Origin of the sequence: Hymenobacter mellowenesis, from assembly GCF_030581005.1 — a bacterium.
Classification (GTDB): Bacteria; Bacteroidota; Bacteroidia; order Cytophagales; family Hymenobacteraceae; genus Hymenobacter; species Hymenobacter mellowenesis.
Genome location: NZ_JAUQSX010000005.1, coordinates 282,852 through 398,194, shown reverse-complemented (window position 1 = coordinate 398,194; position 115,343 = coordinate 282,852). Strand labels below are relative to the sequence as shown.

Sequence of the window (115,343 nt, the reverse complement as noted above, 5' to 3'; positions counted from 1 at the left end):
CGACAACCGCCACAACTCCGAGGATTCGCGTTTCTGGGGCTTCGTGCCCGAAGACCATGTGGTGGGCAAAGCCGTCCTCATCTGGCTCTCGGTAGACCCCAACGCCGACTTCTGGCACAAAATCCGCTGGAGCCGCCTGTTTAATATCATCCATTAAAAAGCCCGTCGGCCCGCGCCACCTGTCCTTGCAAGGCGCAGCCGAAGCAATCCGTTCTGTCAAACCCAAGCACGTTCTTTTATCAGAAAGCCCCGGCACTGCGCAGTGCCGGGGCTTTTCACTTTATTGAGCATTGTCACATCATTGGGCTAGTCGCTGAGAACAGGACGGACTACCGCGCTTCACTCGCAATGACAGGTGACACCAAACCCTACCACTGAATCGGTTCCAGCCCCTTGCTTTTCAGCCAGGAATTGGCTTTGCTAAACGGCTTACTGCCGAAAAATCCTTTGTCGGCCGCGTAGGGCGAAGGGTGCACCGATTTCAACACCAGGTGCTTTCGCTCGTCAATCAGCTCCGATTTTTTGCCCGCGTAGGCCCCCCAGAGGATGAACACCACGTGCTCCTTTTCCTCCGAAACCTTGCGGATGACGGCGTCGGTGAATTCTTCCCAGCCTTTTTTCTGGTGCGAGGCCGGTTCGGCGGCGCGCACGGTGAGGGTGGCGTTGAGGAGCAGCACGCCCTGTTGGGCCCAGCGGTCGAGGTTGCCGTTGGGGGCGGGCAGCGTGCCGGGAATGTCGGTTTGCAGCTCCTTGAAAATATTCTGGAGCGAGGGCGGCGTGCGCTGCCCGTCCTGCACCGAGAACGAGAGGCCGTGCGCCTGGTTTTTGCCGTGGTAGGGGTCTTGGCCCAAGATGACGACCTTGACGTTGTCGAACGGCGTGGCGTCGAAGGCATGGAATATCTGCGAGCCGGCCGGGTACACCGTGGCCGTGGCGTACTCCCCTTTCACAAAGGCGATTAGGCGCTGAAAATAGGGCTTTTCGAACTCATTGGCCAGCACCGGCCGCCAGCTTTCGGCTATCTTTACCATTGAAATTGGGAAGAAAAATAAACGGGTAGTTGCGGCGTTGAAAGGCCGCTTTTGCGTAAAACCAATTTTGGCGGGCGGCTGTTACGCCCGCAGCCCCTCTTAGTTCCGACACCTATGCCCACCACCACTACGCAAGGCGTCACCGTTTCGGTTACGACCAATTACTTGCCCGACTACTCCAGCCCCGGCCAGGAGCATTTCGTGTTTGCCTACAAGATTGAGATTCGCAACAACAGCGAGTTCACCGTGAAGCTGTTGCGCCGCCACTGGCACATTCACGACGCCAACGGCGTGGTGCGCGAAGTGGAGGGCGAGGGCGTGGTGGGCCGCCAGCCGGTGCTGGAGCCCGGCGAGGCGCACCAATACGTGAGCGGCTGCAACCTGAAATCGGGCGTGGGCAAGATGCGCGGCACCTACCTCATGGAGCGGCTGGCCAACGGCCAGGAATTTACGGTTGAGATTCCCGAGTTCACCCTCATGGTGCCGTACCGGCTGAACTAGCGTTTAGTTGTCAGTTGCTCGTTGTCGGTTGTTAGTTTGTAGCGTGGTTGTCGTGTTTGCCTGACAACGGACAACTAACAACCGACACCTATTTTGTTTCAACTCCTCGCTTACCTCCGCTTCTGGCTTCGCTCGGGCAATGCCCACGGGCTGCATTCGCCGTTTGTGTTCGGCCTCTACACCTCGGTGGTGCGCCACACGGGCCTTTATAAGGCCTACGCGGCCGTAGAGGCGCGGCGGCAACAGTTGCTCAGCAGCCCGGGCAGCATCAGCGTCACCGATTTTGGGGCGGGCTCGCACACCGGCGCGGGCCGTCAGCGCCGCGTGACCGACATTGCCCGCACGGCGGCCAAACCGCCGCATCTGGCGCAGCTGCTGTTTCGGCTGGCCAACTACTTCCGGCCGGCCACTATTCTGGAGCTAGGCACCTCGCTGGGCCTCACCACCGCCTACCTGGCCTCGGCCGATTCCCGGAGTCGCGTCGTCACCTTCGAGGGCTGCCCAAACGTGGCCGGCGTGGCCCGCGAAACCTTCGCGGCGCTGCAGCTGCGCAATATTGATATCATCGAGGGCAACATCGACCACACCCTGGCCCCGGCTCTGGCGGCCCTCCCCGCTCCCATCGATTTCGCCTTTTTCGACGGCAACCACCGCTACGAGCCCACCTTGCGCTACTTCGAGCAGTGCCTGGCCCACCGTGCCGACCATTCGGTGTTCGTCTTCGACGACATCCACTGGTCCGAAGACATGGAGCGCGCCTGGGAAACCATCAAAGCCCACCCCGAGGTGACGCTGACGGTGGATTTGTTCTACATCGGGCTGGTCTTCTTCCGAAAAAACCAGCCCAAGCAGCACTTCTACCTGCGCACCTGATTGATGGTAGCCTGGACTCTGCGAGTCCGGGCATGCTAGAGGTTGGCAATGGCTTTCCTGACCAACTCGTCGCGCTCGGGCGGCGCGGCCCCGCACATGGCCAGAATAAATTCCGCAAATCGGAAGGCGTCGATGCTGACGAAGCCCAGGGAAATGTTCAGCTCCTGAAAGCCCATTCCCTTATTTAAACTGGCCATGCCTTGCTTGAACTTGCCTTTGCGCCGCGAGGGCTCGAATGCTTCGTCCACCACTAGGCAGATGAAGGTTTGCTTATTTACCTCGGCCAGGTACACGTCCTGAATAATTTCCCAGTTGATGAATTCGTGGTGCATCATCCGGTCGAACACGCCAACGTCGTTGACAATTATTTGCGGCCGACGGTCGAGCAGCTGAAAGAGACTGACAAGTAACCCCAGCCCGAAAAAGACTATGCTCATCCAGGCCACGCCCTGCGGCGCATCGGGCCGGCTCAGCATCAGGCAGCCAATGGCCACGAAGGCTGCGCAGCCTACCAGCAGCTTCAGCGCTTTCCAGGGGGACTTATATAGCCGAAACTCCTGCATTCCGGTTTCTCAGCGTTAGGCGTTTAACCCTTGCGTATCGATGCCGGGCATGGGCCGGAGGGCGTCGCGCACCCGCGTGAGCTTCACCAGTAGCGCCTCCAGCTGGTCGAGCGGCAGCATGTTGGCGCCGTCGGAGAGGGCGGTGGCGGGCGTGGGATGGGTTTCGATAAACAGGCCGTCGGCGCCCACGGCGATGGCGGCTTTGGCAATGGTTTCGATGAGGGCGGGCTGGCCGCCGGTCACGCCGCTGCTCTGGTTGGGGCGCTGCAGCGAGTGCGTCACGTCCATCACCACGGGCACCTCGAACTCGCGCATGGCGGGCAGGTTACGGAAGTCGACCACCAAATCGGAGTAGCCGAAGGAGTTGCCGCGCTCGGTGAGGATGACGTGCGGATTGCCGGATTGCCGGATTTTATCCACCGCCCATTTCATGGCCTCACCGCTCAGGAACTGGCCTTTTTTCACGTTTACGACCTTGCCGGTTTGAGCGGCGGCAATGAGCAAATCGGTTTGTCGGCACAGGAAAGCCGGGATTTGCAGCACGTCGACGTACTCGGCCGCCAAGGCCGCCTCGCTCGATTCGTGGATGTCCGTCACGGTGGGCACGCCAATTTCGCGCCCCACTTTTTGCAGAATGCGCAGCGCCGTTTCATCGCCAATGCCGGTGAAGGAATCGAGGCGCGAGCGGTTGGCTTTGCGGTACGAACCCTTGAAGATGTAGGGAATTTGTAGCTTGTCGGTCATGCGCTTGATGCGCTCGGCGATGCGCAGGGCCATGTCCTCGCCTTCGATGACGCAGGGCCCGGCCATGAGGAAAAACTGGCCGGAATTGGTGTGGCGGAAGTGCGGAAGCGTGTTGGCGAGGGCCTGGAGCATGAGATGAGTAGTGAGTAGTGAGTCGTGAGTCGTGAGTCGTGGAAAGAACGTCATGCTGAGCGCAGCCGAAGCATCTCTACCGCGCAACGCAATTTATTTACTTACACGGTAGAGATGCTTCGGCTACGCTCAGCATGACGTTCTGAATTGTTCGGTTATTTCCGTTTCAAACAAATAAACAGCTCCCGCCCCTGCCGGGGCCGGAGCGAATTGGTCGCCGTTTCGAAATGCCGGAACTCGAAATACGGCTCAAAGTAGGCGCGATATTCCTCCCGGCTGCCGCCAAAAGGCGGCTCCTGCACCGGTCCGAAATCGGTATCGAAGAGCAGACCCATGAGCGTGCCGCCGGGCCGCAGTAGGTGGGCGCACTGCCGGGCGTAGGCGGGCCGCAGGGCGGGATTGAGGGCGCAGAAGAACGTTTGCTCCACCATTAAATCGTAGGCCGGCTCGTTGGGCAGGGCGAAGAAATCGGCCAACAGCAGGTGTTCGGCCGGAAAATCAGGCACGCGTTGGGCCAGCGCGGCCAGGGCTTCGGGGGCAATATCGGCCACGAAAACGTGTTGGAACCCACGCTGGTGCAGGTACTCGGCCTCGTAGGCGCGGCCGGCGCCGGGAATGAGGATGCGCGGCTGCGCGGCCACGTCGAGCTGGTCGAAATACGCCCGTAGCGGCGGGGTGATGGCGTGGGCGTCCCAGCCGTCGCGCCCGGCGGCGTAACGACCTTGCCAATAGGCAGCGTCGAAGTCTGGAAAAACCGTTTCCATGCCGTTGAAGTATAGTAGAAACTTGCCAGGGCCCGGAAGTCCCCTATTTTTACGGCGAAGGTACGCGCCGCACTGCGGCAGGCCTCCTCGCTTTACGTTTGCTTTTCTCGCTTAACCAATTCCCGCATGGACCCTAACGAAACGCCCGAACCCCGCTCCAATAATAGCCGCGTCCTGCTCTGGGTAGCCCTCGTGCTGGTGCTGCTCGGCATCAACGGCGTCCTGTTCTACCTCAACCAGCAGAAGGGCCAGCAAAACGAAGTGCTAACCACCGAAGTCAAAGCCAAAGACAGCAAGCTGCAGGAGCAAATAAAGCAATACGAAGCCCTGAAGGCCGATTTTGAGCGTCAAAGCCAGGAGCTGCAAGCCCTGGGCCTGAGCAACGACTCGCTCACGGCCAAAATCGCCGCCGTGAATGCCGACCTGCTGAAGCTGCGCTCCTTCAAGGCTGGCAGCTTCTCCATTGCCCAGCAAAACCTGTTCAAGCAGCGCGCCCAGAACCTGGAAGGCCAGCTGCGGAAGAAGGACGACGACATTGCCCAACTGAAGAAGGACAACGAAACGCTCTACACCGAAACCACCACCCTCAAGGAGAAACAAAACAAGCTGGCCGACACCATCAGCACCGTAGTGCGCAGCAATAAGGAGCTGACCGAGAAGGTGGGCATTGCCTCACGCCTGCAAGCCGATAACATCAAAGTGGCCATCATCACCTCCAAGAACAAGGAGAAAGAGGACGACAAAGAGGAGTTCAAAGCCAAGCGCGTGGAGAAGGTGAAAGTGACCTTCAACCTGGCCCGCAACGACGTGTCGCCCAAGGAAACCAAGGCCATCTACATGCGCATTCTGGAGCCCGACGGCGCCGCGCTATACAACCTGAGCACGGGAGGAGGCACCTTCACCGTCGACGGCCAGGAGGCCTTCTACACCCAGAAGCAGGACGTGGTGTTCGACAACTCCAAGCAAAAGCTCGAATTCATCTACGCCAAGGGCGCCGAATATAAAAAAGGACTCCACACCGTGGAGCTGTATGAAAGCGGCCAGCTGATGGGCAAAACCACCTTCACGCTGAAGTAGGTCTGAACCGCAGATTATCGCAGATTTAACGGATAAGAACGGATTCGACTGGTTCCTGACGTTTGTAATCGGACTATTCAGGCAGCCTCAATCAAAAAGCCGCTTCAGTTGCTGAAGCGGCTTTTTTGTGCCGTGTGGTTCCCGTCCCTTACTCTACCGCCAGGCGCTGGGCCGGGCCGGCACCACGCAGCAGGTAGAGGCCGGCGGGCAGGCCGCGCAGGTCAAGCGCGGTTTCGGGGCCGGCCGGGGCGAGGTAGCGGCGCACGGGGCGGCCTAGCGCATCGGTGAGGGTGAGGGGCGCGGGCGCGGTGCCGGCGGGCAGGCGCAGGGTGGCCGCGTGGTGGGCGGGGTTGGGGAAAAGCTGGGCCGGTTCGCGGGGAATGGCGGCCGTGGTGGCCGTCAAGGTGGGGTCGGTGAGGGAGGCGAGGAAGCCGAGGGATGAGCTGGTATTCGAGATATTGGAGAGGGTGATGGGGCCAAAGTCGGCGGTGGGATAACCCAAGCTACCTGCTACATATAGATTCGTTCCACTCACAGCCAGTGCGGTACCCACATCGTAACCCGTACCACCCGCCCGTTGTGCCCAATCAAAGCTGCTAGTAATGCCAGCATCGGTAAGCTTGGCTACAAATATGTCATCATAGCCCGCATTCATTAGGTTAGTAAGGCCAATGTTTGCCGAAGAAATCCGAAAAGCGCCCGCTATATATATACTATTACCTCTCACAACTAAAGCGTTAGCTCCGTCAGGACCCACGCCGCCAGCTCCTTGCGCCCACATGAAGCTCCCTACATTACCAACATCTGTAAGTTTGGCTACGAATATGTCAGAGTTTCCAGCGCTTGTCAGCATGATATTCCCGAAGTTGGCTGTGTTTTGGTCAAAACTTCCAGCCAAGTATATATCGGTACCGTTCACGGCTAACGCGTTGGCAAAGTCATAACCGGTACCTCCGGCACGCTGTGCCCACACGAAGTTTCCCGTGCTGCCGCCATCGATGAGCTTGGCAACAAATACATCATGAGAATTTATACTTGCGCCTGCATTCGTTAAGGTGGTAGAGCCAAATGCTGCTGTGGCACCTCTAAAAAAACCTGCTACGTATACGTTTGAGCCACGCACTGCCACGGCTGTTGCTTGGTCTTCGTCTGTTCCTCCGGCCCGTTGTGCCCACGCAAAGCTGCCTGTCGGTCCATTATCGACAAGTTTAGCCACGAACATATCGAAAGTGGTTCTATTGGCGTTAGTTAAGGTGGTAGAGCCAAATCCTACTTGAGAGCTTCTAAAAGAACCCGCCACGTATATGTTCGTACCGCTCACAGCTAATGCGCTAGCCTGTTCGTAATCAGGACCGCCAGCCTGTTGCGCCCATACGAAGCTGCCCGTATCGGCTAACTTAGTTACGAAAATGTCTAAAGTACGTGCATTAGCGCCCGCGTTGGTCAGGGTAACGGAGCCAAAGCTCGACGTGGGGCCATCGAAGCTGCCAGATAAGTAGACACTCGTACCGCTCACCGACAGCATGCCAGGATAATCGTTGCCTATCCCTCCGGCTTGTTGAACCCACACAAATTGGTTAGTAGTCGGGCTGAATTTGGCCACAAAAACATCCCGATTTCCGAGACTAACCAGCATAGTGCCGCCAAGCGTTACGGTATTAGTGAAGGAGCCCGCTATGTACACATTCCCCACTGCATCCGTCGCTGAAGCCGACACTATCGAATAATTGGTTCCGGCCGTCGCCGTAGCCACCCCTACCGCCCGCGTCGACTGCCACGCCGGTGCCTGACCCGCCGCCGGGAACCGCAGAGCCAACAGAAACAAAGCCACCAGAGTGCGAACCAGCGCGGCGGGAGGTAGAGAGGAAAAGTTAACCATAAAGGAAAGGAAATGGAGGTTTCAGACAGGACGCAATATACAAAGAGGGAGCCGGACGAATCCTGCTCCCTCTTTCGACTTGATTAACAGCGGCCTCTAGCTCTCCGCACTCGTCTTCTCGAACTCGTCTAGCTTGGCCAGGGTGGCGCTGATGTTCTCGGTGAAGATGACGCCGACGCCGCCCTGCGGCGTGTGTTGCAGCAGGTGGTCGATGGCATCGGGCTCGTTTTCGATGTAGGTGATTTTCAAATCCGGCTTGTCGAGGCGCAGGCCGCGCTCCATGATGTCGCGCAGGAACTCGGCCGACTTGCCGCGCAGGTCCCGGTCCTGGCGCAGAATCACCTCGTCGAAGATGCGACCGGCGATGCGGGCGAAGCCCAGCGTGTCCTCGTCGCGCCGGTCGCCCAGGCCCGACACGATGCCGATTTTGTGGGTGGCCGGCGTGGCCTCCATGAACTCGGCGAACTTGGTAATGCCGGCCGTGTTGTGGGCATAGTCCACTACGACTTCAAAGTCCGGGAATTTATAGATGTTCATCCGGCCCGGTGTTTTGGTGGCCGAGGGGATGAACGTGCGCAGCGCCGTCTTGATTTCATCTTTATCGAACCCCGCCAGGTAGCCGGCCAGCGCGGCGGCCAGGCTGTTCTCAATGTTGAAGCCCGCGCGCCCGCCCAGCGTGACGGGAAACTCCGCGGCCCGGTCGATGCGCAGCTTGTAGCTGTTGCGGTAAATGGTGACGTAGCCTTCCTCGTACACAGCCGCCACGCCGCCGGCCTCCACGTGTTCCTGAATGCGCGGGTTGTCGTCGCGCATGCTGAACAGGGCCACGCGGCAGTCCACGGTGCGGGCCATGGCGTACACCAGGTCATCGTCGGCGTTGAGCACGGCCCAGCCGTTTTTGCGCACCGTGCGGGGCAGCACGCCCTTCACGGCCGCCATTTCCTCCACCGTGTAGATGTCGCGCAAGCCCAGGTGGTCGGCCGCCACGTTGGTCACCACCGCAATGTCGCAGGTATGAAAGCCCAGGCCCGAGCGCAGCATGCCGCCGCGCGCGGTTTCGAGCACGGCGTAGTTCACGGTGGGGTCTTTCAGCACAAACTCGGCGCTTTGGCCGCCGGTGCAGTCGCCCTTCTGCAGCTGCACGCCCTGAATGTAGATGCCGTCGGTGGTCGTGAAGCCCACCTTGTAGCCCTTGCTGGCCACCATGTGCGCAATCAGGCGCGTGGTGGTTGTCTTGCCGTTGGTGCCCGTGATGGCGATAATCGGAATGCGGGCCGTGCTGCCGGGCGGAAACAGCATGTCCACCACCGGGGCGGCCACGTTGCGGGGCAGCCCTTCGGCCGGCGCAATGTGCATGCGGAAGCCCGGCGCGGCGTTCACCTCAATCACGGCGCCGCGGCTTTCGTTGAGCGGCACGGCAATATCGGTGGCCATCAAATCGATGCCGCAGATGTCGAGCCCCACGATACCGGCCACACGCTCGGCCAGCAGCACATTGTAAGGGTGCATGTTGTCGGTCACGTCGGTGGCGGTGCCGCCGGTGCTGATGTTGGCCGTGCTCTTGAGGTACAGCGTTTCATCGGCCGGCAGCACCGATTCCAGCGTCAGGCCCTTGCCTTCCAGAATGTCGAGCGTGTGCTTGTCGGCCTTGATGCTCGTGAGCACCTTCTCATGGCCCACGCCGCGGCGCGGGTCCTCGTTCACCTTGTCGATGAGCTGCTGAATGGTGCTGCTGCCGTCGCCGGTCACGGCGGCGGGCGTGCGCTTGGCCGCTGCAATCAGCTTGCCGTTCACCACCAGCAGGCGGAAGTCGAAGCCCTCCACAAACTGCTCCACAATCACGGCGCGCGAGTATTCCTGCGCGGCCTTGAGGCCCGCCACGGCATCGTCCCAGTTCATGATGCGGATGGTGGCACCCTTGCCGTGGTTGCCGTCGAGCGGCTTGGTCACGATGGGAAAGCCCAGCTCGTCGATGGCGTCGCGCAGCCCGTTTTCCGAATACACCGTAGTGCCGCGCGGCACGGGTACGCCCGCGTCGTTGAGCATGGCCTTGGTGCGGTTCTTATTGCCGGCCACTTCCACACCGGCGTGCGAGGTGAAGCTGGTGGTAGTGGCCCAGATGCGCTTCTGGTTCACCCCATAGCCCAGCTGAATGATGCTGCTGTTCTTGAGCTGGATATACGGAATATTGCGCGAGGCCGCCTCTGCCACAATGCTATAGGTACTGGGCCCGATGAACTCATCTTCCCGGATTTCGTGCAGCTCATCGATGATGGGCTTCAGGTCCACCGGTTGCTGCCGGCACAGGGCTTCCACGATTTCCACGGCGTACTCCACGGCGCGGCGGCCGGCCCGCTCCTCTTGGTAGGCAAACACTACGTACTCCACCCCTTCCTCGCGGGCCGGGTAGCTCTTGCCCCAATACACGGGCATGCCCGCTAGGCGCTGCAATTCCAGCGCCACGTGCTGAATAACGTGGCCCAGCGGCTCGCCGTCGTTGAGTTGGTCCTCGTTCAGCGGCGCGTGCTTGGGCGACTGCCGGCCGCTGATGCCGCCCGGCTGCGGCTGCCCAATCTTGGGAAACAGCGCCATGAACTGCGCCGGAAAGTCCGGAATGCCGTTGGACCAGGTGCCCGCAAATTCCTCCAGGTCCACTTTCGAGACAATGAGCTTGGTGTGTTTCACGGACCAGTAGCTGGGCCCGCGCATGGTGCGGATGTCAATTATCTTCATAAACCGTGAAAAAAGGCGCTTAGCAAGCAAGTACGGCATTTCCGGCCAATGCAGCCGAATTGTTTCGAGAATAAAGCGCTAAAACCGTTACCGGCTTTGGGGCACAAAAAAGCCCCGACTGTAACATAACAGTCGGGGCTCTCAGCAACAAGCAATTAAGAAGAGGTGACGAGCGGATTCGAACCGCTGTAGGAGGTTTTGCAGACCTCTACCTAGCCACTCGGTCACGTCACCGTTGTGGTCTTTTGGGAGCGCAAAGGTAGGCAGGCAGTTTGGCGTAGGCAAGGTTTCGGCACAAAAAAGCCCCGGCGCAAACGCCGGGGCTCCTTTCTGCAACTAAGATAAGCGGTTAGGCTTTGGCTTCGTCGTCTTTTTTGTCGGCATCGTCGCCGGCCACCAGGCCTTTGGCTTTGTCAACGAGGTCGCCGGCTACTTCCGAAGCTTTGTGGAAAGCGTCCGAGTTCGTCACGGCGTCTACAGCGTCCGAAGCAGCGTGCTTCACGGTGTCGATGGCACCGCTGATGCTGGCCAAGATACCGCCTTCGGCCGGAGCCTCAGCAGCGGGAGCTTCTTCAGCTTTCGGAGCGGCTTCGGCCTTGGGAGCCTTGGCAGCGGCGGCGAGTTTCTGCTCGCCAGCCTTGCGCTCATTGCCCATCATCTGGTCGCGCAGAGCGCTCAGCGCGTCGAGGTCGCCGAGGGTCGACTTCTCGTCGTTCTTCTTCAGGTCGCTGATTTTGCCTTCACCCTGGGTGTCGCCAGCCTTGGTGTTGGTTTTCTTCTTGAACTTGGCGTTGCGGCTGTCGTCCTCAGCGGCGGCTTCCTTGTTGAACACAGCCGTGTGCGAGAGCACAATGCGGCGGTCGTCCTTCGAGAACTCCGTTACGCGGAAGTCGAGCGACTCACCGTTCTCGGCGGTCGTGCCGTCCTCTTTCACCAGCGATTTGGGGTAAGCGAAGCCCTCGATGCCGTAAGGCAATTCGAGTACCGCGCCACGCTCCGACTTCTCGGTGATGGTTGCCTTATGTACCGAGCCGGGGGTGAACACCGTCTGGAAGGTATCCCAGGGGTTTTCTTCCAGCTGCTTGTGGCCCAGGGCCAGGCGACGGGCGCCGAGGTCCAGTTCCAGCACTACTACGTCGAGCTTATCGCCCACCTTCACCATTTCGGAGGGGTGTTTGATTTTCTTGGTCCAGCTCAGGTCCGACACGTGCACGAGGCCGTCCACACCCTCTTCCAGTTCTACGAACAGGCCGAAGTTGGTCAGGTTACGCACGGTGCCGCTGTGCTTGGTGCCCACGGCGTAGGTCGAGGCGAAGTCGCCACGGGTCCACGGGTCTTCGGTCAATTGCTTGATGCCGAGGCTCATCTTGCGGTCTTCGCGGTCGAGCGTCAGAATCTGCGCTTCTACCGTGTCGCCCTGCTTGATGAAGTCCTGCGGGTTGCGCAGGTGCTGGCTCCAGCTCATTTCCGACACGTGGATGAGGCCTTCCACACCGGGTACCACTTCCATGAACGCGCCGTAGTCGGCCACGTTCACGATGCGGCCCGATACTTTGGAGCCCGGCTGCAGGTCGGCCGGCAGCGAATCCCACGGGTGGGGAGTCAGCTGCTTCAAGCCCAGCGAAATACGCTTCTTGGCTTCGTCGAAGTCCAATACCACGATGTTCAGCTTCTGGTCCAGAGTCAGCACTTCGCTCGGGTGAGCGATGCGGCCCCACGAGATGTCCGTGATGTGCAACAGACCGTCGACACCGCCGAGGTCGATGAACACGCCGAAGTTGGTCATGTTCTTGATGTTGCCTTCCAGAATCTGACCTTTCTCCAGGTTGTTCAGGATGGCCTCACGCTGCTTCTCGAGGTCTTTCTCGATGAGTACTTTGTGCGAAACCACCACGTTGTCGAAAGCGGAGTTGATTTTCACCACTTTCACTTCCATACGACGGCCAACATAAATGTCGAAGTCGCGGATGGGCTTCACGTCGATTTGCGAGCCGGGCAGGAAGGCTTCCACGCCGTCGAGCTCCATGATGAGGCCGCCTTTGGTACGACGCTTCACTACACCTTCGAGGATGGTATCCAGCTCGAGGGCATCGTAAATAGCCTTCCAGGCCTGCTTGATTTTGGCTTTCTTGCGGCTCAGGATGAGCTGGCCGTTGATGTCTTCCTGGTCTTCGATGAACACCTCCACCTCGTCACCAATTTTCAGGTCGGGCAGGTCGCGGAATTCGGTGATGGACACCAGACCATCGGATTTGAAGCCGATGTTCAGGATTACGTCGCGGTCGGTGATGCCTACCACGGTGCCTTTCACCACTTCTTCTTCCTGTACGGTCGTCAGGGTGTCGCCGTACATTTTCTCCATCTCAGCGCGCTGGTCCGAAGAATAGTTGCCGCCGAAGCCGGTCGCTCCAACGTTGTCCCAATCAAAATCGTCAACTAATTCAGTTGCCATACTTGTATCGCGGGCTTCTGTGTAAAAGCGCAGCGGCCGAAGCCCGGGCTGCTACGCCGTTGCTTTTGAACCTCTTGCCGTTAGGGCGCAAGGCCCGCCACCTTGGCGGGGCCGCAAAGGTACGGGTTTTCAGGCGGTTTAGCAAGATGTAAACTGGTGTTCCTACCGATGTGGCTTTAGTGCTTTGTTGCTATGCATAAAGGCTTTTTTCCAAGTCAAACGGTCAACATCGTGGGTGCTGCGAAATGTATTCCAGTTCAGTACGGTTAATGAAAATAATGCTCGATTACCTTGATGAAACTTTGTTGGATAAAGCAAAATGGATTTCGATTTATTTACATCGGCTAAATCCTGTTCATTCAATGAATAAATTCCAGGTTCAGTGGGCCAATTCATCAGCACCAGTCTCTCGCTGCCAATTGGCGTTTCCACTATTGTTGAGTCTTGGCCATTGACCAAACCAATGCTTACTCCTGGCCAAGTAGAGCTACCTATTGCATAGAATAGGCTGAGGCCTTCAGCATAGAACAGTCCCTCACGGTCAGAGGTAGTTCCACCACCACCGATGAATACCTGATATTTCCCTGAACTAATGTCTTCTACACTCAGTGACTGGCCTTGCTTATCGGTCAGCACGAACCCAAGTCGAAAAGTCCAGCTTGCTTGGCAGAAGGCTGGCGCGATGCTGCATAGAAGCAGCCATATGACAAGTGGTATTTTCATAAAATGTAAGTTAAGCTGCGCCGCCAATATTCCGGCAAATTCATCATTGTAATTGCCGTAGGCCACAATCTTAACACCCCCTTACCAAACCCCGTACAACGCCACGCCCGTAAGGAGAACGGTAACCATTCACCTCAAAACTCTCTTTCACGCATGGCTTATATCAAAGCAGGCAACGACACGGCGGGCAACCCCATCAATATTTTCTACGAGGACTGGGGGCAGGGCGCCCCGGTGGTGCTCATTCACGGCTGGCCGCTCGACCATACCATGTGGGAGCACCAAGCGGTGGCGCTGGCCAAGGCCGGCAAGCGCGTAATTGCCTACGACCGGCGCGGTTTCGGCCGCTCGTCGCGCCCGTGGGGCAGCTATGATTACGACACGCTGGCCTCGGACCTGAACGCGCTGCTGACGGAGCTTGACCTTACCGGCGTGACGCTGGTAGGTTTCTCGATGGGCGGCGGCGAAATTGCCCGCTACATCGGCAACTACGGGCAGGCACGAGTAGCCCGCGTGGCCTTCGTGAGTGCCGTGACACCTTACATGCTGCAAACCGGCGACAACCCCAACGGCGTGCCCCAAAAGGTGTTCGACCAGATGCACGAGGGCATTGCCAAAGACCGGTTTGCCTTCCTCGAAGGCTTCGCCAAGGATTTCTACGGCCAGAGTCTTATCAGCCACCCGGTGAGCCAGGCGGTGCTGAACTGGAACCAGACCGTGACCACGCTGGCCGCGCCCAACGCGACCGACGACTGCGTGACGTCATTCTCAGGGACCGACTTCCGCGACGACCTGAAGAAAGTGACGGTGCCGACGCTGGTCATTCACGGCGACAAGGACCAGACGGTGCCTTTCCCGGTGAGCGGGGAGCGCACGGCCAAAATGATTTCCGGCGCCGAGCTGAAGGTGTACGAAGGCGCGCCGCACGGCTTGTTCTTCACCGAGAAGGACAAGTTGACGGCTGACCTGCTGGCCTTTGTGGGTCGATAGTCGCCCAGCGGTTTAATGACGGCGCCCCGTCGCGAAGACATGGTCTTTGTGGCGGGGCGCTGCTATTTCGGCCTGTAAGGCTACGAAGCGGGCTGCAGCTTTAACAATGGCTGCAACTCGGCCATGGGCACGAAGACGGGGATTTCGCCCTGCGCGTAGGAGGCAATTTCATAAGGCGTGTAGATGAAGACCGCGCCGCCGCCGGTGAGGTACACGTTGTGGGTGACGGGCATGGTTTTCACGAAGAGGGTTTCCTCTAGCGGCTGGGTGGTGGGGATGCGCAGGGTGCGGCGCACGGCTGCGTCGAGAAGCTTGCTGAGTTGGGCTTCGAAATTGGGTCGGAAGATGTCGGCGAAGCGCAGGCGCTGGCCGGTGCGCGTGTCGTAGGTGGCGGCCAGGGTGCCGTAGTTGCCGTGGGCGCCGCCGGTGAAGCTGTAGCCATAGAAGCCCAGGCTGAGCAGCGAACCTTGGTTCCAGAGCACGTAGGTTGATTGCTGGTCTTCGTAATTCAGGCCGTAGCCGAAGGGCAGGTCGTCGGAGGCACCGCGCAGGCTTTTGCGGCCTTCTTCGGCGTCGGCCCGGTACGACTTCTGGTAATCGGCGCGCTGCTTCGCCCAAAATTGCGGAAACTGCGACACAGCCAGATTGGGCAAAGTATCGCCGCGCAGGTCGCGCATGATGTTTTCGGCCAGAGGTGTGGACCCTGCTTTTGGCAGCAGCACCTGCAAGCTCAGGTGCGCGGCCGGCGACTTGGCCACGCCGGGAAAGGCCACGATGGAATCGGCGTAGTAGCGCACCACCAACGGCAGGCTGCCGTCTGGTTGCACCTCGCGCAACTGCAGGGGCTGACCGTTGTAGGTACCCGTTAGCTCGGTGCCTTGGCGGCGCAGGCGCCAGTTGGCGCCCTCGCGCTGGTTGTCGGCCTTTTCCGGGCTCACGTCGAAGAGCAGGACACTGTCGGGGGCCGGGGTGGGCTTGCTGGCCAGCTCGTAGGGATGGCCATCGGCTCCGTGGTAGCTGCCGAAAGCGCCGGCCAGCTCGGTGTCGTCGCTGCGGCGCGGGGCCACGGTCAGGTTCAGGGTGATGGTGTCGGCGGTGCCGGGCAGCAGGCCGCGGTATTGGCGGTAGTAGGCGCCGGGCGAGTCGGTCAGGGCCGGGGAAGCTGCGTCGGCCGCGACGGGCGGGGTATCACTGGTGGTGGCCGTTTGCGTCGTTTTGGTATCGGAGTGGCAGGCGGCCAGCAGACTGAGGCCCAAAGGCATTGCACGAAGGAGACTTTTCATAAGCCCAAATAAACGGCCAACGGGCAGAAATCAGGCGAACGATATCCGTACCTGCTTCCTGCCCGTTGGCTGTAATATATTGATGCTTTCTGCCTTAAGCAGCGCGGCCCATCTGACGCAGGTACATCACGTGCGACAGCATAGCCGTGCGGGTACGGGCGTAGTTGTTGTAGGTAATATCAAACTCAGCGCAGACCTGCTGCACAATCTTGCTAATGGCGGGGTAGTGCACGTGCGAAATCTTGGGAAACAGGTGGTGCTCAATCTGGAAGTTCAAGCCACCAACCAGCCAGCTAACCACTTTATTGTCAGTAGCGAAATTAGCAGTGGTGCGCACCTGGTGAATGGCCCATTCGTCTTCAAGCTTGTGGGTGATGGCGTGGGGCACCGGGAAAGCCGCGTCCTCCACGGTGTGGGCGAGTTGGAACACCATGCTGAGCACGAGACCAGCGACGGCGGTGCTCAGCATGAAGCCGGCAAACCACGGCCAGAAGCCGACCATGTAAATAGGCAGAGCTACGTAAAGCAATAGATTCAGCGCCTTGAAGCCCCAGAAGCTCACGTGCTCGCCCGTGTTCATTGGCTTGAGGCCGATGGCACCGATTTGGCGGGAGAAGTACTTCTGGTAGTCCATGGCGAAAATCCAGGACGTGTAGAGCATGCAGTAGAGGGCCCAGAAATAGAAGTGCTGGTAGCGGTGCAAGGCGTGCTTGGGCTGGTCGGGCGTCATGCGCATCCAGGGCTGGATGTTGATATCGTCGTCGTGGCCCTCGATGTTGGTGTAGGTGTGGTGGATGAGGTTGTGCTTGGAATTCCACATGTAGGGGCTGCCGCCAAGCACGCCCAACGTGTAGGCGGCCAGCTTGTTGACCCAGGCAAAACGTGAGAAACTGCCATGTGCGCCGTCGTGCATCACGTTGAAGCCGATGGCGGCGATAACGCAGCCCAGCAGAGCGCATTCGAGCAGGGCCCAGCCCCAAGCTGGCGTGAAAAACACCAGATGCACGTAAAGGGCGGCCATCACACTCACGAGCAGTACGCCCTTGAAGATGAGGCTGGTGTCACCTGTCATCCGCTGCCCCGATTCCTCGAAATAGTGATTTATACGGGTTTTGAGCTCGGTGTGAAACGAGCGGGTTGCAGCGAACTTGGGCAGGGCCATAGGCAAGAGTTGGGGGTGTGTTATGGTCAAAGGTACCCCCACCCAACCCTATACGGCAGAACTTAATTCAGGTACGCGTGCCAGTTCTGGTCAATCGTGCCGGCCGAGAGCTTGAGGAAGCCTGCCAAAGTGGGCTTTTTGGGCTGCTGCCGGATGGTTAAACCCGCCTCATTGGGCGTGTGGTGGCCTTTGGCGTGGTTGCAGCGGGCGCAGGCCGTGAGCAGGTTGGTCCACGAAGATTCTCCGCCCCGGGAGCGGGGCATGACGTGGTCGAGCGTGAGATTTTTGGTCGAGCCGCAGTATTGGCACTCGAAATGGTCGCGCTTGAAGATGTTGTGACGGCTCAAGGCAATGCCCTTGTAGGGCACACGCACGTAGCGCTGCAAGCGGATGATGCTCGGCTTGGGGTAAGCTTGCGAAATTGTGCGGAGCGTGCCATCGGACTTGGCTACCATCTCGGCTTTATCGAGAAAAAGGAGCACGAACGCCTTCTGCACACTGCACAGGGTGATGGCGGTATAGTCGCCATTCAGCACTAACACTTTTTGGTCCATACACGCTTTGGGCTCGGATAACCCGCCGAAAGCTAGCGGTTTCCGAGCAGATAAACAAGCGTGCGGGGGTTAAGTTCAGCGGTTACGTTTATGTTAAAAAAGCACGGCGCTGAGGCATCACCATGTGGAAAGGCGAGCCGGACGACATGTAGCGTGGACTCTGCGAGTCCGCGCCTGGGCAAACATCTCGGCAATGCGCGGACTCGCAGAGTCTACGCTACACTCCTACTCCGGCAGCAGGCGCTTTATCAGCCGCAGCTTGTGGCTGTACCGCTGCCGGTCGCGGTTGAAGATGCCGTTGTGGTCGAGCGGGTCAATCCGCACTTCACCGTGGGCGTGCAGAATCTGGCCTTCGTCGAGCACCATGCCCACGTGCACGATGCGGCCCTCGACGTTGTCGAAAAAGGCAAGGTCGCCTGGCTTGGCTTGCGTCACGAAATCGACGGTACGGCCGTGGTCAATCTGCTGGCGAGCGTCGCGCGGGAGTTGGATGCCCACCAGGCCGTAGAGCTGCTGGCACAAGCCAGAGCAGTCGAGGCCGAAGACGCTTTTGCCGCCCCACACGTAGGGCGCTTTCAGGTACACGAGGGCCATTTTGCGCAGCAGCGCGGCTTGACGGGCGGTATCGGGGGCGGCGGTGGGATTAGTGGCGGTGCCGTTGTAGAAGTAGGTGCGCTCGCCGATGCGCACGTTCATGCCGTCGAAAAATGGCAAGCGGCAGCCCAGCGTGAGCGGAATTTTGGTGGTGGCGTCGCTCACGGCCTGCACCACATCAAGGGCGCGGGGGTGGTCCTGCGCCTTCCAGGCCATCAGGTACTCCGGCGTCACGGGCGTGTGCTGCTTGATGTCCATCCAGCCCACGTAGTCATCGGCAGCAAGTTGGATTTGCAGCCAGTTGCCTTCGGTGACGAGAATCTGGTAGCACTCGCCAAATAGTAGCTGGGTGACGAGTTCGGCCCGGTCGTTGGGCTCGGCGCGGACGGGGACGGCGCTCAGGGCGCAGATGCCAGGGTTCAATACAGTAGCGCGAGCTTTAGCCCGCAGGGGAAATAAATATTAGACTGAATAGCCAACCGTAGGTGCAAAGAAAGGCAATGGCGCGGGTTGAGTTCCTGCTTTCTCGAACTGCGGGCTGAAGCCCGCGCTACACTCACATGCGCTCCATGTCGCGCTTTTGGGCTTTTTCCTTGAGGTCGTTGCGCTTGTCGTAGAGCTTTTTGCCTTGGGCGAGGGCGATTTCGATTTTAGCGAAGCCGCGGTCGGTCACGAACAGGCGCAGGGGGATGATGGTGAGGCCCTGGTCCACGCTCTTGCCGGCCAGCTGCTTCAGCTCGCGCTTGTTGAGCAGGAGCTTGCGGGCGCGCATGGCGTCGTGGTTGTTGTAAGTACCTAAAGAATAGGGCGCGATGCGAATGCTGTGAATCCAGAGGTCGCCGCGCTGGTCGAAGGTGCAGTAGCCGTCGGTCAGGTTCACGTTGCCTTCGCGGATGCTTTTTATTTCGGTCCCTTGCAGCATCACGCCCGCGTCGTACTTGGCCAGGAAGGAGTATTCGTGGCTGGCGCGGCGGTTTTTGATGTTGATGATGACAGGTTTAGCTTCTTTGGCCATTGGGCTGGTTGTCAGTTGCTCGTTGTCAGTTGCTAGGCTAACGGCGGCGGATGGGGCGGCAAAGGTAGGCTTCTTTGCACGCGGGCTTTTAAAAAGAACGTCATGCTGAGCGCAGTCGAGGCATCTCTACCGCGATAGTAAAATGGATTACTTCGGCGGTAGAGATGCTTCGGCTGCGCTCAGCATGACGTTCTGTATTCGGTGCCTACGTCAGCTTCAGGCGCGGGTTGGGGCTGCTGAGTTGGTCGGCGAAGTCACCGGCTTCGTATTGGAAGTGCGCCGTCATGGCCACCATGGCGGCGTTGTCGGTGCAAAACTGGAACTCCGGAATGAACACCTGCCAGCCCTGGGCGGTGGCTTCGGCCTCCAGTGCGGTGCGCAGGCCGGAGTTGGCGGCCACGCCGCCGGCCAGGGCCACTTGCGTGAGGCTGGTGTCGGCGGCGGCGCGGCGCAGCTGGCGGAGCAGCGTGGCCACAATGGTGTACTGAATGCTGGCGCAGAGGTCGGCCAGGTTTTCCTGCACGAAATTGGGGTTGGTGGCGGTTTCCTTTTTCAGGAAGTAGAGCACCGAAGTTTTCAGGCCGCTGAAGGAAAAGTCGTAGCCCGGCATGGCGCCCACGGGGAAGGCAAACCGCTCGGGGTTGCCCTGGCGGGCCAGCTTATCGAGGTGCGGGCCGCCGGGGTACGGCAGGCCGAGTAGCTTGGCGGTTTTGTCGAAGGCCTCGCCAGCGGCATCGTCGATGGTCTGGCCGATAACGTCCATTTCCAGGGCCGACTTCACTACTACCAGTTGCGTGTGCCCGCCGCTCACGGTGAGGCACAAAAAGGGGAAATTCGGCTTGGGTTCACGGATGAAGTGGGCCAGGATGTGGGCCCGCATGTGGTTTACGGCCAGTAGCGGCTTGTCGAGCGCCAGCGCCAGCGTTTTGGCAAACATCCCCCCTACTAATAAGGAACCCAGCAGGCCCGGTCCCTGCGTCACGGCCACGGCGTCGAGGTCGGCTTTGGTGAGGCCGGCTTCCTTGAGGGCGGCCGTGACGACGGGCAGCAGGTGCTGCTGGTGCGCCCGCGAGGCCAGCTCGGGCACCACGCCGCCGTACTGCTCGTGGACTTTCTGGGTGGCTACCACGTTGCTCAGCAGCTGGCCGCCGGCCAGCACGGCCGCGCCGGTGTCATCGCAGGAAGATTCGATGGCGAGGATGATGGGATGCGCGGGGGAGGCCATAGTAATATCAAAAAATAAAAGCTGGAAGGGCCGAAGCCGCGCTTGCGGAAAGCAGCGGCTCCATGCTGGAGCCGACCAAATTCCGGCCGCCTCGCCGTCGATGAATTCCCTGGCCAGGTCGATTTTCGGGCTGATTTCGCTCCACTGCGGGACCAGAACCGCAAAGTTCGCGTTACGGGATTGATTTAGCCGCAAGAGTGTTGAACCACGGCCCGGCGCGGGCCGTTCCGTTGGCCTGATAATTGGCTGAGCGGCTTCGTGGTTTTAACCAAACAACTAAAAAACCGCAACTTTGCGGATTAACCCGCGTTTTTCGCCTTCAACTCTTCTGCTCCGGTGCGTCGTTTCTTCGCCATTCTGCTGAAAATACTGCTGGGCCTCGGGCTGCTGGCGGTAATGGCCGTGGTGGGGGTGCTGATTGCGCTGCGGGTGCCCAGCGTGCAAACCCGGCTGGCCCACGAGGCGGCCGACGTGCTCACCCGGAAGCTGGGCCAGCAGGTCACCATCGGCGGGGTTGACATCCGGCCGTTTTCGCGCGTGCTCCTCGATTCGGTGAGCGTGAAAGACCGGCGCGGCGGCGAGTTGTTTGGCATTGGGCAAGCTGACGCCAGTATTTCGCTGTTTTCGGTGTTCGACCCGCGCCACCTGCACATCAGCACGCTCACGCTCAATGAGCCGCGCTTCGAGCTAAAAAATCTGCCCGGCCAGCCCGATTCGACCACGTTCAGCCAGTTTATGGCGGCGGTGAAGCGCATGATTGGGCCATCGAAGGACACGGCCACGTCGCAGCCCTTCGACTTCCAGGTGGGCAGCGTGGCGCTGCGCAACGGCCATTTTGCCATTGAGAAGGGTGACGTGCCGCGCGCCAAAACCTACGGCCAGAGCATCGACTACGACCACCTGCTGGTGGATAGCATCTACGCCGACGTTTCCAAAATTCAGCTGGGCGACACCTTGCGCATGCGCATCAGCCAGCTGCACGCGGTGGAAACGCCCTCGCAGTCGCAGCTCCGCGAAATCACGGCCGACATGACCTATGGGCCGCACTTTTGGGAGTTCAAGGATTTGAGCTTGCGCGTGGGCCGCAGCCAAATCAAAGATTACGTGCGGTTTGAGTTCCGGGTGTTCAGCAACTTCACGGAGTATAACGACTCGATGAAGACCATTGCGCGGCTGCGCAATTCTCGGGTTTATTCCGACGACATTGCCAAGTTTGCCCCGCAGCTGCGCGACCTGAAGGAATCGGTGGCCATTTCGGGCGATGCCGAGGGCTACGTGCGCGATTTCAAGGTGAACAACCTGGACGTGCGCTACGGCTCGGGCACGCACATCGTGGCCAAGCGCGCCCACGCCGACGGCCTGCCCAACTTCAAGGAGAGCTTCGTGGACCTGCGCTTGCTACCCTCGGTGGTGAAAACCAGCGACATCAAGCACTGGCTGCCGGCCTCGGCCAATAAGTTTGTGCAGAAGCTGGGCACTGTGAAGCTGCAGGGCACGGTGCTGGGCTTTTACAACGACTTCGTGGCCGATGCGTCGTTTGACACTGCACTAGGCTTCGTGGCCACGGACGTGAACCTGAAGACCAAGACCGACCTCACACACGCCGCTTACGAAGGCACGGTACGCAGCAATGGCTTCCAGCTGGGCAAATTCCTGGGCGATGAATCGGTGATTCAGGACGTGACGCTGAACGGACGCGTGGCCGGCGTGGGCTTCCTGCCGGAGTCGGCGCAGGGCCGGGCCAAGCTGACGGTGCCGGCCATCTGGCTGAGTGGGCACCGCTACCGCAACGTGGCCTTCGATGGCGACTTTCGCCCCCAGCATTTCAACGGCCACGTGAGCGTGAACGACCCGGCCGTGCGCCTGGTGGCCGATGGCCTCATCGACCTGGAGCGCAAACACGAAAACGTGTCGGTCAAAACCAAAATAGAGCGCGCCGACCTGCGCGCCCTGGGCCTGATGAGCCAGCCGCTGGTGGTTTCGACCACGGCCGATGTAAAATTCAAGGGCGTGCAGCTCGACTCGCTCATTGGCTACGCCTACCTGCGCAAGTCGGTTTTCACGATGGGCAAGCGCCAGCTGCGCCTCGACACGCTGGACGTGGTGAGCACCCGCAACCGCCTGAACCAGCGCCGCGTGACGCTGCGCTCCGAAGCGGTGGATGCCAGCGTGGCCGGCACCTTCAACACGTCCGACGTGGTGCGCGACGTGCAGACGCTCATTACCGAATACCGCCTCAATTTCGAGAGCAACGCCACGGCCACGGCCGACTACTACCGCCGCAAGCGCCAGCGCGTGCAGCCGGTGTACCAGATTGATTTAAAGGCCAATCTGAAGAAGCCGAACCCGGTACTGGGGCTGTTTATGCCCGACCTGGAGGTGGCCAACGGCAGCCGCATCGACGGCTCGTTCCGCAACGGCGAGACGTCGATTTTCCAGCTCGGCGGGCACCTCGACAGCCTGCGCTACGGCCCGGTGATGACGGTGAACAACGACTTCGATTTCCTGACATCGAAGCTGCCTTACAAGCCCGATATTCTGGCCCAGGCTAGCATTACCAGCGACCGGCAGGAGCTGCCCGGGTTGGGCAAAACCGAGAAATTCATTGTGGAAGGCGTGTGGGACCAGCAGCGCATCAACTTCTCGACCTCGCTGGCCCAGACGGGTACGACCAATAAGGCGGTTATCAACGGTTCACTGGGCTTTTTGCCGCGGGCGGTGGAAGTGGTGTTCCGGCAGTCGGGCATTCACTTGCTGGATAAAGACTGGACCATTGCGGCCGATAACTCGGTTCGGATTTCGGACTACGGCCGCGAGTTTGATGTTCGGAACCTGACCTTTAGCAACGGCGTGCAGTTTGTGGGCGCGCAGGGCTTCATCTCGCCCGATGCCAGCAAGCCGCCCTTACAGCTGCAGGTGAAGGACTTTCAGCTGGCCACGCTGAATACCCTGACGGGCCAGCGCCTGGGCGGGCGCGTGAATGCCCAGGGCACCGTGAGCGGCGTGTACGGCCCGCTCACCATCAGCAGCACGCTGGGCGTGGATTCGCTGACGTACGATGGCACGCTCATCGGGCAGGTAGCGGGGCGCGGCGACTGGGACAACGCCGCCAGCAAGCTGCGCGTGAACCTGGACGTGGCCCGCGCCGGCCAGTCGGTGCTCACGGTGCTGGGCGACATCGCCCCGCGCGACAATACCAACCAGTTCAACCTGACCGGCACCCTGAACGATGCGCCCATTGTGCTGGCGCAGCCCTTCCTGAGTTCCATCATGAAAAACCTGGGCGGCACGGGCCGGGGCGAGCTGCGGCTCACGGGCTTGTTTGGCTCACCCAACCTGATTGGGGCCGTGGACGTGAGCAACGGGCGCTTCACCTTCGGCTACCTGGGCACGACCTACACGTTTGCCGACCGCATGAGCTTCACCAACACCAGCATTGCGTTTCGCAACATCAAGCTGCACGACGCGCTGGGCAACTCTGGCACTGTGGACGGCGTGGTGAGCCACCACGGCTTTAAGGACATGAGCCTTGACATTGCGGCCACTTTCCGTAAGCTGCAGGTGCTCAACACCACGCGCAAGGACAACGACCTGTATTTCGGCACGGCCTACGCCACCGGTACCGCCCGCGTGACCGGCCCCACCGACGACCTGAACGTGGTGGTGCGCGCCACCAGCGAATCCGGTACCCGCCTCTCGCTGCCTTTCGACAATGCCGCCAGCGCCCAGAAAGCGAGTTACATCAAGTTCGTGAACAACAACCCGGTGGGCGACACGGCTGCGCTGCGTAAGGCCCGGCAGGTGGCCGCTACCCAGGCTAAGGTCGACCTCTCGGGCATCACGCTCAACATGAACCTGACCGTGACGCCGGACGCCTACCTCGAAATCCTGCTCGACGAAAGCACCGGCGACGTCATTCGCGGCTCGGCGGCCGGGCAGTTGCGTATGGCCATCGACACACGCGGCGAGTTCAATATGTTTGGGCAGGTGGAAATTGTACGCGGCGCCTACAATTTCACCTTGCAAGGCCTTGTCAACAAAGAATTTGTGGTGCGGCCGGGCGGCATTGTGTCGTGGAACGGCGACCCGCTGGCTGGCGAGATGAACATTGCGGCCACCTACACGCAGCGCACCTCGCTGGCGCCGGTGCTGGGCACCACCACCAACGGCGGGGCGGCCGTGGTGCCCGTGACGGCGGTGATGAACCTGACCGGCCCGCTGCTGCTACCCGCCATCAAGCTGGGGCTGGAGTTCAACGACGCACCGGGCACTTTGCAAGGCGATTTGGCGGCGTTCACGTCGTCGCTGCGCAACGACGAGCAGGAGCTCAACCGCCAGGTATTCAGCTTGCTGGTATTTAAGCAACTGTCACCGCCGGGCTCTTTTGGCAACACTATTTCGCTGCGCGGCCAAGACAACACGGTGCAGAATAGCCTGGGCCAGATTCTGAGCACGCAGTTGGGCCTGCTCACCTCGCAGATTGACCAGAACCTCGAAATCGACTTCAACATCAACGGCCTGACCGCTGAACAGCTGCAGGCGCTACAGGTGCGGCTAAGCTACTCCTTCTTGAATGGCCGGCTGCGTGTGACCCGCGAGGGCGGCTTCACCAGCAACGCTAATCTGGTGAACGTCACCCCCACGCCCGGCACCGGCAACACCGCCGGCCAGGCCTCGCTGCTCGGCGACCTGAGCCTGGAATACTACCTGCGCCCCGACGGCAAGTTCCGCACTAAGCTGCGCTACGAAACCACCCCGCGCGACCTCGAAACCATCAACCAGCCGCGAGCCGGCCTCTCGCTGCTGCACACCGAGCAGTTCAATACCTTCCGGGAACTCTTCACCCGCAAAAATCCGAAGAAGAACGAGCGCCGCACCCAGCGCGCCCGCGAAGGCCGGGAAGTGCTGAACGTGGACGAGGACCCGCGAACGAATTTGTAGAGCCCGCGCTGGGTTTACTTGGCGGAGGCCACGACGTAGCCCATAAAACCATCGTACCCCGCCCGGCAGCCTTTGTGGGTGGTATTGGTTCCGCCGTGGTCGTAATTATACCAGGAGCAACCCGTATAGCCGGCATGGCCAGCAGTGCTGGATGAGGCAGCAGATGCCATGGTTTTGCGAACCGTTTCTATTACCTCCATTTTCACATCTTCCCGTTCCTCATCGGACAGCAGGGCGAGTTGCGGAAACCGGGCCCTGATTTGGGCAGCCCGTTGGGCCTGATTGTCATGGAACGCCTCGACCTGGACAGGAGTGCGGTAGGGGTCGGGTAAGTCGGTGCCCCTGTCGAAAGCAGCCTGCAGCTGGGCGCGCCGCGCCGCCTTGCCTGCCTCCGACAGGCTGGCGTAATACGTCTCGTCGGCGTTCAGAAACTGTTCGTTTGCGTCAAGAAATGCCCGTACAACTTCATCAGAAGCCATGGCAGCCACCAAATCCCCGCTCCCTTTCTGAGGGTCCGACTTGGCAGCCAACTCTTGGGCAGGGTCTAGGCGTTGGCACGAGCCAGTGGCGGCCCCGAAGGCAACCAAGGCTGACAATAAGGTGTACTTCAGCTTCTTATTCATAAAAGGGAGACTTTATGCACGCCGGCCCCGTTGCCGTGGCTTAAACATCGGAATATTTTCCCTTTTTAGCAACGACAATTTTCTTGCGCCCGCCCAGGGCTTGTTGTGCTTGGCGGCTGGCCTCTTTCTACCTTTGCTTTTCTATGGCGCGTCCTCTCAAGAAAAAGCTCGGCTCCTACCCCACCCTGCTCGTGGTGTTCAGCATCACGCTGGCTTTGGTGGTGATTGGCTTGTTTGGCCTGCTGCTGGTGCACGCCCATAAGCTCTCGGAAGTGGTGCGCGAAAACCTGGAGGTGCAGGTGTACCTCGACCGCGACCTACCCGAAACCGAGCTGCTGCGCCTACAGCAGGACCTGGGCCAGCTGCCCCAGGTGGCCGAGCGCGACGGCAAGCCCCAAATCCGCTTCGTAAGCAAAGAGGAAGGTGCCCGCCAGCTGCTGCAAAGCACCGGCGAGGACTTCCGCCAGTTCCTCGGCGACAACCCCTTGCGCGACGCTTACGCCCTCAAAATCAAGCCCGAATACACCGACACGCTGCATCTGCACCAGCTGGAGCGTAGCGTGAGCACTCAGCGCGGCGTGTTTGAGATGCAGTACCCGCAGGATTTGTTTGCCAGCATCAACAACAACCTCACGCGGGTGAGCCTCGTGCTGCTGGGCTTCGCGGCCGTGCTGGTGCTGGTGGTGGTCATTCTGATTAACAACACCATCAAGCTGGCGCTGTTTTCGCAGCGTTTTCTTATCCGGTCCATGCAACTGGTGGGCGCTACGCGCTTCTTTATCCAGCAGCCGTTTCTGCGGCGCGCTACGTGGCAGGGCCTGGCGGCCGGCGTGCTGGCCGCCCTCATCCTCATTGCCCTCATGCAGTATGCCTACCTAGAAGTGAGCGAGCTGCGCCTGCTGCGCGACGACGTGAACCTCGGCCTGCTGCTACTGGGCGTGGTGGGGCTGGGCGTGGTCATCGGCTTTTTCAGCTCAGCCCGCGCCGTGCACAAATACCTCAAAATGTCGCTCGACGACCTGTATTAGGTCATTTAACATTTATCAATTAACATTTAACAGCCGTTCTAATGGGCTGTGGGTGTTGATTGAACGTGCTGAATGATGATTGTTAAATGATAAATGTTAATTGTTAAATGAATCCCAAACCCGCTCCCCGCTTTGCCTTCGGCCCCCGCAACTACCGCCTGATGTGGATTGGCCTGGCCGTGCTGGCCGCCGGCTTCATCACCATGATGTTTGGCGACAAGGACAACTACGGCGAAGACTTCGTGGGCATCACGCTGGGTCCGCTGCTGCTCATTGCCGGCTTTTGCATCGAGTTTGCGGCCATTATGGTGCGCGACCAGTCGCTGGTGGTAGTGCCTGCTCCCCCGGCACCCACCTCCGTGCCCGGCCTCACCGCTGATGGCGTGGCCGCTGCAAATGCGCCCGCGGCGCCAGTTGCCCCTTCTGCCCCGGCCTACAAGCGCCTGTAATTTAATGATTAGCGGTTAGTGGCCAATTATTTAGTGCATCGGCCTTTAACCACTAAGCATTAATCCCTAATCACCGAAAAATGACCTATTGGCACGCGCTGCTCCTCGCTATTGTGGAGGGGCTGACTGAGTTTTTGCCCGTTTCCAGCACGGGCCACATGATTATTGCGTCGGCGCTGCTGGGCATTCCGGCCACGCCGTTTTTTAAGCTTTATCTGGTGGTTATTCAGTTGGGGGCCATTCTGTCGGTGCTGGTGGTGTACTGGAAGCGCTTTTTTCAGAGCATCGACTTCTATTTGAAGCTGCTGGTGGCCTTTCTGCCCATCGTGCTGGTGGGCCTGCTGTTCAAAAAACATATTGATGCGCTGCTGGAATCGGTGACGACGGTGGCCGTGATGCTCGTCATTGGCGGCGTGGTGCTGCTATTCATCGACCGCTGGTTTCCCCAGGAGGACCCGCAGGAAGGCGGCCACCCGGTGACGAACCCTAGCTTTAAAGAAGCCTTTATTATTGGCCTGTTCCAGTGCCTGGCGGTGGTGCCGGGCACCAGTCGGTCGGCAGCCACCATCATCGGCGGCCTTACCCAGAAGCTCACGCGCCGCGCCGCGGCCGAATTTGCCTTCTTTCTGGCCATGCCCACCATGGCGGCAGCGGCAGTGAAGGACATTTACGACTACTATAAGGAAGCCAAAACCCACGGCGTGGACGTGGCGCACCTGTTTTCGGGCACGGAACTGAAAATGCTAGCGCTGGGCAACGTGGTGGCCTTTGTGGTGGCGCTGCTGGCCATCCGGCTGTTTGTGGGCTTTGTGGCGAAATACGGCTTTCGGGCCTTTGGAATTTACCGCATCATTGCGGGCGGTATCTTGTTGTTGATGTTGGCGTTGAAACTTCCCCTGAACGTGCTATGAGTACCAAAAGTCTGGCTGATTTCGATTTTGAAACGGGGGAAGTCCTCTTGCTGAACAAGCCCCTGACGTGGACTTCCTTCGACGTGGTGCGCAAGGTGAAGAATACCCTGCGCATCAAAAAAATCGGCCACGCGGGCACCCTCGACCCCCTGGCTACCGGCCTGCTCATCCTCTGCACGGGCCGCAAAACCAAGGAAATCGACCTCATTCAGGCCCAGGAAAAAGAATACACCGGTACCTTCCGCCTCGGCGAAACCACGCCCAGCTTCGACCTGGAGACGGCCGTGGATATGGCCCGCCCGTTCGCCCACCTCACGGAGGAGCAAATTCAAGCCGCCGTGCAGCCCTTTCTTGGCCTCATTCAGCAAACACCGCCGTTGTTTTCGGCCGTAAAAATCGACGGCAAGCGCGCCTACGAAATTGCCCGCCAAGGGCTGGATGCCGAAATCAAATCCAAGACCGTCGAAATCAAAGCTTTTGAGCTGACGCGCATTGCGCTGCCCGAGGTTGATTTCCGCATTGTGTGCTCGAAGGGCACCTACGTGCGCAGCCTGGCTCGCGACTTTGGCCTGGCCCTGGGCTGCGGCGCCCACCTCACGCGGCTGGTGCGGGCGCGCATCGGCGAGTACCGGGTGGAAGATGCTTTCACGCTGGAGGCCATTCAGGCCCTGCGCCCGCTCCGGCCCGAAGATGCGCAGCGCACCCCACGCGCCGAACGGCCCGGCACGGCACCCAACCGCGCTGGTTTGCAATACTTTGCTGCGCTGCAAGCCGATGCGCTGGCGGTGCAGGCCCGGCAGGCGGCAGAGGAAGCGGCTTCGGAATCGACGGAGGCGGAGTAGCAGTAGAGACGCATAATTGCGTCTCGTCGACCGCGCAAATGAAGTGCTGTTTAATCGACTTCGTTCAACGAGGAGACGCAATTATGCGTCTCTACCCGTTCAGATAGCCTGCGCCGCCCTTCGTTCAGGCCCGCGCCCGTTACCTTCGCGGCGCAGTTTCACTTCACTTATTCGCTTCCCCGGCGCCTTCATGCACGTCATCCGCGACCCGGCTCAGTTTCCGTTTCTTGGCAATGCCGTCGTCACCAGCGGCACGTTCGATGGCGTCCACTTGGGTCACCAGCGCATTCTGGCGCGGCTGCGCGAGGTAGCACAGGCCAGCGGCGGGCCGTCGGTGGTCATCACCTACTGGCCGCACCCGCGGCTGGTGCTGGGCCCGCCGCCCTCCCACCCCGAGCTGCTGGAATTGCAACTCCTCAACACCCTGGATGAGCGCATCGCCAAGCTGGCCGAATTGGGTGTGGAGTACTTACTCATTGTGCCCTTCACGAAGGAATTTGCGCAGTGGACGTCGGAGGAATACATTCAGAACCTGCTGCTTAAAACCGTAGGCGCCAAGCAGCTCGTCATTGGCTACGACCACCGCTTCGGCAAGAACCGCGAAGGCGGCTTCGACTACCTCAGCCAGAATGCGGAGCGCTACGGCCTGACGGTGGAAGAGATTCCGCGTGAAGACGTGGATGCGGTGGGCGTGAGCAGTACCCGCATCCGGCAGGCGCTGCGGCAGGGCGACGTGGCCACCGCCAACCGCTACCTCGGCTACCATTATCCGCTCACGGGCCTGGTGGTGCACGGCCAAAAGCTGGGGCGCACCATTGGCTACCCCACGGCCAACATGGTTACGACTGAGCCGCTGAAGCTGGTGCCGGCGCGCGGCATTTACGCGGTGTGGGCCATTACGGCGGCGGGCACGCGGCACCAGGCCATGCTCAGCATCGGGGTGCGGCCCACCATTGGCACAGATTTGGAACAAACCATTGAGGTGAATCTGCTCGATTTCAGCGGCGATTTATACGACCAGCTGCTGACGCTGGAGTTTGTGGCCTGGCTGCGGGCCGAAGAAAAATACGACGGCCTGGACGCGCTAAAGGCCCAATTGGCGTTGGATGCCCGGGCCACGCGCGCGGCGCTGGCCTAGTTTTTCCGGTTATTCTAACCTCTATTCTTACCCATGAGTTACTTCCGCTTATTGATAACTGGTTGCCTTTCAATTCTTACTATCGTCGCGGCGCAGGCCCAGGGCAAGCTGACCGGCGTGGTGCGCGACTCGGCTACGAATGAGCCGCTCTCGTTTGCCAGCGTGTTTCTGGCCAACACCACGCTGGGCGTGACGACGACGGAGCAGGGCACGTTTGTGTTTCCTAAAGTGCCGGCCGGCACCTACGACGTGGTGGGCTCCTACGTGGGCTACCGACTGGCCAAGCAGAGCATCACCATGGGCAAAGAGGCGCAGGAGGTGACCCTCAAGCTGGCCTCGACCGGCAACCAGCTGGGCGAAGTAGTGGTGAAGCCAGCGCCGAATAAGCCCGAGGAATACCAGAAATTCTCGAAGCTGTTTCTGGGCGGCAGCACGTTTTCGGCGCAGTGCCGCATCAGCAACCCCGATGACGTGCAGGTACTTTACGACGACTCGACCAAGGAGCTGACGGCTTATGCCAAGGAATTTGTGCAGATTGATAACGAGGCCTTGGGCTACCGCCTGAAATACTACGGCCTGCAATTCTCCTTTAATGACGATGACCGGTCGGTGTTTTACTACGGCCAGCCGGTGTTTGAGGAAATGAAGCCACGCGACGACCGCCAGCGCAAGCTGTGGGCCGCCAACCGCCTCTCGGCCTACAAAGGCTCGTTTATGCACTTTCTGCGCAGCGTGTATAATGACCGGCTGAAGGCCGAAGGCTTTTATGCCCAGCAGATTCGCGTGTTTGACAATCCCCGGTACCTGCGGGCCGAAGAGCAGCGCAAGGCCCTGACGGCCAGCAAGCCCAACGGTCCCTACACCGCTGCCGAACAGGATTCGCTGGACCAGTGGGACGCGCTGGCGCCCGTGCTGGCCACCCTCAACCAGGAGCCGGTGCCCATCGACAGCATCCGGCGGGTGGGGCCAGGCGGCAAGCGCACGTTTCTGCGCTTCAATGGCGAGCTGCAGGTGGCCTACTTTGGCGAGGCGCCCGACCCGCTTTATAAGCGGCCCATGTCGCCGCTGGGCTACCCCAAAACCCCGTTTCCGGTGGGCCCGCGGCAGGTGTCGCGCCTGAAGCTGCAGGGGCGCGAGGCCCAGATTCAGGCCAACGGCACGCCGCTGAACCCGCTGGATATTTTCAACGGCGAGTACTGGGGCTTCGAGAAGATTGGCGAGTTTCTGCCAGTCGACTACGTGCCCGGCAGCCTGCCGCCGGCCGCCTCATCGGCTCGCCAATAATGCGGCGCGGCCGGCTTCTGCTATTGCTGGTACTGCTGCTGCCCGGCTTCGTGCGGGCCCAGGGCAGCCTGAGCGGCGTGGTGCAGGACTCGGTGACGCATGCGCCGCTGGCCTTTGCGAGCGTGTTTCTGGCCAATACCACGCTGGGCGTGACGACGACGGAGCAGGGCACGTTTACCTTCCCCAAGGTGCCGGCCGGCAATTACGACGTGGTGGGTTCCTACGTGGGCTACCGCCTGGCTAAGCAAAGCGTGACGGTGGGCGCCACGCCCCAGCAGCTCACGCTACGGCTGGCCCCGACGGCCAACCGGCTGGGCGAAGTGGTGGTGCGCCCCAACCCGAACCGGGCCTCGGATTACCAGAAATTTCTGGAGCTGTTTCTGGGTCGCACCACGTTTTCGCGCCAGTGCCGGATTCGGAATCCCGATGATGTGCTGGTCGATTTTGATGTGGAGAAAAACGAGCTCACTGCGTCGGCCTACAAATTTGTGCAGGTGGATAATCAGGCCTTGGGCTACCGCATCAAGTACTACGGTCTGCAGTTCAGCACCAATTTCAACCAGCACGTGGTCAGCTTCTACGGCCAGCCAGTGTTTGAGGAAATGGAGGGCAGCGCCCGCCAGCAGCGCCGCTGGGAGGCCAACCGCGTGAAGGCGTATCAGGGCTCGCTCACGCATTTCCTCAAAAGCGTGCACGATGGGGACATTTCCGCGGCCGGGTTTCTGGCCCAACGTCTGCGCATTGTCCCCAACCGCCGTTTCCCCAGGGCCGACAGCCTGATGCGGCAGCTGCGGCGCGAGCGGATGAATTCGGTTTTTTCGCGCGCCGACCAGGATTCGATGGCGCGCTGGGCCAAGGTGCCGCCGGCGTTTTCGATGCTTTACACCCGGCCCCGGCCGCTCGACAGCCTGCGGCGCTTATCCCCTGATGGCCAGCACGTTTTCCTGCGCTTCGTGGATAATCTGCAGGTGAGCTACCTGCGCGAAGGGCCCGACCCGAACTACCAAATCCGAACCACGCTGCCCACCAACGCGCCCTTTCCGCCGAGCGACCGGCAGGTGTCGCAACTGGTGCTGATGGTGCCCGAAATCGAGATTCAATCCAACGGCCAACTGGCCAACCCGCTGGCCGTATTCACCGACGAATACTGGGGGTTCGAAAAAATGGGTGAATTTTTACCCGTCAATTACCTCCCGCCGCCCACGTCGGCCCCGCCACCCCAACCCACCCGATGATAAATAAAACCGTTTCCAACGCCCACGAAGCTCTCCAAGGCCTCACCGATGGCATGACCCTGATGCTCGGCGGCTTCGGCCTCTGCGGCATCCCCGAAAACTCGATTCAGGAAATCCTGCGCCTCGGCGTGAAGGAGTTGACCTGCATTAGCAACAACGCCGGCGTCGATGACTTCGGAATCGGTTTGTTGCTGCAAACCAAGCAGGTGCGCAAGATGATTTCGAGCTACGTGGGCGAAAATGCTGAGTTTGAGCGCCAATTGCTGAGCGGCGAGTTGGAAGTGGAGCTTATTCCGCAGGGCACGCTGGCCGAGCGCTGCCGGGCCGGCGGGGCGGGCATTCCGGCCTTTTACACGCCCGCCGGCTACGGCACGGAGGTGGGCGAAGGCAAGGAAAGCCGCGAGTTTAACGGCAAGATGTATTTGCTGGAAACCGCATTGCACGCCGATTTTGCCTTCGTGAAAGCCTGGAAGGGCGACACGGCCGGCAACCTCATCTACAAAAGCACAGCCCGCAACTTCAACCCCATGATGGCCACGGCCGGCAAAATTACGGTGGCCGAAGTGGAGGAGCTGGTGCCTGCCGGCGAGCTCGACCCCAACCAAATTCACACGCCAGGCATTTTTGTGCAGCGCATCTACCAGGGCGAGCGGTACGAGAAGCGCATCGAGCAGCGCACCGTGCGGGCGGCTTTGTAGCGGAAACCAAGCGGCCTGAGCCATGCGACTTGCCTTGCGTATCCGCCTGTTGCTGGCGCTGCTGGTGCTGCTGTTGGCGACGCTGCCGGTGGCTTTCGGGGTGTACATCAACGAAACCAGTCCGCCGCCCACCACGGCCCAGCTGGCGGGTCGCTGCTCGCGCTACTGCGAAATGCACGGCTGCCCACACGCCACGCCGGCCAACAGCCCGGCCTATTTTCGCCTGAGGCCATTATTCGTGGCCACCATCAAAGGGCTGATGGGCGGTGGTCGGCAATGGTATGCGGCCGTCAATATTGGCTTCTACCTCGTGTTGATTCCGCTCTTGCTGCTGGGCCTCACCTATGGGGCGCTGCGCAACGCGGTACTGATTCGGCAACTTAAAGCGCAGCGCCGTGAATAGTTTACTGTCGTGGGGCGCCCGCCTGGTGCATTTCGCGTTTTGGTACTGCACCGATTTTATGGTGAATCTGGCCAACCGTGCGCACACTTCTTACAACGAAGCCAACACCTGGGTACTATTGCTGCTCATTCCCGGGCTGCTGGCGCTGCTGGTGGGCGTGCGCATAGCGCAATGGTTCCAGCTGCGGCGGCTGGCCGCTTCCCGTTCTGCTTCTTCCACGGACCCTCCTATTCGATAATCACCTTGCCTTCATGACTCTACGCAAACCATCATTCGCGCTGCTATTGCTGCTGAGCGGCTACGGGGCCGTGGCCCAGGTAACGGCGCCCGCCCGCAAGGCGCCGGCCGGCCCGGCAATTAAAAGCCAGCTCCTGCCGGGCATCAAATCCCCCGGCACCGTCGACCCGCCCGAAGCCCAGCGCATCGACCAGTTGCTGCAGGAGTACACCGCCGACCAACCGGGGAAGGGCTCGCTGGCCAAAGTGCTGAACGACGGCAGCGGCAACGTAATATACCGCCCCAATAAGTACGTGCCCGGCGCCATCGCCCTGGTGATGCGCGATGGCAAGGTGCTCTACCGCAAAGCAGTGGGCTATGATGATTACATCCAGCAAACGCCGCTGCGCACCGACGCCATCGTGCGCATTGCCTCCCAGACCAAGGCCATTACCAGCATCGGGTTGATGCTGCTGTACGACGAAGGCAAATTCCAGCTCGACGACCCAATTTCGAAGTACCTGCCGGCGTTCAAAAACCCCACGGTGCTGGCCACCTTCAACGAAAAGGACACCACCTACACCACCGTGCCGGCCAAGGGCGAAATCACCATCCGGCAGCTTTTCACGCACACCTCGGGCATTGGCTACCCAATCATCGGCAGCAAGGAAGCCCGGGCCATTTATGCCAAAGCGCACATTCCGAGCGGCATTGGCACGCCGGCGGGCTCGCTGGCGGTGTCGATGGATGCGCTGGGCAAGCTGCCGCTCATGCACCAGCCGGGCGAGCGGTTCACCTACGGGCTGAGCGTGGACGTGCTGGGCCGGCTGATTGAGGTGCTTTCGGGCCAGCCGCTGGATAAGTATCTGCGCACGCGCCTGTTTGAGCCGCTGGGCATGAAGGACACTTGGTTTTACCTGCCCGCCGACAAGCAGGCGCGCCTGGTCCAGCTTTATACCGAAGACGCCAACAGGCAAACCGTGTACATGGAGCCGCTGGTGCAGCCGCTGGGCCGCATGTATCCCAACTACCCGAAGGCGTCGGGCGGCACGTACTTTTCGGGCGGCGCGGGCCTGTCGTCCACCATCGATGACTACTCCCGCTTTCTGCAAATGATGCTTGACAATGGCCGCTACAACGGCCGCCAGCTGCTGAAACCCGCCACTGTGGCCCTGATTACGCAGAACCAGATGGGCGACGTGAGCCAGGGCGGCAATAAGTTCGGCCTGGGTTTCAGCATCGTGACGCCCCAGAATGCCAAGTTGCCGGGCCTGTCGGCCGGCTCGTACGAGTGGGGCGGCATTTTCGGCACCACGTACTGGGTCGACCCCAAGACGAAGCTGGTAGCTCTCATCTACACCCAGAAATACCCCAACACGACGGGCCGCGATTTGGCCGGCAAGTTCAAGGCAGCGGTGTATGAGGCGTTTGTACCAGAACAGAAGCCGTAAGCCGGTTACGAAAAGTAAAAAAGAACGTCATGCAGAGCGCAGCGAAGCATCTTCACCGCTTCGTTGAATCGAAGGTCTGCTTATGTTAGCGATTTAAGTTAGTATAGCGGTAAAGATGCTTCGCTGCGCTCTGCATGACGTTCTGCTATTAAAATCATCCCCCATCCCACCCCGAAACCCCACCCCCATGCTCGACAAACACGGCATCGCCAAACGAATTGCCCAAGAAGTAAAAGACGGCTCCTACGTCAACCTCGGCATCGGCATTCCCACGCTGGTTGCCAACTACATACCCGATGGCATCAACGTGGAGCTGCAGTCGGAAAACGGCCTGCTCGGCATGGGCCCCTTCCCGACAGAAGACCAGGTTGACCCGGACCTCATCAACGCCGGCAAGCAGACCGTGACCACGCTGCCCGGCTCCAGCATCTTCTCCTCGGCCGATTCGTTCGGCATGATTCGCGGCGAACATGTGGACCTCACCATCCTCGGCGCCATGGAAGTTTCCGAGCGCGGCGACATCGCCAACTGGAAGATTCCCGGCAAGATGGTGAAAGGCATGGGCGGCGCCATGGACCTGGTAGCTTCGGCCAAAAACATCATCGTGGCCATGCAGCACGTGGCCAAAGATGGCAGCAGCAAGCTTCTGGCCGACTGCACGTTGCCCATCACGGGACTGCGTTGTGTGAAGAAAATCGTGACCGAGCTAGCCGTGATGGACGTGACGCCCGACGGCTTCGTGCTGCGCGAGCGGGCGCCCGGCGTGAGCGTGGAGCAGATTGTGGCCGCCACCGCCGGCAAGCTGGTGGTGCCGGCCGGCGAGGTGCCCGAGATGCAGGGCGTGTGAGCCTATTTGCCGCGCATGGGGTTGGAAGTTTGTTCGGCGCGTATCTTCGTAGCCGCCTAAACAGCTGACCCTATGCGCCAACTCCTACCCTTTTTGCTTCTCCTTGCCGGCCCGGCTCTGGCCCAGACCACTTCGCCCATTATCGACCGCACGGACATGCCCTCACTCACCGCGGGCGTCGATTCGCTGCGCCTGAGCGTGGCCAGCCCGGTGCTGCCCGCCACGGCGCCGCCCCTCACCCGGCGCGGCGCCAACCAGACCTGGAACTACGCCGGCCTAGTACCCACCTCGCAGCGCGTGGAAACGTATCTGCCGCTGGCCACCGTCACGGCCACTTCGGTGCTGTACGCCTTCACGTTCGGTCCCCTGTTTGGGGGCGTGAACCAGGCCACGGTGGCGGGCCAGAAGCCCCTGCCGCTGGCCGCCAGCGGCGTGCTGCCCATCACCGACACGTATGAGTTTTACAAACTCTCGACGGCCGCGGCGGCGCAGCAGGATTTCCGCTCGGTGGGCTTTGGGGGCACGCTGGCGGGCACGGCCGTGCCGGTTACGTATGCCAGCCAAGCCCAACAGGACATTATTTACCGCTTTCCGCTGAGTTTCGCCAGCGCGGCCGATTCCAGCAATTCCTACTTCACTACGCCTGCGGCCGCTGCGGCAGTGGGTTACCTCAGCCAGAAGCGCAAGCGTGTGAACAAGCCCGATGCCTGGGGCACGCTCACCACGCCCTTCGGCACGTTCCAGACGGTGCGCGTGGTGACGCGCCTGCAGGACCACGACAGCATTTCGGTGGGCGGCATCAGCCAGGGCTTCGATGTGCCGGTGACGCGCGAGTACAAGTGGCTGGCCAAAACCCAGCACGTGCCGCTGCTCACCATCACCACCACGCTGATAGCCGGCCAGGAAACCATCACCGGCGTGGAGTACCGCGACATTTACCGCCGCATCGTGCGCCTCGCCACCCGCGACGCCGCCACTGATGCGGCCCTGAGCGCCTACCCGAACCCCTCGGCCGTGGGCAGCCCGCTCACGCTCAGCCTGCCGGCTGGCAGCGGCCCGCTCACCGTGTCGGCCACCGATTTGGTGGGGCGGCAGCTGTTCCGGCGCAGCTTCAACAATTCGGCCGGCGAGCTTACGCTGGGCGCCGAGGCCTTTGGCATCTTCCGCGGCGTGGCGCTGCTCACGGTGACGACGGCGCGCGGCACGGCTACGCGGCGGGTTGTGCGGGAGTAATTTCGGCCCATTTGCACCGTTTTGCGCGGTTTTTCGTTTGCATACCCGTTGGCTGCCCCGGCCAACGGGTTTTTTATTGGGTAATTTTGTGGAGCTGGCGTTGCCACTCCCGCGCAGTTGCCCGCCGTTTTTCCTGCATTTTCGATTTCGATTCTTATGAGTTCTTCTTCCAACGGCAAAGCCACGAACGGCAAAGCGGCCCCTAGCGGCGCCCACGCCAAGAAAGTTGTTTCGCCCATTGCCGCGCTGGCGGCCGAGCGCCTCACGCCTACCGCCGTGCCGGCCCACAAGCTGGTGCTGCGCACGCTGCGCCGCTCTGATTTCAAGGCCATTAAGGACATCATGGACAAGGTGTATTCCAACATGGAAGGCGCCTGGGCGGCCGATGAGTTTGCGGCCCTGCTCCGCAAGTTTCCCGAGGGCCAGATTGGCATTGAAGACAACGGCCGGCTGGTGGCCGCCGCGCTAGCCATCATTGTGGACTACAGCAAGTTTGGCGATAAGCACACCTACGCCAAAATCACGGGCAACGGCAAGTTCGACACCCACGACCCCGACGGCGACACCCTCTACGGCGTCGACGTGTTCGTGGACCCTGAGTACCGCAGCCTGCGCCTGGGCCGCCGCCTCTACGACGCCCGCAAGGAACTGTGCGAGAACCTGAACCTGCGCGCCATGGTGGCCGGCGGCCGCATTCCTGGCTACGCGGCCTACGCCAACGAGATGACGCCCGCCAAGTACGTGGAGATGGTGCGCAACAAGGAGCTGGTCGACCCCATCCTCACCTTCCAGCTCTCGAACGAGTTCTACGTGCGCAAGCTCATCCGGGGCTACCTGCCTTACGATTCGGAATCAAAGGCTTACGCCACGTTGCTGGAGTGGATTAACGTGTATTACGAAGAGACGGAAAAGCTCATCGGCAACACTAAGTCCAACGTCCGCATTGGCGTGGTGCAGTGGCAGATGCGCGCCACCCGCAGCCTGGAAGACTTGCTCCAGCAAATGGAGTTCTTCGTGGACACGGTAAGCGGCTATAAGTCGGACTGCGTGATGTTTCCGGAGTTCTTTAACGCCCCGCTCATGGCCCTCACCAACGAGGACTCGCCGTCGGTAGCCATCCGGGCCATGGCGGCCTTCACTGAGCCCATCAAAATCAAGATGATGGAGCTGGCCGTGAGCTACAATATCAACATTGTGGCCGGCTCGATGCCGGTGTACGAGGACGGCAAGCTGCACAACGTGGCCTACCTCTGCCGCCGCGACGGCACCGTGGACGAGCAGTACAAGTTGCACGTGACGCCCGACGAGGCCAGCTACTGGGGCATGCGCGGCGGCGACAAGCTCAAGTGCTTCGACACGGACTTCGGCAAAATCGGCATTCTGGTGTGCTACGACATCGAATTCCCGGAGCTGGCCCGCATGCTGAGCGACGAGGGCGTGAAAATCCTGTTCGTGCCCTTCTGGACCGACACCAAGAACGCCTACCAGCGCGTGCGCATCTGCGCCCAGGCCCGGGCCATCGAGAACGAATGCTACGTGGCCATCACCGGCTCGGTGGGCAACCTGCCGCGCGTCGAAAACATGGACATTCAGTACTCGCAGTCGGCCGTGTTCAGCCCCTCCGACTTCGCCTTCCCGCACGATGCCATCGTGGCCGAAGCTACGCCCAACACCGAGATGACGCTCATTGCCGACCTCGACCTTGACCTACTCAAAGACCTGAACACCAGCGGTGCCGTGCGCAACCTGCGCGACCGCCGCAAGGACCTCTACTCGTTGAGCTGGACCGTGAAAAAGACCGACCGCGACGAGGAGCTGCTGGAGCAGGGCGTGGAGCGCCTGACGCGCCCCAGCCGCCGCAAGGCCGTGGCGGCGGGCTAATCTGCTCGAACCGGCGCGGCACGCCTTGGCACCGTTTTTTGGCAAAAGCCCTGCGCATCATTTTGGTGCGCAGGGCTTTTCGTTTACCTTGGGCGCCCGGCAGGGCCGCGTCCGTGTCTGGCGCGGGGGCAGCTGTCGTCCGGTTGGGTTCACCTTTTACTGTCTGGGTATGCGCACATCTTTTACTGCTCTATTTCTGGCCACGGCTGGGCTGTTTGGAATCCGGTCGCAGGCGCATGCTCAAACAGTGTATGCCTTAATGCCCAGCACAGATGTGGCCGGTGCTGCCAGCCTAGCGTCGTTCGATGCGGCCGCACCCGCCGCGCTCACCCGCATGGCCTACATCACGGGCACGGGGGGGCTGTTGCCGGTTGCCATTGAAACCCGGCCCGCGACGGGCCAGCTTTACTTGCTGGCATACAGCAACTTTCAAGCCCGCCTCTTTGTATTGAACCGGAATACCAGCGTGGCCACACCGGTGGGCCCGGCGCTTTCGCTGGGGCTGGGCAATTCTTCCAACAACATCGGGTTTGGGTTTGACCCGGTGGCCGACCAGGTGCGGGTGGTGGGAAATACCGCCAACTACCGGCTCGACCCCGGCACCGGCGCACTGGTGGCCACCGATGCGCCCCTGGCTTACGCCAGCACCGACGCCTACGCCGGCCAAACGCCCTCCGTGGGCGCCATCGCCTATACGAACACCTACAATGGCAGTGCAGCGACCTCGCTCTATGGCCTCGACAAGAGCGCCGGCCGGCTGGTGACGCTGAACCCGCCCAACACCGGCACGCTGCGCACCGCCGGGCCGGTGGGCTTGAGCCTGACGGGCGCGCTATCGAGTTTCGACGTGGACTACAACCCGGTATCCGGTAGCAACACGTTGTATCTGGTGCGCTCGGCTCTGACGGGCAACATCTCCGAGGCGTTCCTTTACACGCTCAGCCCCGCCACCGGCGCGGCCACGCTGGTGGGGCCCGTGGGCGGCGCTATTGCCTATAGCCTTATTTCCGATATTGCTGTGGCTCGCCCCGTGGTATCGGCTACCCGCGCCCGCGCCGGGGCGGCTACCGACGTGCGCGTGTATCCCAACCCGGGCAGCGGCCCCCGCCACTTGGCCTTCACCCTGCGCCAATCCGGGCGCGTGGCCTTCGACCTGTTCGACCCGTTGGGCCGGTTGCTGAGCAGCCAAACGTTTGGCTGGCTGCCCGCTGGCCCGCACGCCCTGCCGTGGGCCGCGCCACTCGCCGGGCACGGCCTCTACACCCTGCGCTTGCGCGTGGAAGGCCGGCCGCAGGCCACCGTGCTGCTGCAAGTGGCGGAATGACGGCCCGGTGGGCGCCGAAAAAGCGGATGGCGGGCATCGCTTGGGGGAGGAATGCGTGAAATTTACGACGGTTTTGTGCGTAAACTGCAGCCCCAAATTCCTCTGTTTTCCCCACCAACCCTTTACTGAACCATGCGCGTTTTCATCACCGGAGCCAACCGGGGCCTGGGCCTCGAACTTACCCGCCAGTACCTGGAGCGCGGCGACCAGGTGTTTGCTACCAGCCGGAAGCCCGCCGAGGCCGGCGACCTGCACCGCCTGCGCCGCCAGTACCCCGACCGCCTGACCCTACTGCCCCTCGACGTGGCCAGCGCCGACTCCATTGCCGCCGCCGTGCAGGCCGTGCAAAGCGCCACCGACGGCCTCGATGTGCTCATCAACAACGCCGGGGTGTACCCGCACGCGGGCTCGGGCGACGCCCACCAGCGCCTGGGCCAGCTCACCCACGACGACGCCATCGAAACCATGCAGGTGAACGCCATTGGGCCGCTGCTGGTGGCCCAGGCGCTGCTGCCGCTGCTGCGCGCCGGCCAGAAGGGCCGCATTCTGAGCATCTCCTCGGGCCAGGGCTCCCTGACGTGGAAAGCCACCGGCGACCCCTACCACTACAGCGCCAGCAAGGCCGCCCTGAACATGTACATGCGCAGCCTGGCCGCCGAGATTGGTCACATGGGCCTGATTTCGGTGCTTGTGGACCCGGGCTGGATGCGCACCGACATGGGCGGCGACCACGCCACCCAAGAGCCCGCCGACTCGGCTCGCGGCATCATCCGCCTGGCCGAGCAGCTGCACGCCGACGAAAACGGCAGCTTCCTCACCTGGCAGGGCCAGCCGGTGCCATGGTAAGCACCCCGCAGCAGGCCCGGTGCTGAGTAGCTGTCAAACGCTGCGGGCATGGTCCAGCACTCGAAGCCGCCTTTTGCCCCTTATCAGCAATAGCTGAGAACCATTTCTTCAGAAAAGTCCGCTGAGCGTGCTCAGCGGACTTTTTTTATGTCCTAATCATTTCATCAGCAAAACCCATCGGCACATCATTGTTCAGCCGTGTGTAATTCCAGGCAGTGAGGCATCACCCACTATATACAGTTCACCGGGTCTTGTAAATTATTCCCTCCTTTTCGTCAATAGAGCGCCTAAACACAGAAATGGATTAAAAAAATTAATGCGATTACGGGTTTCTATTGTCAAAAATTCATTCTCTATATTCGCTGCTTCACTCACCATTTTTTCAATCAAAACTTTTCCTCATGAGAAGAACCCTACTCCTCTTTTTGGCCCTGCTACTGGTCCTGACCACCCATTCCGTGCGGGCCCAGGACCGCACCGTGACCGGCACCGTGGCCGGCTCCGACGGCGCTTCGATTCCGGGCGTGACGGTGCTGGTGAAAGGCACCAAGCTCGGCACTTCGTCGGATGCGGATGGCAAATTCTCCATCTCGGTGCCTTCGACGGCCAACACGCTGGTATTTTCCTACGTGGGCTACGCCACGCAGGAAGTCGCCATCGGCGACAAATCATCGGTCAAGGTCAGCCTGGTAACCGATGCCAAGGGCCTCGATGAAGTGGTGGTGGTGGGCTACGGCACGCAGTCGCGCCGCGACCTGACGGGCAACGTGGCCACCATCACCGGCAAGGAGATTGCCACCTCGCCGGTGCAAAGCTTCGACCAGGCCTTGCAGGGCCGGGCCCCGGGCGTGAACATCACCACGCCCAACGGCGTGCTGAACAACCCGCCCGTTATCCGCATTCGCGGCGTAAACTCCATCAACCTGAGCTCGACGCCGCTGATTGTGATTGACGGCATTCCGACTTTCACGGGCAACACCTCGGCCCTGGGCAGCGTGCCAAACAACCCGCTCAGTAACCTCAACCCGGCCGACATCGAAAGCATGGAAGTGCTGAAGGATGCCTCGGCAACAGCCATTTACGGGTCGCGGGCGGCGGGCGGGGTTATCCTCGTGACGACCAAAAAGGGCCGCAAGGGCCAGAGCCACGTGAACTACGACACGTGGGCTGGCTGGTCGAAGCCGGTGCGCCTGTACGATGTGCTGAATGCTCAGCAGTACGTAGACGTGAAAAACGAAGCCGTGCGCAACCTCAACGCCAACCGGCGCGCCATCGGCGCGGCGGCCACTAACGTGGAAGGCTTCAAACTAGCCGATGCCAACGGCAACGCGGCCGACACACGCTGGTATGATTACATCTACCGCACGGGCTTTTCGCAGTCGCACAACGTGAACTTCTCGGGCGGCACGGAAAAGACCAGCTTTTTCTCGTCGGTGGGCTACACCAACCAGAAGGGTATGATTGTGAACAACGATTTCAAGCGCATTTCGGCGCGGGTGAACGTGGACCACAAGGTGTTCAAGAACTTCACAGTGGGCATGCGCGTGGCGTACTCCAACACGATGAACTCCTCGCCGAACACGGGCTCGGTGGGCGACAACGCCTTTGGCTCGGCGGGCCTGGGCCGGGTGCCCATCCTGCTGCCGCCCAACCTGGCCGCCTACAACCCCGACGGCAGCCCCAACGTGAGCGGCACCAGCATCGGGCCCGGTCCCAACCTGAACCCGGCCAACGGCCAGCCCTTCGTCATTGGCTTTATCAACCCGGTGGTCGACATCAAAAACAACCGTTTCACCTCCGACGGCAGCCAGATTGAAGGCAGCGTGTACGCCGATTGGGAAATCTTTAAGGGCCTGAACCTGCGCACCAACTACGGCGTCAACAACCTGAGCTTCGAGGACAAAGCCTTCTTCACCTCGCTGCCCGGCTCGCTCACCCCCACCGGCGAGGCCGACAACTACTACCGCACCAACAAGCGCTGGAACTGGCAGAACACCCTGCAGTACGACCACACCTTCGGCGAGAACCACAACCTGTCGCTGCTGGTGGGCAACGAGCAGCAGAACACCGACATCCAGCGTTGGGGCGCCTCGCGCACCGGGGTGGCCGACGACTTTTTCACCACCTTCCAGGGCAACTACACCAACATCGCGTCGTCGGGCCAGTTCCAGGGCACCAACTACCTGGTGTCGTTTTTTGGCCGGGTGAACTATAACTACGCCCACAAGTACCTGGCCAGCCTGAGCGGGCGCCGCGACGGTTATTCGGCCTTCGCCAAAAAGTACGGCAACTTCTACGGTGCCTCGCTGGGCTACGTAGTATCGGAAGAGGACTTCTGGAAAAACTCGTCGTTGGGCGCGGTCTTCTCGACGCTGAAGCTGACCGGCAGCTACGGCGTGGTGGGCAACAACCAGGGCATCAGCGATTTTGTGGCCCTCTCCACCTACACCTCGGGCCTTTACGCTGCCAGCCCCACGCTGTACTACAGCAACGCCGGCAACCCAAATCTGACCTGGGAGACGAGCAAGAAAACCGACATCGGCCTCGGGTTCGGCTTCTTTCAGGACCGCCTGCGGGGCAACTTTGCCTACTACGAAAACCTGGTGGACGGCCTGATTCTGGACGTGCCCCAGTCCCCCTCCAAGGGCATTCCCAACAACTCCATCTCCGCCAACGTGGGTTCGATGCGCAACACCGGCATCGAGGCAGATGTATCGTACAACGTGTTCCAGGACAAAGCTTTCAGCTGGACGACGAGCCTCAACGTGACCACGCTCAAAAACCGGGTGCTGTCGCTGGCCACCGAAGGCCAGCGCCTGCCCACCTCCACGGGCGGCCTCGAAGTAGCCAACTACACGGAAGTGGGCCGCTCGGTGGGCGAAATTCTGGCGGTGCGCTCGCTGGGCGTGAACCCCGACAACGGCCGCCGCATGATACAGAAAGCCGACGGCACCATCGTGGAGTACAACCACCAGGGCACCACCGGCGTGGGCTCGACCGGCTGGACCATCAAGGACACCAACACCAACACCTCCGCGCCCACCCAGCTGCAGGACGGCGTGTATTACGGCCCGGTGCTGCCCACCTGGTACGGCGGCTTCGACAACACCTTCCGCTACAAAGGCATCGACCTGGGCCTGTTCGTGCAGTTTTCGGGCGGCAACTACATCTACAACGGCACCAAGTCGGGCCTGCACGACCAGCGCTTCTGGAACAACGAAGTCGACATCCTCGACCACTGGACCGAAAACAACCGCAATGCCAAGTGGCCCCGGGTGGTGTACACCGACAACGTGTCGAACGGCTCGGCCCTGGTGATGTCGTCGAACGTGGAGAAGGGCGATTTTGCCCGCCTGCGGCAGGTGTCGCTGGGCTACTCGCTGAGCCAGACTTTGCTGAGCCGCATCAGCGTGGCCAGCGCCCGCGTCTACGTGCAGGTGCAAAACGCCGCGCTGTTGACGAAATACTCGGGCATCGACCCGGAGATTTCGACCAACGGCACAAGCGGCGTGAACTCCGGTGCCAACACCGGCGCCGGCGTCGACCGCAACTCGGTGGGCCAGGCGCGCACCTACACCGTGGGCCTCAACATTGGCTTCTAATCTGTCATTATTCCGATGAAAATATTTTTCAACACCAAGGCAGCCACCGCTCTCTGCGCGGCCATGCTCGCGGCCGGCGCCTTCTCGTCGTGCCAAACCGATAAGCTCTCCCCCGTTCCCGTCACGCTCTTCTCCGACAAGGTGGTGTTCGACACCCCCGCGCGGGTCGAGCTGCAGGCCAACGGCATGTACAGCTACGTGAAAGTGGGGACCTTTCTGGGGGGCCGCTTCCAGATTTTCAACGACATCCGGGCCGAGGATTTCCTCAACCGCGCCTCCAACCTGGTGACCGGCACGGCCGTGTGGAACCACACGCTCACCGAAACCTCGCAGAACGACGTCATCAACACCTGGGGCGCGGGCTACGCTGCCATCAACCAGATTAACGTGTTTCTGGCCGGCCTCGACGCCAATGCCTCGAAGTTTGTCGCGCCCATCTTCCCCGCCGACTACGCCGCCAAGGTCAAAAACTACCGCGGCGAGGCGCAGTTGCTGCGCGCGCTGTGCTACTACTCGCTGTCGCAGCTCTACGCCCGGCCCTACGCCGACGGCGCCGGCAGCAAGCCCGGACTGCCCCTGCGCCTGCGGGGCGAAGTGGACGACACCGGCAACAACCTGGCCCGCAGCTCGGTAGCGGAGGTCTATACCCAGATTCTGGCCGACCTGGACGCCGCCGAAACTAATCTGCCGCTGACCAACGGCAGCGCCACGCTCAACGTGACGCGGGCCCACCGCAACACGGCCATCGCCCTCAAAACGCGGGTGTACCTGAGCATGGGCCGCTACGCCGACGTGATTCGCGAAGCCAACAAGCTGGTGCCGGCCACCGCGCCCTTCGCGGCCCCCACTGGCGTGGCCAACGCCCTGAACGCCTCGGTCGCCGCCGTGTTTGCCCTCCCGCAGGAAACGACGGAAAGCATTTTTTCGGCCCCATTCACCACGTCGGACGCGCCAGGTACCCAAAACCAGCTGGCTTACTACTTCCTGCCCCCCGGGGCAGCCAACGGCGGCAACGGCGAATACGGCCTGAACACGGCCGCTGGCGGCATTCTTGCCAGCTCCGCCTTTGCCGCCACCGACGCCCGCCGCACCAACTTCGTGCAGGTGGTGGGCGGCGAGTCCTTCCTGAAGAAGTACCCCAACGGCACCAATAACGCCGGTGCGGCCTACACCGATAAAGCCCCGATTATCCGCTACGCCGAGGTAATGCTCAATCTGGCCGAAGCCCGGGTGCGCTCCACCAATTCGGTTGATGCCCAAGCCTTGCTGCTGCTCAACGCCGTGCGGACCCGCTCGAACCCGGCCGGCGCTTATGCCACCTTCGCCTCGGCCAGTGCCATGCTGGATGCTCTGCTGCTCGAGCGCCGCATCGAATTCCTGGGCGAAGGCCTGCGCAACATCGACCTCATGCGCCAGCTCGCGCCCATCCCGGGCAAGGGCTCGGTGTCGGCCGTGAACCCCACCGATGTGCTCTACGTGTGGCCCATTCCCTCCTCGGAGTTGTCCACCAACAAGGCCATGACGCGCAACTAAGCGCTCATCCGGCTTCCATGCAAAAGCGGCTTGCCCACGTTGGGCAAGCCGCTTTTTTGTGTCTTTATAATGAACGTCATGCTGAGCGCAGTCGAAGCATCTCCCCCGCGTAACTAATCCTTTCGGCCGAATTACTGCTGCGGCAGAGATGCTTCGACTGCGCTCAGCATGACTGTATGTTTAATACTAATCAACACCTTACGCCATGGCGGCCAGGTGGGCGTGGTCGCGCAGCACAGTCTGGAGGAAGGGGCCGTCCTGCAAATCGGTGCGGATGCCGGTGATTTCCTTCACCTTGTTGGCTACTTCGTTGAGCACCTCGTAGTTGCCGCGGGCGCTGGCCTGCTGCACTAGCTGGCGCACCAGGGCCACGTCGTGGTCGGCCAGCAGGGCGGCTTGCGGAAACACGGGCTGGTATCCCACAACGGGGCTGAGGCCGGGCGCCAGCGGCGAAGTGGCCTGCGGGCGCACCTTCACCACCGTGGTGCCGGCGGCCAGGTCGCCGAGGCGCTGCCCGCGGCCGTTGGCCGCGATGGTGATGATGGCCACCAGGCCGCTCGCCATGGTGATGTCGACAATGCGTAGCAGCCAGCGCAGCAGGTAGTCGCCCACGCTGGGCGCGGTGCCGTCGAGGCGCATCACGCGGATGTCGCGGGCCCGCTTGCCAATGCTCTGGCCATTAAAAAATACCTCGCAGATGAGGTCATAGAATACGAAAGGCACCCCCGCCAGAAGCCCCATCACCAATGTGGAAACATTACCATTGAGGCTGAGCCCGGAGGATATCAGCCCGCAGGCAAACACCCAAGCCCCAAGCACGAGGTAGTCGAGAATGGCCGCCACAATGCGGTCGCCGAGGCTGGCGACTTCGTATTCGAGCGAAACGTTTTGGGCAGTGTGGACGCGGACGGTAGCCATGCGGGTGGATGGGGATTTTCCAACGAAGAAACGGCATAACCCGCGCCGCGCAAAACTTCGCCGCGCCCTCCGGCGGCGCGGGTGGTTCGGTGGCGGCGGCTTCCTATCTTTAAGGCCTTCAATTCTGACCCATGCGAGAAGCCGTTTTTTTGCGCCAGAACCAGGAGCGCTGGCAGCAGTACGAAAAGCGGCCCAACGTGGGCCCCGACGAGCTGGCCGCCCGCTTCGTGGCCCTCACCGACGACCTGGCCTACGCCCAGACCTTCTACCCCACCTCCCCCACCACCGCCTACCTCAACGGGCTGGCCGGCAAGGTGCACCAGCGCCTCTACGCCAACAAGCGCCAGCGCCACGGCCGTTTCGGCCAGTTCTGGGCTGTGGAGCTGCCGCTGGTGGTGGCGCGGCACCACCGCACGCTGGCCTTCACGGCGCTTATTTTCTTGGTGTTCACGGCCTTGGGCGCGCTTTCGGCGGCTTACGACGACTCATTTGTGCGCGTCATCCTCGGCGACGGCTACGTGAACCAGACCATCGAAAACATCCGCAAAGGCGACCCCATGGCGGTGTACAAGAAGGAAGGCGAGACGCTCATGTTTTTGTTCATCACCACCAACAACATCAAAGTAGCCCTCACCACCTTCGTGCTCGGCGTGACGCTGGGCGCAGGCACGCTGGTTTTCATGTTTCGCAATGCCCTGATGCTGGGCGCGTTCCAGTATTTTTTCTATCATTACCACGTGCTGAAGGCTTCGGTGCTCACCATCTGGATTCACGGCACGCTGGAGATTTCGGCCATCATCGTGGCCGGGGCGGCGGGCTTTGTGATGGCGCGGGGCCTGCTGTTTCCGGGCACGTTCAGCCGGGCCGAGGCGTTCCGGCTGGCCGCGCGCGACGGCCTGAAAATCGCCATCGGGCTGGTGCCCATCTTCGTGGTGGCCGGCTTCCTCGAAGGCTTCGTGACGCGCCACACCGAGATGCCGCTGGCGGTTAGCCTGGGCATCATTGGCACGTCGGCGGCCTTCATTGGCTGGTATTTCGTGCTGTATCCGCGCCAGCTGGCGCGGCGGCAGGCGGCGGCTTCTTCCATTTAGGCTTCTCACCGGCAGCTCATGCATCTACCTTATAACCAAGCGTCTGATTTTTACCACGAGCGGGACTTCGGCCAGAAAATCTCGGCCACGCTGGAGTTCATCGGCGCGCACTGGCGGCCACTGGGCCGGGTGCTGGCCTACGTGATATTGCCGGTCCTGCTGGTGCGCAGCGTGTTGCAGGTACTGATTCAGCGGTACCTGCCGGTGGTGTTTTCCCGGCCGGCGCCCGGCCAGCTTACCAGCCCCGGTGGCGCACTGGACATGCAGGCGGGCATATGGAAATCCCTTTTCATTTCGCCGGCCTACTGGCTCGGCTCCCTGATTGGCTCTATTTCGCTCATTCTGTTGATTTTGAGCATGTATGGCTACGTAACGCTGCTGGCCCAGCGCCGCGCGCCCGGCCCGCCGCCCGCCGTGGCCGAAGTGTGGGCCGTGGTGCGAAGCAAGTTTGTGGGGGCTTTCCTGTCGCTTTGGGTGGTGGGCTTGCTCGTTGGGGTCAGCTTCCTGCTGCTGCTGGTGCCCGGGTTCTACCTCGGCGTGGTGCTGAGCTTGTTTTTCATCATTCAGCTCAACGAAGGCAGCGGCTTTGGTGCCACTTTCAGCCGCTGCTGGCTGCTGATGCGCGGCAAATGGTGGTCGACGTTCGGCCTCATTGCTATTGCGCTGCTGCTCTACTACGTGGTGATGGCGGGCATCGGCGGCGTGGCGGTGCTGGTTTCGGGCGGGTTTTCGGCCATGCTGCAGGCGGCCCGCACCCGGTCGCCGCTCGTGAGCGTGGTCATTGCCTGCATCGGCAGTCTTTCCACCTTGCTGCTTTACCCGCCGCTGCTGCTGGCGCTGGCCTTCCAGTATTTCAACCTGGTGGAGCGCCACGAAGGCACCGGCCTGCGCCTGCTGGTGGACACCCTGGGCCGGACGGCCGCCCCGCAGGCCCGCAATGCCACCTACCAGCCCACCGACGAAGGCGAATATTAGTGCCTGATAAACCGGGCCAGCCCACCGGGCTTCAGCCACCTCTATCGTTCCAATGCCTACTCCTACCCTCCTGTGATGCAAGCAAAAAGCAAGTTTACCCGTGAAGCCGATTTCCGGCGCGAGCGGGATTTTGGGGCCAAAATCGGGGCTACGTTTGAATTTGTGGCGGCCCAGTTTAAGCCGTTGGTGAAGTGCCTGCTCTACTTCGTGCTGCCGGGCGCGCTGCTGGCGGGCATCGGCATGGGGCTCTTTATGGGCAAGATACTGGGCATGATGCCCAATGTGCCCAGCGGCCGCAACCGGCTGGGCGGGCCGGTGCAAATTGCCCAGCCCTATAACGCGGCCAATCCTTTTGCCGACGTCACGTCTATCCTGGGCATTGGCCTGATGGCGCTGGGCTTTCTGGCGGCGTTCATCCTGTTGTCGAGCACGGTGTATGCCTTTGTGCGGGTGCGCATGGCCACCCCGCCCGACGAGCCGGTGGCCCCTGGCCGCGTGTGGGCCATGATATGGTCCCGGCTGGGCCGCGTGGTCGGCGCGTTTCTGCTGCTGGGCATCATCCTGACGATTGGGATGGGCGTGGTAGGTGGGGCGCTCAGCCTCATCGGCCCGGGCTTTGTGGTGCTGCTGCTGCCCCTGCTGCTGTGGCTGGGGGTGTGTTTGGCGCTTTACTTCCCGGCGCTGTGGATGGAAGATGGCGGCGTGACAGCGGCGTTCCGGCGCGCGTTCTACCTGGTAAAGGGCAAGTGGTGGTCGACGTTTGGCTTGTACATGATTATCAGCTTTATCACGGGCGTTATCAACTACATTTTCATCATCCCATTCTATGCCCTAATGTTTGGCAAGATGCTGCTGCACTGGCAGTTCGACACGGAAATCCTGAGCGTGGCGGCCATGACCTTTTATGCGCTGGGCTGGGTGTTCACGGCGGTGCTGCCGCTGGTGGCCATGCTGTTTCAATACTTCAACCTAGTGGAGCGGCGCGAGGGCGTGGGCCTGCGCCAGATGATAAGCATGCTGGGCCAAACCACGGCGCCGCAAGTGAGCAGTGCCACCTACCGCCCCGACGAAGAAGGCGAATACTAGCGCCCGGCGGCTAGCTTTGATTAAATTATAACCGATTGAATAAGGCCGTTGTCTGCTTTTGGCGTGCGTGAATTCCTGGGTAAGCTTGAACTGAAGAATGGGAGGCGGCCCGGCCCGCTGGCCCGGCGCCTGCTGCTGGCCGGCTGCCTGGCTGCGGCGTGCGGCGCGGCGCAAGCGGCGCCCAAGCCGCCCGTGGAGGCCCAGGCCGCCCGGGCCGAATTCCGGCCCAAGCCACTGCCGGCCGACCGCACCACGCCCCTGCCCACGCGCCGTCTCAATGCCGCCCGCCTGCGCGAGCTGGCCAGCCAGCGCGACTTCCGCTACGAGGAGCCCAACGCCAGCACCGACGCCTGGGATGCCTTCTGGGCCCGCATCTGGCGCTGGCTGGGCAATCTGTTTGATACGCCCACCGGCCGCCTAAGCTGGAAATACGGCGTGTACGCGGTGGTGCTGGCCGTGCTGGTGTATGCCATTCTCAAGCTGATGCAGGTGGACGTGACGGCTGCCTTCGGGCGCGCAGGTCGGCGCGGGCAACTGGCCTACGACACGGCTTCGGAGAATATTCACGAGGTGGATTTCCGCACCCGCATTGCCGAGGCCGAGGCGGCCGGCAACTTGCGCCTGGCTACCCGCCTGGGCTACCTCGAAGTACTTAAGCACCTCACCGATAATGGGTTTATCCAGTGGCAGCCCGACAAAACCAACCACGCCTATCTGGCCGAGTTGGCGGCCGGGCCGCTGCGCGATGCTTTCCGCGGAGCCACGCGCGAGTTTGAGTACGTGTGGTACGGCGACCTGCGCCTCAATGCCGCGCTCTACCAGCAGGCGCGCGCCAGCCAGCGCGCCGTGAGCAGCCTGCTCGCGGGCCGCCCGGCTGTTTCGGCCTCTATTCCCCAACCCGCCTGATGCCGCAGATTTCGACCTTTCGCCTGTATTTGCTGGGCGTGGCGCTGCTGTTTGCGGGCTACGTGACCTTGGAATACAACCGGCCCAAGCCCTTGGACTGGCGCCCGACCTACATCAACAAGGACAAGATTCCCTACGGCACCTACGTGCTGTATGACCAACTGCCGCGCCTGCTCGGCACCGACTCGGTGGAAACCGTGCGCCTGCCCGTGTACAGCCAGCTCACCGGCATCGCCTACGACGATGCCGCGCCCGACTACCCCTCGCGCCAGATGCGCGAAGCCCTGCGCCGAGCCGAGAGCAGGGCCAACGAAGCCGCAGAAAACGACGAAGCGGAAGAAGCCGAAGCCCCCGCTGACTCGGCCGGGACGGCCCAGGCGCCCGATGCCAACGACCTGGCTTCGGCCCACGAAAACACCGACTCAGCCAGCGCCGACAGCGCGGCAAACGCGGCCGACACCACGGCCACCGCTCCCGACTCGGCAGCATCATCCGTAGCGGAGGAATGGCAGGACGATGAGGAGGAAGAATCGACCGGCGCCATTCCACTTCGGGCGGGCTCGGCTAATTATCTGTTTATAAACGATGATTTTGAATTAACTCGCCTCGATGCCCAGGCCTTGCTGCAATACGTGGCTCGCGGCAACAACGCTTTTGTGGCGGCAAGGCACTTCCGCAGCCAGCGTGGCATGCTGCGCGACAGCCTGGGCTTCCAGGTGAAAGAGCGGGAGCTTACATCTTCCAAAAACCTGAAGGGCATTTTCTCCATCGATTCCGTCGACCTGCGCTTCACCAATCCGGCGCTGGCGCGGGCCCACATCCGGCTGCCCGGCGTCGGGGTAGAGCAGTACTTGGAAGTAGATTCGGGGCGCGTGGGGCGCACCCTGGCTACGGATGCGCGGGGCCACGCCGTCTTTGTTCGGATTGATTACGGGCGAGGGCATTTTTACCTGTGCACGGCGCCGGTGGCCTTCACCAACTATAACCTGCTGCGCCCGCGCACGGCGGGCTTTGCAGAGGCGGCACTGGCCTATCTGCCCGCGCGCCGGGCCTGGTGGGACGAATACATGAAGCAGGGGCCGGTGGGCGAACAGTCGCTGCTGCGGGTGGTGTTTGCCCACGAGGCGTTGCGCTGGGCCTATTATCTGTGCCTGTTCGGCGGGCTGCTGTTTGTGCTGGTGGAAGCCCGGCGGCGCCAGCGCATCATTCCCACCATCAAGCCCTTGCCCAATACCACGCTGCTGTTTACGCGCACCGTGGCCAGCCTCTACCGGCAAGGCAGCAACCATGCGCTGATTGCCGAGAAGAAGGTGGCGTTGTTCATGGATTACCTGCGCCTGCGCTTCCAGGAAAACAGCCCCGACTTTGCCGATGCCGACTTCCGCGAGCGCCTCAGCCAGAAATCGGGCCTGCCGCGCCCGCGCGTGGATGAGCTGCTGCGGCTGGTGAACTTCGCCCGCACCGCGCCCCAGATGACGGACCAGCAGCTGCTGCAGCTGAGCAAAGCACTCAGTGATTTTAAGCGGGAGGCCGGCCGATGAACGCGCACTTGCTCACCGTCGAGAAGCTCGCCGTGCTCATCAAATACCAGTGGGATTTGCGGCGCTTCTACAAGCAGGCCCCGGCTGCTGAAATGGCCCTGATGGATGGCCTCGACTGGAACAATCTGGCCGAACTGCTACAGGACCTGAAGCGCTACCACCACCGGCTGGTGTCGGCCGACTACGCCGCTAAAATTCATTCGGAACTACTCGCGGTTTGCGCCGACGAGGAAACCGCCCAGACATTCATTGGCTACGCCAGCACTTTGTAAATGGAAAACGAAAACCCCGACCTGACCTCCCTTACCCCGGCTCCTGACGCAGCGGGCAGCCCCCCGGCCACGCCGCAGCCTTTTGCCACCAGCCCGGCGGCCGACGCTGCCGAAACACCGGCCGCTCCCGAAGCTCAGTCAGCCCCCGAAGCTGTCATCGCGCCGGAAAACACCTTCGGCCCACGCACCGATTTTGCCCGATTGACAGCTCAAACTGAGGCCATCAAGGCGGAAATTGGCAAAATCATCGTGGGCCAGACGGACTTGCTGGAGCTGCTGCTCACCGCCATCCTGGCCGATGGACACGTGCTGCTGGAAGGCGTGCCGGGCGTGGCCAAAACCCTCATGGCCAAGCTACTGGCGCGCACGCTGAAAGTGCCGTTCAGCCGCATCCAGTTTACCCCTGATTTGATGCCGAGCGATGTGTTGGGCACTTCGGTGTTCCGGCAGAACAAGGCGGATTTTGAGTTTCGGCCCGGGCCCATTTTCGCCAGCGTGGTGCTGATTGATGAAATCAACCGCGCGCCGGCCAAGACCCAATCGGCCCTGTTTGAGGTGATGGAGGAGCGCACCGTGACGCAGGACGGCACCACCTACGGCATGCAGGAGCCTTTCCTGGTGCTGGCCACCCAAAACCCCGTGGAGCAGGAAGGCACCTACCGCCTGCCCGAGGCCCAGCTCGACCGCTTCCTGTTCAAGCTGCACGTAGGCTACCCCACGCTGGCCGAGGAAGTGCAGATTCTCAGCGGCCACCACGCCGGCCTGGGCAGCACCAACCTCGAGACCGTGCAGCCCATCCTCAGCGCCGCCGACCTGGCCGCGCTACGCCAGCAAGTGCGCCAGCAGCGCGTGGAAGCCAACATTCTGGAGTACATCGCCAAGCTGGTGGGCCAGACGCGGGCGCATAAGTCGCTGTATCTCGGCGCCTCGGCCCGCGCCTCGCTGGCGTTGCTCAACGGCGCCAAAGCCTTGGCGGCCCTGCGGGGCCGTGACTTCGTGACGCCCGAAGACGTGCAGTTTCTGGCGCCGAGCGTGCTGCGCCACCGCATCATGCTCACGCCCGAGCGCGAGATGGAAGGCGGCACGCCCGACGACGTAGTGAAGCAGATTATGCAGCAGATTGAGGTGCCGCGGTAAAGCGGAACGAGGTGGAACGTTATGCTGAGCGCAGCCGAAGCATCTCGCGTGGATTAGTAACTCAATTGTAAGGAAAGAATTAGTGTTGCACGCGAGATGCTTCGGCTACGCTCAGCATGACGTTCAGAATTAATGCCACTTGGCAAAAGAACATGGCTTACTCCACCGCTTGGCTCCTTGAGCAACTGGCACAGGACGTCCGCGTCAAGTACCTGTTTTTTTGGGGGCACCAACCCAGTAAGAATGGCGTCATCACCAAGTCCTGCCTCAGCCAGTGGTGGGTAGCCGATTTCAAGATTGACGGCCTCAACTACCCCTCCACTGAGCATTGGATGATGGCTGAGAAAGCACGGCTTTTCGAGAATGAAGCCACTTTGGCCCGAATTCTGGCCGCCACAAGCCCGGCCGAAGCCAAGAAGTTGGGCCGCGAAATCGTTGGCTTCGTGCCCGAAGTGTGGGAAGCGCACAAATATGAGATTGTGAAAACCGGCAACCTGCACAAGTTCAGCCAGAACCGGGAGCTGCTGAAGTTTCTGCTCTCCACTAATGACCGGGTGCTGGTCGAGGCCAGTCCGGTGGACACCATCTGGGGCATCGGCCTGGCGGCCGATTCGCCGGATGCGGGGAACCCCGCCCGCTGGCAAGGGCCTAATTTGCTGGGCTTTGCCTTGATGGAAGTTCGGGACCAACTACGTAACGCATGAGCTTTTTCCTGACCCGGCGCTTTTTCCTGCTGGTAGCCATTCTGGCCATTGGCTTCATCGTGGCCTTTTTCCTGCCGTGGCTGCTGGGGCCGATGCAGATTGCGCTGGGCGTGTTTGTGGTGCTGGCGCTGCTCGATGCGCTGCTGCTTTATGCCCCGTCGAAAAACAAAACCGTGCCTGTGTTCGGCCGCCGCGTGATGGGCGACAAGCTGGCCAACGGCTCGGACAACGACGTGCAGATTTACCTCGAAAACCGCTACCGGTTTTCCATACAGACCGAGACGATTGACGAGATTCCGCATCAGTTTCAGCGGCGCGATGTGCTATTTCGGGCCACTGTGAAGCCGGGCGAAACCACCATCATCAACTACCAGCTGCGGCCCACCAAGCGCGGCGAATACGAATTTGGGGCGCTGAATATTTACGCGGCCTCGCCGCTGGGGCTGGTACGGCGGCGCTTCCGCTACGAGCAGGGCCGCACGGTGCCGGTGTACCCGTCGTTTCTGCAGATGCGGCAGTACGAGCTGCTGGCCATTCACAACCGCCTCACGGAGGTGGGCGTAAAGCGCATCCGGCGCGTGGGCCACAGCATGGAGTTTGAGCAAATCCGGCCCTACGTACCCGGCGACGACCCGCGTAGCATCAACTGGAAAGCCACGGCCCGCCGGGCCGGCACTGGCGCGGCCGACGCGCTGGTGGTGAACCACTTCCAGGACGAGCGCGCCCAGCAGGTGTACTGCCTCATCGACAAAGGCCGGGTGATGCGCATGCCCTTCGACGGGCTGAGCCTGCTCGACTACGCCATCAACGCCACGCTGGTGGTCAGCAACATTGCCCTGCTCAAGCACGACAAAGCCGGCCTGCTCACCTTCTCCAATCAGCCCGGCGCCACCCTGGCCGCCGACCGCCGCCCCGGCCACTTACTGAAGCTGCTCGAAATCCTGTACCGCCAGAAAACCAAGTACCTTGAAACCGATTTTGAGCTGCTTTACGCCACGGTGCGGGCCCGCATCAAGCAGCGCAGCCTGCTGATTCTGTTCACCAATTTTGAGACGCTGCACGGCATGCAGCGCCAGCTGCCCTACCTGCGGCGCATGTCGAAAGACCACCTGCTGCTGGTGGTTTTCTTCGAGAACACCGAGTTGCGGGAGTTTCTGGAGGCGCCGGCCGACACGACGGAGGACGTGTACAACCAAACCATCGCGGAGAAATTTGCGCAGGAAAAGCGCCAGATTGTGCTCGAATTGCAGCGCTACGGCATTTATTCGCTGCTGACGGCGCCGAAGGATTTGACGGTGAATACCATTAATAAGTATCTGGAATTTAAGGCCCGGGGGTTGATTTAAGTAGGCGTTCCAGGCGCTTGGAAGCAGTTGGGCAGCCTTTCCACGGCTGTGCTTGTCTGGCAGATACCGGCGGCGCGGGGCCGCTGGCATTCGTCAACCCAACTGTTTATTGCCATGCTTAAACGCTTACTGCTCGCCGCGTTAGCGGCTGCTCCCTTCGGCGCCGCTGCACAGTGCAACCCGCCCACCAACCTCATTATCACCAACGTTACCAGCACGAGTGCCACCCTCACCTTCCCGGTACCCAGCCCGACGCCGGTGAACTACGTCATCGTGTACCAGACGGCCAGCGGCGCGGCCCAAACCATCAATCCCGCCCCAACGGCCCCGCCCGTGGCGCTGGCCAACCTGACGCCGGGCACCCTGTACACGGTGACCGTGACCAGCTATTGCGGCACCAGCGGCTTCTCCACGGCCATCAACGCCAGCTTTACTACCGGCTCGGCTGCCACCTGCCCGTCCGTCACCAACCTGGTGCTGACGCGCACAAGCACCAGCGTCAGCGTTTCGGCTACGGCTACGCCCGGGGCTTCGGGCTATTTTATTGACTGCGCAACGACGACCGGGACGCTGGTCGGCTCCACGGCCGTTACCACGCCGCAGTACACGTTCACGGGGCTGAGTCCGAACCTGGCTTATCGGGTGTGCGTGTCGTCGATTTGCGCCGGCGGCGGGTCGCCGCCCGTGGCTTGCGCCAGCACCCCCACGGCCCTGGCCACCCGGCCAGCCGTGGAGGCGGCCGTTTCACTGGCACCCAATCCTGCTTCGCAGCAGGCCGTTCTCACGCTGCCTACCGAGTTGAGTCGGCAAGGTGGCGAAGTGCTTATCAGGGACCTGCAGCGCGTGGTACGCCGTCTGCCCCTGCCCGCAACGGCGCGGGTTGGCCTGGATTTGAGCGGCCTAGCGCCTGGTCTTTATGTGGTGCAGGTGCAAACCCCGCTGGGCGCAGTGGCCAAACGGCTGGTGGTCGAGTAGCTCCGGCGGCGGCGTTACGCGGCGCCTGCCCGTACTTTGCCCGGATGATAGGAATCCGAATCTGTCTGGCCGCGTGGCTGGGGCTGTGGTTGTTTCTGCTTGCTCCGGCCACCCGCGCGCAGCCCGCGCCCAACCTGCTGCCCCTGCCCGCCGAAATGCACTGGGGCAAAGACCGCCTGAGTCTCAGCAAGCCGCTGAAGCTGCAGTTGGATGCCTCGCCCGACCCGGCGGTGCGGCCAGCCGTGCGCCGATTGCTCACGCGCCTGCAAGGGCCGGCCGAGCCAGCCGCTGGCCCGGTGCTGCAAATCCGCTACGGCCGCGTTGGCCAGCCGGAGAAGTTCGATGAGGAGCGGTACTCGCTGCGCGTGACGCCGATGGGCGTGAGCATCGACGCCCCCACCAGCCTGGGCGTGCTGCGGGCGCTGGCCACGCTGGAGCAGCTGCCCGTGACGGAGAAAAAGCAGCGCTACCTGCCCGAGGTCGACATCCAGGACCAGCCGCGCTTTGCCTGGCGCGGGCTGCTGATTGACGCGGCGCGGCACTTCATGCCCGTGGCCGTTATCAAGCGCAACATTGACGGCATGGCGGCGGTGAAGCTGAACGTGCTGCACTGGCACCTGACCGACGACCAAGGCTTTCGCGTCGAGAGCCAGGTGTTTCCGCGCCTGCACACGGTGGGCAGCACCGATGGCCTGTTTTACACCCAGGCCCAGGTGCGCGAAGTGCTGGCCTACGCGGCGGCGCGCGGCATTCGGGTAGTGCCGGAGTTCGACATGCCCAGCCACACCACCAGCTGGATAGTAGCCTACCCGCGCCTGAAATCCAATGACTCGACCTACGCGCCCTATACCTCGTGGCGCACCACCAACGTGGCCATCGACCCCACCCGGGAAACCACCTATACCTTTCTGGATTCGCTGTTTACGGAGATGACGGCACTGTTTCCGGACCCGTATTTCCACGCCGGCGGCGACGAAAACGACGGGCGCAACTGGCGCCGCACGCCGCGCATCGTGGCTTACATGCAGGCCAATAAAATGGTGAAAGCCGATGGCAAAACCGTGGACAAGCACCAGCTGCAAACCTACTTCAACCGGCGTGTGCTGGCGTTGCTGCAAAAGCGCGGCAAAACGATGATTGGCTGGGATGAAATTCTGGGGCCGGACTTGCCCAGAGAAACGGTTATTCAAAGCTGGCGTGGCAAAAAAGGTCTGGTTGACGCGGCCAAGCTTGGCCACCCCGTCCTGCTATCGAACGGCTACTACCTCGACCTGAACAACACCGCCGCCAGCTCCTACCTCACTGACCCGCTGCCGCCCGACTCGCCCCTGACGCCCGTCGAGCGCAAGCTGGTGCTGGGCGGCGAGGCGGCGATGTGGGCCGAGTTTGCCGACTCGGTGGTGCTGGACTCCCGCATCTGGCCGCGCGCCGCGGCGGTGGCCGAGCGGCTGTGGTCGCCGCAGGCCAGTACCCAAAGCGTGGCCGACTTATACCGGCGCCTGCCCGTTATTTCGGCCGAGCTGGAAACGCTGGGCTTGCGCCACCGCATCGTGCCCGAGCTGTTGCTCAAACAGCTAGCCGGTAGCAGCAACGTGGCGCCGCTACGCACGCTGGCCGAGGTGCTGGAACCGGTGAAGGAATACAAGCGCCATTTCCAGGGCTTCACCTACACCACCGCCACCCCGCTGAACCGGCTGGTGGATGCCGCCCCGGCCGAATCGGAAGTGGCCCGCCGCTTTGGCATACTGGTGGACAGCGTGGTGGCAGGCGGCGCCACGGCGGCGGGCCGCACCGCCGCTTCGCAGCGGCAGGTGGCCGCGCTGCGCGCACAGCTATTGCGCTGGCAGGCCAACGACGTGGTGCTGCAACCGCAGTTTCTGCTAAACCCAACGCTGCGCGAGTACGGCCCGCTTTCCACCAACCTGGCGGCCGTGGCCCGGCTGCTGCTGGAGCGGCTCATGCAGCTGCAAGGCGGACAGGTGCCGTCGGCGGCGTGGCTGGCAGCGGCCAAGGCGACGCTCGACGCGGCCCAGGCGCCGGCCGGACAAGCGGAGCTGGCCGTGGTGAAGGCGGCGCGCCGGTTGGCCATCCCCAGCGTTTCGGCCCCGTGATGCCGGATTCAGCAACCTTGAAGCAGCCGCGTCTCAAGCTGCTGCTGCGGCTGGGGCTGCTGCTGGCGCTGGCCCCGTTTCTGCTACTGACGGCGTTTAATCAGCCGTTTTTCGATGATTTCCGCGATGCCTACTGGACGCGGCAGCATGGGTTCCTGGGCGTACAAAGCTGGCTCTACCTCACTTGGACCGGCCGCTACACCTCCACGGTGTTCATGACCTGGCTCAACCCCGTCACCTACGGCTGGCTGGGCGGCGTGAAGCCCGTTACGGCTGCGCTATTCGTTGCGCAGTGGATGAGCATCGCACATCTGATTCGGGCGCTGTTTCACTCGGCTTTGCGGGTGGCCTGCTCCTGGGCCGCGGCGTTTTGGGCGGCGGGGCTGCTGCTGGCGCTGTTTTGCAACGCGGCACCCGCGCCGTTCTCGTTTCTCTACTGGTTTTGTGGCGCGGTGGCCTACCAGGTGCCCTTGATTGGGTTGTTGAATTTCACAGCGCTGGCCCTGCGCGTGGGCTGGGGCCAACCGGCGCGGCCCTGGCGCACCGCCGCCTGCGCCTGCGGGCCGCTGGTGCTGGCGTTGGTGGGCAATGAATTGACGCTGGCACAGGCCCTGCCGGTGCTGGCGGTGCTGGGCTACTTTTTGCCAGCGGCGGCTAGGCCCAAGGGCTGGCTCTGGCTGGCGGTGGGGGGCGCGGCTACGGTTGTGGCCGTGGTGGCGCCCGGCAACTGGGCCCGCGTCATCGCCATGGCGCCGCCGTCCGACCCGCTGCACGCCTACCGCTGGCTGGTGCTGGGGCCGCGGGCAGCGTACTCCCTCGTTTTGTTTCTCGTAAAGCCGCAAATTCTGCTGAGTTTGCTGGCTGCGGCCGGCACCGGCTGGTGGCTGGGCTGCTGGCACCGCCAAGCGGGGGGGCGGCTGATTTCGGTGGGTCGCCGCCAGTGGTGGGGGCTGCTGGCGGCATTTGGGGCACTCCATTTCGCCGGATTTCTGCTCTTCCGCTATATCGTGGTGGGTCCGCCACTCATGCGCGCTCAAAACGAAATCCTGCTGGTGATGCTTATTTCAGCGGCCCTGCTGGCTTGGCTGGCCGCCCAGCAAGTTTCCGGGACAATGACCGGCTGGCCGAGGTGGCTACGCACCGGCTTGGGGCCCGCCCTGCTGCTCACAGGCGTTTTCCTGGCCGGCCACGTAACCGAGGCCTGGCGCGAACTACTAAGCAGCGCCGCGTCTTTCGATGCTCAGATGCAGGCTCGTTTCGCCACGCTACGCGCTGCGCATCGCAGCGGTCAGCCTACCGTGACGCTACCGCCCCTGCGCCTCCCCTACGGCCGCGTGCTGATTCCGCTGCGCCAGTTCAGCAATGACATTGAGTTTGATATCGACCTCACGCCCGGCTGCGAAGGCAACATTAACGGCGTGATGGAGCGCTACTTTGAAGTGCCCGATGTGTGCTGCGAGCCTTCAGCCGCCTCGGCAACATCGCAGCATTTTGATGTGCCGGACGCAATTCAGCAGTAGATGAAGTGTCTTGTCCCGCTATATTGCTAGCATGAAAACCGCCATTACCCGCGCCCTGGCCAACCTTGATTTCACGGCCATCGACTTTGAAACCGCTAATGAGCAGCGGGCTAGCGCCTGCGCCGTGGGCGTGGTGCGGGTGCGCGGCGGCCAGATTGTGGAAACATACCAAACCCTGCTGCGTCCCCGCGTGCTGCGAGTGGACTGGCGCAACTATCAGGTACATGGCATCGCCGAAGAACAGCTGCACGACGCTCCCACCCTGGCCGACGTGTGGACCGACCTGCTGCCTTACCTGTACGAGCAACCCGTCGTGGCTCACAATTCAGCTTTTGATGTGAGCGTGCTCGAATACACGCTGCGCGACTTCGACCTGCCCATTCCGGCCTTCCACAGCCTGTGCTCGGTGAAACTGGCCAAAGTGTGCTGGCCCTACCTGGAGCGTCACAAACTCGACCACGTGGCCGGGCATTTTGGCATCCAGCTCAACCACCACGACGCCCTATCCGATGCGCGGGCCTGCGCCGAAATTACGGTGCGGGCGTTTCAATCAGGCACGGCGTTGCCGCTATGCTACAAGCAGCGCGAGCTCACGGCCGGGCTGGCGGCGCGGGCGGCGAAAATGGCCTATTCCTGAGTTGCCATAAACGCTAATCTGGTTAAAACAGCACCGCCACCTGCATGCGCCCGGTGTGCACTGCGTTGAGCCCCTGGGCTTTGCGGCCGTCGTAGGCCAGGGTGATATTCAGGCCGTTGCTCAGGCGCTGCTCGATGTTCAGGTTCCAGGTGAAGTTGCTGCCGGGGCGCAGGGCGTTGAGGATTTCGATGGCGACCACGGAGTTGAGGTCTTCGGGCCGGGCCACGTTGAACTGCACGCGGGTGTAGCGCGTAGCGGCCGTGATGGTGCGCTTGTTCACCTGGCTCACGCGGGTTTCGATGCCCAGCTCGTCGAATATGCCGGGGTTGGTTTGGGCGGGCGTGGGGGTGGGCAGCGTAGGCAGGTCGGCGGTGAGGGTATTCTGCTTGTGGGTGCGCAGGTAGGTGCCCGTGAAGCGCAGGCTGGGCGAGGGCTGGTAGCTGATTTCGGGCTGCACGGTGTAAATCAGCAGGCGATAGTTGCGGGTGAGCAGGTAGCTGCTGGTGGCCTCGCGGATGTCGCGCGTGGCCGTGAGGCGGCCCGTGAACGAGGTGGCCAGCGTGCGGCGCAGCAGCAGGCTCTGGGTGCTGAGGTTGCGCAAATCGAAGCCCTGCGTGCCCTGGGCCACCAAGGTTTTCTGCTGGGTTTGCTGCACCGTGAACTCGCCCCCGAACACCGGGTTGGAGCGGTTGAAATACAGCGTGTTCCGAAACAACTGATTGAAGGCCAGCAGCTGGTCGTCCTCCTTGTCGTAACTGAAGGGGCTGAGGCGCGAAAGCAGCCGCGGGTCGGTGGTGCGGCGGTCGACGGTGATGCTGGTGAGGGTGGCGAAGCGCGAGGCGGCCGCTTTCCAGCCGCCGGCTTCGCGCCAGCCGCGCGGGGCCGCCGCGGTGAGGCGGTAGCTCAGGCGGTTGGTGAAAGCCGTGATGTAGTCGGTGGTGGGCAAGTACACCTTAATGTAGGTGCGGTACTGTGCGTCGGGCGTCTGAGCCTCGAAAAACTCCTCCTTGTCCTCGCGCAGGTTGCCGTTGAGGTCGCCGGCGTAGTAGTGGGTGCCCTGCCCGGCGGGCACGGCCAGGAAGGAGTAATCACGCTTCAATTCGCGGCCAGTGGCCACGCTGTAGTTCAGCTCGGAGCGAATCTGGTTTTGGAGCAGGCTAGCGTTGTAGAACACCTGGCCCAGCACGGTGCGGTTGCGGGCCAAGCCCAGCGAGTCGATGTCGCGGTAGGTGGCCAGCAGGCGCAGGTCCTGGGTTTTGCTCAGGCGGGCGGCCATGGTGCCCTGCCAGGTTTGGGCGGTGCCGCGGCTTTGCAGGGCGGTTTGCTCCTTGTTGGGCGTCTGGTCGCGCCGGTAGCTGTAGTCGAGCCGGAACTGGGTGCGGGCCGAGTCGCGGCTTTGCAGGAAGATGTTGTGCTCGTCGAAATAGTTGGCCGAGCGAATGGTGTCGGTACTGGTCGAGCTGACGCGGTTTTTATCGAACCGATAGGTGTAGCCCGGCACCACGCGCCCGCCCACCAGGCGCCCCGTGGCCTCGCCCCGCGCCCAGCTGGAATGGAAACGCCCGGCGTCCGAATTCAGCACGAACAGCGAGCCGCGCAGCTCCACGTTGCCCACCTTCTGGGCCGCGTCCAGCCAGTGCTGCAGGCCGCTCACCTCGCCCGGCCGGTAGCGCCGGCTCAGGCGATAATTCACGTTGTTATTAAAATCCTTCGCCGCGCCCACGCTGAAATTAAAGATGTTATCTTCGCGCGCCACCGAGGCCACACCGGTGCTCTGCTGGGTGCTGCCGTTGCTCCAGTTGCGCTCAAACTCCACGTCGCGGTAGCGGTCAATCGGCGAAAAGCGTTTGCCGGTGTACTCGTAGTCCAACGTCGAGCGCAGGCGGTAGCCGCGCAGCGCGCCGCCGGCCAGGGCGGCGGGCAGGCGGCGGTCCTGCATCACGTAGCCCACGCGCACGGCCCCGTCCTGGTCGCTGGCCGAGGAAAAGCGGTTGCGGTCGAGCCGCGAGTGAGCGGCGTCTACAAACACCGTCGTGCTGCTGTCCACCTGGTAGCTCACACCGCCGGTCACCAGTTGCTTGCGCAACGGCGTGGCAATGCGCCGGATGGGCAGGTAGCGGCCTTTGCCGGGCTCCACGTATTCGTACACCGTGCCGTTGGTGTTCTGGAAGCGCGCATTGGTGCTGCGCTCGTAGTCGCCATTGCCCTGCCCCACGTCCGTAAATAGCACCGTGTAGGAGCCGCGCACGGAGTCCACCGGCGTATCGGCGCCCACGTAGGTAAACACCGGCACGCGCCGCCCCGCCACCGCCCGAAACTCGCGGTGGTACTGCACAATGCGTCGGTTGTAGGCCGTCGAGTCGCCGCCCGCCACGGCGGCCACGCCCACGTTGCCAGCCTGCGTCAGCTGGCGCACGAGGGTAGTGTCCTGCAGGCTGATATTGAGGGGGTTATTGGGGTTGTCAGCTTCCTGGTAAAAATTGCCGTGCACGCTCAGGCGGCCCAGTTGCTGGTAGTGGCTGGCCGTGACGAGCGAGCGGGAGTAGTTCAGGTCCGAGTATTCGAAGTCAATTTTGATGCGCGAATTGCGCGTGATGAAGTGACGCGGCGTGAAGGTGACTTCGGCCAGGTTGTAGTCGATGGTATAGTCGGCATCGAAGCCCCGGCTTTGCAGGCGGCCGTCGAGGTACACTTTCTCCGAGTTGGCCAGCACAATGATGTAGGGCTCGCCGTTGGGCCCGGTGAGGCGGTACGGCCCCTGCACGTTGTCGATGGGCGGTACGTCGATGCTGGCGAACTTGCCCTTAGCTACTCCGCCGGCGATGGCCGTGGAGGAGCGCCACACCAGGCCCTTGCGCACGCCGCCGCTATTCACGGAGGCACCGGCCACGGGCGCGGCATCGCCCTGAGGCAGCGGCGGGGCCGCGCCGGTGCTGCCCTGCCGGTTGGGGTCCGTCAGCTGGGGTTGGCTGATGGCGGGCGGGTTGAGCGTGGCCGGGGCGGTGGTGTTGCCTGGCCCGGCGGGCAGACTGCCGTTCACCACCTGGCCCTGCATGCCATTCAGAAACGTCGCATTCGACACGCCCTGCGCGGCGCCGGTGCCGGCCAGGCCGACGATGGGCGGGCCAAAATTGGCCTCGGCCGCCGCGCCCTGAATGTTTTTGTAGTAGCGCAGAAAGTAATCGGGCTTGTTGCGCAACACCACGTCGCCGGCCGTCAGGCTCCAGTTGGGGTTGGTGAGGGTGATGTAAATTTTGTCGAACTGCTGCAGCTGCTGAGTGTTGCCCTCGGGCTGGAAGGGCACATTCTGGTCGGAAATGGCGGCCGTGAGGTTGATGTTTTCGGCCAGCTTGCCTTCGAGTTGCAGGTTCAGGGCCGAATTCACAAACACGTTCTGGGTGTTGCCGAAGCTGATGCCCCGCGCCAGGTTTCCGGTTTTGTTGATGCCCGGCGTGCTCAGAATCTGCTCTTTCACCGAAAAATCTTCCATGTTAAACATGGATTTGCGGAAGCTCAGGCTGTCCATCAGCCCGATGGGCCGGCGGTAGCGCGCGGCCGTGAGGCGCAGCGGCAGCACCCGGTAGCACACTTCCAGCGAATCGGCCAGCGGCGCGCCGCTGCTGTCGCGCGGGGCCGGTCGCACCCAGCGAAACCGGTCGGTACGGCCGTCATAATCCAGCCCGCGCCGCTGGGCGATGACGGACGAGGGCACCACCGTGAGCGTGTCCGTTAGTTTGAAATAAGTGGTGTCGCGGCCCGGCGCCAGGCGCACCCAGCGGCAGCGCCGGGTGCTGGGCGGCGGCGCCTGGCCGGTTGTGGCCGGGCGGGTTTGGGCCGCTGCCGCCTGGTTTAGAAACAATAGCGCCGCGAAGAGCAGGCCCGCGAGGGGGAAGCACAGGCGTAGGCGGCGAATCATGCGGTAAAGGTCGGGAGTGGCGCAGTAACGCGGAAAGAACGGGTTTCGTGCCTGGCGCCGCCGCTATCGGGCGGCGTGTGTTCCGGTGCGCTACGGCTCCCTGGGGGCAAAACGCAGCGCTTTTTACCTTGCACGGTCATGCTTCGGCCAGCCAAAACGGGGCCAGCTTCGCCGTTTGTGTAAACTTAATTTCCTGGCATTGCTAAGTGGCCAATAAATCAGAACTTTGGCGGCCATTCCGGCTCACTTCATGAATGCCCTTTATGCATCATTCTACCCTCCTTCCCTTTCACCGGCGTCATCTCATTATTGCCATCAATTTTCTGTGGCTCTGCCTGTTGGCTGGCACCGCCAGCGCCTGGGCCGGTAGTGGGCCGGCCGCGGGGCCAATGCCCGGCGGCCCCAATGCCCCGGTAGCACTGGCCCAGGCGCTGAACCCCGACGGCACCCTGCGGGCCGGCGCTAGCGGCTCCTTCGATGCGGCCGGCTTCCGGCTGCGCACGGCCCCGGATGGCAAACCGGTGTTTCGGCCCGCCGGGGTGCAGGGCGCGGGCGATGAGAAGTGGCAGCAAGGCTTCGGCGCCTCCGGCACCAATGGGACCATCATGGCCATGGTGGTGCAGGGCGCTGATATTTACGTGGGCGGGACGTTCACCACCGCCGGCGGAGTCGATGCCCGCAATGTGGCCCGTTGGGATGGCACCTCCTGGCACCCGCTGGGCGCCGGTGTCAATGACGACGTCAGGGCACTGGTGTTTTGGGGCACCGACCTGTACGTGGGCGGGGACTTCACCCAGGCCGGCGGCCAACCGGCCAGCCGCGTAGCCAAATGGAACGGCACGGCGTGGAGCGCGCTGGGCCAGGGCCTGAACGACGCGGTGTATGCGCTGGCGGCCACCGGCACCAACCTGTACGCCGGCGGCAGCTTTACCCAGTCTGGCAACACGGCCGCCGGCCGGCTGGCGGAGTGGAACGGCACGACCTGGGCGACCGTGGGCGGCGGCGTCGACAACACCGTGTACGCCCTGGCGGCGGCCGGGTCGAACGTGTACGTCGGCGGCGCCTTCACGCAAGTTGGCAATTTTAGTGGCGCCAACAAGCTGGCCATCTGGACCGGCAATGGGTGGACCAACATGGGCCCCGGCGTGCAGGGCGGCGACGTGTACGCCCTGGCCGTGGCGGGCCCGGATGTGTACGTGGGCGGCAGTTTTTATTGGAACACCAGCCTTGGCCGCCCCTACCACTGCATTCTTCGTTGGAACGGCAATTTTCTGCTGAACCTGGACGAAGGCACTAGCGGCCCCGTCTGTGCCCTCGCAGTAGCCGGGTCGAATATTTACGTCGGGGGCATTTTTACCACCGCGGGCACGCTGGCCGCCCGCAACGTGGCCTGCTGGAACGGCACCAGATGGACCGCCTTGGGCACTAGCATGTTTGGCTCAACGGGAACCACTTTTGTGCTGGCGTTGGCTACGCTCAACGCCGATGTTTACGCAGGGGGCGACTTTAACCGGGCCGGCGACTTGGCCGTGGACGGGGCCGCCCGCTGGAGCAGCGGCGCGTGGAACGCCATGAGCCTCGGAACCGATAATTTTATCTCGGCCGTCGCGGTTTCCGGCTCCGATGTGTACGTCGGCGGCATCTTCACCCGGGCGGGCAGCGTGCCGGCCAACAAGGTAGCCCGCTGGGACGGCACCGCCTGGCACTCGCTGGGCACCGGCATCAACGGCGGGGTGCGGGCCATTGCCGTAGCCGGCTCGGCGGTGTACGTGGCCGGCAGCTTCACCAGTGCCGGCGGCGTACCGGCCAACAACATCGCCCGCTGGGATGGCACCACCTGGAGCGCCCTGGGCGCGGGCCTGACCAGTTCCCTGGCCTACAACCCCAACTACGTGGTTATTGCCCTGGCTACGACGAACACGGGCGAGGTGTACGCCGGCGGCAGTTTCGACGCGGCCGGCAGCGTAGCCGCCCCCAGCATTGCCCGCTGGGACGGCCAGGCCTGGCACGGCCTGAGCACGGGCACCAACGGCGTGGTGGTGGCCTTGGCCGCGGTGGGTTCCACCCTTTACGTAGGCGGCATTTTTCAGAGCGTCGGGGGCATCGGGGCCAGCAACGTGGCCCGCTGGGATGGCAGCAACTGGAGCCCGCTGGGACAGGGCACCAGCGGCCCCGTCTACGCGGTGGCCGCTTCCGCCGCGGGCGAGGTGTACGCGGGCGGCTATTTCCAGCAAGCCGGCGGCGTAGCCACCAGTTACATAGCCCGCTGGAATGGCACCGCCTGGGGCCCCTTGGGGGCCGGCCTCACCAACGAGGCCGACGCCCTGCTGCTCGTCGGAAATAGTCTCTACGCGGGCGGCACTTTCTACGTGGCGGGCGGGGTGGCCTCCCAGGGAGTGGCCCGCTGGAACGGCACGGCCTGGACGGCCCTGGGCACTGGCGTCAACGGCCTCGGCCGTTCCATGGCAGTTGGGGCGAACAATCGGCTTTACGTGGGTGGCATCTTCGAATCCACCGGCGACTACAGCCGCGGCATGAACTTCTTCGGTATTTACGACACCAGCCTACTTTCTGCCACCCGCGCGGCCACCGTCCCCACGGCTCCGTTGCAGCTAGTTCCAAACCCCGCCACGGCCACCGTCACGCTGCATTTGCCCGCGGAGCCGCAAGTGCGATTGGTTCAGGTTTTCAACGCCTTGGGCCAGCTGGTGCGCTCGGCCAGCCTGCCCGCGCACGCCCCGCAGCTGGCACTTGAGCTGCGGGGCTTGCCCACCGGCGTTTACACCGTGCGCTGCGGCAGCGCCACCACCCACCTGGTCGTAGAATAATATCCACGAAGCGCGCTAAAAAGTCCTGCTGATAGTGTCGGCAGGGCTTTTTTATAATGAAGATTAGGAGGTCGAAACAGTTGTCAGCCCGAGCGCAGGATGACAACTGTTTCGACACACCTATTCTTTAAGCTGCTTTCAGGGCCTTTTAGCCGGCCAAGGGCAATTCGATAAAGAAATTGGTACCCTCCCCCACTTCGGTTTCAAACCAGATTTTGCCGCCCGCGCTTTCGATACCGCGCTTGGCCACGGCCAGCCCAATGCCCGAGCCGGTTTCCTTGGTGGTGAAATTGGGCACGAACACTTTCTCGCGCACTTCGTCGGGAATGCCCGCGCCGTTGTCGCGGATGACCACGCGCACGCTGCTGCCATTCACCGGCGCCAACGACACATCGATGTGCGGCTCGCGGCCTTCCGGCACGGCCTGGCGAGCGTTGATAAGCAGGTTATTGAAGGTGCGCACCAGCAGGTTTTCGTCGGCATACACCACGTAGCGGCCGGTTTCGGCGTCGGGGGGCAGGCTCAGGTCCAGGGCGCCGTCGCTGGCGTCGGGCTGGTGCAGGGCGGCGCAGCGGCGCAGCACGGCGGCCACGTCCAGCCGCTCGGGCCGCATGGTGGGCAGGTTGGTGAAGGTGCTGAAACTGGTGGCGATGTCGCTCAGCACATCAATCTGGGTGATGAGCGTCTGACTGATGCGGCCGATAAGCTCCTCCGCATTCGGCCGCCGCTCGTTGATGGCCTTCTGCAAAAACTGCAGGCTCAGCTTCATGGGCGTGAGCGGGTTTTTGATTTCGTGGGCTACTTGCCGGGCCATTTCGCGCCAAGCGGCCTCTTTTTCCTGGGCGGCCAGCTCGCGCTTGCTGGCTTCCAGTTTGGTGAGCATGGTGTTGTACTCGCGCACCAGCAGACCGATTTCGTCGTCGGAGCTGCGGTAGTCCAGCAGTTCGTTTTCGCCGGTGAGAGTGGTTTTGGTGAGCTTTTCGGTGATAAGCTTAAGGGGCGCCGTAAGCTGCCGGGCCGCCACATACGCCAGCCCCAGAAACAGCAGAAACATCGGCGTGAAGATGTTGAGAATGGTGGTGAACAGCTCCGTGAGCTTGGTATTCAGCTCCTTCTCCGAGTCGAAAAACGGAATGCCCACGTAGCCCAGAATCGGACCCGTCGGCATGGCCACCTCATCTTCCGACGAGCCATCGTCGTCGTCAAACTCCGGGGTGGCGGAAACCCGGCGTTCTTTCCCCAATCCGCCGTGGGCCAGCGCATGGCCGGCCAAATCGGTCACCACCACTTCGCCCGCGCTGGCCCGTACCGGCAGGTAGAGGGCGTTAAACGAAAGCGAGCCCGCTTTTTCCGTCAGCAACGCCCGGGGTCGGTTGCGTTCGTCCAGCGCCACCATGGCCTGCGGGTTCAGTAGCGGCCCCAGCAGGCCGGCGTCGAAAATCAGGGGCTGGCTGCTGGCCAGCAGCTCGCCGTGCGCGTCGTAGAGGTTGAGGTCGGTTTCGGTGAGGGCGGCCACGTTACGGGCCAGCACCGCCAGCGTGGGCCGGGCACTACTGTCGTTCAGCAGGTGGCGCTGGCGGCGCAGGCTTTCCAAGGCCAGCTGGCCGCGCCGCTCGTAAGTGTGCGACAGGTCGCGCTTGTAGGAATCAATCAGCTGGCTGGCCGTGGCTATGCTCACCACCAGCAGCGGAACCACAATGCCCACGTTGAGCAAGAGCTGAATCCGCGTACTGAAGTTGAGCTGCAACCGGGCCGCCGCCCGGCCACGCAGCAGCAGCACGATGCCGGCCATCAACAGCCAGAAAAAGGATGACAGCAGGAATTGAAACGAGAAATTGGCCAGCCAGTCGCCCACCGAATACGTGGCTGTCGTCACTACCACCGTGCGGGCGTGCGAACCCTGCACGGCCAGGTGGTGGTAGCCGCGTCGGCTCAGGCCGCCCACGTAGAGGCGGGAAGTAGTGTCGGCCAGTAAGGCTTCGGGCAGGCGGTTGGCGTAGTCAAAATCCCCCTCGCTGTACACCAGCCGGCCTCGGTCGTAGCCCGCGTAGCTCAGCTCGGTAGCCAGCCCTGGCTGGAAGAATTTCTGGTCGACCAACAGCTCGGGTAGTACGCTGTAAGTGGTCAGCTTTTTCAGCGTCAGCTCCACCCGCACCGCGCCCAGCGGCAGGCCGATGCCATTTACCCGCGTGCCCGGCACGATGATATAAGCCACATACCGGCGTGAGCTGAACGGATTGGCCGAATTGACCAGATAAACGCCTTTCTGGTCGGTAGGCGCGGCGTTGTGCTCCAGTTCGGTGCGTGCGGCCACCAGGCCCGGCGTGCCCGTTGGCGCCCCAATGGGGTCGCCAGCTTCGTCGTAGAGCGTGATGGTGCTCTCGTACTTATCAAAATAATCGCCCAGGTATTGCCGCGACACGCGCTGCCGCACCACCTCCGGCCGCCCGAAGGCCGCCGACAACGAGCGCCGAACAAAGGGGTCAGCCGCGATTTCGCGCATGCGTTCGCCCAGCAGAAACTCTCCCTGCAAGTCATTATCGATAAGCATGTTGCCAGCCAGACGCTGCTTATCTATCAGTAGCTGCTTTTCGAAATGCGCGTACAGGGCCAGGGCCCCGGTGGCTGAGGTCAGGGCCAGCAGCAGCACAATCAGTATCGTCGACTGGTAGCTGCCCGTGGTGGGGGCCGCCTGCAAGCCCGCCGAGCGCACCAACGAAGCAAATAGCAGTAACACGCCAATCAGCAACACCCACGGCAGGCCCCATGCCACGCCCACGCCCAGCACCGGCAGCGCCACCAGCGCCGGTCCCAGCAGCAGCGCCCGCCGGGGCACGTGCTGCAGCAGCGCGCCCGCCAGTTGCGTTAGCCCAAAGAAGCCCACCAGCCAAGCGGCCGTGTGCAGCAGCGTCGCCAGCGCCAGCAACAGCCAGAAACCCGTCACCTGCAGGTTGCGCGATACGTCCAGACTCAGTTGCGAGCTTCCAAAGACGGTGGTGTAATACACGAACAGCGCCGCCAGCCAGCCGCAAAACGCCACACCAAGACCAGCCGCGGCCAGCAGCTGCCCACTAGGCTTACGCGGGGCCCGCACCCGCCCCAGCACGCCCCAATGCCGCCAAAGGGCCACACCCGCCGCCGCCACCAGCAACGCCAGCAGCGCATCGAGCAGCAAATCGCCCAGCGAAGGCGCCCACCACGTCGCCGTATACACCCGCGGGTCAAACAACGGCAACTCAATGAACGAGAACGGCAAGCCCAGATAAAGTAGTGCCCACCGCAGTACGGCCAGGGGCGCCACCAATGCCGCCACGGCCGCCCCCGCCCGCCGTCCCCGCCACCAGCGCAGGGCCAGCAACAGCCAGCCGGCCGCATACAGCAAACTGCCTATACTCAACAGCGCCAGCGGCACGTACTGCCCCGTCAGCGGGTTCGGCTGCAGGCTCTCAATGGAAAACAGGTAGTGCCCGTCGGCAGCCTCGAACCGCGCCCGGCCGGCCCCGGCGCTATCGGCCACCACCTTCAGCTCCAACCCACGGAATAGCGCTTGCTCATCGCCCTCGCTCAAATAGCGGTTTTTGATGCCGTAGTGCCGTACCAGCGGCACATAAGTGAGAATAGTAAACCGCCCGGCCATGCGCCGCAACAGCAGGAAACTACTCCCCGTCGTTTGGCCTACCGACGTTTCAATCAGCTGTTCGGAAACGGTGCTGATGGCTTCGGCCTCGGGGCGCAGCGCGGCATCGGACCAGTAGCGCAGCGTCCCGTTTTCGAGAATGCAGGTAGGGAATGTGGTTTGGGCGAGCAACTGCCGGAAGCTGTAGTTTCCGCGTGGCAGTCGGGCGGCCACGGTATCGGCTTCGCGGCGGGCTTGGTTTTCGGCGGTGCGCACCAGTTGCTGCAGGCGTGCCACGTCGGTGCGCTGCACCACGCCCGGCGCATGGGCGTAGCGACTGGCTAAATAGCCTCCAATGAAACACACGGCCGCTCCCAACAGCAGTAGCCACGGCAAACGCCGCCACGCCGCACCTGAAACCACAATTTTGCCGGAAGGTGTAGAAGTGCGTAACAAGAAAAGTGGTTAAAAGTGGACCCAAGCTAGGTTTTCAACCCAAAATAAACGCGTAAATCAGCCATTGAAATTTAGCTCCGCACTAGCCCCCGCAAAATCTGCGCCTAATAAAAATGCCGCCCGAAGGCGGCATCTCAATTGTAACCGAAAAACCAAGCATTAGTGCGCGGCATAGCGAGGGTCGAACCGTGCCCCACCGAAACCATACAGCATCACAGCGCGCGAATACCGAAACAGCAGCGGCGCCACGGCCAGCACCGCACCTGCTACCGACACGATGTAAACCCACAAAGGCGGGTCATCAGCTAGATAAAACAGCAAAAAGCCAATAGCCAGCAGCAAACCCGTCGAAAATCCCGAACTGATGTACATGGCCCCGTAGTAAAAGCCCGGCTCCGGCTCATACGTTTGCCGGCATACCGGGCAGGCATCCGGCATGTCCATAAAACTGGTGCTCAGCGCTGGATGCGTAAAAAGCTCGCCCGTATGGCAACGCGGGCACCGCAAATGCAGCAGTGCCAGCGGAGTTGAGTTGATGGCCGTCAGCGGCGGCATTACGCCCGCGCCGGTTTAGCCTTGGGGTGCGTGCGACGGTACCAGAAGTAACCCACGGCGCCCATCAGGATATACGGCACGGTCATCATGTAAACAATGCCTTTGTTGAGGCCGGCCACATCGTAGTCGTCACGCTCCTGCCGGGCCGATTCTACCTGCGACTTACACATCACGCACTGCGCATGGGCTGCCAGCGGCGCCACAGTCAACAGCACGCCCAACAACAGGGCAAAAACGGCGGAGAAAAAGGTCTTTTTCATAAGGATAGCAACACCGATTGGGAAGTAAAGTTCTTTGTTACAAGCAGCTTCTGCGCTCAAGTTTTAGACCTAAGTGTAGTAAGGCGAAATCATGAAGTACACGATAACACCCGTTACGGATACGTACAACCACACGGGAAACGTCCACTTGGCAATGGCTTTGTGCTTAGTATATTGCCCGGTCAGCGCAAAATAAAGCGTAAATAGCACCAATGCCACCGTCACCACCGCCAAGCTGATGTGCGTGAGCAGCAGGAAGAAATAAACCGAGCGGATAATTCCCACACCGCCAAAATGCGTGCTGGCTACCTGCGAATGATAGGCCACGTACGAGAGCAAAAACACACCACCCAGCGCAAAGGCCGTGCCCATCATGGCACGGTGCTTCAGCACGTCTTTCTGGCGGATGAAGTAAAAGCCCGCCAGCAGGCACACTGCCGTGAGCGAGTTAAGTACCGCATTCAGCGCAGGCAAAAACTTCACCTGCGCCCCGGGAATGCGAAAAGTCTCGGGGAAATAATACAGCACGGCCACCAGCAACGGTACCACCGCACCCAGTGTACCGAGGATGATTTTGTAGCGCGTATAGTCGCCGGGTTGCAGCACCGGGGGGTGCAATTGTTCAGTGGGGGTGCTCATAATCGTAAAGCTGCACGGTGATTTCCGTGAGTAATCGGTCTATTTCGCGGCCGTCAGTGCCATCGTAGATTCCGCGCACGCGGCGCTGATTGTCAACCAACAACAGCCGGCCCGCCGGGATGTTGGCCGTGTACACAGCCCCCGGCAGGCGCTTGGGGTCGGAGGTGAGGCGAAACTCCTGCCGCGTGAGGCGCTGCAGCGTATCGGCCGGCCCGGTGAGGAAAAACCATTTGCCCGCAATGGTCCCGTACTGCTCGGCCAGCCGGGTAAGGGCGGCGGGCTGCTTGGGGTCAGCATTCAGCACGAAAGTGACCATGCGCACCCGCGGCTCGTGCCGGAACTTCTCTTGCACCCGCAACAGAAACCGGGCTACACCGCCACTAGCCGCGTCGGTATCGTAGAACTGGGCAATGTAGAGCCCTTTGCCGAGTTCCTGGCTGCTCACCACCCGGCCCGTGGACGCGGGCAGTTGAAATGGCGCAATCTGGTGGAAAACAGTATCGCGCCGCCACTCCCCGCCAACCTGCGTGGAATCCACGCGGTCGGGCAGGTAAGTGGGCAGCGCGTAACGGTTTTTGCCGAAGCTAAAAAGAAACAGAAATGCCAGTACTGGCACCAATAGCAGCAGCCCCAACAACAGGGTTTGGCGGGGCCGCATCAGCTATTTAAACATGTTTTGCAGGACTTCGCCGATGAACGAGCCTTCTGTAATCAATGCCACCAGCAGCCAAATCAGCAGAGCGACGGGCACCAGAATAGTCCAAATCAACCCTTTGGTTTCATGCTTCAAGTGCATGAACTCGGCCACAATGAAGAAAGCCTTGAAGATGGTGAGGACGATGAAAATGCTGTTGCGCAACGTACTCGGGTGCATCAGAAACACGAAAACGAATTCAACCGCCGTAATCAGCACGAGGATACCGAATACGCGCCAAATCCAGCCGGTATTGGGTTTGGCGATTTCGCCGGGGGCGAGCGTGTGCTCAGTGGGTGCGTGGGAAGCCATTTTTGAAGTTTTGAATGTTGAGGGTTAAGGGTTGAATGTGGGCTGAATTTGAAACTCAGCACCCAACATTCAGCATTCAACACCCGAATTAAACGAGGTAGAAGAAAGTGAACACGAACACCCATACCAAGTCTACGAAGTGCCAGTAGAGGCCGATTTTCTCAATCATTTCGTAGTGGCCGCGCTTCTCGAACGTGCCGTTGGTGGTGGCGATGAAGCACCACACCAGCAGGCAGACACCCGAGAATACGTGCGTGCCGTGGAAGCCGGTGATGAAGAAAAATAGGTCGGCAAACAGCACCGGACCGTACTGGTTCATGGACAGATTAGCGCCAAACAGCTTGGTGCCATCGGCCATGATGGTGGGCTCGGCGTGGCCGTGGATGAAGTGGCTCCATTCCCAAGCCTGGCTGAGCAGGAAGGTGCTGCCGAACAAAATGGTCCAGAGCAACCATTTCTGCACGTCTTTCTTGTCCATGCGGTGGCCGGCTTCTACGGCCAGTACCATCGTCACGGAGCTCAAAATCAGAATCATGGTCATCAAAGCCACGAAACCCAGGGGCACGTTGGCTTCGCCCATGCCGGGGAAGGCGTTGAAAACGTGGTCCGGAATCGGCCACCACCGCGTGCTGAACACGAAATCCTTGGCTTCGCCGGTGAACACCTCGTGCTTATGGCGAATCATGCCATAAGTAGTGAGGAAAGCTGCAAAGGTGAAAGCGTCAGACAGAAGGAAGAACCACATCATCAGCTTGCCGTAGCTCGCCTTGAAGGGTTCGTTGCCGCCATCCCAGTTTCCGGTGCGTGGAGCGTCGTGAGTAGCGGCAGCAGCGGGTGACTGCAAAGTGGTCGATTGGGCCATAGCGGACAGCGTAAACGTCGTTTTAGTGGTTCAAAAGTAAGAACAAATACAGGTACAGCCAAAGTCCGCCCAGGAAGTGCCAGTATAAGGTAGCGTTGCCAATGGAAAGCATAGCGCGCGAATGCACCTGATAATTAAGGGTCCGGCGCAGCACAACTGCCAGAAAAATAAGCCCCGTCACCAAGTGAAAAGCGTGCACACCCATCAGCACGTATACGAATGAACCGGAAGGATTGGCGTCAGCACCACCGAAGTAGGTGTTGCCTGCCACCAAATCGCCAAAGCTATGGTACTGCCCTACCAGAAAAGCCAAGCCCAGCACCAGCGTAACGATGAGGCCGATTTTAACGCGGCTGATTTCGTCCTTTCGGGCTGAGAAATAAACCCATTGCATACTGGCACTGCTCAGCGCAATGAGGATGGAATTGATGAGCAGCGAGGCGGGCAGGTCGAATTCGCGCCAGTTGCCTTCGTCGCGCCGCACGATGTAACCGCTAGTGAAAGCAGCAAACATCATCACAATGCTGAAAATGAGCAGGATGAGCAGCACGCGCTTCGGGTGCCAGCCCAGACCGACTTCCTTTTCGGATAAAAGCTCAGGTTGAGGATTCATGTGCTAGTTATTAATGAATAATTGGGTTTTGTCAGCGGGTTTTCAAGCCAATGAACTCGATACCATCACAACAAATACCTAACAATTGACAGCTAGATTTTGTCCAGCACCAGCGCAATTTGCACGATGGGCAGGTATAAAAAAGATGCGAACATGATGCGTAACGCCGCCTTGCGCGACTGCGTCCGCATGAGCTGCACCGTGAGTAACAGAAATAGCACGCCGCACACCACTGCCACCAATGCTGAAATCCGGCCCGAAATATTGAATTCCAGCGGCAGCAGACTGAGCGGAATCAGCAGCAGGGTGTACGTCATGATTTGGAAAGCCGTGCGGATATCCCGGTTGCCCGGCGAAGGTAGCATCTTGAAGCCTGCCCGCTTGTAGTCCTCATCGGCCACCCAGGCAATGGCCCAGAAGTGCGGAAACTGCCACATGAATTGAATACCGAACAATACCCACGCCTCGACGCCCAAATGCCCCGTAGCGGCTACCCAGCCAATCAAAGGCGGCAACCCACCCGGGATAGCGCCCACGGCGACACAGATAGGCGAAATTGTCTTGAGCGGCGTGTAGATGAAGCCGTAGAGAATGAGTGACAACAGCGACAGCGCGGCTGTGAGCGGGTTGAACACGTAGGCTAGCAACCCTAATCCGGCCACGCCCAGCAGCACGCAAAAAACCCACGCTTCGGCCGGCGAGATAATGCCCAACGGTAGCGGCCGTTTGGCCGTGCGGGTCATCAACTTGTCGAGTTCCCGCTCATGAACTTGGTTGATGATATTCGCGGAACCCGTCACGAGCAGTCCGCCCAGCAGCACCAGCAGCGCCCGACTCCAGTTGAATTCATGCGCCCCCAGCAGGTACCCAATTGCGCTGGAAAACGCTACCGTGAGCGAAAGCCGGAATTTGAGCAGCTGAAAATAGGCGCGGGCCTTAACCATCAATACCTCGAATAATTACGTCGTTGGTTCGGCACTACACAGCAGCCGTAAACCAAACGGGCCGCAAAGTTACGCAACAACGCGCCGGGCGGCATCCGTCGGCGCAATAGTTTCCGGAACTTTCCGAGCCCGCGCCACCGCCAGTAAGGTGAGAAACTGTACTCCGAACAAGACCGTAGCCAGCGTGAGATGCACCGGCTGCACCCAGGCCGGGAATGAAAACGAGGCGAGAACAATGCCTGCCAGTATTTCCAACCCAATAACGGCGAGCGTCGCAACTACCAGCTTGCGCAAACGCTCACGGCCCAACTGCCACAGTTCGTATCCAAGGTAACTATTGAGCAGTAACACCGCCGCCGATACCGTGCGATGAACACTGAATGTGCTTCCTAACTTCGATACCCACGTTTCTCGTCCCGCATAATCCGCGGCGGCTGATACCATGTCAATTTGCTCCCGAACCTGAGTGCCTAATACGATTTGCCAGAACGTGAGCAACACAGCCCCCCAAAGCCACAAATGCAAGCTTAGCCTAGGTACCACGCCTGACTCTTCACGCAACTGCGCTTCGCCAGTGCTAGTAGCCAATACATGGCCTTCAAGTTGTGCTCCTTTTCTCCCCCACCGGGCGCGGTCTACGGCATACAAAAGCAGTGCTACAATTAGCAGTGCCAAAGCCATGTGAACCGTCACCATTACCGGCAGCAGGTTAGTCGATACAACCAATGAACCCAGATACCCTTGTACGCCAGTGAGAATAAACGAGGCAAACGCCAGCCAAAAAATGGTTGGGTCGCGGCGCCAGTATGGCAAAGCAAACACAACTGTCAGGAAAACAAAGACACCGATTAGCGCGCCGAGCAGTCGATTGACGTACTCAATCCAGGTCTTCACCGGATTGAAATCAGTTTCGACATACTGCGTGGGATGCGCGAAAATGCTGCCGGCCACCTGTGCAAAACCTAAGCGTTGCAGTGTCTGAGCCAGCTTTTGATTCTTGGCTACTCGTTGCGCCGTGTACACCTCTTTGTAATTGGCGGGCAATTCGCTGGCCTTGGTTGGCGGCACCCAGCTGCCAAAGCACTTGGGCCAATCGGGACAGCCCATGCCGCTACCAGTGCTACGTACCACACCACCAACCAGAATCAGCAGGTAAACGGCCACTACCGTCAGCAGCCCCACAAAGCGGAATCGAAGCACGACGGGGCTTATCGTTAGATTAGCCATATTTTTTGATTGGGGATTATGCAGAAAACAAAACGGGCCGCCGGTCAGGCGGCCCGTTTTGGGACTTTATTATTTCAACCAAACTAGTCGGCCATTTCTTGCTCGTAGGGCAGGTTCGACGACTGCGTTTGCGAGAGCGGCACGTTCTGCGGGATAAAGTCCACATCAGAGCCGGGCTTGCTGTAGTCGTAGGGCCAACGGTAGACGGCGGGAATCTCGCCGGGCCAGTTACCGTGGCCGGGCTCAATGGGCGTCGTCCATTCCAGCGTAGTCGAGTTCCAGGGGTTCTGGGTGGCACGACGGCCGCGGAAAATGCTGTAGAAGAAGTTGAAGATGAAGATGAACTGACCTAGGAAGGCGATGATGGCCGCAATCGAGATGAACTTGTTCATGTCGGCGAATTGCGAGAAGGCATCAAAACCCGTCCAAGCGTAGTAACGGCGGGGGAAGCCGGCGATACCTACGTAGTGCATCGGCATGAACACGAGGTATACGCCAGCAAACGTCAGCCAGAAGTGGATGTAACCCAACTTCTCATCCATCATGCGGCCGAACATCTTCGGGAACCAGTGATAAACACCGGCAAACAGACCGAAGAAAGCCGAGCTACCCATTACCAAGTGGAAGTGAGCCACCACGAAGTAAGTGTTGTGCATCTGAATGTCAAGCGTAGCGTTGCCGAGAATGATACCCGTCAGACCACCCGAGATGAACAGCGACACGAAGCCAATCGAGAACAGCATTGCGGCCGTAAAGCGGATGTTACCGCGCCACAGCGTGGCCAGCCAGTTGAACACCTTCACCCCTGACGGCACGGCGATAATCAGCGTCAGGAACATAAAGACCGAACCCAGAAAGGGGTTCATGCCCGTTACGAACATGTGGTGAGCCCACACCACGAATGAGAGTAGCGAGATACCAATCAGCGAACCAATCATGGCGCGGTAGCCAAAGATGGGCTTACGAGCATTGGTCGAGAGAACTTCCGACACCATGCCCATCGCAGGCATAATCACGATGTATACCTCAGGGTGACCCAAGAACCAGAACAAGTGCTGGAACAGCACCGGCGAACCGCCTTGGTTGCTCAACGCCTGACCGGCGATGTATATATCCGACAGGAAGAAAGAGGTACCGAACGAACGGTCGAACACCAGCAGCAGCGCAGCCGAGAACAGTACCGGGAACGACAGAATGCCGAGGATAGCCGTCAGGAAGAAGGCCCAGATGGTGAGCGGCAGCTTACTCATGCTCATGCCGCGGGTACGCAAGTTGATAACCGTCGTCACATAGTTAACACCACCCAGCAGCTGCGACACGATGAAGAACACCATGCTCACCAGCCAGAGCGTCATGCCCATACCGGAACCGGGAATGGCCTGCGGCAGTGCGCTCAGCGGTGGGTAGATTGTCCAGCCGGCAGCAGCCGGGCCCGTCTCAATGAACAGCGATGAGAACATAATCACACTGGAAATAAAGAAGAACCAGTACGACAGCATGTTCATGAAGCCGGATGCCATGTCACGGGCACCAACTTGCAGCGGAATCAGGAAGTTAGAGAACGTACCTGACAAACCAGCAGTCAGCACGAAGAATACCATTATGGTACCGTGCATCGTCACCAGCGCCAGATAGAACTCCGGGTTGAGCTTACCGGCCTGAATCCAGTGGCCGAGGAAAGGCGTTAGCCACTGCATCGAACCTTCCGGCCAGCCCAACTGGAGACGGAACAAGCTGGAAAGCGTGCCGCCCAGAATTGCCCAAAACATGCCCGTAATAAGGAATTGCTTGGCAATTTGTTTGTGGTCTTGGCTGAACACGTATTTCCACAGCCAATGCTGGTCGTGGTGCTCGTGGTCATGGTCGTCGTGCAACAGGTGGTCGCCGTGCTCGGTGGTCGGCACCGGGGCGGAGCCCACGCCGCCCGACGCTTGCACGCTGGCCGAAAAATTGGGTTTGGGTGTCAGGTCTGACATAGCAGGATACCGTTTGAGTAGTTAGTTCGAGGCGGCTAAGGGCATAGGTGCGGCCTCCACTTCAGGCTGCGCAGCTATTGGGGTAACCAACGTTTTGGCTTTCTGTTTGAAAGCGGCCATTACCTCGGGGTTTTTGGCAGAGAAAGATTGCTGAGCAGCATACCAGTTCTGGTAATCGTCCGGCTCATCAACAATCACCGTGGCCTTCATGGCGAAGTGGCTGCCGCCGCACACTTGGTTGCAAGCCAGTTCGTAGTTGAACTTGGGGTTGCCCAGTTTGGCGCGCATCTCATCGGTAGAAACCGTAGGCGTGAACCAGAAACGGGTCGGCATACCGGGCACCGCGTACATCTGCACGCGGAAATGCGGCATATAAACAGCGTGCAATACGTCGCGCGAACGAATCTTAATTAGTACCGGCACGCCCTTGGGCACGTGGATTTCATTGGTGGTGAAGTCATCGATGGCCGACTTGTCGCTCAGGTCGAAGCCCCATTCGTTCACGGCATCAATCATGCGGTAGTTAATCACCCCAAGCTTCATGTCGCGGCCGGGGTAACGCACCAACCAGTTGAATTGCTTGCCCATCACTTCCACAACCACCGAGTTCTTTGGGGCCGGGCCAGTGATGCGAGTCCATGCCTTCCAGCCGGCGAAAATCAGGGCGGCCATTACGATGGCTGGAATCACCGTCCAGATAACTTCAATCTTGTTATTGTGGGCGAAGAAGTAAGCGCGACGACCTTCTTTATGCTGGTATTTATAGGAATACACAAACAGCAGCGTCTGGGTAATGGCGAAGGCCACGCCAATCACCGCCATGGTCGTCCAGAACATGCGCTCCATCTGGTGGCCGTGGATGGAAGCAATGGGCGGATTCATCTTGTTGAAGTTCTCAACAAACGAATACGCAAACCATGCACCGCCAAAGACGAGGAAAACGAGCATCAGAACAGCGTTAACGCTATTGCTCATGCCGATGTCGCGGGTGAACGTACCCGAAAAGATGGAAGTCAGAATCTGCAAGCGGAACAGCAGGCCGAACACGACCAACAGCAACACCAACACCAGCAAAATGGTCAGAGCAGTCATTGAGTTTTTTGTATTGTGTACTCAGTATTGAGGATTGTGCGCAAGGCCAACGAGACAATTGCGGCGCAATACTTCCTACTATAATCTTAGGTAGTGTGGTGAATGCTTTCGTCCAGGAAGGGGTGATTTACCGGAACGAGCGAAGCCGAAGCCAGACGGCGCGTGAATAGAATCAGGAAAGCGCCCAAGAAGATGGCAGCGATGCCAATTTCAATCAAGAACCCATTCTCGCCACGCAAAGTTGCCGGCATGAACATCAAATAAAAGTCCGACCAGTGACCCACCAGAATGGCGATACAAACGATTTTCATGATAATCATCTGACGTTTGGCGTCGCGCGTCATCAACCCGAGGAAGGGAAAAACGAAGTTGATGATGATGTTGAAGAAGAACATGCCAGTGTAGCGTCCTTCGTAGCCACCCAGGCGCTGGTTGTAGTACACAGCTTCTTCAGGCAAGTTGGCATACCAAATCAGCATAAACTGCGCAAACCATACGTAGGTCCAGAAAATGCTGAAGCCAAACATCAGCTTGCCCAAATCGTGCAAGTGGTTCGTGGTCAAAGCCCGCAGGTAGCCCGCTTGCTTGAGGAAAATGGCCGTGAGGGCAATAGCAGCAATGCCCGATACCCACCACGAAGCGAAAACATACCAACCAAACATAGTGCTGAACCAGTGCGTGTCAACCGACATCACCCAGTCCCAAGCCGACATCGACGACGTCACAGCGTAAAGCACCAAGAACAAAGCCGAAGCATTCACGCTCTTGTGGAACCAAATCGTGCCGCCCAGCTGGTCTTCGGCCAGCGACAGCTGACGCAGCTTGTAGCTGAAGAAAGCCCAGATGGCGAGGTAAACGACCGTGCGGATGAGATAGAAGGGCAGGTTTAGGAAACCGCTCTTGCCAGCAATGATGGCATCGTAGCCAGGGTTGGGCTTGCCATTCACCATCTTGTCCATAATACCCTCATGGGTCCAGTGGAAAATATCGTGACGGCCAACCAAGAATACCACCAGCATAATCACAGCACCGGGGATAATCCAGGCACTAAGGGCTTCCGAGATGCGTTTCACCATCACCGACCAGCCTGCATAGGCCACGTAGTTGATGGCCATGAACACCGTACCGATGGTGGAAACACCTAGGAAGAACACATTGCTGTGCCAGAGGCTCACCAGAATACGCTTAACAAGGGTGGAGCTGCCTTCCTCATGTGCGGCAGCGGCGTGGCCACCCGCAGCATGAGCGGCAGCAGCATGCTCTTCGGCACCCCAGCCCATCACCTGAGCCAGAATACCGAGAATGAGTACCAACACGCCGGCGGCGATGATGGCAAAGAATGTTTTACGGGCGCCATCCGTAACGACGAGCTGTTCAGCCGTGGCGCTTTCGTGGTGCGTCAGAGTTGCCATAGTGCGTTAGTTGGCGGTGCCGTTAGTTGCTTGGGTTTTGCCTTCGCCGGGGGTAGCCGAGCCGATGCCGGCCTGGGCTTGGCCTACCGGTGCCGTATTGGCGGCGTCGCGGGTTTCAGTCGAGTCGCTGGTGACGGTGCTGGTTGGGCCTTTGGCCACCAGCTTGCTCAGAGCATCGGGGCCTTCGCCGCGCTGGAGCACGCGCACGTACATGGCTATTTTCCAACGCTCTTCCGGGTTCACCTGCGAGCCGTGCGGCATCATGCGGTTGCGGCCCCACTGAATGACGTGGTAGATATGCCCGTCGTTCATCGTTTTGTAAGCGCCAGCCGAGTAATTCGGCACACCTTTAAACTTCACGCCGACCAAGCCTTGGCCATCGCCTTGTTCACCGTGGCAGTGCGAGCAGATACGCGTGTAGAGCACTTTGCCCTCTTCCAAGTTAGCCTTGGTATAAGCGTAAGGATTACGGAGCGTACGCTCGGCGATTCCAACGCTGTCCTTCGGGATGTGGTCGAAGTAGTTCAGCTTGCCGCGCGGGATGGTGCCGTTAGCCGGCGTCCGCTCGTTGATGCCAAACGAGTTAATGGTGTTAAAGCTGGTTTGGCGCAGGGGCTCGTACGGGATAGACTCGTACATCTCCGGGGCGTACTCCACGCCGGGGTCGTTTCCATCGTGGGTGCAAGCCGTGGTGGCCAGCCCCAGGGACAGCAGCAGCGCCGAAACGCGCAGGCTCAGGTTCAGCGGATGCGTCATTAGTTTTGGGTCATTTCTTTTTGGTTGACTTCCGAAGCGCCGTTATCGCGCAGCAGCTGAGTCATCCGAGAAAACTGCGAACCGGTTTCATCCAGCTCGATGGCCATCACGAACTTGTCGTCGGTAGCGCGCACATCCATCACCGGTACTTTGAAGCGCGGGTACAGACCAGTAATCGTGAAGAAGGTAAGGGCCATGCCGTGGCAGGTGAAGAACACCGTCAACTCGAAGGCCACCGGCACGAAGGCGGGCAGACCGATGTGGGGCTTGCCACCGATAATCATCGGCCAGTCGAAACCCAGCATGTAAATCTGCATCCACAGCGCGAACGACAATCCCGTCAGGCCAAAGAAGAAGGCCGCGATGGGCAGGCGCGAGCGTTCGATACCGAGCGCATCGTCGATACCGTGTACCGGATAGGGCGAAAACACATCGTAGATTTTCACTCCCGCCGCGCGCACGTTCTCGACGGCGTGCAGCAGCACATCTTCGTCCTCGAAGATGCCGAGGGCATATTGCTTAGTCATGCTGGTTGTAGGTTACAGGTGCCGAAGCCGGTGCCCCGTGGGTGGCAGGATGGTGAGCGTGCGCAGCGTGGGCCTTGGGATTGTAGGTCGGGCCGTTGTCGCCGGTGTACTTCAGGATGGTTTTCACTTCGGCCATGTTAATCACGGGAAAGAACTTGGCGAAGAGCAGGAACAGCGTGAAGAACAGGCCGAGCGTACCTACGTACAGGCCGATGTCGATAATCGAAGGCGAGAACATGGCCCAGCTCGACGGCAGGTAGTCGCGGTGCAGCGAAGTCACGATGATTACGAAGCGCTCGAACCACATGCCGATGTTTACGATGATGGACAGGATGAACGTCAGCGGAATGCTGTAGCGCACGCGGCGGAACCACACCAGCTGTGGCGTAATCACGTTGCAGGTCATCATCGAGGCGTAGGCCCACCAGTACGGACCGGTAGCGCGGTTGATGAAGGCGTATTGCTCAAACTCAACCTGTGAGTACCAGGCAATGAAGAACTCCGTGATGTAAGCCACACCCACGATGGAGCCGGTTACCATCATGATTTTGTTCATCAGTGCGATGTGCTCCAGCGTGATGTAGTCTTCAAGACGGAATACCACGCGGGTAATCAGCATGAGCGTAAGCACCATGGCGAAACCCGAGAAGATAGCACCCGCCACAAAGTAGGGAGGGAAGATGGTGGTGTGCCAGCCCGGAACTACTGAGGTTGCAAAGTCCATCGATACGATGGTGTGTACCGAGAGTACGAGCGGGGTCGAAACACCAGCCAGAATCAGCGAAACGGTTTCGTAGCGCGACCAGGCTTTGGCCGAACCTTTCCAGCCGAAGCTCAGCATGGAGTAGCTGAACTTGGCGATAGGGCCCTTGGCGCGGTCACGAATCGAAGCGAAGTCGGGAATCAGACCGATATACCAGAACACCAGCGACACGGTGAAGTAGGTCGAGATGGCGAACACGTCCCACAACAGGGGCGAGTTGAAGTTAGCCCACAGCGAACCCAGCGTGTTCTGGAACGGGAAAACGTAGAATGCCAACCACGGACGGCCCATGTGCAACACCGGGAACATGGCGGCGCAGATTACGGCGAAGATGGTCATGGCTTCCGCCGCGCGGTTGATGGAGCTCCGCCATTTCTGACGGAACAGCAGCAGTACGGCCGAAATCAGGGTGCCGGCGTGGCCGATACCTACCCACCACACGAAGTTGGTGATGTCCCAGGCCCAGTTAACGGTTTTGTTCAGGCCCCACTCGCCGATGCCGTACCACACGGTGCGGTACACGGAATAGAAGAAAACGCCCAGGAAAAACAGGGCCACGCTCAGGGCGGCCATCCAGCGCAGGTTGGGCTTGGCCTCTACCTGGTAGCAGATGTCCTGCGTTACGTCGTGTAACGTCTTACCGCCAGTTACGAGCGGCTCGCGTAAGGATGATACGTGCTGCATATATGGTAAGTATTAAGCGTTTTCTTCTTTAGCAAAGAACTCCGACTCGGCGTTACGAATCTTCGTCAGGTAGGTCACATTCGGCTGCACGTTGATGGAGTCGAGCGAGTGGAAAGCGCGCTCGCCGTCTTCGCGACGCAGCAGCTGGCTGATACGGCTCTTCGGGTCCTTCATGTCACCGAACACGATGGCTTCGGTGGGGCACGACTGGGCGCAGGCCGTCACAATCTCGCCATCAACGGGGCGGCGCTTTTGCTTCTTGGCTTCAAGCTTGCCGAGCTGGATGCGCTGCACGCAGAACGAGCATTTCTCCATCACGCCACGGGCCCGTACGGTTACGTCCGGGTTCAGCACCATGCGGCCAAGGTCGGTGAACATGTGGCCGTTCACGATTTCGAACTTCTCATTCGAGTAGTACGAGAACCAGTTGAAGCGACGCACTTTGTAAGGGCAGTTGTTAGCGCAGTAGCGCGTGCCGATGCAACGGTTGTAGGTCATCTGGTTGAGACCTTCCGAGCTGTGTGTGGTAGCCAGTACCGGGCACACCGTTTCGCAGGGCGCGTGGTTGCACTGCTGGCACATCATGGGCTGGTGAATCACCTGTGGGTTCTCCGAAGGGTCCTCCATGGCGGCGTAGGTATCAACCTTGCCTTTGGTTTCAAAGGAATCCTTGTGCGTATCGGAGCTGTAGTAGCGGTCGATACGCATCCAGTGCATCTCGCGGCGGTTGATAACCTGCTGCTTGCCCACCACGGCGGTGTTGTTCTCGGTCTGGCAACCTACCACGCACGAGCCGCAGCCAATGCATGAGTTCAGGTCGATGGCCATGCCCCAGTGGTGGTTGTTGTACTGGTAGTCCTGCCACAGCGAAACCTTATTCGGAGCCTCTAGGCCGTCAGGCGTGGAAATCTTCTCGTACTCGGTTACTTCCTTAGGATTTCTCTTGTAATTCGCCAGCGAGTTCTCCTGCACCACCGGCTTGCGGTCCATCAGGGTCTGGTGCGTCTGAGTCTGGGCAATGGGCGAAGTAGCTTCGGTTTTGGCCAGCGTCACCACATTCATGTACTGAATGCCATTGGCCGTCATGGCCAGCGGGGCGGCATTCTCCCCTACTTTGTCGCCAGCCTTGCCGGCGGCGGTACGGCCGTAGCCGAGGGCAATGCTTACCGTGCCATTAGGCTGTCCGGGCTGAATCAGCACGGGCAGTTCTACGCTGTAGCCGTTGGCGCTCACCTTCAGCACATCGCCCTGCTCCCACTTCTGTTCCACGGCCATCTTGCGCGGCACGGCCACGTAGTTGCCCCAGGTAGCTTTCGAAATCGGGTCGGGCAGTTCCTGCAGGAAGGGGTTATTGGCTTCGCTGCCGGTAGCGCTCAAACCAACTTTCTCGTACAATGCCAGCTCAATGCCGCTCGGCTTGGCGGCACCGCTGAGTTGGGCGGCGGCGGCGGCGGGGCTCAGCACGGCCGTAGCTGGTGCCTGAGCAGCGGGCAGCGCGGTGCCCATCATTACGCCGTCGTGCACGGCTTTGTCCCAAGCGGCGTCCGTCGGGGTAATGCCGCGCCAGTTGGCACGCAGGTATTTGTAGTAAGACGTGTTGTTGCCGGCCCATTTCAGCAAGCTCTCCTGCGCCTGGCGCGTGGTGAAGAGCGGCGTGATAACCGGCTGAGCCAGGCTGAGGTAGCCGGCTTTGGGCTCAAAGTCGTTCCACGATTCTAGCCAGTGGTTGTCGGGAGCGGCGTACTGGCAGAGGCTGCCGGTTTCGTCCAGACGGTCGTTGAGCGAAATAGTCAGCGGCACTTTAGCAATGCCCGACTTCACTTTCGCGCCCAGCGGGTGGTTGAACACCGGGTTTGCGTTATAGAAAATCACAGCGCCAACATTGCCGCTGTTCATATCATTCACCAGCGTAGCCATGCGGGCGTCGTCGCCCTGGCGCAGGTTGCTGGCAGCAGCACCAATAGTAGTACCGGCGTTGCCCAGTGCTTGGTTGATGGCGGTAACCAGCGTCTGCACGGCTGGGTCGTTCGAGCCTGATACCACGAGGCCGGTGCTGCCTGCGGCTTTCAGTTCGGCGGCAGCCATGCCTACTTTGGTTTTCGTGTCGCCGCCGCCGTTTACCACGGCGTTGTACAGTGCCAGTGCGGTAGCACCCATTTCCGACGGCTTTACCGGTACGCGCACGTCGGCGTTCGAGCCGGTGAGCGACATAATGGTTTCGAACTGGAAGTGGCGCGACATCGTGCGCTTGGCCGAGCTCACCTTGCGGTTCACCACGTACTGCTTGGCGTACTCCACCGGCGAAATCCAGGTACCGAGGAAGTCGGCGCCGAGGCTTACGATGACGGTGGCCTTGCTGAAGTCGTAGCCGGGTACCATGCCGCCGTTGGCTTGTAGCAGGCCGCTGGCCGACTGCGCGTCATACATGACGTGCGTGGTATTGGGGTAGCGGCTGGCGAATTCGGCAATGGCCTTCTTCGTGCTGGGGCTAATAATGGTAGGCGAAACGATGGCAATGCGGCCGGTCGTGCTCGCCAGCTTCGTGCGGATTTCCTGGTCGACTTTGCTCACCTCGGCCTTCTGGCCTTTGATAGCAAAGTGCTGCAGGCGGCCACCGTCGTAGAGGCTCAGCACGGCAGCCTGGCCGCGGGCCGACAAGCCGCCTTTGGTGATGGGCGACTCGGGATTGCCTTCCAGTTTAATCGGCCGGCCTTCGCGGGACTTGACCAGTACGGCGTTGTAATCCGAGCCGGTGAAATACGTGGAGGCGTAGAAGTTGGAAATGAGCGGGTCAATTTCCTCGGGCTTGTTCAGATACGGGATGGCCTTAATAACCGGCGTCTCGCACGAAGCAAGCACAGCGGCACCTACGCCGAAGCCCATGAGCTTAAGGAAATCGCGGCGGGGAGCCGAGGTATCGTCCTTGCTCTCGTGGCTTTCCTTCACCGGCATGAATTCGGCGAAAGCCGATTTCATAAATTCCGGAGCGCTTTCCAGTTCCTCAATTCCTTTCCAGTACTTCATTTGAAATGGTAATCAGTAGTCGGTATTGGGTAGTCAGTAGTCAAATAATCAGTAGTCTCAATACTGACTACCCAGTACTGTCTACTACAATCAGTTTTTAGCTTAGTAGTGGCACTTCGAGCACTCGGTGCCGCCGTTCGACGACACGGTGAAGGGAGCACCAGCGTTTTTGCTGTCGTGCAGTTTCACCAAGTTGTCGTAGTACTTGTTGTCCTTCGAGTTGATGGGCATCTCGCGGTGGCAGTTGATGCACCAGCCCATAGTGAGGGCCGAATACTGGTACACCACTTCCATGTTCTGAATGGGGCCGTGGCAGGTCTGGCACTGGAGGCCGGCCACCTGCGTGTGCTGCGAGTGGTTGAAGTAAGCCAGGTCGGGCAGGTTGTGGATGCGCACCCACTGGATGGGCTGCTTGCGCTCGATGGCGCGGTAGATTTTCTTGATTTCGGGCGACTCTGTCTTAATCTGCGAGTGGCAGTTCATACAGATGTTGGCCGAAGGAATGTTAGCCGATTTGCTCTTGTATACCGAAGTGTGGCAGTAGGCGCAGTTAATCTGGTGCTCACCGGCGTGCAGCTTGTGCGAGAAAGCAATGGGCTGCGTGGGCTGGTAGCCTTGGGTCAGGCCCACAGCCATCACGCTTTGCACGCCTTCATAAAGTAAAACCAGGGCGAAAACGACACCCACAATGCCGCGTAGTACGGGCGAGCGGTAAAACTTGCCCCAGTCGAAGCGCTGCTCCAGAATCTCTACGTCGCGGCCGTCGAGGTCCTTGCGGCCGCGCAACACGTCCTTCATCAGGTTACCAATGATAACGAGCGTCACCACCAGCACAATCAGCACGACTACAAGGACAATCAGCAGGATGTCAACGTACTTGCCAGCACCAGCTTCGTCGGCACCAGCAGCAGGAGCTCCGTCGACTTTTGCAGCACTACCATCCGTGGGACCAGCTTTAGGAGCACCTTCCTGCGAAGTCACATAAGCTACAATGGAAGTGATTTCCTTGTCCGACAGGGCGAACGAGGGCATCTGCTGTTTGTTGAACTTGTTGAAGAGGGCTACTGCGTAATCATCGCCACTGGCTACCACTTTGCTGGAGTTCTTAATCCACGGAATCAGCCAGGAGATGGGGCGGCGCTTGGTGATGCCAGCGAGGGCCGGGCCTACCACCTGCTCATTCACGGCGTGGCACTGGGCGCAGTTGCCTTTAAATAGTGCATCACCGGCGGCAACGGCGGCCGCATCGCCACCACCGGCGGCGGGGGCAGCAGCCGTAGCGGGAGTAGCCGCTGCGGTGGCACCGGGGGCTACCCCTTCTTTTTTCACGTCGGCGGCAGCTTGGGCCGAAGCCTGCTGGATGCCGGCAAACGTGAGCACAAATGCCAGCAACAGATGAGGTAAGGAACGGAGGCGAATGCTATTCATACGAAAATAGACGGTAAAACGAAACGCTAGGGGCATTTCAAGGCCACAAATGTAGGTCAGGAATCGTAGGCGGCAAAAGGGAAAAGGCATTTTTGGCGTCTCAATACCCCGCCAGAGCTTATTTAGAATAATACCAAATAAGGCGCTTCGGTATATTCAGGAAACCTGCTTTTCTCGCATTCAGGAAATTACAATAGGCTACATACCACCTTCCACCAAGGCTGGCAGCACAGCTAACCATAAACGCCCATCGATTCACAACCTCGCTGACACAGGGTGGTTCGAACGGTCATCATCTCAAGTTGCTGGCGGGCGAGATTGTTACATACTGCATAGTAGCCCTGCCCTACTTGAATGCCTATACTATATGGTAATGTGCACTTATGAGTTGAACACTGACATCTCGGAAAGTCTGCTCACAGTTGTAGTGTGAGAAAATACAGGATGTTAGCTTGGCAATGTGCCGGTAAGTCAGTACCTTTGCACCCCAATTAATTTTTTCACCCCCACATTCACCACCATCGTAATGGAAGTTAGAAATTACGAGACGGTCTTCATTGTGACTCCCGTTCTGAACGAGAGCCAAGTGCAAGAAACGGTCGAGAAGTTCACCCAGGTGCTTAAGGAAAATAGCGCCGCTCTTTTATCCACCGAAGCCTGGGGCCTGCGCAAGCTGGCGTACCCGATTCAAAAGAAAAGCACCGGCTACTATTTCTGCCTGAGCTACACTGGCGAAGGCAACATCGTGGACGTGCTGGAGCTGGCGTTCCGCCGCGACGAGCGTGTTATCCGATTCCTCACGACCGTGCTCGATAAGCACGCCGTGGAGTACAACAACCGCCGCCGCAACGGCGAAATGAACCAGCAGAAGGCTGCCAAGGAAACCGAAGCCGTAGCCCAATAATTTAGCAACGACATGGCATCTCCCGCATTCAACCGCAACAACGACCGGTCGGCTATGAACAAGCCGCAGGATACTCGTAAGAAATACTGCCGCTTCAAGAAGAACGGCATTAAGTACGTGGACTACAAAGACCCGAACTTCCTGCTGAAGTTTGTGAACGAGCAGGGCCGCGTGCTGCCCCGTCGCCTCACCGGCACCAGCCTGAAATTCCAGCGCAAAGTGACCCAAGCCATCGCAAAGGCCCGTCACCTCGCCCTGATGCCGTACGTAGCCGACGCTCTGAAATAGACCTTAGACCTGAGAACTCAGAACTTAGATTTTCAACTGCACCTACGCTCTTGGCTCTAAGTTTTAGGTTTTCAAATCTTAATCAAGACAATGGAAATTATCCTCAAAGACGACGTTAAGGGCCTCGGGTACAAGAACGACACCGTAACCGTGAAATCGGGCTACGGCCGCAACTACCTGCTGCCGCAGGGTCTGGCTATTCTGGCCGACAAGACCAACAAGAAAATCACTGCCGAGAACGTGCGTCAAGCCGCTCACAAAGCCGACAAAATCCAGGGCGACGCCCAGGCCATTGCCGACCAAATCGGCGACACGGTGCTGGAAATCCCCGCCAAGGTGGGCGAAAGCGGCAAAATCTTCGGCCGCGTAACTACTCTGCAATTGGCCGATGCGCTGAAAGCCAAGGGTGTGGACGTGGACCGCAAGCGTCTGTCGTTCGACCAGGAGCCTTCGGCTGCTGGCGACTACACCGCTACCGCTAACCTGCACAAGGAAGTGAAGCACACGGTGAAATTCCGCGTGGTAGCTGAGTAGTTTCGGCTGCGCAACTCGTATGAAAAAGCCCTGCCTGCTGGTAGGGCTTTTTTTATTCCGGCTACCGGCGCTTTCCCGGCCGGCGGGCTATTTTTGCTGTAATGTTTAGAACTGAACTTTCTATTGCTCCAGCCACGGACCAGCTTTCGCGCACGGCGCGGGTCCTGACCATGGGCTCCTGCTTTGCCGACAGCATCGGCTCGCGCCTACAGACCAACAAGGTGGATGCCTTGGTGAATCCGTTTGGCACCGTGTTTCAGCCGCTGGCGCTGGCGCAGCTTTTGCGCGCCGCGGCAGGCGAGGACGTGGACTGGCAGCGCCACCTAGTGGAAGCCCGCGGCCGCTGGCAGAGCTACGACCTGCACGGCGGCATCGGGGCCGACTCACCGGTGGAGCTGTTGCAGCACATTCAGGAACTGGTGCGGCGCACCGGCGAGTTTGTGCGCCAGGCCGACGTGGTGCTGCTGACGCTGGGCACCGCCTGGGCCTACCGTCTGCGCGAAACCGGCCAGTTGGTGAACAACTGCCACAAGCAGTCGGCCGACCTGTTTGTGCGCGAGCTGCTGACGCCGGATGAAATCATCAACGCGCTGGCCGAGACGCACGCTTATTTGCGTCGCATCAATCCGAAGCTGCGCTTTGTGCTGACGGTGAGCCCGGTGCGGCATTTGAAGGAAACGCTGCAGCTGAATACGGTGAGCAAATCGGTGCTGCGGGTGGCTACGCACATTGTGAGTGACTTGCTGCCAGGCGTGGCGTATTTCCCGGCTTACGAGCTGCTGGTGGATGATTTGCGCGACTACCGCTTTTATGCGTCCGACATGCTGCATCCGTCGGAAGTGGCCGAGGATTATATCTGGGAGAAGTTTGCGCGGGCGTATTTCGATGCGGATTTTGGCCGGTTCCGCAAGGAATGGGCTTCGGTGCGGCAGTCGCTGGGGCACCGGCCGCTGCACGCGGGGGCGCCGGAGCACCGGCAGTTTCTGGAGAGCACGCTGCAAAAGCTGGAGCAGCTGAGTTTGCGCCGGGTGGAAGTGAGCGACGAGCTGCGGACGGTTCGCACGCAGCTGGCGGCGCTGCCGGTGCCGCGTCAGCCGGAGCCCGTGGCGGAAATTGAGGATGGCGAGGAGCGGATTGATATTGGTGAGGGCTCGGTGGTTTCGGCCGTGGAGCGTTCCGATGCTATTCCTGCCGAAGTAGCTCGGGCTGCTGAGACTACATTGGCAGAGGCCGCAGTGCAGCCCACTGGCTCGGAGATCCGTCCCCCTCGTTTGTCGCCGGAAGAATTTCGGGCGCAACGGGACCGTTCGGGCCGTTCAGACCGGGGCCGCCGCGATGGGCGCGGCAAAAACCGGCAAGCGCAACCGAGCGAGAATGAGCAATTTCAGCTTTCTGCCGCTGCTGATGAGGCAGCAGAGGCATTGCCAATTATGCCGGATGCGCGGGCGGAGTCAGTGGCTTCGCTTGAAGCAGAACTGACGGAGTTGAGTGCCAGCGCTTCTGATTCGGCTGTTGGTTTCGATACCACGGCTGGCTCAGAGCAAACCAGGAAAAAGAAGCGCCGCTCCCGGGGCGGTGCTAAGCGCACGGCCCGCAAACACGCCTTGCGCCTTGCAGCCGAACAAGGTCTGACGCTGGAAGAAGCGCAGGCAATGGCTGATTCAGCCGAACCGAATAGCCCAGCTGAGGCGAATGCAACTCAGGCAGCCGGGCAGTTGGAGCGTCAAAAATCCAGCGTCATCGTCAAATCGGTGCCGGTGAAGCGCGGTGGGCGCCGCGAAGGCGGGGTGCCCCGAGTGCCTTTGTTTGCTACTCCGACCGAACCAGAAATAGCCACGCCAGTCACTGGCGATGCGGAACTGGAATTGCCGGCCTCGTTGGTAGCTCCGGTTGAACTGCCGGAAATACTGAATGCTGATATTACTTCAGAATCAGTAACTGGTGGGTCGAAATCGCGCAATAGCCGCAATCGGAAAAAGAAAAGTGCGGCCAGGGCAAATGCGGCTGCATCGGAGCCAGTTTTGGCGGATGTAGCGGCTGACAGTTCTACAGTTGTTGCTCCCCTTACTAGTCCCATTATTGGCAACGCAGAGCAGCTTTCGGGTGATGCAACGGCTGTCAACGATGGCAAAAACAATTCCCAAGGACAAGAAGCTGCTGCAACGCCTGCTCCCGCTGCCATAGAGGCTCCGGCGGCTGTAACTGCGCCCGTGCCGGCCGCGCCAGCTTCCCGTTCGCCGCGCCGGTCCAAAGCGCGCGCAGTCAGCGGTGCGCGGGCAGAGAAGCCGGCGGTGGATACGCCGGTCGTGCCCGTGCAAGATGCTTCGCAACTGCGGACGCAGGTAGCAGCGGGCCGGTTGACCGGCTCTTCCGCTTCGTTGGTTGAGCCGACGGCTCCGCTGAAGAAGCCGGTGGCTAAGAAAGCCTCAGCGGCCAAGGCAGCACCTAAAACGGCAGCGACAAAAGCTGACAATTCAGCAGTAGTAGAGCAAATAGAAGCTCCAAAAGCGACAGCGGCGAAAAAACCGGCTTCAGCAAAGGCTAAGGACAAGCCGGCAATTGCGGCGGCTCCCGTCTCTGAGGTTTTAGCGGCAACTTTGGAAATAGCACCCCCGGCGCCGGTTCTGCCCGCACTTAGTACCAAGAATAAGCCGGCTTCAAGAGCAAAAGCCCCCGCTCCGAAAGCAACACCAAAGGCCACCCCTGAAGCTGCCGCGTCCAAGGCTGCGGCGAAGCCGAAAGCTGCTGCCAAGCCTAAGGCCACCACGGCCAAAGCGGCAACATCCAAACCGGCGGCCAAGCCCAAAATACCTAGGAAGTCAACAAAGCCAACTGAATAAATTTGCAAACCCGGCCCTTTCCGCCGGGTTTGTTGTTTCCGTACCTCCCCTACCCTTCCAGCTATGGCCCACGCTTCGCCTGCCACCAACCGCCTCGCCCAGGAAACCAGTCCCTACCTGCAGCAGCACGCCCACAACCCCGTGGATTGGTACCCGTGGGGCCCGGAGGCGCTGAACCGGGCCAATACCGAGCAAAAGCCCATTCTGGTGAGCATCGGCTACGCGGCTTGCCACTGGTGCCACGTGATGGAGCGCGAGTCGTTCGAGAATGCGACCGTGGCGGAGGTGATGAACCAGCACTTCGTCTGCATCAAGGTGGACCGAGAGGAGCGGCCCGACGTGGACCAAGTGTACATGGAGGCTGTGCACGCTATGGGCCTGCAAGGTGGCTGGCCGCTGAATGTGTTTCTGACCTCGGAAGCCAAGCCGTTTTATGGCGGCACCTACTTCCCAAAAGGCAACTGGCTGCAACTGCTAGCCAATATCGGCGAAGCCTACGCTGGCGAGCACCGCGCCGAGTTGGAGCAGTCGGCCGAGCGTTTCATGGATGTTATTGGTGCCAGTGAGTTGCAGAAATACGGCGCCCAAAACCGTAACGCGGCGCAGGAAGCCGACTATTCAGCCCTGCAGGCTATTGGCGTGGCGCCGGAAACCGGCCCGGCCGGGGTGTCGGAAGATGAGTTCAAGCTGCTGGTGTACAACCTCAGCACGCAGTTCGACCCGGAGCGCGGCGGCCTGAACCGGGCGCCCAAGTTTCCGATGCCCGGCATCTGGCGTTTTTTGCTGCGGGCATATGCCATCAGCGGCAGCCAGGCAGTGCTGGACCAGACCGTACTGACCTTGCGCGAGATGGCCTGGGGCGGCATTTACGACCAGGCGCACGGCGGCTTCGCTCGCTATTCGGTGGATGCCGAGTGGCTAGCACCGCACTTTGAAAAGATGCTGTACGACAACGGCCAGCTGGTGAGTTTGTACAGCGAAGCCTTCCAGCTCACGCAGGACGAGCTTTTTCGAGAAACGGTGTACGATACCATCGAATTCATCCGGCTGGAATTGACGAATGCCGAGGGCGGCTTCTATTCCTCGCTTGATGCAGATAGCGAGGGTGAGGAAGGCAAGTTTTACGTCTTCACCAAGGAGGAACTGCGCGAGATTCTGGGCGATGAGGAACCGCTGTTTTCCGACTACTACAACTGCACGGCGGCGGGCAATTGGGAGCACGGGCGCAACATCCTGCACCGCCGCCAGTCCGATGCCGATTTTGCTGCCGCGCACCAACTCGCGCCCGGCGTCGTGCCCGAGCTGGTGGCCGGCTGGAAGCAGAAAGTAATGGCCGTGCGCGCCACCCGCGTGCGCCCCGGCCTCGATGACAAGGTACTGACCGGCTGGAACGCTCTCATGCTGCAAGGCCTCACCGATGCTTACCGTGCTTTCGGCGAGCCCGAATTCCTGGTGATGGCCGAGCACAATGCGCGCTTCATCGAGGCCCATTTGCGCAATGGTGCAGGCCTCTTCCGCACCTGCAAAAACGGCCGCGCCGCCATCAACGGATTCCTAGAAGACTACGCGCTGGTCACTCAGGCCTATATCAGCCTCTACGAAGTCACCTTCACAGAGAAGTGGCTGCGCGAAGCTGAGGTTCTGACCGAATACGTGCTAACTAACTTTTTCGACCCCACCGAAACCCTGTTTTTTTACACCGACCGCCAAGCCGAAGCCCTGATTGCCCGCAAAAAAGAGCTTTTCGACAATGTCATTCCCGGTTCCAACTCGGTGATGGCGCACAACTTGCGCCGGCTGGGCCGCCACCTCGAAAACCCGCGCTACACCGATTTGGCCGCCAATATGCTGACCCAAGTGCGCCACCTCGCAGTGAAGGATGCTCAGCACCTAGCCAACTGGGCTGCGCTCTATGCCGCGCTGTTGCGGCCGGGCGCTGAAATTTCCGTTATTGGCCCGGGAGCCGAGGATTTTCGCGAACAGCTTAGCCGGCATTTTCTGTTTGATACCGTGCTGGCTGGCACAGACGAAGCCTCGGAACTGCCGCTGCTGAAGCAGCTAAAGACACCCGGCGACGGCCAGACGGCCATTCACATTTGCCATAATCAGAGCTGTCTGGCGCCGGTGTACAGCGTTGTGGAAGCTCGGGAGCTACTAGCAGACATCTAAAGCGGCTCCGGGGTCGGTGGATAGTAGCGCGAACTTTTAGTTCGCGTCACCGGACGAGTCGTTGCCGAAGCGCGGGGGCTACTAATACAATGGTATATTGTCCCTAAAAATACCTTCAAGCGCTTCACCGAAGGCACAAAAAAAGAGCCGACCTACTGGTCGGCTCTTTTTTTGTGAACTCAAATGGCGCTATTCCAGCACCACTTTGCGGGTCAGCACTTCGTTGCCTACCACCACACGCAGCGTGTAGAGGCCGGTGGCGAGGCCCCGGGTACTCAGCACTTGTTCGGTGGTGCCACTGGGCAGGCTTTGCTTGTACACCACTTGGCCCAAGGCATTGAGCAAGGAGGCCTGCATGGCCCCGTGTAAACCACTGAGGCGCATGGTGAGCTGGCCGGTGTTGCTGGGGTTGGGGAATACCAGCAAGTTGCTCGATTCGGCTTGTACGCGCGCGGCAGTCACCGTCGCGCCGGCAATGGTGAAGGCGCCCGGCGTGTCGCTGTTGGCGTAGCCGCTCACGGCCACGTAGTAGCGCTGCCCCGGCGTGAGGCCGGTCAGGTTCACAATCCCCACGGTGGTATTGGCGGTGCCGCTGCTCTGGCAGCTTACCAGTGTAAACGGCCCAGTGGTGCAGCTGGCCGCGGTGAATACGCGCGCCATACCCGCCGGGGCACCAGTGATGGTGAGGCGCACTGAGGTGACGCCGGTGGCCGGCGTCATGCTAAACCAGACATCGTTGGGCGTGGTAGCGGGCGCGCAGGTCGGCTGCCCGATGCCCGGCTGGGCGCTGGTAGTAGCGCCCACAGTGGTGCCCGATACCGGCTGCAAGGGGCTGCCCGAAGCCGACAAAGTGAGCGTAACGGCACCACAGGGGTCGTCGTTGGCGGGAGCAGACGGTGCGGCCGTCGTCTGGAAGCAGAAGGGCCCCACAAATGCGCTGCTGCCGGACGGGGCCGGGCAATTCTGCCGCACGTAGTAGCAGTACTGCGTGCCCGCGGTGAGGCCAGAGACGGTCACGGAGGTACTAACAACCGCCACGGTAGTGCCCGTGCCTTGCACGAAGCCCTGCACACCGTACTCTACGGTATAAGTAGTGCCTGTGGCGGGCGTGCCACCCGGCTGCCAGCTCAGCTGCGCCGTAGCAGTGGTGAGGCTACCGGACGTGCCGCCGGTGGGCACTGCGCACACCGGCGCGGTCGTTGTGAAGCAAGTCGGGCCAACTTGTGCGCTGCTGCCGTTGCCGCCGGGGCAGTTCTGCCGCACGTAGAAGCAATACTGGGTACCGGGGCTCAGCGCCGTGAGCTGCGTGCTGGCGCTGGTGAGGCCGGCCAGTACAGTACCCGTGCCGGGCGTGAAGCCTTGCAACCCGTATTCTACCGTGTAAGTAGTGCCCGTGGCGGGCGTGCCGCCCGGCTGCCAGCTCAGCTGGGCCGAAGTGGTGGTGATGTTGCTCGAAGCCGGGGCTGTGGGCACGGCGCATACCGGCGCAGCGGTGGTGAAGCAAGTTGGGCCCACCTGCGTACTGCTACCGTTGCCACCGGGGCAATTCTGCCGCACGTAGAAGCAATACGTCGTGGCGGGAATCAGCGCGGTGAGCGAAGTACTGGCCGTGGTGAGGCCCGTGACGGTGGTGCCGGAACCCGGCGTGAAGCCCTGCACGCCATACTCCACGGTGTAGGTGGTGCCTGTGGCGGGCGTACCGCCCGGCTGCCAGCTTAGCTGAGCACTGTTATTGGTGATGCTGCTCGATGCCAGCGCCGTGGGGGCGGCGCACACCGGTGGCGTAGTGGCGCATACGGCATATGTGCCCACGGCAGCGGTATTGAAGGCCCATACGCGCACGTAGAGCACTTCGCCGGGCGTGCGGCCGCTGAGCGTAATCAACGATTTGAGGGCACCGCCTTCGTCATCGCTGCAGCCCAGCAGGGCCAGATTGCTGCAGGAGCCTGAGTAGATGGCCATGCCCGTGTCGCCCACGTCGGTACCGGTGGAGGGTATCACGGTCCGCACCGTGAGGGTGCCCGTGGCCGGCACCGTTACCTGGAACCACACGTCGCGGTTCTGGGTCGAACCGGCACAGCCGGGGGCCGGTGCGCCGGTGCTGGTGGTGGCGCTGGTGTTGTCGGTGGTCGTCTGGCTGACGCAGGTGGTGCCCACTTGCACGGGCAGGGTCAGGGCGCCGGCGCACTCGTCGTTGGCAGGCGGCGGCGGCGGTGTGGACAGGCAGAGCGTGAAGCCAGCGGCTGTGCCGGTGGGCTGCGTCAGTGCCGTGGAGTACACCCGAATGAAATACGTCTGGCCGCTCGTCAGGCCGCTCACCGTCACGGGCTGCGTGGCGCCGGCAAACACCGTACTGCATAACACGCTGGCCGAAGCCGCGCACGTACCAGAACGCACTTCAAACACGAAACTGCCCTGCGACGGACTGAGCAACACGTTGTGCGCGGTGCTGCTGGCCACGAATCTATACCACACGTCGGCCGCGCTGCCCGTGCCCAAGCCGCATCCCGTAGCGGACGGCAACGACTGCGAGGCGTTTTCGACGGTGCCGCTCACGGGCGTGCCGCAGCTGGTGGTGGTCGATGGCGTCACCGATACCGCGCCCGTGCATTCGTCGTTGGCGGGCGGCGGCGGGCCGGGGCTGATGCACAGCGTGAACGTGGCGTTCAAGGGCGTGGGCTGGGTGTTGCCGCTGGCGTACACGCGCAGGAAATAGGTCTGGCCGTTGGTCAGGCCGCCCACCAGCGTACCATTGGTGGCGTTGGCAAACGTGGTGTAGCACGACACGCTGGCGCTGGCCGCGCAGGTTCCGCTGCGCACTTCAACCACGGCGCCGAAGCGGGAATTCAGCGTAATGAGCTGCGAGGTGCCCCCGGCCACGAAGCTATACCACACGTCCTGGGCAACCGGCGTGTTGGCGCTGCCGCAGCTGGCCGTAGGCAACGACTGCGACGCCGCTTCCACGGTGCCGCTCACCGGCGAAGCGCAGGTGGTGGTGATGGGCACGACCACCGCCGCGGCGCATTCGTCGTTGGCCGGCGGCGTGGGCGCCGGGCTCACGCACAGCGTGAAGGTGGCGTTGGCCGGGATGGGCTGCGTGGCCCCGTTGGCGTAGATGCGGATGTAATACTGCTGGTTGGCCGTCAGGCCGCCCACTATCGTGCCGCTGGTAGCCCCAGCAAATACGGTCGTACAGAGCAAGCTCGTCGAGCTGGTGCAGGTGCCCGAGCGCACGTCCATCACGGCCCCGAAACGGGTGGTGAGGGTGATGAGCTGGGTGGGCGCGCTGGCCACAAAGCTGTACCACACGTCGGCAGCGGTGGTCACGTTTGCGCCGCAGCTGGCGGTGGGGGGCAAGCTTTGGGTGGCGTTGGCCACGGTACCGTTGGTGGAGGTTGCGCAGCCCTGCACCACAGCCACGGCCACAGCCGTGCTGCATTCATCGTTCACCGACGGCGGCGGGCCCGCCGTGAGGCACAGCGTGAAGGCCGCATTGGTGGGCGGCGTGATGGCGTCGGCGTACACCCGAAGGAAATACGCCTGGCCGTTCACCAGCCCCGTCACCGTCACGCTTTGCCCCGTGAACGTGGAGGTGCAAAACACACTCGTAGAGCTGGCGCAAGTGCCCGTGCGCACATCCAGCACGGCCCGGAAGGTTCCGCTGTAGGCCAGAGTTTGGGAAGTGCCGTTGGCCACGAAGCTGTACCACACATCGTTAACCACTGTGGCCGAAAGGGTACAGTTTGGCGTGGACGGCAGCGACTGCGAAGCGCCAACCAGGGTGCCGCTCACGGGCGTGGCGCAGCTGCTGGCAATAGGCACGGCCACGGCGCCCGTGCATTCGTCGTTGGCCGGCGGCGTGGGGCCGGGGTTGATGCACAGCGTGAACTGCGGGTTGGCGGGCGTGAAAGTCCCGTTCAGGTACAAGCGCAAATAGTACGTCTGCCCGCTGGTCAAACCGCTCACCGTCAGAGCCTGCCCGCTGAAAGCTGTGCCGCAAAACACGCTGGTGGAATTGGCGCAGGTGCCCGAGCGCACATCGGCGATGACCGAGAAACCGGCCGTCACCGTAACAAGTTGCGTGGCCCCGCTGGCCACGAAGCTGTACCACACATCGTTGGCGGTGGTGCCCCCGCCGCAGCCGGTGGTGGGCGGCAACGACTGCGTGGCGCCCTGGATGGAGCCGCTCACCGGCGAAGCGCAAGCGGTGGTCACCGGCACCGACACAGCCCCGGCGCAGTCGTCGTTGGCCAGGGGCGGCGGCGAAGTGGCGCACACGGCGATGTAGCCGCTGCGAGCGTTGCCAAACGACCACACGCGCACGTAAAGCACCTCGCCGGGCGTACGCCCCGTGTACGCCAGCAGGGATTTGGTGCCGCCGCCTTCGTCGTCGCTGCAGCCCAACAGGGTCAGGTTGCTGCAAGTACCTGAGTACATGGTCATGCCCGTGTCGCCTACGTCGGTGCCAGTGGTTGATACCACAGTGCGCACCGTCACGTTGCCACTGGCCGGCACGACTACCGAAAACCACAGGTCGCGGCCATTATTATAGCTGGCGCAGGTGGGCGCCGGCACGCCGGCGCTGGCCGTAGCCAGGGTGTTGTCGGCGCTCACTTGGGTGGTGCAGGTGCCGGTGGTGCTCACCGGCACGTCGATGGCGCCAACGCAGTCGTCATTAGCCGGCCCCGTAGCGCCCTGCCCCACGCACAGCGCAAACGTGCTGCCGATACCGGTGGGCGGCGTATTGCTGGCCGGATATATGCGCACAAAGTAGGTTTGGGTGGCCACCAGGCCGCCCACCGATACAGCGGCGGTGTTGTTGTTGGCAATGGTGGTGCAATACACGCTGGTGCTGCTGGTGCAGCTGCCGCTGCGCACGTCCAGAACAGCCGCAAAGCGCGGCGCCAGCGTTATCAGGTGGATGGTACTGGTGGCCGTGAAGCTGTACCACACGTCAGTGGCGGTGGTGAGGCCTGCGCCGCAAGCCGCCGTAGGGGCCAGGCTTTGGGTGGCGCCCGCCACGGTGCCGTTCACGGGCGTGGTGCACACGCTGGAAGTGACCAGGCCCACGGCCCCGCTACAATCGTCATTGGCCACCTGGGCCACGGCCCTGCTGCCGCTCAGCAACAGCAGGAAAGTACACACCAACGGAAGCCGTTGGCACAGCAAGCGTATCATTTGCTTCATAAGAAAATGGGGTGAAATGAAGGTGGTAAATAAGGTGGTGAATAGGCGAGGGCAGTAGTCACATAACCAGACAGTGCGAGTGACGAATGGGCTGCCCAAGCTATATATTTTCTCGCAAAAATCCAGCCATGTCCTGAATATTTGAGAACTTCTACTTTTCGCGCAGGATTTGAGCGTATTGCTTTGGCAGCGTGGCGCCGGAGCGAGGCCCGACCAATGAGCTGCTCGCTCGTTGGAGCCGGCTTTGCCAGGCGGTGGGCAACTTATGCGCGGGCTTGCGGGTTGGGCTACGGGAGCCGGCGGCTTTATCTTTACTATTCGCCCTACTTCCGTTGCTGTTTTGAATCTCGCGCTTGATTTTATTTCGCCCGCCCCGGCTCCTTCGGCCGACCGGGTGACGCTGTTTGCCGACGTCATTTTGCCCCTGCCCCTACCCCGGCTCTACACGTACCGGGTGCCGTATGAGCTCAATGACAACGTGGTAATTGGCGGGCGCGTCATCGTGCAGTTTGGGGCCAAAAAGACGCTCAGCTGCATCGTGGCGGCCGTGCACGAGCAGGCGCCCAAGGACTACCAGGCCAAGTACATCCTCGAATTCATCGACGACGCACCCGTCGTCACGCAGCCCCAGCTCAAGCTCTTCCGCTGGATGGCCGACTACTACCTCTGCACCATCGGCGAGGTGATAAATGCGGCCCTGCCCTCGGCCCTGAAGCTCAGCTCGGAGTCGCGCATTCAGCTGCACCCCAGCTTTTCGAGGGAAGAAAACGAGTACCCGCTTTCCACCCAGGAAGAGCTGATTGTGGACGCGCTAGGCACCGTCGACCAAGGCAAAGCCCTCACCTTCACCGAAGTAGGCGACCTGCTCGGCATTACATCGTTTCACAAGGTGATAAAATCCCTGATGCACAAGGATGTCATCTTCCTCTTCGAGCACACGGCCGACAAGTACGCGCCGAAGGTGGTGAAGAAAGTGCGGCTGGCGCATCATTTCGTGGCCGAGGCCGCGCTGGAACAGCTTTTTGAGCAGCTCACCAGCAAGCCCAAGCAGCTCGATGTGCTGATGAAGTTCATGCAGCGCGTGCCGGTGTACCAGAACGAGCACGCCAACCAGGCCGGCCTGGAAAAAGCCTACCTCACCAGCAGCCCGCACCTCTCGGCCTCGGCCGTAAACACGCTCATCAAAAACGGCGTCCTGGAGCAGTTCGACCAGATTGTGAGCCGCTTTCCGCTGGAAAATGAAGGTGCCATTCAGATGAACTTCTCGCTGACCGAAGCCCAGACTGCGGCGCGCGATGAAATCATGGGTCACTTCAGCAAGCAGGACATCGTGCTGCTGCATGGCGTGACGGGCGCGGGCAAAACCGAGATTTATATCGACCTCATCCGCACGGCCCTGGACAGCGGCGGGCAAGTGCTCTACCTGCTGCCCGAAATCGCCCTCACGGCCCAGATTGTGACGCGCCTCATGCGCGTATTCGGCTCGCGGCTGGGCGTGTACCACTCCAAATTCTCCGACAACGAGCGGGTGGAAGTGTGGAACGGCGTGCTCTCGGGCCGCTTCCAGGTGGTGATTGGGGTGCGCTCAGCGGTATTTCTGCCCTTCGATAATCTGTCGCTCATCATCGTGGACGAGGAGCACGAGTCGAGCTACAAGCAATACGACCCTGCCCCGCGCTACAATGCCCGCGAAGTGGCCCTGATGATGGCCAACTTCCAGGGCGCCAAAACCTTGCTGGGCTCGGCCACGCCGGCCGTGGAAACCTACTACCAAGCCAAGAAGGGCCGCTACGGCCTGGTGAGCCTCACCAAGCGCTTCGGCGAGGCCGGCATGCCCGATATTGAGCTGGTGGACACCCGCAAGGCCCGCGAGCACAAAACCATGCACAACCACTTCACGGCCGACTTGCTGGGCGAAATCGAGCGCAAGCTGGGGGCCAAGGAACAGGTGATTCTGTTCCAGAACCGGCGCGGCTACGCGCCCGTAGTGGCCTGCCAGGACTGCGGCTGGATTCCGAAATGCACCAACTGCGCCGTGAGCCTCAGCTACCACAAGCACAGCCACGAGCTGCGCTGCCACTACTGCGGCTACCACGACCCCATGGTGAGCAAGTGCCCCGCCTGCGGCTCCCGGGCCGTGAAAACCCAGGGCTTCGGCACCGAAAAGATTGAGGACGACCTCAAAATCATGCTCCCTCAGGCCAATATCCAGCGCATGGACCTGGACACGACCCGCGCCAAAAACAGCTACCAGCAAATCATCGGCGACTTCGAGAAGCAAACCACCAACGTGCTGGTGGGCACCCAGATGGTGACCAAGGGCCTCGACTTCGCCAACGTGAGCCTGGTGGGCATCATCAACGCCGACAGCATCATTCACTACCCCGATTTCCGGGCGCACGAGCGGGCTTACCAGATGTTTGTGCAGGTGAGCGGCCGGGCCGGGCGCAAGGGCAAGAAGGGCAAGGTCATTATCCAGACGGCCGACCCCACGCAGGTGATTTTCGACAAGGTGATTCGCAACGATTACGTGGAGTTCTACAACTACGAAATCGTGCAGCGCCACGAGCACGGCTACCCGCCCTTCATGCGCATCATCAAGATGACGGTGAAGCACATCGACCAAGCCGTGGGCGAGGCCGCTGCCATCCTGCTCACCCAGCAGCTGGTGGAGCGCCTGGGCCAGGCCGCCGTGCTGGGCCCGGAGGCGCCCTACATATTCCGCATCCGCAACTTCTACCTCCAGGAAATCACCATCAAGCTCGACCGCGCCCACACCGTGCTCAAGCACGCCAAGCAACAGATACTAGACGCCATGGACGTGGTGCGCGACCAGAAGGAGTTCCGCCAGGCCCGCCTCGTGGCCGACGTGGACCCGATGTAGTGTCGCTGCAAATAAAAAGCCCCGCTCAACATCTGAGCGGGGCTTTTTTGGCAATGGAGCCAGGCTGCTTTACGCTTGGTCGAGCACCCAGAGGAGCAGGAAGAGCACGCCCACAATGAATACGATGAGGCCCAGCACGCGGAACAAACCGGGCAACAGTGCGATGAGCGCGCCGATAACCATGAGGATGATGCCCAGCCGCAGATTGCCACTGACGCCGCCTTTGGCGACTTCGGCCGTGCTCACGTGCTGGCTGGCAGCCACTTTTTGCACCAATTTATCAACCTTTTTCGTCACCTTATTGAGGGCGAGGCGTTGAATGCCATTCAGCTTGCGGGCGGGTGCGGCATCGGTGCTGGCCGTGGTAGAAGTGCTGATTTCAGCGGGCGAAGTGGTTTGCGGGGCGGCGGGCGCCGTATTTGCCACCTTGGCAGGCGCCGACGTGGGCTGAGCGGCTACAGCAGCAGGTTCCGAGGCAGTGGCAGGCGCAAGGGGAGCAGCTACAGTTTTAGTCGCCGGGGCAGCCACTGCTTCGGCTTTGGGAGGCACGGGCGTGGCGGCGCGCGTCACGCCGTGGTAAGAGGCGCCCTGGGGCAGCATAGCGTATTCGGCGCGGTTGCAGCTACCAAAAGCGAGGGCGCAGAGCGCTACGGCCGCAAATTTGCTGATGGAGGGAAAAAGGTTTTTCATAATCTGAAAAGGGTAATGGGTAAGCTGAATGCGCGTTCTACGGCGAATGTTGGAGCCTGGTGGTTCGTTTCGGGCATTTTCCCTGTTTAATCAATTCTTATCTTTCTTTTGAACGCTATTGGCGACCGTCGGCGGGTGCCAATGGAAGCGCTGGAAATTGCTGAACGCACCGCCGCGAATTGCTGTTGACTGCCTTGGATGTGCTTACTTGCGAATTCTATGAGGTATCGTTTTTCATCCTGGCAACGGGCATTGAATACCGTGGGCACGAGCGGCAGCGCCAGCCTGCTATTGCTGACCAGTTGCACCCAATTGCCCGCCGAAACGCGGCCATCGGCCTTTGCCGCACAACGCATGCAGGCCGTCGTACAGGCTGATACCAGCGGCTACGAAACTGCCCCGCCGCGCGACCCCAACGGCATTGGCACCTACTACCTGGGCCGCCAGATTGCCCACGTCATGGGCCACGAGGGCGCCAGCTGGCTGGAGCGCAGCGGCCGCCGCCAGGAAGAAGGCACCGACCTCCTGATAAAGGAGCTGAAGCTGAAGCCCACTGATGTGGTGGCTGATATCGGCGCCGGCACCGGCTTTTTCTCCTTCCAGTTGGCCAAAAAAGTGCCGAAGGGCGAGGTCTTGGCCGTCGATATTCAGCCCGAGATGATGACGGCGCTGCAGAACAATAAGCGCAAATTCAAAGTGACCAACGTGCGCCCCGTGCTGGGCAGCACCACCAGCCCCGCCCTGCCCGCCGACAGCGTGGACCTGGTGCTCATCGTGGATGCCTACCACGAATTTGACCACCCGCGCGAAATGGGCCGCGCCATTCGGCGTGCCCTCAAGCCCGGCACCGGCCGCCTGGCGCTGGTCGAGTACCGGGCCGAGGATGCCAACGTGCCCATCAAGCGCATCCACAAAATGAGCGTGGAGCAGGCCCGCAAGGAAATGGCCGCCGTGGGCCTGGAGTTCATCGAAACCGTGGAAACCCTGCCCCAACAGCACCTGCTGCTGTTCCGGCGCAAGTAGCGTAGGCGCAGCGTTAGTTATTAGTTAAAAGTTAAAAAGCCCGTCTGAATTATCAGGCGGGCTTTTTAACTTTTAACGCTCCACTTTTAACTTCTCCCAATCCGACCTTTGCGGGCCTATGACGACCCCCGACCCGCGCCAGCTTTCCATTCACGACTTCACCTATCCCCTCCCGCCCGAGCGCATCGCGCCCGAGCCCCTGCCCGACCGCGCCGCCAGCCGCCTGCTGCTGAGCCGCCACGGCCAGCTTTTCGACAAGCAGTTCCGCGACCTGCCCGGCGAGTTGCCGCCCGGCGCCCTGCTCATCTTCAACGACACGCGGGTGGTGCGGGCCCGGCTGCTGGCCCGGCGCCCCACCGGCGGGCAGGTCGAGCTGTTTTGCCTGGAGCCGGTGGCGCCCCACCGCAGCCTGGAGCTGGCCCTGCAGCAAACCGGCCATTGCACTTGGCGGTGCCTGGTGGGCAACGGCCGCCGCTGGAAAGAAGGCCCCGTGACCCTGGAATTCACCACATCAGAGGGCCTCACTGCCACCCTCACCGCCGTGCGCCAAACCCAGGAAGCCGGCACCGCCCTGATTGATTTCCGCTGGGAGCCTGCCGAACTGCCGTTTGCCGAGGTGCTGCGGACGGCCGGCCACCTGCCCCTGCCGCCCTACATCGACCGCCCCGACACCGCCGCCGATGCCGTACGCTACCAAACCGTGTACGCCGCCACCGAGGGCGCCGTGGCGGCCCCCACCGCCGGCCTGCACTTCACCCCCGAAATACTGGCCGAGCTGCGGGAAAAGGGCTTTGAAATTGGCCACGTCACGCTGCACGTGGGCGCCGGCACCTTCCAGCCGGTGAAGGCCGACCGCATGGCCGAGCACCCCATGCACACCGAACCCATATTGGTGACGGCCGCGCTGCTGCGGCAGCTGCTGGCGCACCGCCCGCGTCCGGTAATTGCCGTGGGCACCACCAGCCTGCGTACCCTGGAAACGCTGTATTGGCTGGGCGTGGGCTTGCTGAAAAAAGAAGCTGGGAGCAACGCTGAGCTACTCGTGACGCAGTGGCAACCTCACGAATGGGCCGAAGCCGCCGCCAGCATCACGCCTGAAACAGCCCTGACCACCTTGCTGCAGCATCTGGAAAAAATAGGCACCGACACCCTGGAGGCGCGCACGCAGCTGCTCATCGCGCCGGGCTACCGGTTCCGGCTGGTGAATGGGCTCATCACCAATTTCCATCAGCCCGAAAGCACGTTGCTGCTGCTGGTGGCCGCGCTGCTGGGGCCGAGCTGGCGGGTGGTGTATGAGCACGCGCTGGCCCATGGCTACCGGTTTCTGAGCTACGGCGACAGCTCTTTACTGCTGCCGTAGCATCCGGGCACAAGCACAAAAGCTAAAAATTTTGAGACGCAATCAATCGCGGCACGGCTCTTGTCATAACCTTTGAAAACCGGCGCCGTAAAACGCCCCACTTACCCTTAATTCAACTTCTGACCATGAAAAAAGTAACCCTGTTGCTCGCTCTGTGTGCTTTCGCCACCACCAGCTTTGCCCAAACCACGCCTTCGACCGAAGTGAAAGTGCGTGATAACGGCACCACCAAAGTGGTGACCAAAACCGGCAAAACCAACGTAGGCCAAGCCCTTGACAACACCAAAGACGCAGCCGGCAACGTAGCCAAGAAAACGGGCCATGCCATCAAGCGCGGCGCTAAGAAAACCGAACATGCCGTGAAGCATGGCGCAAACAAAGCCAGCGAGAAAACCAAAGAAGGCACCGCCAAAATGGAAGCCAAAACCGAATAGGTTCGGCTAACTCCACTCTTCTCCTTTCGCATTTCCTAAAAAACCCCGGCCTGCTTAGGCCGGGGTTTTTTATGCTTTATGAAGTGGATAACGATTGAATAGGCACGTCATGCTGCGCGCGGCATGACGTTCGATTTGTCTATGACGGGCGTATTCAGGGCTGCTGCGGCTTTTCGCGTACTTCGTGAAGCACTTTTTCGACCACCCCCTGCCCGAAGAGGCTGATGCCGGCATTGAATACCGTGAGGGCGGCCGTGCCGGCCAGCACCCAGTCTTTGGCGGGTGCGCCTTTTTCTTTCAACTGGCCGGCCCATTGCACCAGGCAGGCGCCGGCTCCGATGGCCACCAGCCCCACCGGGGAAAACAGGAGCCACTTCGATTTGTGTGTCATCAGGAAAGGAATTAGTTGGAAGTGGGTGTAATGCCGGGTCACGGCCGGCGATGAAGCAAGTGGCTGTGCTTCCTCGCGTACCTTTCGGCTTTTAGCTTACGCACCGAAACGGGCCATGTTTCGGCTCCCGCTTTTTCTTATGTCGCCCTACGAACAGCTGCTGCACCTCGCCTTCACCGCTCCCAACGATGTGAAGTATTACCTCACGCCCACGGCCCGGCAGGCCTACGACCAGCTGCGCCGCGCCGCGCCGACGCAACGGCCGTTCCGCTTCGAGCAGGTGCGGCTGGGCCTGGCCATGAGCCTGCTCAAGCTGGTGAGCGAGCTGGGCGACCACGACGCCAGCCGCCAGGTGCTCGACGTGCTGCACCGGGCCCTGAACGAGGCCCGCACGCCGGAAGACATCGACCGGATTGTGGGCCGCGACGCCAAGTTGTTCGACCGCCTTTACGAAGACCTGTACGTGAACGAGGAAGGCGAGGAACTGCTCAACCTCTTCGGCCGCACCTTGGATGCTGATGCCCCTGAGCTGCTGGAAGAAGTGGCGCAGGAAGGCGTGGACCTGGCCCGCACGCTGGATTTTGAGCGCGACGAGGACGAGGAATAAGTCTAACTCCAACCCGTCATGCCGAGCGCAGCCGAAGCATCTCGCGTGCCGAAGCAATCCAATCGAAAGGAATTAGTGATGGCACACGAGATGCCTCGGCTGCGCTCGGCATGACGTTCTTTTACTGCTTACCATTAATTATCAACCTAATAAAGCCATGTTCCTGACCATTCTGGGTTTCATTCTGGTAGTGCTGGGCTTCAGCGCCTCGCGGTTTTCGGAGCGGATGGAGCGGATGCGCGCCGGACTCATTTTTTTGGGCGGGGCATTTTTGCTACTGGGGCTGGCGCTGAGCACGGTGGTGCAGGTGGGCGTGGGCCAGGTGGGGGTGCAAACGCTGTTTGGCAAGGTGCAGCCGCGCCTGCTCTACCCCGGCCTGAACGTGGTGAACCCGCTGGTGGACGTGACCCGCTTCGACACCCGCACCCAGAACTACACCATGTCGGCGCAGCACGGCGAAGGCGCGCAGGCCGGCGACGATGCCATTCGGGTGCTATCGGCCGATGGGCTGGAGGTGGTCATTGACCTCACCGTGCTCTACCACGTGGTGCCGGCCCAGGCGCCGCGCATTCTGGCCACCATCGGCGAGGACTACCAGGACAAGATTGTGCGGGCCATTTCACGCACCCGCATCCGCGACAATGCGGTTTATTACGACGCCGTAGCCCTGTACTCGACGCGCCGCGAGGAATTCCAGACCCGTATTCTGGCCGCTATTGAGAAGGATTTCCGTACCAACGGCCTGCAGCTCGACCAGCTGCTTATCCGCAACATTCAACTGCCGCAGTCGGTGAAGCGCAGCATCGAGAGCAAGATTTCGGCCGAGCAGGACGCCCAGAAAATGCAGTTCGTGCTCCAAAAAGAAAAGCAGGAAGCCGAGCGTAAGCGCGTGGAAGCCCAGGGCATTGCCGACTACCAGCGCATTGTGAATACCGAGCTGAGTGACAAGCTGCTGCAGTACGAAACCATCAAGGCCAACCAGGCCATTGCCACTTCGCCCAACGCCAAGGTCATCATCATGGGCGGTGGCCGGGGGCCCACGCCGCAGCTGCTGCTCGGCGACAAATAGCCACTTTTGAAGCGGGCGCGTAGAAGCTCAGCCGGCGCGGGCGCGGGCCGCCAATGGCCTTGCGGGCCAAAACGCGGTTTGCCTGCCGCAGATGCCTACCTTTACCGCGCCAACCGGGCGCGGCCCGGTGCCGGCCCCGCCGACTTGCTTCCTGCTTCAATGCCCACCATCCATTACCTGACCACCGCCGACGCCATTGCCACCGCGGCCGCGCATTTTGCCACCCTGCCCCGCATCGGCATCGACTTGGAGTTTGACGACATGCGCCACCGCTACGGGCGCCACCTGGCGCTCATTCAGGTGTTTGACGGGCAGCAGGTATACCTCATCGACCCGCTGCCGCTGCCCGATATGGCCGCCGATTTAGAGCCGCTCTTCGCCGTGCTGCGCGACCCAGCCGTGGCCAAGGTGTTCCACTCCTGCAAATCCGACATCTTGCTCCTTGATGAGGTGTTCAGCGTGAACTGCCGCAACATCGTGGATACCAGCGTGCAATTCACGCTGCTAGCGGCCGAAGACAACAACATTTCGTTGGGACGCCTCATTCAGGCCGAGTTGGGCTTTGAAGTAGATAAGGGCGAGCAGAAGTCAAACTGGCTGAAGCGCCCGCTTACCGAAGCCCAAAAAGAGTACGCCGCAAACGACGTGCTTTACCTCTTCGAGCTCACCGACCGCCTCAGCGCCCGTCTGCTGGAGTTGGGCCGCGCCGACTGGGCTGCCCAGGAAAACCTGGCCCTCGAGGCTGTGCGCTACGGTCGCGACGACCCGCGCCCGTGGTCGCGCAACGCCGCCAAGTACAAGATAACGCCGCAGGAAATGCCCATTTTCCGGGAACTGTACCTGCTGCGCGACGCTGTGGCCCGGCAGCTCGACCGCCCGCCCTACCACGTACTCAGCAACGACAAGCTGGCCGAGCTCACGCGCAGCCCCATCGAAACGGTGATGCAGCTGCGCACCGCCAACGGCCTGCACCCCGAGCTGAAACGCTCGCCCTACGCCGAGCAGCTGCTGGCCATCGGCACCACCGACCTGGCCCCTGACGCGCCCCTGCCGGCCGACCAGCGCAAGTTCCCGTTTCGCCGCCGCTTGAGTGGCCCCGCCGCCACCCGCGCCGAAGCCCGCGAAACCATGCTCAATGCCATGAAGGGCCACCTCGCCACTGACCACGGCAGCACCATGGCCAACATGGTGCTCAGCAACCGCCTCATCGCCGACATTATCGAGCTGGGCGCCGACGCGGCTTTGCGCCCCTGGCAACAGCAGCTGCTACGCGAGTCGGCCGAGCGCCACGGCGAAAGCTACGAGCAGATTGCCGCGCCGTTTCAGGTGCTGTAGGGCGATTGTTTGGTTGCCATTAGCAGAAACAGAGCATACAGAACGTCATGCTGAGCGCAGTCGAAGCATCTCTACCGCGCAACTAATCCTTTTAACCGGGTTACTGCTGCGGTAGAGATGCTTCGACTGCGCTCAGCATGACGTTCGTTTTTAATCTTGTTTAATAACCCTCTTCCTTTGCGCACCGCCTCCCCTACCTCACTTCCCCAACCCATTTCCTGATGCGGCGCGGCTGGCTCATTGGTGGAATTGTGTTGTTGCTGGTGCTGATGACGGGCGCCTACGCGGCGTGGCGGGTGTTCTACCGTCCCAACGTGCGCGAGTTCGCCGAAGGCCCGGCCTACCTCTACATCCGCACCGGCACAGGCTACGCCGCCGTGCTCGATTCGCTGCAGAAGCACGACCTGCTGCTGGAGCCCGCCACCTTCAAATGGGTGGCCGAAACCCACGACTACCCGCCGCACGTGCAGCCCGGCCGCTATCGACTCGCCCCCGGCATGGGCAACGGCGACTTGCTGCGCATGCTGCTGGCCGGCCGGCAGGATACGGTGAAGTTTGAGCTGAACTCGTTTCATTACATCGAACAGCTCCCGCGCCAGGTGACGCGGCAGCTCGAAGCCGATTCCTTTAAGCTGGAATTGCTTTTGGGCGATAACGCCGGGCTGCAGCGCCGCTACGGCCTCGACACCGGCACCGTACGCACGATGTTCATCCCGGGCACCTACCGGCACTTATGGAACACCAGCGCCGCTGCGTTTCTGGATTCGACGGCGGCCCGCTACCGCCGGTTCTGGACGGCGCAGCGCCAGGCCCGGGCCGACTCGCTGAAAATGACGCGCACCCAGGTGAGCGTGCTGGCTAGCATTGTGCAGCGCGAAACGGCCCAGGCCACCGACAAGCCGCTCATCGCCGCCGTGTACCTCAACCGCCTGCGCAACGGCCAACCCCTGCAGGCCGACCCCACTTTGCTCTGGCCCCTGCACGGCCTGGGCACCCGCAAGCGCGTGCTGAACGTGGATAAGAAGGTCGATTCTCCTTACAACACCTACCGTCACAAGGGCCTGCCGCCCGGTCCCATCACTACGCCCCGACCTTCGAGCCTGGACGCCGTGCTGAAGCCGGCGCACAACAAAAACCTGTTCTTCTGCGCCCGGCCCGATGGCAGCGGCTTTTCGGATTTTGCCGAAACCTACGCCCAGCACAAGCTCAATGCCCGCCGCTACCAGCACCGGCTCGACAGCCTGGGCGTGAAGCGCTGAGTTGGAGCCACCAGATAATTATTTCATAACCGGCATAGAAGGCCCGTGCAAATGCGCAGAGGGCCTTTGGTGATTTTCGGGCGGCCCGGCCCCGCGGCTGCTAGCGCCGGGCTGCGTACTTTTGTAATCCTAATTTTCCGCAAAACCGTCCGTATGCGTGCACGTCTTCTTTTTTTGCTTCCTCTCTTCTCTGGCCTCACGGCCGCGGCCAGTGGGTTTGAAACCGGCCCGCAGGGCGCCCGGGTGCTGGGCCTGGGCGGCGCCAGCACGGCCTACATCGGCAGCATTGCCGGCCTGAGCGTGAACCCCGGCCTGCTGGGCCAGTGGGGTGACTCGCTTACCCGCCTCAGCTTTGGCGGCTTCGGCCAGATTCGCCGCTCCTCCTACATCGGCCAGGATACCTATAAGCGCACCGACCAGGACCTGACCGTGCTGCCCGGCGGCTACTTCTACGCCACCCGCGCCGTGAGCAAGCGCGTGAGCGTGGGCCTGGCCCTCACCTCGCCCTACGGCTACCACACCAAATGGCCCGATACCTGGGAAGGCCGCTCCGTGATTCAGGAAAGCCAGCTCAACACCTACTTCGCCCAGCCCACTGTGGGCATCCGGCTGAGCGACAACTTCAGCGCCGGCGTGGGCTTCGTGTACGCCTACGGCAAATACAGCCAGCGCCGCGCCCTGGGCCAGTACGATGCCACCAACACCAGCTACCAGTTCAGCAGCAGCGGCTCGGGCTACGGCGTGAACGTGGGCCTGTACGGCCGCTCCGGCGACAACCTGGCCTTTGGCATCAGCTACCGCAGCGGCGTACGGCTGAAAATGAACAACGGCACCATCGGCACCAGCGGCGTGCCCGCCCGCGACGCGGCCCTGTACCCGGCCTCATCGAGTTTCAAAACCCAGATTAACCTGCCCAGCACGCTGTCGGTGGGCCTGGCCGACCGCATTACCAAAAACCTGCTGCTCACCTTCGACTTCACTCTCAACGGCTGGAGCACCCTCGATTCGCTCCGGCTCGACGTGGCCGCCAGCGGCACGGCCCCGGCCCAGCGCCTCAGCACCGCCCGCCGCTACGAAGACGCCCTGGCTTTCCGGGTGGGTGCCGAGTACCAGGCCAGCCCCAAGCTCACGCTGCTCGGCGGCCTGAACTACGACGAATCGCCGATTCGCGACGAGTACATCAACCCCGAGTTCATCGACGCCAACCGCCTGGGGGCCTCGGCCGGTCTGAGCTACCAGCTCACCCCGCGCTTTGCCCTGGAAGGTGCCTATGCCTTCAGCTACGGCCAGCAGCGCCTGTCGCGGGCCAACCCGCTGAACGCCACCGTATCGAACGTGGGCGGCACCTACCGCACGGCCACCAGCACGGCCTCCATCGGCTTGGCCGTGGCTTTTTAAGTAATAAGCATTAAGTAGCAAGTAGCCAGGCATTGATGACTCCTCAGTCCCGCCCGGCCCTCTAAATACTTACTACTTGATTCTTACTACTCCTCACAACTTTTCTTGCTGATTCCCTTTTTGTGATGAAGAATTTTTGCCTGAATACGTGGAGCCGCGCGGGCCTGACCGCCGTGGCCGCCCTGGCGCTGAACGCCTGCGCCCCGGGCCAGGACACGCCCACGCCCACCATTGGGGTGAATGTGAGCCGCTACCTAGCCGTGGGCGACAGCTACACGGCGGGCCTGAGCGCCGGGGGCCTCACCCTGGCCAGTCAGCAATACTCCTACCCCAACCTGCTGGCCCAGCAGTTGCGGGGCGCGCAGGCCGATGCCACCTTTAGCCAGCC

The 115,343-nt window shown here is 61.1% G+C and carries 91 protein-coding genes and 1 tRNA gene (2 of these 92 cut by a window edge); 53 read left to right on the top strand and 39 right to left on the bottom strand.

The annotated features are described in order from the left end of the window. Window positions 1-157, top strand: the 3' portion of a protein-coding gene (gene lepB, locus Q5H92_RS12305; RefSeq protein ID WP_305011824.1) for a signal peptidase I. It extends 1,007 nt beyond the left edge of the window; 157 of the gene's 1,164 nt are visible here — the last part of the coding sequence; the start codon falls outside the window, past its left edge; the stop codon is at window positions 155-157. 211 nt (window positions 158-368) lie between these two features. Here the strand turns inward: lepB and Q5H92_RS12300 are convergent, their stop codons facing one another. Next, window positions 369-1,031 carry a uracil-DNA glycosylase gene (locus Q5H92_RS12300; protein ID WP_305011823.1) on the bottom strand — a complete coding sequence of 221 codons (663 nt, stop codon included), beginning with the start codon at window positions 1,029-1,031 and terminating at the stop codon, window positions 369-371. 114 nt (window positions 1,032-1,145) lie between these two features. Here Q5H92_RS12300 and apaG point away from each other — a divergent pair, with 114 nt between their 5' ends. Both apaG and Q5H92_RS12290 read left to right on the top strand, forming a co-directional pair. Then, a complete protein-coding gene (gene apaG / locus Q5H92_RS12295) occupies window positions 1,146-1,532 on the top strand; it encodes a Co2+/Mg2+ efflux facilitator ApaG/CorD (protein WP_196291557.1) in 387 nt (128 codons plus the stop codon). 93 nt (window positions 1,533-1,625) lie between these two features. Further along, complete coding sequence (locus Q5H92_RS12290; protein WP_369811141.1) at window positions 1,626-2,405, top strand: O-methyltransferase; 780 nt, start codon at window positions 1,626-1,628, stop codon at window positions 2,403-2,405. Window positions 2,406-2,440: 35 nt separating this feature from the next. Here the strand turns inward: Q5H92_RS12290 and Q5H92_RS12285 are convergent, their stop codons facing one another. From Q5H92_RS12285 to Q5H92_RS12275, 3 genes are all read right to left on the bottom strand, one after another. Further along, complete coding sequence (locus Q5H92_RS12285) at window positions 2,441-2,968, bottom strand: STM3941 family protein (RefSeq protein ID WP_305011822.1); 528 nt, start codon at window positions 2,966-2,968, stop codon at window positions 2,441-2,443. 15 nt (window positions 2,969-2,983) lie between these two features. Then, window positions 2,984-3,844: a 3-deoxy-8-phosphooctulonate synthase gene (gene kdsA / locus Q5H92_RS12280; protein ID WP_305011821.1), complete on the bottom strand. Its 861-nt coding sequence runs from the start codon at window positions 3,842-3,844 to the stop codon at window positions 2,984-2,986. 155 nt (window positions 3,845-3,999) lie between these two features. After that, complete coding sequence (locus Q5H92_RS12275) at window positions 4,000-4,608, bottom strand: methyltransferase domain-containing protein (protein ID WP_305011820.1); 609 nt, start codon at window positions 4,606-4,608, stop codon at window positions 4,000-4,002. A gap of 126 nt (window positions 4,609-4,734) precedes the next feature. Here Q5H92_RS12275 and Q5H92_RS12270 point away from each other — a divergent pair, with 126 nt between their 5' ends. Then, window positions 4,735-5,685, top strand: coding sequence for a DUF8428 domain-containing protein (locus Q5H92_RS12270; RefSeq protein WP_305011819.1), 951 nt, complete (start codon window positions 4,735-4,737; stop codon window positions 5,683-5,685). 148 nt (window positions 5,686-5,833) lie between these two features. Here the strand turns inward: Q5H92_RS12270 and Q5H92_RS12265 are convergent, their stop codons facing one another. The 5 genes from Q5H92_RS12265 to Q5H92_RS12245 all read right to left on the bottom strand — a co-directional run bounded on the left by Q5H92_RS12265 (window position 5,834) and on the right by Q5H92_RS12245 (window position 13,538). Then, window positions 5,834-6,187, bottom strand: a complete 354-nt coding sequence (locus Q5H92_RS12265) for a T9SS type A sorting domain-containing protein (protein WP_305011818.1) — start codon at window positions 6,185-6,187, stop codon at window positions 5,834-5,836. 1,473 nt (window positions 6,188-7,660) lie between these two features. Next, window positions 7,661-10,297: a cyanophycin synthetase gene (cphA, locus tag Q5H92_RS12260; protein WP_305011817.1), complete on the bottom strand. Its 2,637-nt coding sequence runs from the start codon at window positions 10,295-10,297 to the stop codon at window positions 7,661-7,663. 163 nt (window positions 10,298-10,460) lie between these two features. Beyond that, a tRNA-Cys gene (locus tag Q5H92_RS12255) sits at window positions 10,461-10,531 on the bottom strand. A 115-nt stretch (window positions 10,532-10,646) separates the two neighbouring features. Continuing rightward, a complete protein-coding gene (gene rpsA / locus Q5H92_RS12250) occupies window positions 10,647-12,749 on the bottom strand; it encodes a 30S ribosomal protein S1 (RefSeq protein ID WP_305011816.1) in 2,103 nt (700 codons plus the stop codon). Window positions 12,750-12,911: 162 nt separating this feature from the next. Next, the gene (locus Q5H92_RS12245) at window positions 12,912-13,538 is read right to left on the bottom strand and encodes a hypothetical protein (protein ID WP_305011815.1); all 627 of its coding nucleotides are present in this window, start codon (window positions 13,536-13,538) and stop codon (window positions 12,912-12,914) included. A gap of 87 nt (window positions 13,539-13,625) precedes the next feature. On the opposite strand from Q5H92_RS12245, the gene Q5H92_RS12240 reads away from it, so the two are divergent. Next, a complete protein-coding gene (locus Q5H92_RS12240; RefSeq protein WP_305011814.1) occupies window positions 13,626-14,462 on the top strand; it encodes an alpha/beta fold hydrolase in 837 nt (278 codons plus the stop codon). 80 nt (window positions 14,463-14,542) lie between these two features. Here Q5H92_RS12240 and Q5H92_RS12235 read toward each other — a convergent pair whose 3' ends face one another. The 6 genes from Q5H92_RS12235 to tsaD all read right to left on the bottom strand — a co-directional run bounded on the left by Q5H92_RS12235 (window position 14,543) and on the right by tsaD (window position 20,295). Next, window positions 14,543-15,724 carry a DUF3298 and DUF4163 domain-containing protein gene (locus tag Q5H92_RS12235; protein WP_305011813.1) on the bottom strand — a complete coding sequence of 394 codons (1,182 nt, stop codon included), beginning with the start codon at window positions 15,722-15,724 and terminating at the stop codon, window positions 14,543-14,545. Between the two features lie 115 nt (window positions 15,725-15,839). After that, entirely contained in the window at window positions 15,840-16,907 is a 1,068-nt protein-coding gene (locus Q5H92_RS12230) for a fatty acid desaturase family protein (RefSeq protein ID WP_305011812.1), read from the bottom strand. Window positions 16,908-16,969: 62 nt separating this feature from the next. Then, on the bottom strand, window positions 16,970-17,461 hold the full coding sequence (locus Q5H92_RS12225) for an HNH endonuclease (RefSeq protein ID WP_305011811.1): 492 nt from the start codon (window positions 17,459-17,461) through the stop codon (window positions 16,970-16,972). Window positions 17,462-17,686: 225 nt separating this feature from the next. Beyond that, window positions 17,687-18,478 (bottom strand): C40 family peptidase, encoded by a 792-nt coding sequence (locus Q5H92_RS12220; protein WP_305011810.1) that lies wholly within the window; start codon window positions 18,476-18,478, stop codon window positions 17,687-17,689. 133 nt (window positions 18,479-18,611) lie between these two features. Further along, window positions 18,612-19,070, bottom strand: coding sequence for an SsrA-binding protein SmpB (smpB, locus tag Q5H92_RS12215; protein WP_305011809.1), 459 nt, complete (start codon window positions 19,068-19,070; stop codon window positions 18,612-18,614). Between the two features lie 205 nt (window positions 19,071-19,275). Next, complete coding sequence (tsaD, locus tag Q5H92_RS12210; protein WP_305011808.1) at window positions 19,276-20,295, bottom strand: tRNA (adenosine(37)-N6)-threonylcarbamoyltransferase complex transferase subunit TsaD; 1,020 nt, start codon at window positions 20,293-20,295, stop codon at window positions 19,276-19,278. Window positions 20,296-20,631: 336 nt separating this feature from the next. On the opposite strand from tsaD, the gene Q5H92_RS12205 reads away from it, so the two are divergent. Next, window positions 20,632-25,236, top strand: a complete 4,605-nt coding sequence (locus Q5H92_RS12205) for a translocation/assembly module TamB domain-containing protein (RefSeq protein ID WP_305011807.1) — start codon at window positions 20,632-20,634, stop codon at window positions 25,234-25,236. A 14-nt stretch (window positions 25,237-25,250) separates the two neighbouring features. On the opposite strand, the gene Q5H92_RS12200 is transcribed toward Q5H92_RS12205, so the two are convergent. Beyond that, window positions 25,251-25,859, bottom strand: coding sequence for a hypothetical protein (locus Q5H92_RS12200; RefSeq protein ID WP_305011806.1), 609 nt, complete (start codon window positions 25,857-25,859; stop codon window positions 25,251-25,253). A gap of 143 nt (window positions 25,860-26,002) precedes the next feature. Here Q5H92_RS12200 and Q5H92_RS12195 point away from each other — a divergent pair, with 143 nt between their 5' ends. The 18 genes from Q5H92_RS12195 to Q5H92_RS12110 all read left to right on the top strand — a co-directional run bounded on the left by Q5H92_RS12195 (window position 26,003) and on the right by Q5H92_RS12110 (window position 46,780). Next, the gene (locus tag Q5H92_RS12195; RefSeq protein WP_305011805.1) at window positions 26,003-26,887 is read left to right on the top strand and encodes a cell division protein FtsX; all 885 of its coding nucleotides are present in this window, start codon (window positions 26,003-26,005) and stop codon (window positions 26,885-26,887) included. 107 nt (window positions 26,888-26,994) lie between these two features. Then, the gene (locus Q5H92_RS12190; protein WP_305011804.1) at window positions 26,995-27,336 is read left to right on the top strand and encodes a DUF3098 domain-containing protein; all 342 of its coding nucleotides are present in this window, start codon (window positions 26,995-26,997) and stop codon (window positions 27,334-27,336) included. 80 nt (window positions 27,337-27,416) lie between these two features. Next, the gene (locus Q5H92_RS12185) at window positions 27,417-28,247 is read left to right on the top strand and encodes an undecaprenyl-diphosphate phosphatase (protein ID WP_305011803.1); all 831 of its coding nucleotides are present in this window, start codon (window positions 27,417-27,419) and stop codon (window positions 28,245-28,247) included. Beyond that, the gene (truB, locus tag Q5H92_RS12180; protein WP_305011802.1) at window positions 28,244-29,089 is read left to right on the top strand and encodes a tRNA pseudouridine(55) synthase TruB; all 846 of its coding nucleotides are present in this window, start codon (window positions 28,244-28,246) and stop codon (window positions 29,087-29,089) included. Before Q5H92_RS12185 ends, truB begins: the two co-directional genes overlap by 4 nt. Window positions 29,090-29,279: 190 nt before the next feature. Next, the gene (locus Q5H92_RS12175; protein WP_305011801.1) at window positions 29,280-30,227 is read left to right on the top strand and encodes a bifunctional riboflavin kinase/FAD synthetase; all 948 of its coding nucleotides are present in this window, start codon (window positions 29,280-29,282) and stop codon (window positions 30,225-30,227) included. Between the two features lie 33 nt (window positions 30,228-30,260). Then, the gene (locus Q5H92_RS12170; RefSeq protein ID WP_305011800.1) at window positions 30,261-31,511 is read left to right on the top strand and encodes a carboxypeptidase-like regulatory domain-containing protein; all 1,251 of its coding nucleotides are present in this window, start codon (window positions 30,261-30,263) and stop codon (window positions 31,509-31,511) included. A 23-nt stretch (window positions 31,512-31,534) separates the two neighbouring features. Beyond that, complete coding sequence (locus Q5H92_RS12165) at window positions 31,535-32,746, top strand: carboxypeptidase-like regulatory domain-containing protein (protein ID WP_305011799.1); 1,212 nt, start codon at window positions 31,535-31,537, stop codon at window positions 32,744-32,746. Next, on the top strand, window positions 32,743-33,444 hold the full coding sequence (locus tag Q5H92_RS12160) for a CoA transferase subunit A (protein WP_305011798.1): 702 nt from the start codon (window positions 32,743-32,745) through the stop codon (window positions 33,442-33,444). Before Q5H92_RS12165 ends, Q5H92_RS12160 begins: the two co-directional genes overlap by 4 nt. Window positions 33,445-33,466: 22 nt before the next feature. Further along, window positions 33,467-33,847 (top strand): hypothetical protein, encoded by a 381-nt coding sequence (locus tag Q5H92_RS12155; protein ID WP_305011797.1) that lies wholly within the window; start codon window positions 33,467-33,469, stop codon window positions 33,845-33,847. Next, window positions 33,840-34,085 carry a hypothetical protein gene (locus tag Q5H92_RS12150; RefSeq protein ID WP_305011796.1) on the top strand — a complete coding sequence of 82 codons (246 nt, stop codon included), beginning with the start codon at window positions 33,840-33,842 and terminating at the stop codon, window positions 34,083-34,085. The genes Q5H92_RS12155 and Q5H92_RS12150 overlap by 8 nt, the downstream gene beginning before the upstream one ends. A gap of 13 nt (window positions 34,086-34,098) precedes the next feature. Continuing rightward, entirely contained in the window at window positions 34,099-35,514 is a 1,416-nt protein-coding gene (locus Q5H92_RS12145) for a serine hydrolase domain-containing protein (protein WP_305011795.1), read from the top strand. Between the two features lie 187 nt (window positions 35,515-35,701). Continuing rightward, complete coding sequence (locus Q5H92_RS12140) at window positions 35,702-36,361, top strand: CoA transferase subunit B (protein WP_305011794.1); 660 nt, start codon at window positions 35,702-35,704, stop codon at window positions 36,359-36,361. Between the two features lie 93 nt (window positions 36,362-36,454). After that, entirely contained in the window at window positions 36,455-37,594 is a 1,140-nt protein-coding gene (locus tag Q5H92_RS12135; protein WP_305011793.1) for a T9SS type A sorting domain-containing protein, read from the top strand. Window positions 37,595-37,936: 342 nt separating this feature from the next. Then, window positions 37,937-39,475, top strand: a complete 1,539-nt coding sequence (locus Q5H92_RS12130; RefSeq protein ID WP_369811142.1) for a carbon-nitrogen hydrolase family protein — start codon at window positions 37,937-37,939, stop codon at window positions 39,473-39,475. Window positions 39,476-39,734: 259 nt separating this feature from the next. Next, window positions 39,735-40,799 carry a DUF4394 domain-containing protein gene (locus tag Q5H92_RS12125; protein ID WP_305011791.1) on the top strand — a complete coding sequence of 355 codons (1,065 nt, stop codon included), beginning with the start codon at window positions 39,735-39,737 and terminating at the stop codon, window positions 40,797-40,799. Window positions 40,800-40,931: 132 nt separating this feature from the next. After that, complete coding sequence (locus Q5H92_RS12120; protein WP_305011790.1) at window positions 40,932-41,645, top strand: SDR family oxidoreductase; 714 nt, start codon at window positions 40,932-40,934, stop codon at window positions 41,643-41,645. Between the two features lie 401 nt (window positions 41,646-42,046). Beyond that, the gene (locus Q5H92_RS12115) at window positions 42,047-45,247 is read left to right on the top strand and encodes a SusC/RagA family TonB-linked outer membrane protein (RefSeq protein ID WP_305011789.1); all 3,201 of its coding nucleotides are present in this window, start codon (window positions 42,047-42,049) and stop codon (window positions 45,245-45,247) included. 15 nt (window positions 45,248-45,262) lie between these two features. Then, complete coding sequence (locus Q5H92_RS12110) at window positions 45,263-46,780, top strand: RagB/SusD family nutrient uptake outer membrane protein (protein WP_305011788.1); 1,518 nt, start codon at window positions 45,263-45,265, stop codon at window positions 46,778-46,780. A gap of 198 nt (window positions 46,781-46,978) precedes the next feature. Here Q5H92_RS12110 and Q5H92_RS12105 read toward each other — a convergent pair whose 3' ends face one another. After that, window positions 46,979-47,698, bottom strand: coding sequence for an RDD family protein (locus tag Q5H92_RS12105; protein ID WP_305011787.1), 720 nt, complete (start codon window positions 47,696-47,698; stop codon window positions 46,979-46,981). Between the two features lie 131 nt (window positions 47,699-47,829). On the opposite strand from Q5H92_RS12105, the gene Q5H92_RS12100 reads away from it, so the two are divergent. The 13 genes from Q5H92_RS12100 to Q5H92_RS12040 all read left to right on the top strand — a co-directional run bounded on the left by Q5H92_RS12100 (window position 47,830) and on the right by Q5H92_RS12040 (window position 61,999). Then, complete coding sequence (locus tag Q5H92_RS12100) at window positions 47,830-48,789, top strand: stage II sporulation protein M (protein ID WP_305011786.1); 960 nt, start codon at window positions 47,830-47,832, stop codon at window positions 48,787-48,789. Between the two features lie 18 nt (window positions 48,790-48,807). Further along, window positions 48,808-49,764, top strand: a complete 957-nt coding sequence (locus tag Q5H92_RS12095; RefSeq protein WP_305011785.1) for a hypothetical protein — start codon at window positions 48,808-48,810, stop codon at window positions 49,762-49,764. Window positions 49,765-49,839: 75 nt separating this feature from the next. Next, window positions 49,840-50,850, top strand: coding sequence for a hypothetical protein (locus tag Q5H92_RS12090; RefSeq protein ID WP_305011784.1), 1,011 nt, complete (start codon window positions 49,840-49,842; stop codon window positions 50,848-50,850). Window positions 50,851-50,913: 63 nt separating this feature from the next. Next, entirely contained in the window at window positions 50,914-51,756 is an 843-nt protein-coding gene (locus Q5H92_RS12085; RefSeq protein ID WP_305011783.1) for a DUF4129 domain-containing protein, read from the top strand. Beyond that, window positions 51,756-53,297 carry a DUF4350 domain-containing protein gene (locus Q5H92_RS12080; protein ID WP_305011782.1) on the top strand — a complete coding sequence of 514 codons (1,542 nt, stop codon included), beginning with the start codon at window positions 51,756-51,758 and terminating at the stop codon, window positions 53,295-53,297. Before Q5H92_RS12085 ends, Q5H92_RS12080 begins: the two co-directional genes overlap by 1 nt. Beyond that, on the top strand, window positions 53,294-53,569 hold the full coding sequence (locus Q5H92_RS12075) for a hypothetical protein (protein ID WP_305011781.1): 276 nt from the start codon (window positions 53,294-53,296) through the stop codon (window positions 53,567-53,569). The genes Q5H92_RS12080 and Q5H92_RS12075 overlap by 4 nt, the downstream gene beginning before the upstream one ends. Then, complete coding sequence (locus tag Q5H92_RS12070) at window positions 53,570-54,706, top strand: AAA family ATPase (RefSeq protein WP_305011780.1); 1,137 nt, start codon at window positions 53,570-53,572, stop codon at window positions 54,704-54,706. Between the two features lie 152 nt (window positions 54,707-54,858). Continuing rightward, window positions 54,859-55,410 (top strand): riboflavin biosynthesis intermediates N-glycosidase, encoded by a 552-nt coding sequence (ybiA, locus tag Q5H92_RS12065; RefSeq protein WP_305011779.1) that lies wholly within the window; start codon window positions 54,859-54,861, stop codon window positions 55,408-55,410. Then, on the top strand, window positions 55,407-56,756 hold the full coding sequence (locus Q5H92_RS12060; RefSeq protein WP_305011778.1) for a DUF58 domain-containing protein: 1,350 nt from the start codon (window positions 55,407-55,409) through the stop codon (window positions 56,754-56,756). Before ybiA ends, Q5H92_RS12060 begins: the two co-directional genes overlap by 4 nt. A gap of 114 nt (window positions 56,757-56,870) precedes the next feature. Continuing rightward, window positions 56,871-57,731, top strand: coding sequence for a fibronectin type III domain-containing protein (locus Q5H92_RS12055; protein ID WP_305011777.1), 861 nt, complete (start codon window positions 56,871-56,873; stop codon window positions 57,729-57,731). Window positions 57,732-57,775: 44 nt separating this feature from the next. Then, window positions 57,776-59,842 carry a beta-N-acetylhexosaminidase gene (locus tag Q5H92_RS12050; protein WP_305011776.1) on the top strand — a complete coding sequence of 689 codons (2,067 nt, stop codon included), beginning with the start codon at window positions 57,776-57,778 and terminating at the stop codon, window positions 59,840-59,842. A 17-nt stretch (window positions 59,843-59,859) separates the two neighbouring features. Continuing rightward, window positions 59,860-61,362, top strand: a complete 1,503-nt coding sequence (locus Q5H92_RS12045) for a hypothetical protein (protein ID WP_305011775.1) — start codon at window positions 59,860-59,862, stop codon at window positions 61,360-61,362. A 31-nt stretch (window positions 61,363-61,393) separates the two neighbouring features. Continuing rightward, window positions 61,394-61,999: a 3'-5' exonuclease gene (locus Q5H92_RS12040; RefSeq protein ID WP_305011774.1), complete on the top strand. Its 606-nt coding sequence runs from the start codon at window positions 61,394-61,396 to the stop codon at window positions 61,997-61,999. A gap of 22 nt (window positions 62,000-62,021) precedes the next feature. On the opposite strand, the gene Q5H92_RS12035 is transcribed toward Q5H92_RS12040, so the two are convergent. Beyond that, window positions 62,022-65,915: a DUF8818 domain-containing protein gene (locus Q5H92_RS12035; protein ID WP_305011773.1), complete on the bottom strand. Its 3,894-nt coding sequence runs from the start codon at window positions 65,913-65,915 to the stop codon at window positions 62,022-62,024. Between the two features lie 263 nt (window positions 65,916-66,178). Here Q5H92_RS12035 and Q5H92_RS12030 point away from each other — a divergent pair, with 263 nt between their 5' ends. Then, window positions 66,179-68,743, top strand: coding sequence for a T9SS type A sorting domain-containing protein (locus Q5H92_RS12030; RefSeq protein WP_305011772.1), 2,565 nt, complete (start codon window positions 66,179-66,181; stop codon window positions 68,741-68,743). Between the two features lie 148 nt (window positions 68,744-68,891). On the opposite strand, the gene Q5H92_RS12025 is transcribed toward Q5H92_RS12030, so the two are convergent. The 18 genes from Q5H92_RS12025 to Q5H92_RS11940 all read right to left on the bottom strand — a co-directional run bounded on the left by Q5H92_RS12025 (window position 68,892) and on the right by Q5H92_RS11940 (window position 90,583). Next, window positions 68,892-72,815 carry a sensor histidine kinase gene (locus Q5H92_RS12025; protein ID WP_305011771.1) on the bottom strand — a complete coding sequence of 1,308 codons (3,924 nt, stop codon included), beginning with the start codon at window positions 72,813-72,815 and terminating at the stop codon, window positions 68,892-68,894. Between the two features lie 159 nt (window positions 72,816-72,974). Then, on the bottom strand, window positions 72,975-73,370 hold the full coding sequence (locus tag Q5H92_RS12020) for a DUF983 domain-containing protein (RefSeq protein ID WP_305011770.1): 396 nt from the start codon (window positions 73,368-73,370) through the stop codon (window positions 72,975-72,977). After that, entirely contained in the window at window positions 73,370-73,630 is a 261-nt protein-coding gene (locus Q5H92_RS12015) for a hypothetical protein (protein ID WP_305011769.1), read from the bottom strand. The genes Q5H92_RS12020 and Q5H92_RS12015 overlap by 1 nt, the downstream gene beginning before the upstream one ends. A 69-nt stretch (window positions 73,631-73,699) precedes the next feature. After that, window positions 73,700-74,269: a DUF420 domain-containing protein gene (locus Q5H92_RS12010; protein ID WP_305011768.1), complete on the bottom strand. Its 570-nt coding sequence runs from the start codon at window positions 74,267-74,269 to the stop codon at window positions 73,700-73,702. Beyond that, a complete protein-coding gene (locus Q5H92_RS12005) occupies window positions 74,253-74,927 on the bottom strand; it encodes an SCO family protein (RefSeq protein ID WP_305011767.1) in 675 nt (224 codons plus the stop codon). The genes Q5H92_RS12010 and Q5H92_RS12005 overlap by 17 nt, the downstream gene beginning before the upstream one ends. 3 nt (window positions 74,928-74,930) lie before the next feature. Further along, a complete protein-coding gene (locus Q5H92_RS12000; protein ID WP_305011766.1) occupies window positions 74,931-75,275 on the bottom strand; it encodes a cytochrome C oxidase subunit IV family protein in 345 nt (114 codons plus the stop codon). 88 nt (window positions 75,276-75,363) lie between these two features. After that, complete coding sequence (locus Q5H92_RS11995; protein ID WP_305011765.1) at window positions 75,364-76,137, bottom strand: cytochrome c oxidase subunit 3; 774 nt, start codon at window positions 76,135-76,137, stop codon at window positions 75,364-75,366. Between the two features lie 22 nt (window positions 76,138-76,159). After that, the gene (locus Q5H92_RS11990; protein WP_305011764.1) at window positions 76,160-76,750 is read right to left on the bottom strand and encodes a cytochrome c oxidase subunit 3; all 591 of its coding nucleotides are present in this window, start codon (window positions 76,748-76,750) and stop codon (window positions 76,160-76,162) included. A 92-nt stretch (window positions 76,751-76,842) separates the two neighbouring features. Beyond that, entirely contained in the window at window positions 76,843-77,694 is an 852-nt protein-coding gene (gene cyoE / locus Q5H92_RS11985) for a heme o synthase (RefSeq protein ID WP_305011763.1), read from the bottom strand. 69 nt (window positions 77,695-77,763) lie between these two features. Then, entirely contained in the window at window positions 77,764-78,921 is a 1,158-nt protein-coding gene (locus Q5H92_RS11980; protein ID WP_305011762.1) for a COX15/CtaA family protein, read from the bottom strand. A gap of 83 nt (window positions 78,922-79,004) precedes the next feature. Continuing rightward, window positions 79,005-80,897 carry a cytochrome c oxidase subunit I gene (locus Q5H92_RS11975; RefSeq protein WP_305011761.1) on the bottom strand — a complete coding sequence of 631 codons (1,893 nt, stop codon included), beginning with the start codon at window positions 80,895-80,897 and terminating at the stop codon, window positions 79,005-79,007. A gap of 21 nt (window positions 80,898-80,918) precedes the next feature. Then, complete coding sequence (locus Q5H92_RS11970) at window positions 80,919-81,989, bottom strand: cytochrome c oxidase subunit II (protein WP_305011760.1); 1,071 nt, start codon at window positions 81,987-81,989, stop codon at window positions 80,919-80,921. A gap of 86 nt (window positions 81,990-82,075) precedes the next feature. After that, entirely contained in the window at window positions 82,076-83,401 is a 1,326-nt protein-coding gene (locus Q5H92_RS11965; protein ID WP_305011759.1) for a quinol:cytochrome C oxidoreductase, read from the bottom strand. A gap of 6 nt (window positions 83,402-83,407) precedes the next feature. Then, the gene (locus Q5H92_RS11960) at window positions 83,408-84,157 is read right to left on the bottom strand and encodes a c-type cytochrome (protein WP_305011758.1); all 750 of its coding nucleotides are present in this window, start codon (window positions 84,155-84,157) and stop codon (window positions 83,408-83,410) included. Further along, window positions 84,157-84,684 (bottom strand): DUF3341 domain-containing protein, encoded by a 528-nt coding sequence (locus Q5H92_RS11955; protein WP_305011757.1) that lies wholly within the window; start codon window positions 84,682-84,684, stop codon window positions 84,157-84,159. The genes Q5H92_RS11960 and Q5H92_RS11955 overlap by 1 nt, the downstream gene beginning before the upstream one ends. Then, the gene (gene nrfD, locus Q5H92_RS11950) at window positions 84,677-86,131 is read right to left on the bottom strand and encodes an NrfD/PsrC family molybdoenzyme membrane anchor subunit (RefSeq protein ID WP_305011756.1); all 1,455 of its coding nucleotides are present in this window, start codon (window positions 86,129-86,131) and stop codon (window positions 84,677-84,679) included. Before nrfD ends, Q5H92_RS11955 begins: the two co-directional genes overlap by 8 nt. 12 nt (window positions 86,132-86,143) lie before the next feature. After that, entirely contained in the window at window positions 86,144-89,155 is a 3,012-nt protein-coding gene (locus Q5H92_RS11945) for a TAT-variant-translocated molybdopterin oxidoreductase (RefSeq protein ID WP_305011755.1), read from the bottom strand. Window positions 89,156-89,257: 102 nt separating this feature from the next. Beyond that, window positions 89,258-90,583, bottom strand: a complete 1,326-nt coding sequence (locus Q5H92_RS11940; RefSeq protein WP_305011754.1) for a c-type cytochrome — start codon at window positions 90,581-90,583, stop codon at window positions 89,258-89,260. Between the two features lie 526 nt (window positions 90,584-91,109). Here Q5H92_RS11940 and rpsF point away from each other — a divergent pair. The 5 genes from rpsF to Q5H92_RS11915 all read left to right on the top strand — a co-directional run bounded on the left by rpsF (window position 91,110) and on the right by Q5H92_RS11915 (window position 97,318). Continuing rightward, window positions 91,110-91,487 carry a 30S ribosomal protein S6 gene (gene rpsF / locus Q5H92_RS11935; protein ID WP_305011753.1) on the top strand — a complete coding sequence of 126 codons (378 nt, stop codon included), beginning with the start codon at window positions 91,110-91,112 and terminating at the stop codon, window positions 91,485-91,487. Between the two features lie 54 nt (window positions 91,488-91,541). After that, the gene (gene rpsR, locus Q5H92_RS11930) at window positions 91,542-91,775 is read left to right on the top strand and encodes a 30S ribosomal protein S18 (protein WP_035561439.1); all 234 of its coding nucleotides are present in this window, start codon (window positions 91,542-91,544) and stop codon (window positions 91,773-91,775) included. A gap of 90 nt (window positions 91,776-91,865) precedes the next feature. Then, the gene (gene rplI / locus Q5H92_RS11925; RefSeq protein ID WP_305011752.1) at window positions 91,866-92,309 is read left to right on the top strand and encodes a 50S ribosomal protein L9; all 444 of its coding nucleotides are present in this window, start codon (window positions 91,866-91,868) and stop codon (window positions 92,307-92,309) included. A 101-nt stretch (window positions 92,310-92,410) separates the two neighbouring features. After that, window positions 92,411-95,149, top strand: a complete 2,739-nt coding sequence (locus tag Q5H92_RS11920; protein ID WP_369811140.1) for a GSCFA domain-containing protein — start codon at window positions 92,411-92,413, stop codon at window positions 95,147-95,149. A gap of 63 nt (window positions 95,150-95,212) precedes the next feature. Continuing rightward, entirely contained in the window at window positions 95,213-97,318 is a 2,106-nt protein-coding gene (locus Q5H92_RS11915; protein WP_305011751.1) for a thioredoxin domain-containing protein, read from the top strand. Window positions 97,319-97,507: 189 nt separating this feature from the next. Here the strand turns inward: Q5H92_RS11915 and Q5H92_RS11910 are convergent, their stop codons facing one another. Further along, window positions 97,508-102,496 (bottom strand): T9SS type A sorting domain-containing protein, encoded by a 4,989-nt coding sequence (locus Q5H92_RS11910; RefSeq protein WP_305011750.1) that lies wholly within the window; start codon window positions 102,494-102,496, stop codon window positions 97,508-97,510. Window positions 102,497-102,845: 349 nt separating this feature from the next. Here Q5H92_RS11910 and priA point away from each other — a divergent pair, with 349 nt between their 5' ends. Beyond that, the gene (priA, locus tag Q5H92_RS11905; RefSeq protein WP_305011749.1) at window positions 102,846-105,389 is read left to right on the top strand and encodes a replication restart helicase PriA; all 2,544 of its coding nucleotides are present in this window, start codon (window positions 102,846-102,848) and stop codon (window positions 105,387-105,389) included. Window positions 105,390-105,458: 69 nt separating this feature from the next. Here priA and Q5H92_RS11900 read toward each other — a convergent pair whose 3' ends face one another. After that, window positions 105,459-106,079 carry a hypothetical protein gene (locus Q5H92_RS11900; protein ID WP_305011748.1) on the bottom strand — a complete coding sequence of 207 codons (621 nt, stop codon included), beginning with the start codon at window positions 106,077-106,079 and terminating at the stop codon, window positions 105,459-105,461. 219 nt (window positions 106,080-106,298) lie between these two features. Here Q5H92_RS11900 and Q5H92_RS11895 point away from each other — a divergent pair, with 219 nt between their 5' ends. From Q5H92_RS11895 to Q5H92_RS11885, 3 genes are all read left to right on the top strand, one after another. Then, entirely contained in the window at window positions 106,299-107,102 is an 804-nt protein-coding gene (locus Q5H92_RS11895; protein WP_369811139.1) for a class I SAM-dependent methyltransferase, read from the top strand. 118 nt (window positions 107,103-107,220) lie between these two features. Beyond that, complete coding sequence (locus Q5H92_RS11890) at window positions 107,221-108,462, top strand: S-adenosylmethionine:tRNA ribosyltransferase-isomerase (RefSeq protein WP_305011747.1); 1,242 nt, start codon at window positions 107,221-107,223, stop codon at window positions 108,460-108,462. A gap of 125 nt (window positions 108,463-108,587) precedes the next feature. After that, window positions 108,588-108,896, top strand: coding sequence for a hypothetical protein (locus tag Q5H92_RS11885; protein ID WP_305011746.1), 309 nt, complete (start codon window positions 108,588-108,590; stop codon window positions 108,894-108,896). Between the two features lie 154 nt (window positions 108,897-109,050). On the opposite strand, the gene Q5H92_RS11880 is transcribed toward Q5H92_RS11885, so the two are convergent. Next, a complete protein-coding gene (locus Q5H92_RS11880; protein ID WP_305011745.1) occupies window positions 109,051-109,287 on the bottom strand; it encodes a hypothetical protein in 237 nt (78 codons plus the stop codon). A gap of 139 nt (window positions 109,288-109,426) precedes the next feature. Here Q5H92_RS11880 and Q5H92_RS11875 point away from each other — a divergent pair, with 139 nt between their 5' ends. The 6 genes from Q5H92_RS11875 to Q5H92_RS11850 all read left to right on the top strand — a co-directional run. Further along, entirely contained in the window at window positions 109,427-109,894 is a 468-nt protein-coding gene (locus Q5H92_RS11875) for a hypothetical protein (protein ID WP_305011744.1), read from the top strand. Between the two features lie 157 nt (window positions 109,895-110,051). Continuing rightward, window positions 110,052-110,963 carry a prohibitin family protein gene (locus tag Q5H92_RS11870; RefSeq protein WP_305011743.1) on the top strand — a complete coding sequence of 304 codons (912 nt, stop codon included), beginning with the start codon at window positions 110,052-110,054 and terminating at the stop codon, window positions 110,961-110,963. Between the two features lie 159 nt (window positions 110,964-111,122). Next, a complete protein-coding gene (locus Q5H92_RS11865; RefSeq protein WP_305011742.1) occupies window positions 111,123-112,298 on the top strand; it encodes a ribonuclease D in 1,176 nt (391 codons plus the stop codon). Between the two features lie 221 nt (window positions 112,299-112,519). Then, entirely contained in the window at window positions 112,520-113,557 is a 1,038-nt protein-coding gene (gene mltG, locus Q5H92_RS11860) for an endolytic transglycosylase MltG (protein ID WP_305011741.1), read from the top strand. Between the two features lie 174 nt (window positions 113,558-113,731). Further along, window positions 113,732-114,955 carry an OmpP1/FadL family transporter gene (locus tag Q5H92_RS11855; protein WP_305011740.1) on the top strand — a complete coding sequence of 408 codons (1,224 nt, stop codon included), beginning with the start codon at window positions 113,732-113,734 and terminating at the stop codon, window positions 114,953-114,955. Between the two features lie 122 nt (window positions 114,956-115,077). Continuing rightward, window positions 115,078-115,343: the 5' portion of a hypothetical protein gene (locus Q5H92_RS11850; protein WP_305011739.1), read on the top strand. 1,147 nt of this gene lie beyond the right edge of the window; 266 of the gene's 1,413 nt are visible here — the first part of the coding sequence; it begins with the start codon at window positions 115,078-115,080; its stop codon lies off the right edge, out of view.

Bases quoted from the DNA above. Each gene is read 5' to 3' on its own strand.
- Q5H92_RS12300 (WP_305011823.1), bottom strand. From the start codon at position 1,031: ATGGTAAAGATAGCCGAAAGCTGGCGGCCGGTGCTGGCCAATGAGTTC.
- apaG (WP_196291557.1), top strand. From the start codon at position 1,146: ATGCCCACCACCACTACGCAAGGCGTCACCGTTTCGGTTACGACCAAT.
- Q5H92_RS12285 (WP_305011822.1), bottom strand. From the start codon at position 2,968: ATGCAGGAGTTTCGGCTATATAAGTCCCCCTGGAAAGCGCTGAAGCTG.
- kdsA (WP_305011821.1), bottom strand. From the start codon at position 3,844: ATGCTCCAGGCCCTCGCCAACACGCTTCCGCACTTCCGCCACACCAAT.
- Q5H92_RS12275 (WP_305011820.1), bottom strand. From the start codon at position 4,608: ATGGAAACGGTTTTTCCAGACTTCGACGCTGCCTATTGGCAAGGTCGT.
- Q5H92_RS12270 (WP_305011819.1), top strand. From the start codon at position 4,735: ATGGACCCTAACGAAACGCCCGAACCCCGCTCCAATAATAGCCGCGTC.
- cphA (WP_305011817.1), bottom strand. From the start codon at position 10,297: ATGAAGATAATTGACATCCGCACCATGCGCGGGCCCAGCTACTGGTCC.
- rpsA (WP_305011816.1), bottom strand. From the start codon at position 12,749: ATGGCAACTGAATTAGTTGACGATTTTGATTGGGACAACGTTGGAGCG.
- Q5H92_RS12240 (WP_305011814.1), top strand. From the start codon at position 13,626: ATGGCTTATATCAAAGCAGGCAACGACACGGCGGGCAACCCCATCAAT.
- Q5H92_RS12235 (WP_305011813.1), bottom strand. From the start codon at position 15,724: ATGCCTTTGGGCCTCAGTCTGCTGGCCGCCTGCCACTCCGATACCAAA.
- Q5H92_RS12230 (WP_305011812.1), bottom strand. From the start codon at position 16,907: ATGGCCCTGCCCAAGTTCGCTGCAACCCGCTCGTTTCACACCGAGCTC.
- Q5H92_RS12225 (WP_305011811.1), bottom strand. From the start codon at position 17,461: ATGGACCAAAAAGTGTTAGTGCTGAATGGCGACTATACCGCCATCACC.
- smpB (WP_305011809.1), bottom strand. From the start codon at position 19,070: ATGGCCAAAGAAGCTAAACCTGTCATCATCAACATCAAAAACCGCCGC.
- tsaD (WP_305011808.1), bottom strand. From the start codon at position 20,295: ATGGCCTCCCCCGCGCATCCCATCATCCTCGCCATCGAATCTTCCTGC.
- Q5H92_RS12200 (WP_305011806.1), bottom strand. From the start codon at position 25,859: ATGAATAAGAAGCTGAAGTACACCTTATTGTCAGCCTTGGTTGCCTTC.
- Q5H92_RS12195 (WP_305011805.1), top strand. From the start codon at position 26,003: ATGGCGCGTCCTCTCAAGAAAAAGCTCGGCTCCTACCCCACCCTGCTC.
- Q5H92_RS12190 (WP_305011804.1), top strand. From the start codon at position 26,995: ATGAATCCCAAACCCGCTCCCCGCTTTGCCTTCGGCCCCCGCAACTAC.
- Q5H92_RS12185 (WP_305011803.1), top strand. From the start codon at position 27,417: ATGACCTATTGGCACGCGCTGCTCCTCGCTATTGTGGAGGGGCTGACT.
- truB (WP_305011802.1), top strand. From the start codon at position 28,244: ATGAGTACCAAAAGTCTGGCTGATTTCGATTTTGAAACGGGGGAAGTC.
- Q5H92_RS12175 (WP_305011801.1), top strand. From the start codon at position 29,280: ATGCACGTCATCCGCGACCCGGCTCAGTTTCCGTTTCTTGGCAATGCC.
- Q5H92_RS12170 (WP_305011800.1), top strand. From the start codon at position 30,261: ATGAGTTACTTCCGCTTATTGATAACTGGTTGCCTTTCAATTCTTACT.
- Q5H92_RS12160 (WP_305011798.1), top strand. From the start codon at position 32,743: ATGATAAATAAAACCGTTTCCAACGCCCACGAAGCTCTCCAAGGCCTC.
- Q5H92_RS12155 (WP_305011797.1), top strand. From the start codon at position 33,467: ATGCGACTTGCCTTGCGTATCCGCCTGTTGCTGGCGCTGCTGGTGCTG.
- Q5H92_RS12145 (WP_305011795.1), top strand. From the start codon at position 34,099: ATGACTCTACGCAAACCATCATTCGCGCTGCTATTGCTGCTGAGCGGC.
- Q5H92_RS12140 (WP_305011794.1), top strand. From the start codon at position 35,702: ATGCTCGACAAACACGGCATCGCCAAACGAATTGCCCAAGAAGTAAAA.
- Q5H92_RS12130 (WP_369811142.1), top strand. From the start codon at position 37,937: ATGGACAAGGTGTATTCCAACATGGAAGGCGCCTGGGCGGCCGATGAG.
- Q5H92_RS12125 (WP_305011791.1), top strand. From the start codon at position 39,735: ATGCCCAGCACAGATGTGGCCGGTGCTGCCAGCCTAGCGTCGTTCGAT.
- Q5H92_RS12120 (WP_305011790.1), top strand. From the start codon at position 40,932: ATGCGCGTTTTCATCACCGGAGCCAACCGGGGCCTGGGCCTCGAACTT.
- Q5H92_RS12115 (WP_305011789.1), top strand. From the start codon at position 42,047: ATGAGAAGAACCCTACTCCTCTTTTTGGCCCTGCTACTGGTCCTGACC.
- Q5H92_RS12110 (WP_305011788.1), top strand. From the start codon at position 45,263: ATGAAAATATTTTTCAACACCAAGGCAGCCACCGCTCTCTGCGCGGCC.
- Q5H92_RS12105 (WP_305011787.1), bottom strand. From the start codon at position 47,698: ATGGCTACCGTCCGCGTCCACACTGCCCAAAACGTTTCGCTCGAATAC.
- Q5H92_RS12100 (WP_305011786.1), top strand. From the start codon at position 47,830: ATGCGAGAAGCCGTTTTTTTGCGCCAGAACCAGGAGCGCTGGCAGCAG.
- Q5H92_RS12095 (WP_305011785.1), top strand. From the start codon at position 48,808: ATGCATCTACCTTATAACCAAGCGTCTGATTTTTACCACGAGCGGGAC.
- Q5H92_RS12090 (WP_305011784.1), top strand. From the start codon at position 49,840: ATGCAAGCAAAAAGCAAGTTTACCCGTGAAGCCGATTTCCGGCGCGAG.
- Q5H92_RS12080 (WP_305011782.1), top strand. From the start codon at position 51,756: ATGCCGCAGATTTCGACCTTTCGCCTGTATTTGCTGGGCGTGGCGCTG.
- Q5H92_RS12075 (WP_305011781.1), top strand. From the start codon at position 53,294: ATGAACGCGCACTTGCTCACCGTCGAGAAGCTCGCCGTGCTCATCAAA.
- Q5H92_RS12070 (WP_305011780.1), top strand. From the start codon at position 53,570: ATGGAAAACGAAAACCCCGACCTGACCTCCCTTACCCCGGCTCCTGAC.
- ybiA (WP_305011779.1), top strand. From the start codon at position 54,859: ATGGCTTACTCCACCGCTTGGCTCCTTGAGCAACTGGCACAGGACGTC.
- Q5H92_RS12060 (WP_305011778.1), top strand. From the start codon at position 55,407: ATGAGCTTTTTCCTGACCCGGCGCTTTTTCCTGCTGGTAGCCATTCTG.
- Q5H92_RS12055 (WP_305011777.1), top strand. From the start codon at position 56,871: ATGCTTAAACGCTTACTGCTCGCCGCGTTAGCGGCTGCTCCCTTCGGC.
- Q5H92_RS12050 (WP_305011776.1), top strand. From the start codon at position 57,776: ATGATAGGAATCCGAATCTGTCTGGCCGCGTGGCTGGGGCTGTGGTTG.
- Q5H92_RS12040 (WP_305011774.1), top strand. From the start codon at position 61,394: ATGAAAACCGCCATTACCCGCGCCCTGGCCAACCTTGATTTCACGGCC.
- Q5H92_RS12035 (WP_305011773.1), bottom strand. From the start codon at position 65,915: ATGATTCGCCGCCTACGCCTGTGCTTCCCCCTCGCGGGCCTGCTCTTC.
- Q5H92_RS12030 (WP_305011772.1), top strand. From the start codon at position 66,179: ATGCATCATTCTACCCTCCTTCCCTTTCACCGGCGTCATCTCATTATT.
- Q5H92_RS12020 (WP_305011770.1), bottom strand. From the start codon at position 73,370: ATGCCGCCGCTGACGGCCATCAACTCAACTCCGCTGGCACTGCTGCAT.
- Q5H92_RS12015 (WP_305011769.1), bottom strand. From the start codon at position 73,630: ATGAAAAAGACCTTTTTCTCCGCCGTTTTTGCCCTGTTGTTGGGCGTG.
- Q5H92_RS12010 (WP_305011768.1), bottom strand. From the start codon at position 74,269: ATGAGCACCCCCACTGAACAATTGCACCCCCCGGTGCTGCAACCCGGC.
- Q5H92_RS12005 (WP_305011767.1), bottom strand. From the start codon at position 74,927: ATGCGGCCCCGCCAAACCCTGTTGTTGGGGCTGCTGCTATTGGTGCCA.
- Q5H92_RS12000 (WP_305011766.1), bottom strand. From the start codon at position 75,275: ATGGCTTCCCACGCACCCACTGAGCACACGCTCGCCCCCGGCGAAATC.
- Q5H92_RS11995 (WP_305011765.1), bottom strand. From the start codon at position 76,137: ATGGCCCAATCGACCACTTTGCAGTCACCCGCTGCTGCCGCTACTCAC.
- Q5H92_RS11990 (WP_305011764.1), bottom strand. From the start codon at position 76,750: ATGAATCCTCAACCTGAGCTTTTATCCGAAAAGGAAGTCGGTCTGGGC.
- cyoE (WP_305011763.1), bottom strand. From the start codon at position 77,694: ATGGTTAAGGCCCGCGCCTATTTTCAGCTGCTCAAATTCCGGCTTTCG.
- Q5H92_RS11980 (WP_305011762.1), bottom strand. From the start codon at position 78,921: ATGGCTAATCTAACGATAAGCCCCGTCGTGCTTCGATTCCGCTTTGTG.
- Q5H92_RS11975 (WP_305011761.1), bottom strand. From the start codon at position 80,897: ATGTCAGACCTGACACCCAAACCCAATTTTTCGGCCAGCGTGCAAGCG.
- Q5H92_RS11970 (WP_305011760.1), bottom strand. From the start codon at position 81,989: ATGACTGCTCTGACCATTTTGCTGGTGTTGGTGTTGCTGTTGGTCGTG.
- Q5H92_RS11965 (WP_305011759.1), bottom strand. From the start codon at position 83,401: ATGGCAACTCTGACGCACCACGAAAGCGCCACGGCTGAACAGCTCGTC.
- Q5H92_RS11960 (WP_305011758.1), bottom strand. From the start codon at position 84,157: ATGACGCATCCGCTGAACCTGAGCCTGCGCGTTTCGGCGCTGCTGCTG.
- Q5H92_RS11955 (WP_305011757.1), bottom strand. From the start codon at position 84,684: ATGACTAAGCAATATGCCCTCGGCATCTTCGAGGACGAAGATGTGCTG.
- nrfD (WP_305011756.1), bottom strand. From the start codon at position 86,131: ATGCAGCACGTATCATCCTTACGCGAGCCGCTCGTAACTGGCGGTAAG.
- Q5H92_RS11945 (WP_305011755.1), bottom strand. From the start codon at position 89,155: ATGAAGTACTGGAAAGGAATTGAGGAACTGGAAAGCGCTCCGGAATTT.
- Q5H92_RS11940 (WP_305011754.1), bottom strand. From the start codon at position 90,583: ATGAATAGCATTCGCCTCCGTTCCTTACCTCATCTGTTGCTGGCATTT.
- rpsF (WP_305011753.1), top strand. From the start codon at position 91,110: ATGGAAGTTAGAAATTACGAGACGGTCTTCATTGTGACTCCCGTTCTG.
- rpsR (WP_035561439.1), top strand. From the start codon at position 91,542: ATGAACAAGCCGCAGGATACTCGTAAGAAATACTGCCGCTTCAAGAAG.
- rplI (WP_305011752.1), top strand. From the start codon at position 91,866: ATGGAAATTATCCTCAAAGACGACGTTAAGGGCCTCGGGTACAAGAAC.
- Q5H92_RS11920 (WP_369811140.1), top strand. From the start codon at position 92,411: ATGTTTAGAACTGAACTTTCTATTGCTCCAGCCACGGACCAGCTTTCG.
- Q5H92_RS11915 (WP_305011751.1), top strand. From the start codon at position 95,213: ATGGCCCACGCTTCGCCTGCCACCAACCGCCTCGCCCAGGAAACCAGT.
- Q5H92_RS11910 (WP_305011750.1), bottom strand. From the start codon at position 102,496: ATGATACGCTTGCTGTGCCAACGGCTTCCGTTGGTGTGTACTTTCCTG.
- Q5H92_RS11900 (WP_305011748.1), bottom strand. From the start codon at position 106,079: ATGAAAAACCTTTTTCCCTCCATCAGCAAATTTGCGGCCGTAGCGCTC.
- Q5H92_RS11895 (WP_369811139.1), top strand. From the start codon at position 106,299: ATGAGGTATCGTTTTTCATCCTGGCAACGGGCATTGAATACCGTGGGC.
- Q5H92_RS11890 (WP_305011747.1), top strand. From the start codon at position 107,221: ATGACGACCCCCGACCCGCGCCAGCTTTCCATTCACGACTTCACCTAT.
- Q5H92_RS11885 (WP_305011746.1), top strand. From the start codon at position 108,588: ATGAAAAAAGTAACCCTGTTGCTCGCTCTGTGTGCTTTCGCCACCACC.
- Q5H92_RS11880 (WP_305011745.1), bottom strand. From the start codon at position 109,287: ATGACACACAAATCGAAGTGGCTCCTGTTTTCCCCGGTGGGGCTGGTG.
- Q5H92_RS11875 (WP_305011744.1), top strand. From the start codon at position 109,427: ATGTCGCCCTACGAACAGCTGCTGCACCTCGCCTTCACCGCTCCCAAC.
- Q5H92_RS11870 (WP_305011743.1), top strand. From the start codon at position 110,052: ATGTTCCTGACCATTCTGGGTTTCATTCTGGTAGTGCTGGGCTTCAGC.
- Q5H92_RS11865 (WP_305011742.1), top strand. From the start codon at position 111,123: ATGCCCACCATCCATTACCTGACCACCGCCGACGCCATTGCCACCGCG.
- mltG (WP_305011741.1), top strand. From the start codon at position 112,520: ATGCGGCGCGGCTGGCTCATTGGTGGAATTGTGTTGTTGCTGGTGCTG.